The 115,343-nt window shown below is 65.0% G+C and carries 93 protein-coding genes, 1 tRNA gene and 1 pseudogene (1 of these 95 running past the window's edge); 73 read left to right on the top strand and 22 right to left on the bottom strand.

The window, feature by feature from the left end; genetic code table 11:
• From B2W22_RS00525 to B2W22_RS00510, 4 genes are all read right to left on the bottom strand, one after another.
• On the bottom strand, positions 1 to 266 hold the start of the coding sequence (locus B2W22_RS00525; RefSeq protein ID WP_175125074.1) for an efflux RND transporter periplasmic adaptor subunit. 928 nt of this gene lie to the left of the window's left edge; only the first 266 of its 1,194 coding nucleotides appear in the window; the start codon lies at positions 264 to 266; its stop codon lies off the left edge, out of view.
• Positions 267 to 287: 21 nt separating this feature from the next.
• Positions 288 to 1,703 carry an efflux transporter outer membrane subunit gene (locus B2W22_RS00520; RefSeq protein ID WP_175125073.1) on the bottom strand — a complete coding sequence of 472 codons (1,416 nt, stop codon included), beginning with the start codon at positions 1,701 to 1,703 and terminating at the stop codon, positions 288 to 290.
• A gap of 94 nt (positions 1,704 to 1,797) precedes the next feature.
• The gene (locus B2W22_RS00515; RefSeq protein WP_175125093.1) at positions 1,798 to 2,322 is read right to left on the bottom strand and encodes a MarR family winged helix-turn-helix transcriptional regulator; all 525 of its coding nucleotides are present in this window, start codon (positions 2,320 to 2,322) and stop codon (positions 1,798 to 1,800) included.
• A 31-nt stretch (positions 2,323 to 2,353) separates the two neighbouring features.
• A complete protein-coding gene (locus B2W22_RS00510; RefSeq protein WP_175125072.1) occupies positions 2,354 to 3,241 on the bottom strand; it encodes a DMT family transporter in 888 nt (295 codons plus the stop codon).
• A gap of 69 nt (positions 3,242 to 3,310) precedes the next feature.
• Between B2W22_RS00510 and B2W22_RS00505 the strand changes: the two genes are divergently transcribed.
• On the top strand, positions 3,311 to 4,288 hold the full coding sequence (locus tag B2W22_RS00505; RefSeq protein ID WP_175125071.1) for a DMT family transporter: 978 nt from the start codon (positions 3,311 to 3,313) through the stop codon (positions 4,286 to 4,288).
• 50 nt (positions 4,289 to 4,338) lie between these two features.
• Positions 4,339 to 5,328, top strand: a complete 990-nt coding sequence (locus B2W22_RS00500; RefSeq protein WP_175125070.1) for a quinone oxidoreductase family protein — start codon at positions 4,339 to 4,341, stop codon at positions 5,326 to 5,328.
• A gap of 114 nt (positions 5,329 to 5,442) precedes the next feature.
• On the opposite strand, the gene B2W22_RS00495 is transcribed toward B2W22_RS00500, so the two are convergent.
• Positions 5,443 to 6,117 carry an epoxyqueuosine reductase QueH gene (locus tag B2W22_RS00495; RefSeq protein ID WP_105238120.1) on the bottom strand — a complete coding sequence of 225 codons (675 nt, stop codon included), beginning with the start codon at positions 6,115 to 6,117 and terminating at the stop codon, positions 5,443 to 5,445.
• 48 nt (positions 6,118 to 6,165) lie between these two features.
• Positions 6,166 to 8,961: a bifunctional [glutamate--ammonia ligase]-adenylyl-L-tyrosine phosphorylase/[glutamate--ammonia-ligase] adenylyltransferase gene (gene glnE / locus B2W22_RS00490; protein WP_286935901.1), complete on the bottom strand. Its 2,796-nt coding sequence runs from the start codon at positions 8,959 to 8,961 to the stop codon at positions 6,166 to 6,168.
• Between the two features lie 103 nt (positions 8,962 to 9,064).
• Between glnE and B2W22_RS00485 the strand changes: the two genes are divergently transcribed.
• Entirely contained in the window at positions 9,065 to 12,697 is a 3,633-nt protein-coding gene (locus B2W22_RS00485; RefSeq protein WP_286935900.1) for a YhdP family protein, read from the top strand.
• Positions 12,698 to 12,760: 63 nt separating this feature from the next.
• On the opposite strand, the gene rho is transcribed toward B2W22_RS00485, so the two are convergent.
• Positions 12,761 to 14,020, bottom strand: a complete 1,260-nt coding sequence (gene rho, locus B2W22_RS00480) for a transcription termination factor Rho (protein WP_043541410.1) — start codon at positions 14,018 to 14,020, stop codon at positions 12,761 to 12,763.
• A 116-nt stretch (positions 14,021 to 14,136) separates the two neighbouring features.
• On the bottom strand, positions 14,137 to 14,463 hold the full coding sequence (gene trxA, locus B2W22_RS00475; RefSeq protein WP_006218534.1) for a thioredoxin TrxA: 327 nt from the start codon (positions 14,461 to 14,463) through the stop codon (positions 14,137 to 14,139).
• 324 nt (positions 14,464 to 14,787) lie between these two features.
• Here trxA and parE point away from each other — a divergent pair, with 324 nt between their 5' ends.
• The 4 genes from parE (at position 14,788) to B2W22_RS00455 (ending at position 21,012) form a co-directional block, all read left to right on the top strand.
• Complete coding sequence (parE, locus tag B2W22_RS00470; protein ID WP_175125067.1) at positions 14,788 to 16,749, top strand: DNA topoisomerase IV subunit B; 1,962 nt, start codon at positions 14,788 to 14,790, stop codon at positions 16,747 to 16,749.
• Positions 16,749 to 17,348 (top strand): YcxB family protein, encoded by a 600-nt coding sequence (locus B2W22_RS00465; RefSeq protein ID WP_175125066.1) that lies wholly within the window; start codon positions 16,749 to 16,751, stop codon positions 17,346 to 17,348. Before parE ends, B2W22_RS00465 begins: the two co-directional genes overlap by 1 nt.
• Before the next feature lie 45 nt (positions 17,349 to 17,393).
• Positions 17,394 to 19,730, top strand: coding sequence for a DNA topoisomerase IV subunit A (gene parC, locus B2W22_RS00460; protein WP_286935899.1), 2,337 nt, complete (start codon positions 17,394 to 17,396; stop codon positions 19,728 to 19,730).
• A gap of 79 nt (positions 19,731 to 19,809) precedes the next feature.
• A complete protein-coding gene (locus B2W22_RS00455; protein ID WP_286935898.1) occupies positions 19,810 to 21,012 on the top strand; it encodes a DUF418 domain-containing protein in 1,203 nt (400 codons plus the stop codon).
• Positions 21,013 to 21,064: 52 nt separating this feature from the next.
• On the opposite strand, the gene B2W22_RS00450 is transcribed toward B2W22_RS00455, so the two are convergent.
• Both B2W22_RS00450 and B2W22_RS00445 read right to left on the bottom strand, forming a co-directional pair.
• Positions 21,065 to 22,405, bottom strand: coding sequence for an aspartate aminotransferase family protein (locus B2W22_RS00450; protein WP_286935897.1), 1,341 nt, complete (start codon positions 22,403 to 22,405; stop codon positions 21,065 to 21,067).
• Positions 22,406 to 22,452: 47 nt separating this feature from the next.
• Positions 22,453 to 23,385, bottom strand: coding sequence for a MurR/RpiR family transcriptional regulator (locus B2W22_RS00445; protein WP_175139260.1), 933 nt, complete (start codon positions 23,383 to 23,385; stop codon positions 22,453 to 22,455).
• Positions 23,386 to 23,657: 272 nt separating this feature from the next.
• Here B2W22_RS00445 and B2W22_RS00440 point away from each other — a divergent pair, with 272 nt between their 5' ends.
• The 6 genes from B2W22_RS00440 to B2W22_RS00415 all read left to right on the top strand — a co-directional run bounded on the left by B2W22_RS00440 (position 23,658) and on the right by B2W22_RS00415 (position 28,527).
• Positions 23,658 to 24,206, top strand: a complete 549-nt coding sequence (locus B2W22_RS00440; RefSeq protein ID WP_246282994.1) for a MarR family winged helix-turn-helix transcriptional regulator — start codon at positions 23,658 to 23,660, stop codon at positions 24,204 to 24,206.
• Positions 24,203 to 24,763 (top strand): diaminobutyrate acetyltransferase, encoded by a 561-nt coding sequence (gene ectA / locus B2W22_RS00435; RefSeq protein WP_175125060.1) that lies wholly within the window; start codon positions 24,203 to 24,205, stop codon positions 24,761 to 24,763. Before B2W22_RS00440 ends, ectA begins: the two co-directional genes overlap by 4 nt.
• Before the next feature lie 124 nt (positions 24,764 to 24,887).
• Positions 24,888 to 26,195 (top strand): diaminobutyrate--2-oxoglutarate transaminase, encoded by a 1,308-nt coding sequence (gene ectB, locus B2W22_RS00430; RefSeq protein WP_175125059.1) that lies wholly within the window; start codon positions 24,888 to 24,890, stop codon positions 26,193 to 26,195.
• On the top strand, positions 26,192 to 26,590 hold the full coding sequence (locus B2W22_RS00425) for an ectoine synthase (protein WP_056571502.1): 399 nt from the start codon (positions 26,192 to 26,194) through the stop codon (positions 26,588 to 26,590). The genes ectB and B2W22_RS00425 overlap by 4 nt, the downstream gene beginning before the upstream one ends.
• A gap of 15 nt (positions 26,591 to 26,605) precedes the next feature.
• Positions 26,606 to 27,532 carry an ectoine hydroxylase gene (thpD, locus tag B2W22_RS00420; protein ID WP_286935896.1) on the top strand — a complete coding sequence of 309 codons (927 nt, stop codon included), beginning with the start codon at positions 26,606 to 26,608 and terminating at the stop codon, positions 27,530 to 27,532.
• Positions 27,533 to 27,654: 122 nt separating this feature from the next.
• Positions 27,655 to 28,527, top strand: coding sequence for an MOSC domain-containing protein (locus B2W22_RS00415; protein ID WP_286935895.1), 873 nt, complete (start codon positions 27,655 to 27,657; stop codon positions 28,525 to 28,527).
• 67 nt (positions 28,528 to 28,594) lie between these two features.
• Here B2W22_RS00415 and sugE read toward each other — a convergent pair whose 3' ends face one another.
• The gene (gene sugE, locus B2W22_RS00410) at positions 28,595 to 28,912 is read right to left on the bottom strand and encodes a quaternary ammonium compound efflux SMR transporter SugE (RefSeq protein WP_175125056.1); all 318 of its coding nucleotides are present in this window, start codon (positions 28,910 to 28,912) and stop codon (positions 28,595 to 28,597) included.
• A 207-nt stretch (positions 28,913 to 29,119) separates the two neighbouring features.
• Between sugE and panD the strand changes: the two genes are divergently transcribed.
• From panD to B2W22_RS00340, 14 genes are all read left to right on the top strand, one after another.
• Positions 29,120 to 29,488 carry an aspartate 1-decarboxylase gene (panD, locus tag B2W22_RS00405; RefSeq protein ID WP_039883066.1) on the top strand — a complete coding sequence of 123 codons (369 nt, stop codon included), beginning with the start codon at positions 29,120 to 29,122 and terminating at the stop codon, positions 29,486 to 29,488.
• Between the two features lie 69 nt (positions 29,489 to 29,557).
• A complete protein-coding gene (locus B2W22_RS00400; protein WP_175139257.1) occupies positions 29,558 to 30,604 on the top strand; it encodes a CDP-6-deoxy-delta-3,4-glucoseen reductase in 1,047 nt (348 codons plus the stop codon).
• Positions 30,605 to 30,731: 127 nt separating this feature from the next.
• A complete protein-coding gene (locus B2W22_RS00395) occupies positions 30,732 to 31,988 on the top strand; it encodes a D-amino acid dehydrogenase (protein ID WP_286935894.1) in 1,257 nt (418 codons plus the stop codon).
• 4 nt (positions 31,989 to 31,992) lie between these two features.
• Entirely contained in the window at positions 31,993 to 33,333 is a 1,341-nt protein-coding gene (locus B2W22_RS00390; protein ID WP_286935893.1) for an extracellular solute-binding protein, read from the top strand.
• A gap of 211 nt (positions 33,334 to 33,544) precedes the next feature.
• Positions 33,545 to 34,456, top strand: coding sequence for a TcpQ domain-containing protein (locus tag B2W22_RS00385; RefSeq protein ID WP_286935892.1), 912 nt, complete (start codon positions 33,545 to 33,547; stop codon positions 34,454 to 34,456).
• Positions 34,453 to 36,078, top strand: coding sequence for a hypothetical protein (locus B2W22_RS00380; RefSeq protein WP_286935891.1), 1,626 nt, complete (start codon positions 34,453 to 34,455; stop codon positions 36,076 to 36,078). Before B2W22_RS00385 ends, B2W22_RS00380 begins: the two co-directional genes overlap by 4 nt.
• A gap of 2 nt (positions 36,079 to 36,080) precedes the next feature.
• Positions 36,081 to 37,442, top strand: a complete 1,362-nt coding sequence (locus tag B2W22_RS00375) for a hypothetical protein (RefSeq protein ID WP_286935890.1) — start codon at positions 36,081 to 36,083, stop codon at positions 37,440 to 37,442.
• A gap of 265 nt (positions 37,443 to 37,707) precedes the next feature.
• The gene (locus B2W22_RS00370) at positions 37,708 to 37,923 is read left to right on the top strand and encodes a hypothetical protein (RefSeq protein WP_254594231.1); all 216 of its coding nucleotides are present in this window, start codon (positions 37,708 to 37,710) and stop codon (positions 37,921 to 37,923) included.
• The gene (locus tag B2W22_RS00365) at positions 37,920 to 39,695 is read left to right on the top strand and encodes an ATPase, T2SS/T4P/T4SS family (RefSeq protein ID WP_286935889.1); all 1,776 of its coding nucleotides are present in this window, start codon (positions 37,920 to 37,922) and stop codon (positions 39,693 to 39,695) included. The genes B2W22_RS00370 and B2W22_RS00365 overlap by 4 nt, the downstream gene beginning before the upstream one ends.
• Positions 39,688 to 40,824, top strand: a complete 1,137-nt coding sequence (locus B2W22_RS00360; protein WP_175125050.1) for a general secretion pathway protein — start codon at positions 39,688 to 39,690, stop codon at positions 40,822 to 40,824. Before B2W22_RS00365 ends, B2W22_RS00360 begins: the two co-directional genes overlap by 8 nt.
• Before the next feature lie 61 nt (positions 40,825 to 40,885).
• A complete protein-coding gene (locus tag B2W22_RS00355) occupies positions 40,886 to 41,503 on the top strand; it encodes a type 4 pilus major pilin (RefSeq protein WP_175125049.1) in 618 nt (205 codons plus the stop codon).
• Entirely contained in the window at positions 41,500 to 42,573 is a 1,074-nt protein-coding gene (locus B2W22_RS00350) for a prepilin (protein ID WP_175125048.1), read from the top strand. The genes B2W22_RS00355 and B2W22_RS00350 overlap by 4 nt, the downstream gene beginning before the upstream one ends.
• An 80-nt stretch (positions 42,574 to 42,653) precedes the next feature.
• Positions 42,654 to 45,278, top strand: a complete 2,625-nt coding sequence (gene alaS / locus B2W22_RS00345) for an alanine--tRNA ligase (protein WP_175125047.1) — start codon at positions 42,654 to 42,656, stop codon at positions 45,276 to 45,278.
• The gene (locus B2W22_RS00340) at positions 45,278 to 45,547 is read left to right on the top strand and encodes a sulfurtransferase TusA family protein (protein WP_175125046.1); all 270 of its coding nucleotides are present in this window, start codon (positions 45,278 to 45,280) and stop codon (positions 45,545 to 45,547) included. Before alaS ends, B2W22_RS00340 begins: the two co-directional genes overlap by 1 nt.
• Before the next feature lie 121 nt (positions 45,548 to 45,668).
• On the opposite strand, the gene B2W22_RS00335 is transcribed toward B2W22_RS00340, so the two are convergent.
• On the bottom strand, positions 45,669 to 46,250 hold the full coding sequence (locus tag B2W22_RS00335) for a hypothetical protein (protein ID WP_239214619.1): 582 nt from the start codon (positions 46,248 to 46,250) through the stop codon (positions 45,669 to 45,671).
• Positions 46,251 to 46,731: 481 nt separating this feature from the next.
• On the opposite strand from B2W22_RS00335, the gene rpsP reads away from it, so the two are divergent.
• The 8 genes from rpsP (at position 46,732) to B2W22_RS00295 (ending at position 53,097) form a co-directional block, all read left to right on the top strand.
• Entirely contained in the window at positions 46,732 to 46,992 is a 261-nt protein-coding gene (gene rpsP, locus B2W22_RS00330; RefSeq protein WP_008165084.1) for a 30S ribosomal protein S16, read from the top strand.
• A 126-nt stretch (positions 46,993 to 47,118) separates the two neighbouring features.
• Positions 47,119 to 47,736, top strand: a complete 618-nt coding sequence (rimM, locus tag B2W22_RS00325) for a ribosome maturation factor RimM (protein ID WP_175184955.1) — start codon at positions 47,119 to 47,121, stop codon at positions 47,734 to 47,736.
• On the top strand, positions 47,736 to 48,638 hold the full coding sequence (trmD, locus tag B2W22_RS00320; protein ID WP_254594233.1) for a tRNA (guanosine(37)-N1)-methyltransferase TrmD: 903 nt from the start codon (positions 47,736 to 47,738) through the stop codon (positions 48,636 to 48,638). Before rimM ends, trmD begins: the two co-directional genes overlap by 1 nt.
• A 105-nt stretch (positions 48,639 to 48,743) precedes the next feature.
• Complete coding sequence (locus B2W22_RS00315; RefSeq protein WP_286935888.1) at positions 48,744 to 49,415, top strand: helix-turn-helix domain-containing protein; 672 nt, start codon at positions 48,744 to 48,746, stop codon at positions 49,413 to 49,415.
• Positions 49,416 to 49,511: 96 nt separating this feature from the next.
• Positions 49,512 to 50,267 (top strand): ABC transporter substrate-binding protein, encoded by a 756-nt coding sequence (locus tag B2W22_RS00310; RefSeq protein ID WP_056571455.1) that lies wholly within the window; start codon positions 49,512 to 49,514, stop codon positions 50,265 to 50,267.
• A 145-nt stretch (positions 50,268 to 50,412) separates the two neighbouring features.
• Entirely contained in the window at positions 50,413 to 51,066 is a 654-nt protein-coding gene (locus tag B2W22_RS00305; protein ID WP_175125042.1) for an amino acid ABC transporter permease, read from the top strand.
• Positions 51,063 to 51,794: an amino acid ABC transporter ATP-binding protein gene (locus tag B2W22_RS00300; RefSeq protein ID WP_175125041.1), complete on the top strand. Its 732-nt coding sequence runs from the start codon at positions 51,063 to 51,065 to the stop codon at positions 51,792 to 51,794. Before B2W22_RS00305 ends, B2W22_RS00300 begins: the two co-directional genes overlap by 4 nt.
• Before the next feature lie 13 nt (positions 51,795 to 51,807).
• Positions 51,808 to 53,097 (top strand): NAD(P)/FAD-dependent oxidoreductase, encoded by a 1,290-nt coding sequence (locus B2W22_RS00295; RefSeq protein WP_286935887.1) that lies wholly within the window; start codon positions 51,808 to 51,810, stop codon positions 53,095 to 53,097.
• Positions 53,098 to 53,196: 99 nt separating this feature from the next.
• Here B2W22_RS00295 and B2W22_RS00290 read toward each other — a convergent pair whose 3' ends face one another.
• Entirely contained in the window at positions 53,197 to 56,091 is a 2,895-nt protein-coding gene (locus tag B2W22_RS00290) for a valine--tRNA ligase (RefSeq protein ID WP_175139243.1), read from the bottom strand.
• A gap of 321 nt (positions 56,092 to 56,412) precedes the next feature.
• Between B2W22_RS00290 and ndk the strand changes: the two genes are divergently transcribed.
• The 31 genes and pseudogenes from ndk to B2W22_RS28490 form a co-directional block, all read left to right on the top strand.
• On the top strand, positions 56,413 to 56,838 hold the full coding sequence (gene ndk, locus B2W22_RS00285; RefSeq protein WP_175125038.1) for a nucleoside-diphosphate kinase: 426 nt from the start codon (positions 56,413 to 56,415) through the stop codon (positions 56,836 to 56,838).
• A 44-nt stretch (positions 56,839 to 56,882) separates the two neighbouring features.
• Positions 56,883 to 58,037, top strand: coding sequence for a 23S rRNA (adenine(2503)-C(2))-methyltransferase RlmN (gene rlmN, locus B2W22_RS00280; RefSeq protein WP_286935886.1), 1,155 nt, complete (start codon positions 56,883 to 56,885; stop codon positions 58,035 to 58,037).
• Positions 58,034 to 58,528: a helix-turn-helix domain-containing protein gene (locus B2W22_RS00275; protein WP_175184960.1), complete on the top strand. Its 495-nt coding sequence runs from the start codon at positions 58,034 to 58,036 to the stop codon at positions 58,526 to 58,528. Before rlmN ends, B2W22_RS00275 begins: the two co-directional genes overlap by 4 nt.
• A gap of 14 nt (positions 58,529 to 58,542) precedes the next feature.
• Entirely contained in the window at positions 58,543 to 59,829 is a 1,287-nt protein-coding gene (gene ispG / locus B2W22_RS00270) for a flavodoxin-dependent (E)-4-hydroxy-3-methylbut-2-enyl-diphosphate synthase (RefSeq protein ID WP_175125035.1), read from the top strand.
• A gap of 54 nt (positions 59,830 to 59,883) precedes the next feature.
• Positions 59,884 to 61,170, top strand: coding sequence for a histidine--tRNA ligase (gene hisS / locus B2W22_RS00265; RefSeq protein ID WP_175125034.1), 1,287 nt, complete (start codon positions 59,884 to 59,886; stop codon positions 61,168 to 61,170).
• Positions 61,171 to 61,173: 3 nt separating this feature from the next.
• Positions 61,174 to 61,812, top strand: a complete 639-nt coding sequence (locus tag B2W22_RS00260; RefSeq protein ID WP_175125033.1) for a YfgM family protein — start codon at positions 61,174 to 61,176, stop codon at positions 61,810 to 61,812.
• A gap of 5 nt (positions 61,813 to 61,817) precedes the next feature.
• A complete protein-coding gene (gene bamB, locus B2W22_RS00255; RefSeq protein WP_286935885.1) occupies positions 61,818 to 62,975 on the top strand; it encodes an outer membrane protein assembly factor BamB in 1,158 nt (385 codons plus the stop codon).
• Positions 62,976 to 63,000: 25 nt separating this feature from the next.
• Complete coding sequence (der, locus tag B2W22_RS00250) at positions 63,001 to 64,353, top strand: ribosome biogenesis GTPase Der (protein ID WP_105238156.1); 1,353 nt, start codon at positions 63,001 to 63,003, stop codon at positions 64,351 to 64,353.
• Between the two features lie 3 nt (positions 64,354 to 64,356).
• A complete protein-coding gene (gene hisC / locus B2W22_RS00245; RefSeq protein WP_286935884.1) occupies positions 64,357 to 65,430 on the top strand; it encodes a histidinol-phosphate transaminase in 1,074 nt (357 codons plus the stop codon).
• 156 nt (positions 65,431 to 65,586) lie between these two features.
• Positions 65,587 to 65,823, top strand: a complete 237-nt coding sequence (gene hfq, locus B2W22_RS00240; RefSeq protein WP_006218585.1) for an RNA chaperone Hfq — start codon at positions 65,587 to 65,589, stop codon at positions 65,821 to 65,823.
• A gap of 84 nt (positions 65,824 to 65,907) precedes the next feature.
• Entirely contained in the window at positions 65,908 to 67,014 is a 1,107-nt protein-coding gene (gene hflX / locus B2W22_RS00235) for a GTPase HflX (protein WP_175125030.1), read from the top strand.
• Positions 66,980 to 68,278: an FtsH protease activity modulator HflK gene (gene hflK / locus B2W22_RS00230; protein ID WP_175125029.1), complete on the top strand. Its 1,299-nt coding sequence runs from the start codon at positions 66,980 to 66,982 to the stop codon at positions 68,276 to 68,278. The genes hflX and hflK overlap by 35 nt, the downstream gene beginning before the upstream one ends.
• 18 nt (positions 68,279 to 68,296) lie before the next feature.
• On the top strand, positions 68,297 to 69,199 hold the full coding sequence (gene hflC / locus B2W22_RS00225; RefSeq protein WP_175125028.1) for a protease modulator HflC: 903 nt from the start codon (positions 68,297 to 68,299) through the stop codon (positions 69,197 to 69,199).
• A 267-nt stretch (positions 69,200 to 69,466) separates the two neighbouring features.
• Entirely contained in the window at positions 69,467 to 70,624 is a 1,158-nt protein-coding gene (locus B2W22_RS00220) for an ATP phosphoribosyltransferase regulatory subunit (RefSeq protein ID WP_175125089.1), read from the top strand.
• A gap of 76 nt (positions 70,625 to 70,700) precedes the next feature.
• Positions 70,701 to 71,996, top strand: coding sequence for an adenylosuccinate synthase (locus B2W22_RS00215; protein ID WP_175125027.1), 1,296 nt, complete (start codon positions 70,701 to 70,703; stop codon positions 71,994 to 71,996).
• A gap of 81 nt (positions 71,997 to 72,077) precedes the next feature.
• Complete coding sequence (locus B2W22_RS00210; protein WP_056315724.1) at positions 72,078 to 72,620, top strand: phosphoribosyltransferase; 543 nt, start codon at positions 72,078 to 72,080, stop codon at positions 72,618 to 72,620.
• Between the two features lie 257 nt (positions 72,621 to 72,877).
• On the top strand, positions 72,878 to 73,090 hold the full coding sequence (gene rpsU / locus B2W22_RS00205) for a 30S ribosomal protein S21 (RefSeq protein ID WP_006218592.1): 213 nt from the start codon (positions 72,878 to 72,880) through the stop codon (positions 73,088 to 73,090).
• A gap of 19 nt (positions 73,091 to 73,109) precedes the next feature.
• Complete coding sequence (gene dnaG / locus B2W22_RS00200; protein ID WP_286935883.1) at positions 73,110 to 75,191, top strand: DNA primase; 2,082 nt, start codon at positions 73,110 to 73,112, stop codon at positions 75,189 to 75,191.
• A 695-nt stretch (positions 75,192 to 75,886) separates the two neighbouring features.
• Positions 75,887 to 78,154: an RNA polymerase sigma factor RpoD gene (gene rpoD, locus B2W22_RS00195; protein ID WP_175125025.1), complete on the top strand. Its 2,268-nt coding sequence runs from the start codon at positions 75,887 to 75,889 to the stop codon at positions 78,152 to 78,154.
• Between the two features lie 7 nt (positions 78,155 to 78,161).
• Positions 78,162 to 78,240, top strand: a tRNA-Ile gene (locus tag B2W22_RS00190).
• 1,201 nt (positions 78,241 to 79,441) lie between these two features.
• The gene (locus B2W22_RS00185) at positions 79,442 to 82,024 is read left to right on the top strand and encodes an autotransporter outer membrane beta-barrel domain-containing protein (protein ID WP_286935882.1); all 2,583 of its coding nucleotides are present in this window, start codon (positions 79,442 to 79,444) and stop codon (positions 82,022 to 82,024) included.
• Positions 82,025 to 82,385: 361 nt separating this feature from the next.
• On the top strand, positions 82,386 to 82,652 hold the full coding sequence (locus tag B2W22_RS00180; protein ID WP_056315734.1) for a hypothetical protein: 267 nt from the start codon (positions 82,386 to 82,388) through the stop codon (positions 82,650 to 82,652).
• A gap of 14 nt (positions 82,653 to 82,666) precedes the next feature.
• On the top strand, positions 82,667 to 84,070 hold the full coding sequence (locus B2W22_RS00175; RefSeq protein ID WP_286935881.1) for a pilus assembly protein TadG-related protein: 1,404 nt from the start codon (positions 82,667 to 82,669) through the stop codon (positions 84,068 to 84,070).
• A 50-nt stretch (positions 84,071 to 84,120) separates the two neighbouring features.
• Positions 84,121 to 84,684 carry a pilus assembly protein gene (locus B2W22_RS00170; protein ID WP_254595036.1) on the top strand — a complete coding sequence of 188 codons (564 nt, stop codon included), beginning with the start codon at positions 84,121 to 84,123 and terminating at the stop codon, positions 84,682 to 84,684.
• Positions 84,685 to 84,770: 86 nt separating this feature from the next.
• Positions 84,771 to 85,382: a hypothetical protein gene (locus B2W22_RS00165; RefSeq protein WP_286935880.1), complete on the top strand. Its 612-nt coding sequence runs from the start codon at positions 84,771 to 84,773 to the stop codon at positions 85,380 to 85,382.
• Positions 85,379 to 86,182: a Flp pilus assembly protein CpaB gene (gene cpaB / locus B2W22_RS00160; RefSeq protein ID WP_286935879.1), complete on the top strand. Its 804-nt coding sequence runs from the start codon at positions 85,379 to 85,381 to the stop codon at positions 86,180 to 86,182. Before B2W22_RS00165 ends, cpaB begins: the two co-directional genes overlap by 4 nt.
• Positions 86,179 to 87,558: a type II and III secretion system protein family protein gene (locus B2W22_RS00155; RefSeq protein ID WP_286935878.1), complete on the top strand. Its 1,380-nt coding sequence runs from the start codon at positions 86,179 to 86,181 to the stop codon at positions 87,556 to 87,558. Before cpaB ends, B2W22_RS00155 begins: the two co-directional genes overlap by 4 nt.
• Complete coding sequence (locus B2W22_RS00150) at positions 87,545 to 89,236, top strand: ATPase, T2SS/T4P/T4SS family (protein ID WP_286935906.1); 1,692 nt, start codon at positions 87,545 to 87,547, stop codon at positions 89,234 to 89,236. The genes B2W22_RS00155 and B2W22_RS00150 overlap by 14 nt, the downstream gene beginning before the upstream one ends.
• A complete protein-coding gene (locus B2W22_RS00145; protein WP_286935877.1) occupies positions 89,233 to 90,078 on the top strand; it encodes a type II secretion system F family protein in 846 nt (281 codons plus the stop codon). The genes B2W22_RS00150 and B2W22_RS00145 overlap by 4 nt, the downstream gene beginning before the upstream one ends.
• 11 nt (positions 90,079 to 90,089) lie before the next feature.
• Positions 90,090 to 90,962: a type II secretion system F family protein gene (locus B2W22_RS00140; RefSeq protein WP_175125015.1), complete on the top strand. Its 873-nt coding sequence runs from the start codon at positions 90,090 to 90,092 to the stop codon at positions 90,960 to 90,962.
• A pseudogene (locus B2W22_RS28490) lies at positions 90,959 to 91,192 on the top strand (DUF192 domain-containing protein); the annotation flags it as partial. The gene B2W22_RS00140 and the pseudogene B2W22_RS28490, both read left to right, overlap by 4 nt.
• A gap of 6 nt (positions 91,193 to 91,198) precedes the next feature.
• On the opposite strand, the gene B2W22_RS00135 reads toward B2W22_RS28490, so the two are convergent.
• The gene (locus B2W22_RS00135) at positions 91,199 to 92,002 is read right to left on the bottom strand and encodes a BPSS1780 family membrane protein (RefSeq protein WP_224776787.1); all 804 of its coding nucleotides are present in this window, start codon (positions 92,000 to 92,002) and stop codon (positions 91,199 to 91,201) included.
• Between the two features lie 63 nt (positions 92,003 to 92,065).
• Positions 92,066 to 93,034, bottom strand: a complete 969-nt coding sequence (locus B2W22_RS00130) for a homoserine kinase (protein WP_286935875.1) — start codon at positions 93,032 to 93,034, stop codon at positions 92,066 to 92,068.
• Positions 93,035 to 93,251: 217 nt separating this feature from the next.
• Here B2W22_RS00130 and dusA point away from each other — a divergent pair, with 217 nt between their 5' ends.
• On the top strand, positions 93,252 to 94,232 hold the full coding sequence (gene dusA / locus B2W22_RS00125; RefSeq protein WP_239214670.1) for a tRNA dihydrouridine(20/20a) synthase DusA: 981 nt from the start codon (positions 93,252 to 93,254) through the stop codon (positions 94,230 to 94,232).
• 34 nt (positions 94,233 to 94,266) lie between these two features.
• Here the strand turns inward: dusA and B2W22_RS00120 are convergent, their stop codons facing one another.
• Positions 94,267 to 94,725, bottom strand: a complete 459-nt coding sequence (locus B2W22_RS00120; RefSeq protein ID WP_056315762.1) for a CBS domain-containing protein — start codon at positions 94,723 to 94,725, stop codon at positions 94,267 to 94,269.
• 36 nt (positions 94,726 to 94,761) lie between these two features.
• Positions 94,762 to 96,075 carry a YihY family inner membrane protein gene (locus tag B2W22_RS00115; RefSeq protein ID WP_286935874.1) on the bottom strand — a complete coding sequence of 438 codons (1,314 nt, stop codon included), beginning with the start codon at positions 96,073 to 96,075 and terminating at the stop codon, positions 94,762 to 94,764.
• Positions 96,076 to 96,092: 17 nt separating this feature from the next.
• Here B2W22_RS00115 and B2W22_RS00110 point away from each other — a divergent pair, with 17 nt between their 5' ends.
• The 3 genes from B2W22_RS00110 to B2W22_RS00100 all read left to right on the top strand — a co-directional run bounded on the left by B2W22_RS00110 (position 96,093) and on the right by B2W22_RS00100 (position 98,883).
• Positions 96,093 to 96,464: a DUF2069 domain-containing protein gene (locus tag B2W22_RS00110; protein ID WP_056571311.1), complete on the top strand. Its 372-nt coding sequence runs from the start codon at positions 96,093 to 96,095 to the stop codon at positions 96,462 to 96,464.
• The gene (locus tag B2W22_RS00105; RefSeq protein ID WP_286935873.1) at positions 96,461 to 97,948 is read left to right on the top strand and encodes a protein adenylyltransferase SelO; all 1,488 of its coding nucleotides are present in this window, start codon (positions 96,461 to 96,463) and stop codon (positions 97,946 to 97,948) included. The genes B2W22_RS00110 and B2W22_RS00105 overlap by 4 nt, the downstream gene beginning before the upstream one ends.
• A gap of 215 nt (positions 97,949 to 98,163) precedes the next feature.
• The gene (locus B2W22_RS00100) at positions 98,164 to 98,883 is read left to right on the top strand and encodes a response regulator transcription factor (protein ID WP_043518814.1); all 720 of its coding nucleotides are present in this window, start codon (positions 98,164 to 98,166) and stop codon (positions 98,881 to 98,883) included.
• Positions 98,884 to 98,924: 41 nt separating this feature from the next.
• Here B2W22_RS00100 and B2W22_RS00095 read toward each other — a convergent pair whose 3' ends face one another.
• A complete protein-coding gene (locus B2W22_RS00095) occupies positions 98,925 to 100,457 on the bottom strand; it encodes a sensor histidine kinase (RefSeq protein ID WP_286935872.1) in 1,533 nt (510 codons plus the stop codon).
• A gap of 8 nt (positions 100,458 to 100,465) precedes the next feature.
• Complete coding sequence (locus B2W22_RS00090; RefSeq protein WP_286935871.1) at positions 100,466 to 102,436, bottom strand: EAL domain-containing protein; 1,971 nt, start codon at positions 102,434 to 102,436, stop codon at positions 100,466 to 100,468.
• 465 nt (positions 102,437 to 102,901) lie between these two features.
• On the opposite strand from B2W22_RS00090, the gene B2W22_RS00085 reads away from it, so the two are divergent.
• The 3 genes from B2W22_RS00085 to B2W22_RS00075 are packed head-to-tail and all read left to right on the top strand — an operon-like array spanning position 102,902 to position 106,268.
• Entirely contained in the window at positions 102,902 to 104,284 is a 1,383-nt protein-coding gene (locus tag B2W22_RS00085) for a putative bifunctional diguanylate cyclase/phosphodiesterase (protein ID WP_175125007.1), read from the top strand.
• Between the two features lie 36 nt (positions 104,285 to 104,320).
• Complete coding sequence (aroC, locus tag B2W22_RS00080; protein WP_286935870.1) at positions 104,321 to 105,391, top strand: chorismate synthase; 1,071 nt, start codon at positions 104,321 to 104,323, stop codon at positions 105,389 to 105,391.
• Between the two features lie 37 nt (positions 105,392 to 105,428).
• On the top strand, positions 105,429 to 106,268 hold the full coding sequence (locus B2W22_RS00075; RefSeq protein WP_175125005.1) for a M48 family metallopeptidase: 840 nt from the start codon (positions 105,429 to 105,431) through the stop codon (positions 106,266 to 106,268).
• Positions 106,269 to 106,399: 131 nt separating this feature from the next.
• On the opposite strand, the gene B2W22_RS00070 is transcribed toward B2W22_RS00075, so the two are convergent.
• From B2W22_RS00070 to B2W22_RS00060, 3 genes are all read right to left on the bottom strand, one after another.
• Positions 106,400 to 108,361 (bottom strand): bifunctional diguanylate cyclase/phosphodiesterase, encoded by a 1,962-nt coding sequence (locus tag B2W22_RS00070; protein ID WP_286935869.1) that lies wholly within the window; start codon positions 108,359 to 108,361, stop codon positions 106,400 to 106,402.
• Positions 108,362 to 108,378: 17 nt separating this feature from the next.
• Complete coding sequence (locus tag B2W22_RS00065; protein ID WP_286935868.1) at positions 108,379 to 109,062, bottom strand: transglutaminase-like cysteine peptidase; 684 nt, start codon at positions 109,060 to 109,062, stop codon at positions 108,379 to 108,381.
• A gap of 103 nt (positions 109,063 to 109,165) precedes the next feature.
• On the bottom strand, positions 109,166 to 115,343 hold a 6,178-nt coding region (locus B2W22_RS00060), incomplete at its 5' end, for a type I secretion C-terminal target domain-containing protein (protein ID WP_286935867.1).

The raw sequence follows: 115,343 nt of genomic DNA, 5'->3' as shown, positions 1-115,343 counted from the left end.
GTGTCGGCGGGGTCGAGGCGGACCAGCGGCTGGCCGGCGGTGACGGTTTCGGTGTCGTCGGCTTCGATGGCCACCACGGTGCCGGGCACCTGCGGCGTGATCTGCACCAGGTTGCCGTGCACGTAGGCATCGTCGGTGCTTTCAAAATGGGCGCCGAACAGCGCCCACCAGATGCCGTAGGCAATGCCGGCAACGATGAAAACGCCGGTCGCCGTCAGCAGGAGGCGTTTACGGGCGGGATGGGTGGTGGGAGTGGCAGCGTTCATGACGTCTGAATCCGGGATCGTTCAATGAATGGAGTTCGGGGCAGGCTCGGCCTGCGCCGCATAGCCGCCGCCCAGGGCGGTGGCAAGGTTGGCGTCGAGCTGATAGGCGCGGATGCGCAGGTCCGTTTCAAGACGGGCCTGCGTCAGCACGCCGGTCTGCGCGATCAACACGGTGATGTAGTTGCCCATGCCGGCCTTGTAGCGGTCGACGGCCAGGGCGTAGGCGGCCTCGATGGCCTCGCGCGCCTGGCGTTGCTGGGCCTTTTCCTGGTCCAGCAGGCGCAGGCCGTCCAGGGCGTCGGCGACCTGATGTGCGGCGTCCAGCACGGTCTGGTTGTAGTCCGACACCGCCAGGTCCGCATCGGCGCGGCGGCCCGCGAGATTGGCGTTGAGTTCTCCGCCGTGGAAGATGGGCAGCGTGATGGCCGGACCGATGCCGGCCATGCGGGCGTCGGCGCCCAGCAGGTTGCCGGTGCCGATCGCCTGAAAGCCGACGAACGCGGCGAGGTTCACGTTGGGATAGAACTCGGCCTTGGCCGTGTCGATGGCGTGGCGCGCCGCCTCGGCGCGCCAGCGGGCGGCCGTGACGTCGGGCCGGTGACCGAGCAGGTCGAGCGGAACACTGGCCGGGACCGCGCCGGCCGGTGCGGTCAGTGACACCTGAACCAGATCCTGTCCCCGCTGCGGGCCGGCGCCGGCCAAGGCGGCGACCTGGTTACGCAGTTGGGCGAGCGTGGTGTCGGTCTGGGTCAGTTCGACCTTGCCGGAGGCCAGCGACGACTCGGCCTGCTTGACTTCAACCTGCGTGTCCAGCCCGGCCGAGTAGCGGCCCTGGGTCAGCGACAGAACTTCAGCGCGCTGTGCGATCACGCGGTTCAGCACGTCGCGCTGGGCAAACGCGTTCTGCAGGTTCAGGTAGGCGCGCACGGTCGCGCTGGCGAGCAGGTTGCGCGCGGCTTGCGCGTCGGCGCTGGCGGCTTCCTGTTGCGACACGGCGGACTGCAGGCGCGAACGGTTCTTACCCCAGAAATCAAGCTCGTAGCTGAAGTCCAGCGCCAGCCGGTTGTCGCTGACGACGGAGCCGCCCAGCGGCGCCGGGTAGATGTAGTCCTTGGACAGGTGCTCGCGATTGAGGGTGTAGCCCGCGTCCACGCGCGGCAGCAGCGGGGCGCGCGCGATGCCGACGGCGGCGTTGGCCTTGGCCAGGCGCGCCTGCGCGGCGCTCATCGAGGGACTGTTTGCCAGCGCTTCGGTCATCAGCGCGTTGAGCTGCGGGTCGCCGTAGCGTTCCCACCATTGGGCGGCGGGCCATTCGGTGGCTTGACCGGTCAGCCCGAGCTTGGCGGCATCAAGCGCGGCGACGGGCTTGGGCGCCGGCTCCATCAGCGCGCAACCGGCGAGGGCGAGCACCAATGCGGTAGATAAAAGGCGTTTCATCCTGACTGTTAGCTGAAAGTAATTGATTAATCTGTATTTGCCTAGGCAACGATTATGCCAAATAAAAACCCCGGCTCCAGCACGGGGCGTGGGGTCAGCGGTCGGCCGGGGAGCCGGACGCGGACCCGTTTGCGATCATTCGTCGCATGAAGTGCATGAGTTGCTTGACCTCGTCGGTCGAAAAGCCGCGCAGGTGATGATTGAGCGCGCGGGCAATGTTGGCGGGGATTTCGCGGGCCTTGGCCTCGCCCAGTTCGGTGAGCTCGATCTTGACGACGCGGCGGTCTTCCTGGCTGCGGTTCCGGCGCAGGAGACCCTTGGCTTCCAGGCGATCCAGCGCACGCGTCATGGCGCCGGTGTCCATGTCGTTGAGCCGCGCCAGTTCGGCGGGCGTATCGGCACGGCCCAGAAACACCATGGCCAGCGGGCGCCATTGCATGGCGGTGAGGTCAAGCGGCGCCATCTCCTGGTCCAGCATGCGGTTCAGGGAGTGATAAGCCAGCTTGATGAGGTAGCCCGCGTTGTCTTCGGCCATGCAACGGGTGTCGTTGCGGTAATGGACCGGGGTGTCGGGCGACTCGGAGGATTCGGGCGTGGGCAGGGAAGGCGCGGCAGTCATGCGGCGCATTTTACTGCTTAGTCAGTTATTGTCAAGGCTGTATCTTTGCCGCGGGTTCAGCCACCGGCGCCTGCTTGCGCAGACCGGACCAGACGATGGCGGCCACGATCAGCGCAGCGCCGGCCAGCATGCGCGGCGTCGGCTCCTGGCTGAACAGCACCCAGGCGAAGGCAATGGCATAGACCGGTTCCAGCGCAATCACCAGCCCCGCACTGCGGGCGTTCAGCCGGGTCAGGCTGGAGACGAACAGGTAATGGGACAGCCCGGTGCAGAAGACGCCCAGTAACGCGAGCCAGAACCAGTCCAGCGCGGGCAGGGCAGGCAGTTGGCCGATCGCGAAGGGCACCATCACCAGCGCCACCACCACGTTCTGCCAGCAGGCCACCTGCATCGGATCCATGCCGGACGCCGAGCGGCGGTTGCTCAAGGCCAGCAGGGCAAAGCTCAGGCCGGACAGCAGGCCCCACGCGAGTCCGATGGTGCCCTGGTCGGCCAGGTTGAACGAAGGCGTGACGAGCACCAGGCCGGCGGTCACCAGGCCCAACAGCAGCCATTCGGCAAGACGGACGCGCTCGCGGAAGATGAGGCCTTCGAACAGGGTGATGAAGGCGGGAAAACTGGCAAAGCCGAGCGTCGCGATGGCAATGCCGCCCACCTTCACGGAAATGAAGAAGGTGACCCAGTGCGCCGCGAGCAGCGCGCCCGCGAGGACCAGCACGAACAACTGCGCCGGGGTCAGCACGCCCAGCAGCGGCTTGCGGCGCATGCGCGCGAAGATGCCCAGCGCCACGACCGCGAACAGCGCCCGTCCCAGCGTGATGACGGCGGCGCTGGCCTGGATCAGTTCGCCGAACACGCCGGTCAGGCCGAATAGCACGGCGGCAATATGGATATAAGTAAGGGCGCGGTGTCGGGTCATGCTGCGAAGGAGGCGGTCTGCATCAGAGAAGGCGTGCAATTATTTTTGCGGTGAACTTAAAATCATCGCATGAATCGTATTGCCAAGCTTACGGCGCTCCCGCTGGCCTCCAGCCGCGCCGCCGGGATCGCCATGGCGGTGCTTGGCGCCATCCTCTTTTCCGCCAAGGCCATCGTCGTCAAGTTCACCTACCGCTACGGAATCGACGCGGTCACGCTGATCGCGTTTCGGATGCTGTTCGCGATGCCGTTCTTCGCGGTGGTGGCGTGGCGCCAGTCGCGCCGCGCGGCGCGGGGCGAGATCGTGGTGATGACCACCAAGGAACGCCTGCAGGTGTGCGTGCTTGGTCTTCTGGGCTATTACCTGTCCAGCTTCCTGGACTTCCTGGGGTTGCGCTACATCACCGCCAGCCTCGAACGCCTGATCCTGTTTCTGTCTCCCTCGCTCGTCGTGCTGCTGTCGGCCCTGTGGTTCAAGCGGCCGATCGAGCGCCGGCAATGGCTGGCCATGGTGCTGTCGTACGCCGGCGTGGTGCTGGTGTTTGCGCACGACCTGTCCTTCGGCGGAGGCGGCGAGGTGCTGTTAGGGTCTTTGTTCGTTTTCGGCTCGGCCGCAAGCTATTCTGTGTACCTGATTTGCTCCGGGGAACTGATCAAGCGGATCGGCCCGACGCGGCTGGTGGCGTATGCCATGCTGGTGTCGTGCGTGGCCTGCATCATCCAGTTCTTTGTCGTGCACCCGCCGTCGATGCTGATCCAGCCCGCGGCGGTCTATGGCTATTCCATCATTCACGCCACGCTGAACACGGTGGTGCCGGTATTCATGCTGATGTGGGCAGTGTCGCTGATCGGCGCACCCACTGCTTCGCTGCTGGGCATGGTGGGACCGGTGTCGGTGCTGTTCCTGGCCTCGTGGTTCCTGGACGAGCCCATCACCGTGTGGCAGATGGGCGGGACCGTCCTGGTGCTGGCGGGGGTGTTTGCGTTGATGGGGGGCGGCGCCATGCGCACGCCGCCCGCGCAGGACGACAGGCAGTCCACGCGGTGAAGTCTGCATTTTTGGTCAATTCGCATTATTTCCAATGAAAGGAGGCCAGCATGGCCAGCAATCTCGTCAAGGCAATTCGTATCGAGCAGCACGGTGGTCCTGAAGTTTTGAAGCTGGTTGAGGTGGAAGTACCGCCGCCGGCCGCCAACGAAGTCACGATCGAGCAGCACGCTGCCGGTCTGAACTTCATCGATATCTATTTCCGCACGGGCTTGTATCCGCATCCGCTGCCGCACGGCCTGGGTTTCGAGGGCGCCGGCGTGGTGACCGCCGTGGGCGCCGACGTCAAGCACCTGAAGAAGGGCGACCGCGTGGCCTACGGCCAGAGCCCCATCGGCGCCTATGCCAAGGCTCGCAACGTGCCGGCCCTGCAGGTCGTCAAGGTGCCCAAGGGCATTGAATTCGATGAAGCGGCCGCGCTGATGCTCAAGGGCCTGACGGTGCAGTACCTGTTCCGCCAGACGTACCGCCTGCAGGGCGGCGAGACCATCCTGTTCCATGCCGCGGCTGGCGGTGTCGGGCTGATCGCTTGCCAATGGGCCAAGGCGCTCGGCGTCAAGCTGATCGGCACGGTCTCCAGCCCGGAAAAGGCGGAACTGGCGCGCGAGAACGGCGCCTGGGAAACCATTGATTATTCGCGTGAAAACGTGGTCGAGCGCGTGCTGGAACTGACGGGCGGCAAGAAGGTGCCCGTGGTGTACGACGGCGTGGGCAAGGACACGTGGGAAACCTCGCTGGACTGCATCGAGCCGCGCGGTTTGATGGTCAGCTTCGGCAACGCCTCGGGTCCCGTGGCAGGCGTGAACCTGGCCGTCCTGAACCAGAAGGGCAGCCTGTACGTGACGCGGCCCTCGCTGGGCATCCACGTGAACACGCTGGAAAAGCTGCAGTCGGCCTCCGAAGAACTGTTCGACCTGGTGCTCAAGAAGAAGATCAAGGTCCGCATCGACCAGCGCTACACGCTGGAGCAGGCGGGCGAGGCGCAGACGGCGCTGGCTTCGCGCAAGACGACGGGCGCGACGGTGCTGACGCTGGACTGATCGCAACACAAAGCATTGCGGCGCCCCGTGGGGCGCCGCAGCGGGCCTGGAGGACGCGCGATGCGCGGACTGCCAGGCTTTTTTATGGGCGGTGCAGAGCGCACCGCCCGCTGATCAGAGATTTTCTTCGTTGATCAGGTCTTCCTTGCCGTAGAACTTGACGCCGATGTGAATGCGTTCGCGGCCCTGCGAGCGGCGATGGCGGTTGGTATCGCGCAGCGAGTAGACGCAGCCGCAGTATTCCTGCTGGTAGAAGTTCTCGCGCTTGCTGATTTCGATCATGCGCGCCGAACCGCCGCCCTTGCGCCAGTTGTAGGTCCAGTAGATCAGGTCGTCGTAGCGCGCGGCGGCGCGTTCGCCGCAGCCGTTGATCTGGTTCATGTCCTTCCAGCGCGAGATCCCGAGCGAGCTGGTGATGGTGTCAAAGCCATGCTCGTGCGCGTAAAGCGCGGTGCGCTCGAAGCGCATGTCGAAGCAGGCCGTGCAGCGCTCGCCGCGCTCGGGCGCGTCTTCCATGCCCTTGACGCGGTCAAACCAGTTGTCCATGTCGTAGTCGGCGTCGATGAATTCGATGCCGTGCTGCTCGGCGAAGCGGATGTTCTCCTGCTTGCGGATTTCGTACTCTTTGACCGGATGGATGTTCGGGTTGTAGAAGTAGATCGCGTAATCGATCCCGGAGGCCGTCATGGCCTCCATGACCTCGCCGGAACAGGGCGCGCAACACGAATGCATCAGCACCTTGCTGCGGCCGGCGGGCAGGTCGAGTTTGGGGCGGACGAGTTCAGACATGGCGGTCAGGCAAAAGCGGAAAAACCCTTATTTTACGACGAGTTGCCATCAGCCTAGCACCGTCGTCCAGAGCTCGCGGACCGCGGCCCGTTCTGACTGCAACTGGTCGGGCGCCACGCGGGCCTTTTCCACGCCCTGAAGACGCAATTGGTGCTGGACGCGCCGAAGCGTGCGGTAGGCGTCGCCCGACCGCGCCGCCAGGTCCGGCGGGATCAGCCCGGCTTCGCCGGCCAGGCGCAATAGCGCGATGTTGCCCAGGTTGCGCACCAGCACCGGATGCGTGCCCGCGTGGCACAGCACCAGGTACTGCGTCACGAATTCCACGTCGACCATGCCGCCGCGATCGTGCTTCAGATCGAAGCGGTCGGTGGTGTTGGGATGGCCGGCATTGATCTTTTCGCGCATCGCCAGCACCTCGTTGCGCAACGCGGCCGTGTCGCGCGGCGCCACCAGGATGTCCTCGCGGATCTTCTCAAAGCGCTGGCCCAGGTTGGCGTCGCCCGCCGCGAAACGCGCCCGGGTCAGCGCCTGGTGTTCCCACGCCCAGGCGTGCTTGTGCTGGTATTGCTCGAAGGCCTCCAGCGAGACCGCCAGCAGCCCCGCGTCGCCGTCGGGCCGCAGGCGCAGGTCGGTTTCGTACAACCGGCCCGAGGACGTCATGGTCGACAGCCAGGACGACATGCGCCGGCCCAGCTTGGCGTAGACCTCCGCCGCGTCGTCGCGCGGGTCGTCGAACAGGAACACCAGGTCAAGATCGGACGCATAGCCCAGTTCCTTGCCGCCCAGCTTGCCGTACGCGATGACGGCAAAGTGCGGCTCGGCGCCCGGGACCTTGTTCACGAGCGGCCAGGCGCGACGGATGGTTTCGGTAAGCAGCAGGTCGGCCAGCGCCGACAACTGGTCGGCCAGCTTTTCGACGGTGAGCTCGCCTTCCAGGTCCTGCGCCAGCAATTGGAAGCTGGCCTGGCGCTGCGCGTCGCGCATCAGGTTCATCTGGCGTTCGACGTCCGGTTCGCCGTCCGGCAGGCGGCAGGCGTCCATATCTGCGGTGAGCTGCCGGGCAATCTGGCCGAAGTCGAGCGGCTCGAAGAGCGTGCGCCAGTCGATCAGGCTGTCGAGCAGCAGCGGATGCTGCGTCAGGTACTGCGCGGCCCACGGACTGGCGGCCACCATGCGCGCCACGCGCGCCAGCGTGTCCGGGTATTCGGCGAGCAAGGCAAGGTACGCGCTGCGTTGCGCAATCTTTTCGATCAGGTCGAACAGGCGTACCGCCGCTTCATGTGGCGCCGGCGTCTGCAGCGCCGCGCGCAGGGCGGCCGGCAGCAGGACCTCCATACGGCGGCGGCTGCTTTCCGGCAAGCTGCGCACGCGATGGCTGCCCGATAGCGTCTCGGCGCGGCGCAGCAGATCGTCTGCATCGTTGCCGAACGCCTGGCGGATCTGCTCGCTCAGTTCGCATTCGCTGTCAGGCTCGGGCTGGCTGGACGGCGTGGCGTCTGCGGTGGCGTCCGGGGCGGTGGCGGGTGCAGCTTCTTCCTCGCCCATGCCGACCATGCGGAAGACGTTGCGGAAGGTCTGCGACACGAACTCGCGGTGTGCCGCCAAGGTGTTTTCAAAGTCTTCGGCGGTCATCCCCAGCGCCGCGGCCAGGGCGGCGCGCAGGTCGGGGTCGCCGGGCAAGAGGTGGGTCTGCTCGTCTTCGCGGTACTGCAGCGCATGCTCGGTGCGGCGCAGGAAACGATAGGCCTCTTCCAGCCGGCGGGCATCGTCCTCGGGGATCAGACCCGCCACGCACTCGGCATGCAGCGCCTCGAGCAGCCCCCGCTTTTGCAGCGCCGGCATGCGGCCGCCGCGAATCAATTGCGCAAGCTGCACCACGAACTCGATCTCGCGGATGCCGCCGTCGCCCAGCTTGATGTTGTTGGCGCTGTCGATGCCATTGCGCGCCGACGCGCGGCGCTGCCAGTCCTGGCGGATGCGCTCGCGCAGCGCGCGCAGCGCGGCCAGCGCGTCAAAATCGAAATACTTGCGGTAGACGAAGGGCACGCGCAGGCTTTCCAGTTGCCGGGCCTGCGCGGCGCTGTCGCTGTCTTCGAACGCCTGCGCGGGCATCAGCCGCGCTTTCAGCCAGGCATAGCGCTCCCATTCGCGGCCCTGGCCGATCAGGTAGTGCTCCAGGGCATCCAGGCTCCAGGCCAGCGGACCGGCGTCGCCGTCCGGGCGCAGGCGCAGGTCGGTGCGGAACACCTGGCCGTTGGCGTCCACCTCGGACAGTACCGGCATCATGCGGCGGGTCAGGCGCCCGTAGAACTCGTGATGGCTGATGCGGCGCGGGCCGTCGGTTTCGCCTTCTTCGCCGTACAGCATGATGAGGTCGATGTCGGACGAGACGTTCAGCTCGCAGCCGCCGAGCTTGCCCATGCCGACGATCAGCATCTCCTGCGGTTTGCCGGTGGCCGGGTCGCGCGGCATGCCGTGCACGGCCGACAGTTCCGCCGCCACGCTGCGGTAGGCGGCAGCCACTGCCATGTCCGCCAGCGTGGTCATGGCGCCCACCACCTCTTCAAGCGGCGCTTGCCCGGTCAGGTCGCGCACGATCAGCACGCTGAAGACGCGTTCGCGCAGCTTTCGCAGCACCATGCGGCAGACGTCCACCGGCAAGGCGGCGGAGGCGGCCGAGGCGGGGCCGGCCAGTTCGTTCTGCCATTGCGCCATCAGGTCGGGTGTCACTGGGTGTTTCACGGCCTCGTCCAACCAGGCGGCCAGGTCCGGGTGGGCGTCCAGGCGGCGGCGCAGATGGCCGGACCAGGCGAGGGCGGGAGCGATCAAGGATGGTTTCGACATGGTGCAAAGGGCGGCAGACGGATGGACGTGTTTCAGGTATAAGTGGGGACGATACTGCAAGACATCTCCTCCTGCCCACTGATCCGTGTCTGTTCCAAAAAAAGTGCTCCGCAGCCTGTTCTGGGCCGCGCTGACCGTCTATGGCGTCGTCGCCATCGGGTTTCTGGGCGTGCGCTACTGGGTCCTCCCGCGGGTGGATCAGTGGCGCCCTCAGATCGAAGCCTACGCCAGCCAGGCGTTGGGCGCCCGCGTTACGATCGGCGCGATCAAGGCGAACTGGCAAGGGCTCAATCCCAGGCTCGATCTCGCTGCCGTCCAGGTCTACGACGACGAGGCCGATCCGGTATTGAGCCTGCCGTCCGTGTCCGCGGTCGTGGCATGGCGCAGCCTGCTGTCGCTGTCGCCCACGCTGGTGCGGCTGCGGCTGGAAAAGCCGGAACTCACGCTGCGGCGGGACGCGTCCAATCATCTGTGGGTCGCCGGTCAGGACATCGACCTGAATGCGAGCGACCATGCCTCCGATCTCAATCATCCGGGCCTGCGATGGCTGGCGGCGCAGCGCGAGCTGCTGGTCAGCGACGCCACGCTGCGCTGGCAGGACGAATTGCGCCAGGCGCCGGAACTGACACTGGAAGGCGTCGACTTCCTGGTGCGCAATGGCAGCCTGTCGCACCGGTTCGTGCTGCAGGCCTCCGCAGGGCCCGCGCTGGCGCATAAGCTGGAACTGCGCGGGGAATTCAACCGTGGACTGTTTGGCGTCGACGCCAAAAAGCCCGCCAACTGGAGCGGCCAGATTTTTGCGCAGGCCGACGACGTGGAGCCGCAGGCCTGGGCGCCGTGGATCGACGTGCCCGCGGTCGCCGGCCGGCTGGCGGCTCGGGCGTGGTGGCAATTGGATCACGGCAAGTTCACCGAACTGACCAGCGATGTCGCCGTGCGCGGCGTGTCCTGGATTGCGGCGCCGGACGGCCCAGCTGTCCAGAGCGGCTCGGGGCAGTTGCGCTTTTCCCTGTGGCCTGGCGATTACGTGAAGATCGAAGGCGTGCCGCTGGGGCGCAGCAAGGGCGCGCCTGACGTGGCCGTCAAGGGCGCGGTGCATCAACTGCGCGTGACGCTGCCCGGCGTCTTCGAGACGCCGACGCTACGGGCCGACGACCTGGAGCTCGATGCCCAGGTCAAGGGGCCGGATCCGGCGCATTGGTTCGTCGACGTGGCGCAGTTGCGCCTTGCCAATGAAGACCTGGAAGCACGCCTGCAAGGCCAATGGCGGCCCGAAGGCAAGACCGCGGCGGGCAGCGTCGACGTGCGCGGCACGATGGTCCGCGGGTCGATGTCGGCCATTCACCGGTATCTGCCGCTCGAGGTGAATGCGGACGCCCGTGAATGGCTGGCGACCGGCCTGCCCGCCGGGCAGATGCATTCGGCGGCCATCACGCTCAAGGGCGATCTGGACGACTTTCCGTATGGCGCACCGGGCTCGACCGGCGAGTTCGTCATCGCCGGCAACTATTCCGGCGCCAAGGTCGATTACGCGCCGGCGCGCAAGCACCACAAGGGCTGGCCGATGCTTGAAAACCTGTCGGGCAGTTTTCGCATCGACAAGGTGAGCCTGGCGCTGGACAGCGCGGGCGGCGCTGTGGCCCATACCGGGCAGGGACATACCGTCACGCTGGGCAAGGTGAAAGCCGCCATTCCGAACATGGAGCACGACTCGCAGCTTCGCGTCACCGGCGACACCTCCGGGCCGGTGGCGGCGTACCTGGCGCTGGCGGCGAATTCTCCGCTTGGCGAGCTGCTGGACGGGGCGCTGGACGAGGCGCACGGCACCGGCGACTGGCGCATGCCGCTCGATCTGACCGTGCCGCTGCTCAACACCGATGACACGCAAGTGGTGGGGCGCATCAAGTTCTCGGACAATTCGTTCAGCTTCATGCCCGAGATCCCGGTGCTCAGCCAGATCCACGGTGATCTGGAATTCTCGGAGAAAGGCGTGCAGACCAAGGGCATCCGCGCGCAGTTCCTGGGCGGCCCCGTCAACATCTACGGCACGCTGGCGCAAGGCACGGACGCGCTGCGTTTTGACGGCACGCTATCGGGGCCCGGCCTGTCGCAGTTGAGCCGCGCGCCGTCGATGTCGCGCTTTACCGGCCGTGCGGCGTACAAGGGCCGGCTGATCTACCTGAAGGGCGGTGCGATCGACATCTCGGCCGAGTCCGACCTGGTCGGCATGGCGATCGACATGCCCGCGCCGGCCGGCAAGCCCGCCAAGTCCGCGCAGCTGTTGAAGCTGCAATGGTCGCCGGCACAGGACCGCGGCGCGCGCGACCGGCGCTGGCTCACGGCCAGCCTGGGCGACAACGTGAATGCGCTGTTCGAGCGGGACCCGGGCGATGGCTCGTCGTCGTATTTTTCGCGCGGGGCGCTGGGCGTCGGGCGGCCAGCCAGCCTGCCGGAACGCGGGCTGAGCCTGAACGCCAGCCTCCCCGAGCTGGACATGGACGGCTGGGAAAAGGTTTCGGACGGATTCGACGAGCCGCCCGTCAAGGGCAGGCCGCCCACCAAGCCCATCCTGCCGCAACCCGAGCGCATCAGCCTGGCGGCCAGCGTGCTGCACGCCAGCGGTTTCACCTTCAATGACCTGACGCTGTACGCCACGCGTCCCGCGCCGGCGCGCTGGCGCGTCGAACTGGAATCGCGGCAGGCGGCGGGCACGCTGGAGTGGCGTGAGGCGCAGGGCGCCATCGCCGGCCAGATCACCGCTCGCCTGAAACATCTGTCGATCGCGGGCGAGGGCGACGCCAATCAGGCCGACAAGGCGCTGGCGTCCGGCAACGACCTGTCCGACATTCCCGCCATCGACCTGCAAGCCAACCAGTTCATGCTGTACGGCAAGAACCTGGGGGCGCTACAGGTCACGGGCACCAATCTGGAACGCGGACGGCAGTGGCGGCTGGACAAGCTGTCCATCACCAACGATTCGGCGGCCCTGAACGCCACGGGGAGTTGGGGGCTGGAAGGTCCGAACCGCGGCCTGACCGTCGACGCGTTGCTGAAGCTGGAAAACGTCGGTGACTTCATGAGCCGGATCGGCTTCGAGAACGTGGTGTCCAACGGCAAGGGAACGATCCAGGGCAAGGCGACCTGGCGCAATCTGCCGTGGACACACAACATTGCCGACGTGGTGGGGGACGTGGTCGTCAGCCTGGACAACGGCCGCTTCATGCACGTGAATTCCCGCACCGCGCGCCTCTTGGAGTTGCTGTCGCTGCAATCGCTGCAGCGGTTGGCACGGCTGGACGTCAATCCCACCAACCTGCTGCGCGACGGCTTTCCGTTCGACACCATTCGCGGGAACGTGAAGGTGGCCGACGGCATGCTGACCACCGAAGGCTACAAGATCAACGGGCCGGTCGCGGCCATCGTCCTGGCCGGAGGCGTGAACCTCGTCAAGGAACGCTGGGACATGAAAGCGGTGGTGATTCCGAATCTGGACGCCAGCGGCGCGGCGATGGTCACCGCTCTGGCCGTCAATCCGCTGATCGGCCTGGGCGCTTTTGTCACGCAATGGCTGCTCAAGCAGCCGCTCGCCCGCGCGATGACCATGGAATACGCCGTCACAGGCAGCTGGGACGATCCCAGCATCGAGCCGATCGAAGCCGGCAAGGAACCGGCCAAGCAGACGCCGCGCCCCGCGAATGCCACGCCGCGCCGGATGCCGGAATTCATCGAACATTGAGCCGCCGCCCATGAAAAAAGCCGCCCTTGGCAAGGGCGGCTTTCTTTGGCGCGGACGTTCCGCTTACTTCTTCTTCATCATGTCGAAGAATTCGGCGTTGGTCTTGGTGGCGCGCATCTTGTCCAGGATGAACTCCATGGACTGGACTTCGTCCATGTCGTGGATGAACTTGCGCAGCACCCACACCTTCTGCAGCAGGTCCGGGGCGATCAGCAGCTCTTCGCGGCGGGTGCCCGACTTGTTCAGGTTGATGGACGGGTAGACGCGCTTTTCTGCGAGGCGGCGCTCGAGGTGGACTTCGGAGTTGCCGGTGCCCTTGAATTCTTCATAGATGACTTCATCCATGCGGCTGCCGGTTTCGATCAGCGCGGTGCCCAGGATGGTCAGCGAGCCGCCTTCTTCCAGGTTGCGCGCCGCGCCGAAGAAACGCTTGGGGCGTTGCAGGGCGTTGGCGTCCACGCCGCCGGTCAGCACCTTGCCGGAAGCCGGCACGACGGTGTTGTAGGCGCGGGCCAGACGGGTGATCGAGTCCAGCAGGATCACGACGTCCTTCTTCATTTCGACCAGGCGCTTGGCCTTTTCGATGACCATTTCGGCCACTTGCACGTGACGCGTGGCGGGCTCGTCGAAGGTCGACGCCACCACTTCACCGCGCACGGTGCGCTGCATTTCGGTCACTTCTTCCGGGCGTTCGTCGACCAGCAGGACGATCATGACCGCGTCGGGATAGTTGGTGGTGATGGCATGCGCGATGTGCTGCATCATCACCGTCTTGCCGGACTTGGGGCTGGCGACGATCAGGCCGCGCTGGCCCATGCCGATGGGGGCGAAGACGTCGAGGATCCGGCCGGTGAGGTTTTCCTCGCTCTTGATGTCGCGTTCCAGGCGGATGACGCGGTTCGGATGCAGCGGCGTCAGGTTCTCGAACATGATGCGATGCTTGATCGCCTCAGGGGCCACGCCGTTGACCTTGTCCACCTTCACCAGGGCAAAGTAGCGCTCGCCATCCTTGGGGGTGCGCACTTCGCCTTCGATGGAATCGCCGGTGTGCAGATTGAAACGGCGGATCTGCGACGGAGAAATGTAGATGTCGTCGGTGCTGGCCAGATACGAGGTTTCCGGCGAACGCAGGAAACCAAAGCCGTCGGGCAGGACTTCAAGAACGCCGTCGCCGAAGATCTGCTCGCCCTGCTTGGCGCGCCGCTTCATGATGGCGAACATCAGTTCCTGCTTGCGCAGGCGGTTGGCGTTCTCGATTTCCAGGCCAGCGGCCATTTCGAGCAGCTGCGAGACGTGCAGCGCCTTCAGTTCGTTGAGGTGCATCGCGGTGAGTGTTGGGGGAAAAGTAAAGGAGGGTCTGGCGGCGCGCCACGGACGGGCTCGCGCGGTACTGAATGAGCGCCGCCTATGCGGCGGCGCCCTCGTTTACAGCACGCGATTTACAACGCGCCGTCCAGGAATGCGGTGAGTTGCGACTTCGACAGCGCGCCAACTTTGGTGGCGGCAGCCTGGCCGTCTTTAAAGAGCATAAGGGTCGGAATGCCGCGGATGCCGTACTTGGTGGCGGTGCCCTGGTTCTCGTCCACGTTCAGCTTGGCGATCGTCAGACGGCCAGCGTATTCGGTGGCGACTTCTTCCAGGATCGGGGCGATCATCTTGCAGGGGCCACACCAGGCAGCCCAGTAGTCCACCAGCACCGGCTGGCCGGATTTCAACACATCGGCATCGAAGCTGGCGTCACTGACGTTCTTGATTTGGTCGCTCATGATGGTGATTCTCGGTTCGGCAGCAAAAGGCGCGTGAAAACGCGCCTTGCCGTTGTTCTTGTTTGTGGAATGGACTCAAGCATACCACTGTCAATAACAACAGGCATACCACTGTTAATAACAACAGGGTTTGCAGGTTTTTGTGTAGGATGTTGCGGCGCAGCTGTCGCGGTCCGGGAAGTCAAAGCCCGGATCGGCGGTTGTGACTGTCATCATCCTACCGAAATCGGACCTGGTCAGGTCGTGCGCATCCCACCCGGAGCCGCGCAGAATCTAGGCTTATCCGTAAAATGTCGGTTTTTTTCCACAGATGTTGGGGATAACTTGGCCACTCCACGTTACAACGAGGCGTCCATCCGCGTCCTGAAGGGGCTGGAACCCGTGCGGCAGCGCCCGGGCATGTACACCCGCACCGAAAACCCCCTGCACGTCGTGCAGGAGGTCATTGATAACGCCGCAGACGAGGCCCTGGCCGGCTACGGCAAACAGATCCAGGTCACGTTGCATGCAGACGGCAGCGTGTCCGTCGAGGACGATGGCCGCGGCATTCCCGTCGGCCTGCACCCCGAAGAAAACGCGCCCGTCGTCGAACTCGTGTTCACGCGCCTGCATGCGGGCGGCAAGTTCGACAAGGCGGGCGGCGGCGCCTACGCCTTCTCGGGCGGCTTGCACGGCGTCGGCGTGTCCGTCACCAACGCGCTCGCCACCCGCCTGGAAGTCATCGTCTGGCGCGACAACGCCGTCAGCCGCCTGGTGTTCAAGGGCGGCGACGTCGCCGAACCCCTGGCGCCTTACGATCAGGGCGGCCGCAAGAAGTCCGGCACCCGCGTGCGCGTCTGGCCGGACGCCAAATACTTCGACAGCCCCAATATCCCGCTGGGCGAGCTGACGCATCTGCTGCGCAGCAAGGCCGTGCTGCTGCCGGGCGTGAAGGTCACGCTCGTCAACGAGAAAACCAACGACACCAAGACCTGGCAGTATCAGGACGGCCTGCGCGGCTACCTGGCCGAGGCCCTGGCGGGCGCCGAACTGATGGTGCCGTTCTTCGAAGGCGAACAGTACGCGGGCGCCGACCACGAAAACTTCGCCGAAGGCGAGGGCGCCCAATGGGTGGTGGCCTGGACTGACGACGGCAACGCGGTGCGCGAGTCCTACGTCAACCTCATTCCCACGCCGGCCGGCGGCACGCATGAATCCGGCCTGCGCGAAGGCCTGTTCGGCGCGGTCAAGGGCTTTGCCGAACTGCACAGCCTGCTGCCCAAGGGCGTGAAGCTGCTTCCCGAAGACGTGTTCGCCCGCGCCAGCTTCGTGCTGTCGGCCAAGGTGCTGGACCCGCAATTCCAGGGTCAGATCAAGGAACGCCTGAACAGCCGCGACGCCGTGCGGCTGGTCGGCGGTTTTTCCAAGAGCGCGCTCGACCTCTGGCTGCACAGCAACGTCGAATACGGCAAGAAGCTCGCGGAACTGGCCATCCGGCAGGCGCAGGCGCGCCAGCGTTCGGCCCAGAAGGTCGAAAAGCGCAAGAGCTCCGGCGTGGCGGTGCTGCCCGGCAAACTGACTGACTGCGAGTCCAGCGACGCCACACGCACCGAAGTGTTCCTGGTCGAGGGCGACTCGGCCGGCGGCTCGGCCAAGATGGGCCGCGACAAGGAATTCCAGGCCATCCTGCCGCTGCGCGGCAAGGTGCTCAATTCCTGGGAAGTCGACCGCGACCGTCTTTTTGCCAACAACGAGATCCACGACATTTCCGTGGCCATCGGCGTCGACCCTCACGGTCCCAACGATACGCCCGACCTGTCCGGCCTGCGCTACGGCCGCATCTGCATCCTGTCGGACGCGGACGTCGACGGCTCGCACATTCAGGTGCTGTTGCTGACGCTGTTCTACCGGCACTTCCCCAAGCTCGTCGAGGCTGGCAACGTGTACGTCGCCAAGCCGCCGCTGTTCCGCCTGGATGTGCCCGCGCAAGGCAAGCGTCCCGCGCGCAAGATCTACTGTCTTGATGAAGGCGAACTCGAGGCCGCGCAGGACAAGCTGCGCAAGGAAGGCGTGCGCGAAGGCGCGTGGGCCGTCAGCCGGTTCAAGGGCCTGGGCGAAATGAACCCCGAGCAACTGTGGGAAACCACCATGAACCCGGACACGCGCCGCCTGCTGCCCGTGGGCTACGGCGACCAGACGCCCGACGACACCACCCGCATGTTCGACATGCTGATGGGCAAGGGCGAGTCCTCGCAACGCCGCGCGTGGATCGAAGAAAAGGGCAACCTGGCGGAGCTCGACATCTGATGACGCCGTCCGCGCCCGGGCAAGCCCGCATGGTCGTCGACCTGACCGCCGACGACTACGCGGATTTTGCCGCCTATGTGTACAAACGGCCGGAACTTCGCCGCCGCCGCTACCGGTCTCATTTGCGCTTCGGCATCCTGATGATCGTCGCGCTGCTTGCGTACCTGATCTGGCAGACCTGGGACGGCAAGGGACCCAATTGGGGCGCGATCCTGCCGGTGTATTTCCAGGGGCTGGCGGTCGGGCTGGGCATCCTCGCGCTGCTGGCCCTGGCCTACGAATACGTGCTGCCCGGACTCGTGCGGATGAACACGCGCCGCATGCTGGCCAAGCAGCCGGACACCCTGTATCTGGGGCGGCACGAACTTGATTTCGGCCCCGACGGCGTCACCGACAGCACCGCCTCTGCTTCCGGGCAGATGGCGTGGACCGACGTGCGGCGGGTCGAAGAAACCCCCGAACATCTCTACGTCATCCTCGGCACCCTGCAGGGCGTGATCATCCCCAAGCGCGGGCAGGACGCCGCCACGCTGCAAGCCGTGCGCGCCCAGATCCGCGCGCACGTTGCCGACACCCAGCTCATGGCCCCGTCCGCCTGAGGCGCATTGACGCCGTTTCGATGAATTTGTTTACCTGAAACCATCATGACCGACAGCAATCAACCCGGCCTGTTTGACTCCAACCCGCCCGGCGGCGACGGCGACGGTGACGGCAACGCCGCCATCACGCTGGCGCGCTACGCGGAACAGGCCTATCTGGACTACGCGGTTTCCGTGGTGCGCGGCCGCGCGCTGCCCGACGTGGGCGACGGGCAGAAGCCCGTTCAGCGCCGTATCCTGTTTGCGATGCAGGCGATGGGGCTGGGCTCCGGCGCCAAGCCCGTCAAATCCGCGCGCGTCGTGGGCGACGTGCTGGGTAAATACCATCCGCATGGCGATCAGGCGGCGTACGACGCCATGGTCCGCATGGCGCAGGATTTCTCGCTGCGCTATCCCTTGATCGACGGCCAGGGCAACTTTGGTTCGCGCGACGGCGATAACGCCGCCGCCATGCGTTACACGGAAGCGCGGCTCACGCCCATTGCCAAGCTGTTGCTCGACGAGCTGGACGAGGGCACCGTCGATTTCGTGCCCAACTACGACGGCAGCCAGCAAGAGCCGCAGATGCTGCCGGCGCGGCTGCCCGTGATGCTGCTGAACGGCGCGTCGGGCATCGCGGTCGGCATGGCCACCGAGATTCCGCCGCACAACCTGCGCGAAGTCGCCCAGGCCTGCGTGGCGCTCATCAAGCAGCCGCAGTTGCCGGACGAGGAGCTGTACACCATGATCCCCGGCCCGGACTTCGCGGGCGGCGGACAGATCATCACCCCGGCTGCCGATATCGCGCAGATCTACGGAGGGGGCCGCGGCTCGCTCAAGGTGCGCGCGCGCTGGCAGTTTGAAGAACTGGCGCGCGGCCAGTGGCAACTGGTCGTCAACGAGCTGCCCCCGGGCACGTCCGGCCAGAAGGTGCTGGAAGAAATCGAGGAAATCACCAATCCCAAGGTGAAGACGGGCAAGAAGAGCCTGACGCCCGAGCAGACGCAGGCCAAGGCCGTGATGCTGAATCTGCTGGATGCCGTGCGCGACGAATCCGGCAAGGACGCCGCGGTGCGTCTGGTCTTCGAACCCAAGACCTCGCGGGTGGACCGCGACGAGTTCGTCAACACGCTGCTGGCGCAGACCAGCATGGAAGGCAGCGCCAGCGTCAACCTGGTGTGCATCGGCACCGACGGCCGGCCGCGCCAGAAGGGCCTGCGCGACATCCTGGTCGAGTGGCTGGCGTTCCGCACCAACACCGTCGTGCGCCGTACGCGCTTCCGTCTGGACAAGGTCATCGACCGCATCCATGTGCTGGAAGGGCGCATGGTCGTCTACCTGAACGTGGACGAGGTCATCCAGACCATCCGCGAATCCGACGAGCCCCGCGCCGCGCTGATGGAACGCTTCAAGCTGTCCGAGCGCCAGGCCGAAGACATCCTGGAAATGCGCCTGCGCCAATTGGCGCGCCTGGAAGGCTTCAAGATCGAGCAGGAACTGGCCGACAAGCGCAAGGAGCAGATTTCGCTGCAGGAACTGCTGGACAATCCCACGACGCTCAAGCGCCTGCTGATCAAGGAAATCGAAGCCGACGCCAAGCAATATGGCGACGAGCGCCGCACCCTGATCGAAACCGCCGAGCGCGCCGTGCTGGAAACCAAGGTGCTGGACGAGCCGGTCACCGTGGTCGTGTCGCAGAAGGGCTGGCTGCGCGCGCGTCAGGGCCACGGCCACGACGCTTCGCAATTTGGCTTCAAGCAGGGCGACGACCTGTACGGCGCCTTCGAATGCCGTACCACCGACACGCTGATCGCGGTCGGCGACAACGGCCGGGTCTACTCGGTGCCGGTGTCCGGGCTGCCGTCGGCGCGTGGCGACGGCCAACCGGTCACCACGATGATCGACCTGGAATCCGGCACGCGCATCGTCCATACGATCGCTGCCTCGGCCGACAGCCGCTGGCTGCTGGCCACCCGCGGCGGTTATGGCTTCGCGGCCAAGCTGTCCGACATGGTCAGCCGCCAGCGCGCGGGCAAGCAGTTCATCACGCTGGAAACGGGCGACGAACTGCTGCGTCCGGTGCCGCTGTTTGCGGGCGCCCAGCAACTGGCGCTGCTGTCGCAAAAGGGTAAGTTCCTGGTCTTCGGCCTGGACGAGGTCAAGTCGCTGTCGGGCGGCGGACGCGGCACCATCCTGATGGGACTGGACGGCGCGGACAAGCTCGACCAGACCGTGCCGATCGGCCCGAAGGGCTTGCGCGCCACCGGCATCTACCGCAACAAGATGACTGAGGACATCCTGGCGGGTGCGGACCTGGCCGTCTACGTCGGCAAGCGGGCCCTCAAGGGCCGCGCGCTGGACGTGCGGCCCAAGCAGCCGTTGCTGTCGCCGGTGCTGGGTTGACGCCTGCGCGCCGCCTGATGCCGAAAACGCACGGCGGCGCGCGCCACTTGCGCCGCCGGGTTGTCTTCCAGGGGCCCGCATGAGCATCGACCTCGCCGAGCGGCCGCGCCTTGCGCACGTCGATGCCCTGCGCGGCTTCGCGCTCTTCGGCATCCTGGTCGTCAATATCAACGTCTTCGCCTTCCCGTTCTATGGCGGGGGCGTGCCGGATCCGGTGTATTCCAGCCCCTTGGACGTGACGGTCCGCTGGCTGGTCGCCTGGTTGTTCGAAACCAAGTTCTACCTGCTGTTTTCCTTCCTGTTCGGCTACAGCTTCACGCTGCAGATGTCGGCGGCCGAGCGCGCCGACGCGGCCTTCGCGCCGCGCTTTCTGCGCCGGCTATTGGGACTGGCGGCCTTGGGCATGGCGCACGCCATCCTGTTCTACCAGGGCGACATCCTGGTCACCTACGCCTTGTTGGGCCTTGCGCTGCTGTTATGCCGGCGCATGGACCCGGGCCGGGCGCTGCGTGTTGCCCTGTGGCTGATCGCGCTGGCGTCGGCGGTGTGGGGGATTCTGGGCGCGTTGAGCTTTCTGGACCCCGTTCCGGCCGGCTACGCGCTGCAATACAAGGCCGACGCGCTGGCCTCCATCGAGGCGTACCGCGGCACCGTGGGCACCACGATCGCGCAGCACATCAAGGAACTCACCGAAGCCATCTGGTTTACGGTGCTGTTCGTGCAAGGGCCGTTCGTCTTCGCCATGTTCCTGGCCGGGTACGCGTTGGGGCGGCGCAATGCGCTTGCGGATCCCTGGCGCTCGCGCCGCGCCCTCGGATTGTTGTGCGCGTTGGGCGTCCTGCCCGGACTGGCAGGCGCCGCGGCGTATGCCACCAGCGCATTGCCGCAGGCGCGCGTGATGTGGGAATTGCCGGGCCTGGCCGTGGGCCTGTTCACCGCGCCGCTCCTGAGCCTGTCGTACGGGGCGGCGTTCCTGCTGGCGCTCCGCACGGGGCCGGGCGAGCGCCTTGGGGTCTGGCTGGCGCCGGCGGGGCGGATGGCGCTGAGCAATTACCTGATGCAGTCGGTCGTGTGCGCATTTCTCTTCACGGCGTGGGGCCTGCGGCTGTTCGCCGCCGTGACGCCTCTGGCCGCGTTTCTGATTGCGGTGGCCATCTTTGCCGCCCAGTTGCCGTTGTCTGCCTGGTGGCTGCGGCATCACGCCTATGGACCCGTAGAATGGTTCCTGCGCGCGCTCACCATCGGCGCGCGCCCGCCCTGGCGGCGGGCCGGCGCAGGCTGATCAGGCGGCGCGGGGCGGAGGATCGCCGCCCGGCGGCCGTTGCGGTGGACGCCTAACCCCGCGTCTGCGCGATCGCGGCGTCGATGGCGCCGGTCAGCCGTTCCGTCAGTTGATCCAGTTCGTCGTCGGAAATGATGAAGGGCGGCGCGAGCAGGACGTGATCGCCCTGTCGTCCATCGAGGGTGCCGCCCATCGGATACACCATCAAACCCCGCGCCATCGCCTCGCGCTTGATCCGCGCATGCAGTGTCAATTCGGGATCGAAGGGCTGCTTGCTGGCGCGGTCCTGAACCAGCTCCACGCCCATGAAGAGACCCCGGCCGCGGATGTCGCCCACATGAGGGTGTTCGCCCAGCGCCGCGTGCAGACGCTGCGCCAGGCCTGCGCCCTGAACCCGCACGCGCTCAAGCAGCCCGTCGCGCCGGATCACGTCCTGCACTGCCAGCGAGGCCGCGCACGCCAGCGCGTGGCCAAGATACGTGTGGCCATGCTGGAAAAAGCCGCTGCCTTGCTGCATGGCCTGCACGATGTGCTGTTGCGCCATGACTGCCCCGATGGGTTGATAGCCGCCGCCCAGCCCCTTGGCGATGGTGATGAGATCCGGCGTCACGCCTTCCTGTTCGACGGCGTATAGCGTGCCGGTCCGGCCCATGCCGCACATCACTTCGTCGGCGATGAACAGGACGCCGTGGCGGTCGCAGACCTCGCGGATGCGGCGGAAGTACCCCGGCACGGCAGTCACCGCGCCAGACGTCGCGCCCACCACCGGCTCGGCCACGAATGCCATGACGGAGTCGGGGCCGAGGCGCAGGATGGCCGCGTCCAGTTCCTCTGCAAGCCGCTCGCCGTATTGTTCGGCGGTTTCGTCGCTGCGTTGGTCGCGGTAGGCATAGCACGGCGAGACGTGCTCGACCTCGATCAACAGCGGCGCGAACTGTGCGCGCCGCCAGGCATTGCCGCCGACCGCCAGCGCGCCGAGCGTATTGCCGTGATAGCTCTGCCGCCGCGCGATGATGTGGCGGCGCTGTGGCTGACCGATTTCGACGAAATACTGGCGCGCCATCTTGAGCGCCGCTTCCACCGCTTCCGACCCGCCCGACACGAAGTACGCATGGGAGGTGCCGGCGGGCGCGTCCGCCACCAGGCGGGCCGCCAGCTTTTCAGCGACCTCGGTGGTGAAGAAGCTGGTGTGGGCATAGGCCAGCGCGTCGATCTGCGCGTGCAGGGCCGCCTGGACCTCCGGATGATTGTGGCCCAGGCAGGACACGGCCGCGCCGCCTGAGCCGTCCAGATACGCGCGGCCCGCGCTGTCATGGATCCAGACGCCCTGGCCGCGCACGGCGACGGGGGGCGTATGGCGAAGGGAGCGATGCAGGATGTGGGTTTGGCTCATGCTGCGGGTTCCTGGGTCAGGTTGAGGGTGGCATTGGCTTGGGCGCCTCAGCCGTGGCGGCGCGCGGGGGCGCCGGTCCAATAGACGTTGTCAGTGCGCAGGCGCTGCTCGACTTCGGCCAGCCGGTCCAGCACCGCTTCGCCGCCGAGGGCCGTCAGCCGTGCGATCAGGTGTTCGGCCAGCCCAAGCAGACCGGCGGTCGTGTGGAAGAACGAGCCCGGCCCCTGGCGCGCCGGCCGGGCTTGCACGCCATCGCGGTCGGACGGGGCGAAGCGCAGCGTGTGGCGGGCGTCCCCGGCAAGCGGCGACAGCGGGTCGTCGGTCAGCGCCACCACGGCCACGCCGCGCCGCGCGGCCTGGCGCGCCAGATCCACGGTGGCGGCGGGGTAGGGGGCCTGCGAGATGACGATCAGCGCATCGCCCGCGCCCAGGTTGTCGATCTGCTCGGCCGGCGCGCCGCCCAGCCCGTCGATCAGGACACTGTTGCGCCGCACGAGCTGATAGGCGTAGCGCATTTGGAATGCAATGCCGAAGGCTGAGCGCGTGCCCAGGAAACCAACCTGATGTGCGTCCAAAAGGGTTTGCACGGTGGCGTCGAACGTTGCGGGCGGGTTCAGCGCGCAGACCGAGGAAATGGCCTGGACCTGATACCCGGTCAATGTATCGTGGCCGGGTTGGGCGGACGCGCCCGCCGCAGCCTGCAGGGCAGCGGCGCGGTCGCGCAGGCCCGGCTCGCCCTGTGCGGCCAGCGCCTGCTGGAACGGCTGACGGAAATCCTCGTAGCTGCCATAGCCCAACGCGCGAGCCAGGCGCAACATTGTGGCGGGCGCCACACCGAGCGTCTGCGCCTGCCGGCGCATCGACCAGAGTCCCACCTGCGCGGGATTCGCCACGACCCAGCGCGCCGCCCGCTGCAATTCGGGCGGCAGTTGTTCCAGCTTTGCCTGGAGGGTGGCGAGCAGGGAAGCGGGCAAGGACATGTTGGCAGGGGCGGATAAACGGTAAAAACATATGATAAATAAAACATCATGAACAAAACATATGTTTTTTGTTTAGGCCAGCCAGCAGGCGGATGCCGCTCACAGCCCCCGGCACAGCGGAAACAGCGTGCTGACAAGTCCATTCATACTCCGGTCATCCTCGCCAAATCCGCGTTCATTTATTTACATCGTGCCCGGGTTTTTGTTTGACTCGAATAAATCGGGCGCATATGATTCGTGTAGAAATGATTTTGCCCGAACCATCTGTATCCATGACTGACGCCGCGAAAACCGAAACCACTCAGCAGTACGACCTGCGCATTTTGCGAGCCCTGCGCCGCATCACGCGTTCGATCGCGCTGCATTCGCGCCAGTTGTCCGCAGTCAGTCACATCACTGCGCCGCAGTTGATGTGCCTGCGCACCGTGATCGCCAACGGTCCGATGACCGCCACCGCGATCAGCCGCGAGATGCACGTCAGTCCCAGTACGGTGGTCGGCATCCTGGATCGCCTGGAAGACAAGGCGCTCATCCGCCGCGAGCGGGGCCGTGAAGACCGCCGCATCGTGTTCGTCACCGCCACCGAGGCGGGACAGGAATTGGCGCAAGGCGCGCCGTCGCCGCTGCAAAAGCATCTGGCTGACGCGCTCAATGCCTTGCCGGAATTGGAACAGGCCACCATCACCCTGTCCCTGGAGCGCATCGTGACGCTCATGGAACAGGACGGTCAGGCCGCAGTCGACACGCATGGAGACGTGTCGTCGCCCATCCTTGAAGTGCCCACGGGCGGGGCACCCCCAGAATCGGGAATCGTTGCATGAAGAAAAACGAACTGGACTCCCCCATACTCTCAAGTGCCGTGGCGCCGGCGGTCAGCGCGCAGACCCATACCATGCGTCTGCCCGACCGCAAAGACGGCGCCGCGATCCACCGCCTCATTTCCGAGTGCCCGCCGCTCGACCTGAATTCCCTCTACGCGTACCTGCTCCTGTGCGAGCACTTCCGCGACACCTGCGTCCTGGCTGAAAGCGCCGGGGGACGCATCAATGGTTTCATCTCCGCATATGTGGACCCGTCCCGCCCCGACGTCCTGTTCGTCTGGCAGGTTGCGGTGCACGCCCGCGCTCGCGGCCAACGCCTTGGCCGCGCCATGCTCCGGGAACTCTTGCAGCGCAAGGGCCTGGCGCATGTCCGCTATCTTGAAACCACGGTGGGGCCTGACAACCAGGCTTCGCGCCGCACCTTCGCCGGCCTGGCCGCCGAAGTAGGCGCCCACGTTTCCGAACAGCCGTTCTTCGACCGGCAACTCTTCGGCGGCGCGGACCATGACGACGAGATGCTGTTAAGGATAGGTCCGTTCGCCTTGCCGTCCCCATAGGGACGCCAAAGGCCTGACGGTCTTATCGATTTACCGGGATGGTTCGAACTGTCCAGGTGCGCCCGCCGCACCTGGCGGGATCAGGCCGTCCGTCAATTAATGAGTTGAAAAGGGAGGATTAATCATGGACTTGAAGATCTTTGACCGCATGGAGTCTGAAGTGCGGGGCTACATCAGGTCGTTTCCCGTGATATTCAATCAGGCCCGTGGCTCGACGCTCATCGATGAAGATGGCACCGAATACATCGACTTCTTCAGCGGCGCAGGCACGCTGAACTACGGCCACAACAATCCTGTTCTCAAGGAAAAGCTGCTGGAGTATGTGCAGGCGGACGGCGTCGTCCACGGCCTGGACATGGCCACCAGCGCGAAGAAGCGTTTCCTGGAGACGGTGGATCGCGTGCTGCTCAAGCCGCGCAACTGGCAGTACACGCTGCAATTCACCGGCCCGACCGGCACCAATGCCGTCGAAGCCGCGCTGAAGATCGCGCGCCAGGTGAAGGGCCGTCCCAACGTGATCTCGTTCACGCACGGCTTTCACGGCGTGAGCGGCGGCTCGCTGGCCGCGACGGCCAACATGAAGTTCCGTGACGCCGCCGGCTACGCGCTCGGCAACACGACCTTCATGCCCTACGACGGCTACTTCGGTCCGGACGTGGACACCATGGCGTACATGGAACGCATGCTGGAAGACCCGAGCAGCGGCATGGACAAGCCGGCCGCCGTCATCGTGGAAACGGTGCAAGGCGAAGGCGGCGTCAATGTGGCCACGCTGCGCTGGCTCAAAGAGCTGGAAAAACTGTGCAAGCGCCACGACATGCTGCTGATCGTGGACGACATCCAGGTCGGCTGCGGCCGCACGGGCACGTTCTTCAGCTTCGAAACCGCCGGCATCCGCCCCGACATCATCACGCTGTCCAAGTCGCTATCCGGCTTTGGCCTGCCGATGTCGCTGGTGCTGATGAAGCCCGAACTGGACATCTGGAAGCCCGGCGCGCACAGCGGCACCTTCCGCGGCAACAACCTGGCGTTCGTCACCGCCACGCAGGCGCTGGAAACCTACTGGACCAACGCCGCATTCACGGCCGACATCCAGCGCAAGGAACGCCTGGTCGGCGACTGGCTTGAAAACCTGGTGCACAGCTATCCCAACGCCGGCCTGTCGGCGCGTGGCCGCGGCCTGATCCAGGGCCTCGTGTCCAACGGCAATCCGGCGCTGTCCAACCGTATCGCCCAATGCGCTTTCAAGAAGGGCGTCGTGATCGAAACGTCGGGCGCGCACGATGAAGTGCTGAAGTTGCTGCCCGCGCTGACGATCGAGGAAGACCTGCTGGCCAAGGGCCTGGATCTGATCGAGGCCAGCGTGGCCGAAGCGCTGGCCGATGAGGGGCAGTCTGCCCGCATCCTGAAATTTGGAGGAAAACGTCAATGATCGTACGTAATGTCAAAGATGTGATCGGCACTGCCGACGAAGTCCGCACCGACACCTGGGTCAGCCGCCGCGTGCTGCTGAAGAAGGATGGCATGGGCTTTTCATTCCACGAGACCACCATCTTCCCGGGCGGCCGCACGCACATCCACTACAAGAACCATCTTGAGGCGGTGTGGTGCATCGAGGGCGACGGTTCGATCGAGACCATTGCCGACGGCAAGAAATACGACCTGGGCCCCGGCGTGGTCTACGCGCTGAACGAAAACGACGAGCACTGGCTGTGCGGCGGCAAGGAGCCGCTGCGCGTCATCTGCGTCTTCAATCCGCCGCTGACCGGCCAGGAAGTGCACGACAAGGAAGGTGTCTACGCGCTGCCCGATGCGGTCGCGGCCTGATAAAAGGAGGTTCGCATGATCTCACCCGCGCAGGATCCGTACGCCTCCCGTACGGATCGCAGTTCCGCCATCATTTCCCGCCAGGATCCGGTCGTCTATGAAGACGGCAAGTATGCCAACGCCCTGAGCGACGAGCAGGTCGGCCAATACGACCGTAACGGCTTCCTGCTGCTGGAGAACCTGTTCACGGAGGCCGAGGTGCGTGCGCTGTCGGCCGAGGTCGAGCGCATGACGCGCGACCCGTCCATCGTCCGCCGCGAAGAGGCCATCACCGAGCCGGGCAGCAACGCCGTGCGTTCCATCTTCATGGTGCACGTGCTCAATCCGATGCTGGCACGGCTGGTGCGCGATCCGCGCCTGGTCAACGTGGCACGTCAGATTCTCGGCTCCGAGGTCTACATCCACCAGTCGCGTGCCAATATGAAGCCGGGCTTCAAGGGCAAGGAGTTCTACTGGCACTCCGACTTTGAAACCTGGCACGTCGAAGACGGCATGCCGTCGATGCGTGCGCTCAGCTGCTCGGTGCTGCTGACCGACAACAACGAATGCAACGGCCCGCTGATGCTGGTGCCCGGCTCGCATCGGCAGTTCATTTCGTGCGTCGGCGAGACGCCGAACGAGCACTACAAGCAGTCGCTGAAGAAACAGGAATACGGCGTGCCGGATCCTGTCAGCCTGCAATTGCTGGTGGAGCAGGGCGGCATCAGCACGATGACGGCCAAGGCCGGCTCGGTGGTGTTCTTCGACTGCAACACGATGCACGGCTCGAACAGCAACATCTCGCCGTGGCCCCGCGCCAATGTCTTCATGGTCTACAACAGCATGGAGAACACCCTGAACCCGCCCAAGTACGGGCTGACCCCGCGTCCCGAGCACATCGCGACGCGCAAGGGATTCAAGGCGGTCACGCCGCTGGACACCTTGAAGCTGGTCGGCGGCTGAGCAACCGCCACCTCATCTGGCCCGGGCTAGTCCCGGGCTTTTTTTGTCTCTTTCGGGCGGTCCGGCGCGCCGCATTTCTTGTATTCTCTGCGGCATTCGCCACTCGTTGAGCCATCGCCGCCATGTCCGCCCGCATCCTCAGCCTGCATATCTACCCCGTCAAATCCTGCGCGGGCATCGATCTGACCGAATCTCCCATCGATCGCGCGGGCCTTGCGCATGACCGGCGGTGGATGGTGGTGGACGCCGCGGGCCAGTTCATGACGCAACGGCAATGGCCGGCCATGGCGCTCGTCCGCACGGCGCTCACTGCTGACGCGCTGCGGCTGTCGGCGCCTGGCATGGCTGACCTGGATATCGCGTTGGACGGATCGGGTCTGCACGGCGACGCCCTCACGGTCGGCGTCTGGGCCGACACCACCACGGCCCGGCGCGAAAGCGAAGCGGCCGCCCAATGGCTGACCCAGTTCCTGCAAACGCCGTGCGGCCTGCTCAAGGTGGACGCCGCGGCGCGCCGCGACGCCAAGCCCGACTGGGTGTCGCGCTGGGTCGATGCGCACCCGGACCTGGCCGACGCCTTCGTGGGCGAGCACTGCTTCGGATTTGCCGACGGGTTCCCGCTGCTGATCGCCAACCAGGCGTCGCTGGACGACCTGAATGCCCGGCTGCAGGCCAAGGGCGTCGACGCCGTGCCCATGGACCGGTTCCGTCCCAATATCGTGGTCGAGGGCGAATGGGAAGCCTTCGAGGAAGACCACACCGCCATGATTTCGGCGGGCGGGGTGCGGATGGCGTTCGTCAAGCCGTGCACGCGTTGCTCGATTCCGGACATCGATCAGCGCACGGCCAAGCAGTACGAGGAACCGGGCCGTACGCTGGCGGGTTACCGCAATCTGGACATCGGCGTGGTGTTCGGCCAGAACGCCATCCTGGATGCGCCGGCGGGGGCGCGGCTCAAGGTGGGCGACGCCGTCGAGATTGAACTGGATTTCTGACGCGCCGCCCTAACGGGGCTGGGGTCTCATTTGGCCCCTAAGCCTTAAGCCCAGCCCGGCCGGAGGCTTACGGCGTGGAAAGCTTCAGGCCCACGAGGCCCAGCACGATCAACGCGACGCTGGCTATTCGCAGCCAGCTCGCCGACTCCCCGAACAGCACGATGCCGGCCACAAAGGCGCCAATCGTGCCGATACCCACCCACACGGCGTAGGCCGTGCCCAGCGGCAGGGTTTTCATGGCCAGGGCCAGCAGCCAGAAACTGACCAGCATGCCGCCCACCGTAACGATGGAGGGGCCAAGCCGGGTGAATCCGTGCGTGTATTTCAGGCCGACGGCCCAGACGATTTCAAATAGGCCAGCCAATACCAGGATGATCCAGGTCATTCACGACTCCCATGTTGCGTTGCCGGCAAGGCGCCGGCATAAATGGGGTCGTCCCCGGAAAACGCGCCAGCCGTTTGACTGTGCGCAGCAACGGGCCGTCCCGCTGCGGCAAAAATTATAGAATACCGGCTTTCGACGGCAAATCCGGATGCCGGGCATCAACCTTGCAACACTTCGCGGACCGGGCCGCGAAACCAGGAATTTTTTATGCAACGCATCATGCTGCGGGCAAAGCTGCACCGCGTCACGGTCACCGAAGCCGACCTTCACTACGAAGGATCTTGCGGCATCGACGAAGACCTCCTCGACGCTGCCGGCATGCGCGAGTTCGAACGCATCGAACTCTACAACGTGACTAACGGTGAACGCTTCGACACCTACATCATCAAGGCGGCTCGCGGCAGCGGCGCCATCTCGCTGAACGGCGCGGCTGCGCGCCGGGCCCAGGTGGGCGACCTGCTCATCATCTGCACGTACGGTCCGATGTCCGAAGAAGATTCGGCCAAGCACAAGCCCCAGGTGGTGCTCGTGGACGACGCCAACCGCGTCAAGGAAATCCGCAAGTTCCCGGCATGACGCCGGGCCGGGCGGAGCGCCTTCCCGGCACAGCCGGATAGCGCTTCGTCGCCTCTGAACCGTTTCATCATGAGCTTCCAGGTCATCATCCAACCCAGCAAGCATCAATTCCCGGTCGAGCCCGGCCAGACCGTGCTCGACGCCGCGTTGGCGGCGGGCATCGTCCTGCCTTACAGCTGTCGCAACGGCGCGTGCTCCACCTGCAAGGGCAAAGTGGTGTCCGGGGAGTTCGACGCCGGCCAGTACCCCGCGCAGATCCTGTCGCCGGAAGAACTGGCCGACGGCTACACGCTGTTCTGCCAGGCCCGGCCGGAATCCGACCTCGTGGTCGAATCCACCGAGGTCCGGCTGGCCAGCGACATCCAGATTCGCAAGCTGCCGTCGCGCGTCCAGACCATGGAACGCGTCGCGCCGGACGTCACGGTCCTCAAGCTGCAATTGCCGGCTTCCGAACAGTTCCGCTATTACGCGGGCCAGTACGTCGAAATCATCCTGAAGGACGGCCGCCGCCGCAGCTATTCGATGGCTGGCGCGCCGCACACCGGCAGCCCGCTGGAACTGCACATCCGGCACATGCCGGGGGGACTCTTCACCGATCACGTGTTCGGCGCCGGCGACACGCAGATGAAGGAACGCGAGATCCTGCGCCTGGAAGGGCCCTTCGGATCGTTCTTCCTGCGCGAAGACAGCGACAAGCCGATCGTTCTGCTGGCCAGCGGCACGGGCTTCGCGCCCGTGAAGGCGATCGTCGAACACATGATCCACAAGAACATCAACCGCCCGGTCGCGCTGTACTGGGGCGGCCGCCGTCCGCAAGACCTTTACATGGACGCGCTGGCGCAGTCGTGGTCCGCGCAACTGCCGAACTTCCGCTACGTGCCGGTGGTGTCCAATTCGCTGCAGGAAGACAACTGGACCGGCCGCACCGGCTTCGTCCACGAAGCCGTGATGCACGACATCGCGGATCTTTCCGGGCACCAGGTCTATGCCTGCGGCACGCCGCTGATGGTCGATGCGGCCCGCCGCGAGTTCAGCGCCCAGAACGGTCTGCCGCCGGAAGAGTTCTACGCGGACGCCTTCACGTCCGAGGCCGATCTGGCGAAGGCCGGGTCTTAAGTAATATGTTTTTTTATTACTTAGGCGGCTGCAAAGCGGCAAGGTAAACTGCTTTGGCAGCGGCCTGCCGGGGGTACGCGGACATCGGGTCCGCGCACGCAACCGGCATGCAAGGAGCGATGCGGGCATGAAAGTAGCGGTATTGGGTAGCGGCATTATCGGCATCTCCAGCGCCTGGTGGCTCAGCCAGGCGGGTCATGACGTCGTGGTCATAGACCGCTGCACCGGTCCCGCCCAGGAAACCAGCCTTGCCAATGGCGCGCAGATTTCCGTCTCCTACGCCGAGCCCTGGGCCAATCCCCAGGCGCCGATGAAGCTGCTCAAGTGGATGTTCCGCGACGACGCGCCGCTGCTGTTCCGTCCGCAACTGGACTGGCGGCAGTGGATGTGGGGCCTGGCATTCCTGCGCGAATGCCTGCCTGGCCGGCTGGCCCCCAACATCCGCGCCATGGTGCGCATGGCCGAGTACAGCCGCGCCACCCTGCGCGGCATGCGCTCAGAACTCGGCATCCAGTACGACCACCTGGAACGCGGCATCCTGAATTTCTACCGCGATCCCCACGAATTCGAAAACTCCCAGCGTGCCGCCGGCCTGATGCGCGACTTCGGCGTCGAGCGCCGCGTCGTGAACACCGACGAAGTCATCGCCATCGAGCCCGCGCTGGCGCCGCATCGCGCCACGATCGTGGGCGGCGACTACACGCCCGAGGACGAAAGCGGGGACGTGCACCTCTTTACCGTCGCGCTGGCCGATCACTGCGCCCGCGCGGGCGTCGAATTCCAGTACAACACGCGCGCCACCCGGCTCCTGACGCAGGGCGGCGCGGTCACGGGCATCGAACTCATCCAGCCCGACGGCCGCTATGCCACGCTGTCGGCCGACGCCTATGTGGTCGCCATGGGCAGCTTCAGCCCCGCGATGCTGCGTCCCCTCGGCATTCCGTGCAACGTGTATCCGGCAAAGGGCTATTCGGCCACGTTCCCGGTGCGCAATCCGGGTGCGACCCCCACCGTCAGCCTGACGGACAGCAGCCACAAGATTGTCTTTTCGCGGCTGGGCGACCGGCTGCGCATGGCAGGTACGGCGGAACTTTCCGGCTATTCGCGCAGCCTGAATACCGGCCGTTGCGAGGCCCTGACCCGCCTTGCCAAAGAACTCTTTCCCGACGCGCTCGATTTCGAGCGCGTCAGCTATTGGTCGGGCCTGCGCCCGTCCACTCCCTCGAACGTGCCCATCATCGGCCGCAGCCGTATTCCGAATTTGTATATCAATACCGGACACGGTACGCTTGGCTGGACGATGGGTGTTGGCTCGGGCCGGGCATTGGCCGATCTGCTCAGTGGACGGCGGCCAGAACCGGAATTCCCTTTTCTTGGTCTGTGAACCTATGAAGAAACTGCAATTGGCGGGCCTTGCCCGCGCGATGTTCGCCAGCCGGCGTGCATGGGTGTTTGGCGCCGCGATGGCGATGGCCGGCGTGGCAAACGCCGCACCCGTCGAAATCCAGGTCTGGCACACCCTGACAGATGCAAACAAGGCCGAGTTCGAAAAGCTCGCCAAGCAATACAACAAGGAGCAGGACGACGTCAAAGTGACGCTGCGCGGCTTCGCGTCGCCGACTGCCCTGGAACAAGAGGCGGTGTCCGCGGTCAAGGCCAAGAAGGGCCCGAACCTGCTGCAACTGTCCGATAACCACTCGCCCGAAGTCGTGGCCCAGCACAAAGCCGTGCTGCCGCTCTACGAACTGCTGGCCAAGTATCCGATCAAGGACTTGAACTGGTTCGTGCCGGCCACCAGCAGCTTCACCCGCGACAGCAAGGGCCGCCTGCTGGCTTTCCCCTGGATGGCCGAAGTGCCGGTGATGTTCTACAACACCGCCGCCTACAAGAAGGCTGGTCTTGATCCCAACAAGCCGGCGCGCACCTGGACCGCGCTGCAGGCCGAACTCCTGAAGCTGCGCGACGTGGCCGATATCGACTGCCCCTACGCGTCCAGCGATCAGGTCGCGGTCCACCTCGAGAACCTGGCGCCGGTCAACAACCAGCTGTTCACCAGCAACAACAACGGCCTGGACGCGGTCACCAAGAAGTCTGCTGCGCCCGCCATGCAGTTCGACACGCTGTACATGCGTCACATCTCGCTGATGGTCAGCTGGAAGCGCTCGCTGCTGTTTACGGCGTATTCCGGCGACAACGCCTCCGACAAGCTGTTCGCCAAGGGCGAATGCGCCGTGCTCACGGCCAATTCGGGCGCGCTCGGCCAGTTCCTCGCCACCAAGTCGCTGTCCTTCGGCGTCTCGCCGCTGCCGTACTACGAGCAAGCCACGAAAGAGGGCGGCAAGCCCTTCGTCAGCGGTTCGGCGCTGTGGGCGCTGGAAGGCCATCCGCAGGCCCAGGAAAAGGCCACCGCGCAGTTCCTGGCGTGGCTGTCCAAGCCGGTGGTCGCCGCCGAATGGCATCAGCGCACGGGTTACCTGCCGCTGACAGAAGCCGCCTTCCGTGCCTCGGACGTGTCGTTCTACAGCAAGATCCCGGGCGCGCAGGTGTTCGTGGCTTCGATGAGCGCCAAGCCCGTCCAGAACGCACGCGGTTTCCGCATGGCCAACTACGAGCGCATCGAACCCGTGCTGAACAAGGAACTGACCGATGCCTTCGATGGCAAGGTGCCTCCCGTTTCTGCGCTGAACAACGCCGCCGCGCAGGCGCGCACCATTGCCACGCAGCGCTGATCGCGCCGCATAGCGGCGCGCTCTCGCAGCGCCGCGCAGCTGAAGAAAGCCTGGTCTACGGACCAGGCTTTTTTGTTGTCCGGATTCGTCGCGCGCGGGGGGTGGATGAATCCATCCGTCCGTACATGCCAGTCTGGCGGCGCCACCGGCGCTCGGCCACCATGCCGTTCAAGCGTGTCGCTTCCGATGCGCGCTTTGTTCGCGGTGAGGCATGGTACGAATCTTCTTTCTGGCGGCCGGGCTGTCCTGCCTTGGCGCATGCACGTGGTCGGGCCCCGGCTCAGGCCGAGAAACAACCTCCTGGCAGGCGGCCAACCCGCCCTCGCATGGGTTCCGCTTCGACTGGCAACTATCCGGCGATCCCGCCGTCGCGCCGCTGCAGGTCTTCGACGACGGGCGCGAGACCTGGCTGCAATTCCAGCCGGGCCAGCCGTTGCCGGCCATCTTCGGTGCAGGCGATGGCGGCGAACTCCCGTTGCCTTATGTGCGCCGCGACCCCTACGTCGTGGTCGCCGGTGCATGGAAAGCACTGCGCTTTCGCGGCGGCAGGCTGACTGCTCGGGCGCAGCGGGCGCATGGTGCGGCGGACATTCCGTCGCCCTTGACCCAATCCGCCTCGCGTATGGTGCAGACCCCGGCAACTGCCCTAGACGCATCGCAGCGTCCGAGGGCGGATTTCACCTCGCACACCAAGCTCGTCGACGATTCGGCTCCGCGCTCGGATGGGGCCGCGCTGGCCGGCACAGAAGCGTCGAACCGTCATGCCGCGCAGTCCGCCACGCTTGCGGGCGCAACGTCCACCGACACGCACGTTGATGCGCAGGCTGCCCCGTTTCGAGCCGCGCCACCCGACGCCACGCTGCGCGCGGTGCTGGCGCGCTGGGCCGGCGCGTCGGGCTGGACGTTCGAACCACAGCATTGGGCCGTAGACGTCGATATCCCGCTGGCGGCCACGGCCGAATTCTCCGGCGACTTCAAAACGGCAGTGCGTGGGCTGCTCGGCGCCACCGAACTGGCCGACCGGCCGCTGCAACCCTGCTTCTATGGCAACCGCGTCCTGCGCGTCGTGCCGCTCGCGCAATCGTGCTCACGGGCGGCCACGCCCAAAGGAGCCGCGGCATGAGGTTCCTTTCGTTTGCTTGCGCCACGCGCGTTCCGGCAACCAGAACGTTTGCCTGCACGGTGCTCTCGTGCGTGCTCGCTGGCTGTTCGGTGTCCGAGCAGGTCACGATCATGCAACGCGCGGCCAGCGGCCGGCATGCGGACGCCGCTACCCGCCATCAGGCCTTTTCGGACGGTTTGTCTGATCGGCAGGCTCGCATCGCCGCGCAGGAAGTCTCCACTCCCTGGCTGGCGGGCAAGCCGCAACCGCTCGCGCGCGAGGTCGCGCTGCCGCCCGCATTACGCGAAAACGTCAAAACCACGCTCATGCTGGCCGACGACGCAGACCTTTCCACGCTGGCGCAGCGCCTGACCGCCGCCACGGGCATTGCGGTTCGAGTGCGTCCCGACGCTTTGCTTCCCCCCGACCAATTCCTGCCGCGTCTTGCCGTCAGCGGCGCGGTGGCTCTCGCCGCACCGGCGCGCATTGAAGTGCGGGCGGATCCTCAGCCGCTCGCCGATCTGCTCGACGCGCTGGCCGCGCGCTTTTCGGTGCACTGGCGCTACGAACACAACGCGCTCGAGTTCTACCGCACCGAAACGCGCGTCTTCGATCTGCGCGCCCTGACGCTCGCCAGCAAGGTCGACGTGCGGCTCGGCCGCTCAGGCAGCGCAGAAGGCGAGGGCTTCGAAAGCACCTCCAACACGACGCTGGCCGCGGGCGAACACAACGCGCTGGCCATCCTGCGCGCAAACGTTCTGCCTTTCCTCACTCGATCCGGCGTTATTGCAGAGTCGGTGGAAGGCGCCGTCACGTTGGTCGTCACCGATACGCCGGACGCACTGGACCGGGTCGCACGCTATCTGGAACGCGAGAACAAGGCGTTGACCCGCCGTGTCCGCCTGCTTTTCGAAGAAATCACCTTTATCGCCAACACGGAAGCCACGGGGGGGCTCGACTGGAATGCCCTTTATGCAGCCGCAGGCGCCACGGCGCGGCTGGCCGTGCCTGGCGTGCCGGCCACCGGCGCAGGGTTGCTTCAAGCCGCATCGAGCGCGGGACCATTCCAGGGCTCGCAGGCCATCGTGTCCGCCCTCAGTGCGATGGGCGCGGTCGTGCGGCACAGCAAGATTCCGGTTCTCACCTTGAACCGCCGGCCGGTCTCGCATGCCGTCAGGACTACGTTCTCCTACATTGATCGCGTGCAGAGCACTGCCATGCCCGGCATGACCGCCACTGGCGCGAACGGATCGCTGCCTGCCGTTTCTATCAGCCAAAAAGAAGAAACCGTCGGCTCGTTCCTGACCCTGGTGCCGGACATCCAGGAAGACGGGCAGATCCTGCTTTCCATCGCGTATGACAACGCGGTCGCACAGCCCCTGAAAACAATCACTTTCGGCGAAAGCGCCAATCAGGTGCAAGTGCAGCAGATCACGGTCGATGGCAGCGGCACGGTACAGCAGATCGAACTGCGGCCGGGGCAGCCCATGATTGTGGCCGGCTTTGACCGCATGAAGGACCAGCACGATCGCCAACGACTGGCGCCCGGACTGCCGCTGCTTGCGGGCGGCGTGGACCGCGCCGCCACTGAACGCCACACGACGCTGATCCTCGTGACGGCTCAGGTCGAGGAAGGGTACTGATCGTGAACAGGGCCCCTCAACTCCTGCTGATCGACTGCCCGGGCGCCGAACGAACGCTGGCGTTCGGCTTGCGCTGGTTCGCGCTCATCGGTTCCAACGTCCCCAAGCTCGCGCGGTCGCGCGGACGGCGCCTGCGGGCCACGCATTACGTGGTGGGCGGATCGCCCGCCATGGTCGCGGGCTATGGACGCACCCGCGCCGGACTCCGGGGTGCGCGATTCAAGCGCCGCGCCGGCGCACCGGCCGCGATGCCGCCGCAGTCAGCCGCGCAGTTGTTTGCCTTGCTGTACCCCGAGGGCGGTCATAGCCTGGTTCGGCTGCCGGACGGGCGCCATTGGCTTGTCGCCGCGCACGGCGGCGCAGTCCTCTCGCAGACCGACCGGGTGTTCGGTTCGCTTGACGAAGCCCAGCAGGAACAGCGGGCGCTGCTCGCGCAGCGTCCGTCCCTCGTGGAGCGCGCGCCGGACCAGGTGTGGTCCGCGTTGATTCAGGCCGTGGATGCCGGCGCCGCGCTTACCGCGCTGCCCTCGCGCTGGGCCGAGCTGCCCGTCGCATTGCGTCTCTTCCTGGCGTGCGTCGGGCTTGCCGCGGCAGCGCCGCCGCTGTGGAACGCCGGCGCCAGCACGTTCTCGCAAAGACAGGCAGCGCCGCCGCAGCCCGTTGCCGTTCGGGACCCGGTGGCCGATGCCTACGAGGCGATGTTGCGCGCCACCACAGTCCAGCCGCCGACGGAGCTGACGCGCTTGCTCGCAAGCGTGGCGGCGCTGCCGGTGCAGGTGCAGGGCTGGGCGTTGCGGCGCGCGCACTGCGATGCTGGCGCGCAGCATTGGAATTGCGCGGCCGTGTACGCCCGCGTTCACCCATTGGCCACGAATCATGGCCTGCACGCGTTGTTGCCAGCGGGCTGGCAGGTGTCGTTCAAGCCGCTCGAGGAAGCCACGCTGGCGTGGCGCCTGGCGTCCGAGCCGATCCGGATTGCCGACATGACGTTGCCTTCGTCGCTGCACGTCGACACGCGGGTGGCGGGCGGACTGCAAGGACTACGCCCAGCATTCGCTTCCGTCGCGCTGTCGCATTCCGTGCCGCTCATGCCGCATGGGCCGCGCCAGCCAGCGGCCCAGCAGCCGGCGGCCAGGCAGGCGAGCGCAGTGCAATCCAATCCAGCGCGGACGGGCATGCCCGTCGTGCGGCGGCGCAGTCTGGCCTTGCATGGGCCATTGCGGTCCATGGCGTTGATGCCGGGACCGGTATCCGCGGCACGCTGGTCGCGCCTTGTGGTGACCGTGCAGCCGCAACCGCGGCCCAGCCTCGTGGCCAGTGCGCTAGTCGCCGAATTGCAGGGAGAACTTTATGAACAGGAATGAGCTTTGCATCCCGCGCCGGTGCGTAGCCCGGCGAACGCTTGCCGGTATCGCACTGAGCGCCGCGGTGGTATCGGCAGGCCATGCGCAAGGCGTGGATCCGGCGTCCGCGCCGCAACCTTGGCCCGAGGTCGAAACCGTACGCACGTTGCTGCGCGCGGACGCGGCGGCCGCGATGTCCGACTGCCAAATCCCGGGTCTTTGCACGATGAACGACGGGAAAGGCCCGATGGCGCCGCCCGCGGGACGCGCGGCGGACGACATACGCGTGACCGCAATCTTCGGCACGGCCAGCCGCTTGAACGTTGACATCGTCGTCAATGGCACGCTGCAGCGCTATCGGGCTGGCCGCGCCGATCCCGTGGCAGGAGGCAGTCTGGCCGCGCCGTATCGTCTGCTGGCCATCGACGGCGCCTGCGTCCGCGTGCAGCGCGACGGCCGCGACCAGACCGCGTGCCTAGACGCCGGGGGCGGACACCCATGATGACGCAGACCCAGCCCATCGCGGACACGCTCGTTCGCCCGCCCGAGCTGCATACGCCCGAAGACGTCGCTGGCATGGATCCCGCCTTTGTGCGCGCTCTGAGCCGTCAGTTTGATCTGGCGGCGCTGGCCGGACGCTTGTGCCCGGTCCTGCTCGAGGGCGGCCTGGCCGCGATCTTTGCCGTCAAGGAATACACCGTCGGCGATCAGATCGACGAGGTCGAGCGCATGGTGAAGGCGGCTGGCTATCGCATGGCAAGTCCCGCGCGATACGTCGTCCCGGCGCCGCTCCTGCTGATGATCGCGCGCGGCCAGTACACGGCGCCCAGTCCCGGGCGCTCAGCGCGGGCCAACCCGGCCGAACGCGCCTCGGCGCTCGCCGCCCTGTTTCTCGACATCGTCCGCTGGGGCGTGGTTCAAGGCGCCAGCGACGTCCACATCAACGTGGACCAGCGGCGTGATGCCAGCGAAATTCGCTACACCATCCACGGCGAGTACGTCGGCTCCGACCGTTTCGCCGGCCTTTCCAGCGCCACGCTGCTCGAAGTCCTTGCCGTGGCGTGGATGGACGTACGCGGCGGCAATGGCGCCGTGTTCGATCCGGCGCTCGAGCAGCAGGGGCGCATTTCGCTGACCGTGGACGCGGCGCCCATCGTGCTGCGCTGGGCGTCGCTGGCGGCGGACGCGGGGCCTTCCGTGTGCCTGCGGATCCTGCGGTTGGATGCAACCGTCAACGGCGACCTCCTGGCCTTGGGATACCTGCCCGGCCAGGCGGAAACCCTGTTGCGGGTGCGTGAGCGCGAGGGTGGGGCCATCGTGCTGGCGGGCGTGGTCGGCTCGGGCAAGTCCACCACCATCGCCGCGCTGATGCGCGGCATCGCGCCCACGCGCAAGGTCATCACGCTTGAAGACCCGGTGGAATACCACATTGGCAACGCGTTGCAGAACACGCTGACGGGCGCGCTGGCGGACGCGGCGTGGCCGACGCTGGATGCCAAGCTCAAGACCATCAAGCGCTCGGCGATGAACGACCTGCTGATCGGCGAGATCCGCGACACGCAGACCGGCCGCGCGTTCATGGATCTCGCCAGTTCCGGCGTCAGCCTGTACGCCACGACACACGCCGGATCGGCCGCGATGATTCCCGAGCGCCTGGCATCCGACGCCATCGGCGTGTCACGCGAGTTTCTCGCGTCGCCCGGCATTCTCAAGCTCTTGATCTATCAGACGCTGCTGCCACGCCTGTGCCCCGGCTGCGCGTTGCCCGTGGACAGCCTGTGGTCGGGCGTCCACGCTCGGCATGTGCAAGCATGGGACTGGCGCGGCTGGGTGCTGGGCATGCAAGACGCGTTCGATCTGCACGCCGAGTCGCTCCGGGTCAGAAACGAAGCAGGCTGCCCCGCGTGCCGGCGCGATCACATGCCGGAATTGAACGGAACGGCGGGGCGCAGCGTTGCCGCCGAAATGATCGAACCCGATCGCGTGCCGGGCTTTCTAGACCAAGTGCGGCAGCGCGACAACCACGCACTGAAGCAACAGTTCCAGCCTGCCACGCGCAGTGCGTGGCGAGACGCCGGCACGCGCGGCGCGCGGGCGCTGGATTGCGCGCTGTATCGGACGAGCCTGGGAGAGATCGATCCGCGCACGCTGTTGCGCCGGTTCGAATTGCCCATCGTGCCCAGCCTGCGCACGGGATCGGCCGCTCCGCTACAGCCCGCGGCGCTTGCGCAGGAGGCCGGCACGGCCCGCTCTGAAGGAGCGCACCATGGCTGATCTCGCGTTGCCGGCATCGCGCGGGTCCCTGCGGTCAGCAGGTACACGCCAGCTACGGCTGGACGCGCTGCGCTTTCGGCCGCAGCGCGCGGATTATTACGAATATCTGGCAGATGTCGTCGAAGGCACGCAAGGCCGAAAGAGCCTGCGCGACATCTTCGAGGACGACGCCAGCCGGTACGGGCCCGAGACGGTGCGCGGCCGCCTCTGTCAGCACTGGGCTGCCGCGTATCTGGGCGCCGGCGGGGACCTGGGCGTCGCCTGGTCCGACACGCTGCCGCACGACGAATGCCTGCTGCTCAGTTGCGTGCAGGAAGAAGGCGGCGATCTGCCCGCGGCGCTGCGCGACCTGGCGCGCGCCGTCCGCCTGGCGTCCGAGGCTTGGTCGGCATTGCTGTCGGCAGCCGCCACGGGCGTCGTTGCCGCCTTGGTGGCCTTCGCGTTGCTGTGCGCCATTCCGTTCTTCAGCGTGCCACGGCTGCAGCAGGTCTTTCAGGCCGTGCCCGCCGAAGACTATGCGTCGCTCACGCGCTGGCTGTTCGCTTTGGCGGGCGGTTTGAAGCAGTGGCTTGCGCTGTGGGTCGTCCTGATATTTGGCGTGGTCATGCTCGCCCTCTGGTCGCTGGCGAACTTCACCGGCGATCTTCGCGCCATGCTCGACCGTTGGCTGCTCTGGCGGCTGTATCGCGATTTCCAGGCCATCCGCTTTCTGTCGCTGCTGGCCGTGCTCATCCGGCAGCACGGCGCGGCCGACACGCGATTGCGCCGCGCGCTGGCCGTGCAGGCGCGCGACGCCTCGCCGTGGCTGCTCTCGCATCTGCACGCCATGCTTGGCCGCATCGACGCAGGCGCCAGCGGCGCAGAAATCTTCGGCACCGGACTGCTGGACTCCCAAACGTGGTGGTACATGGCGGACCTGATGGACGCGCTCGGCGTCGAGCCGGGCCTGGCCCGCGTGCGCCAGCGCGTCGAGGTCCGCCTGTTGGCCCGGGTGCGGCGCCAGGCGCTCGTGCTGCGCTGGTGCTTGCTGATCCTTTCCCTGGCCACGGTGCTGGGCATCACGCTGTGGCATTACGCGGTGATAGACGAGCTGCGCCAGGCACTGACCAATTTCTATGCCAGCCAGTAGTGCTCCGCGGGTTGGCGGCAACGGCGCGGCTCGCCGCGCACTTTAATCAATGAGGATATTCATGAACGCAGTCAGTCTGTCCCGATCCCTTGGTGCGAACCAGCGCGGATTTTCCTTGATGGAAGTGTCCATCGTCACGGCCATCGTTCTGCTCATCGCCATCGTCGGCATCCCTGCCATTGGCGGGTATGTCATTGAAAACAAAGTGCCGAAGGTCGGCGAGGAATTGCAGCGGTTCATCGCCAGCATGAAGATCAACGCGCAAGGCGGTGGCGTGACACCGTACACGGGGCTGGACACCGGCGCCCTGGCCAACGCGCTGCGCGACTCCACGGTGCTCTCGGTGCAGGGCGCGGGCGCCGCGGCGAGCGTGGCGCATGGCCTGGGCGGCTCCGGCATCGGCGGCAGCGGCGTGGTGCAAGTCGAGCCCGCGTCCGTCGACGGCGCGGGGATGGGCTCGGCGTTCACGCTCACGCTCACCAATGTCAGCCACGCAGCCTGCCCAGCGCTCGCGTCCGTGCTTCAACGGGTGTCGGAAATCATCTCCATCAGCGGCAGCAGCGGCGCCAAGGTCGTCAAGGATTCCATCACCAATCCCGCGACGCCATACCGCGCCGCGCAGGCCCAGGCGCAGTGCAGCCAGGGCGACGTAAACACTTTTGTCTTCACTGCACGATGAGCGCGCACCGGGAGGTCCGGCTTTTCCCGGCGGGGCGTCAGCGTCCGTTGGTGTGCCAGCAGGCAGGCTTTTCTCTCATCGGCCTGGCGCTGGCGCTGGCTATCACCACGGCCATCGCCATCTGGGCATCCAACGCGGTCGTCCACGGCATCGAGGCATCTGCCGCCCGTTCAACGGGCGTCTGGCTGACGCAGATCCGGCTGGCGGTGACGGATGTGCTGTCCCGGCACTCCGAGGCGCTGACCAAGGGGGAGCCTCCTCAGGACAGCCAGGGCCAGCCGCTGTTCGGCGATGCGCTGCGGCCCACGCTTTCCGAGCTTCGGGTGCAAGGCCACCTGCCTGCGGACTTTCCCGACCGGTCGGCGCTGGGTTTCGGCGCGGACATCCGGCTCCTGCGCAGCCAGGCCTGTCCCGACGAGCCTTGCCGGATCGACGGCGTCGTCGCTGCCGACAAACCTTTGCTGAAAAAGGGGACGCAATTGCCGGACGAGGTCGCCATGGCTTCGGTCATCGCGTCCGCGGGCGGCTATGGCGGGGCCGTATGGCCGCAAGCGCCGTTCCAGTTGCGAGGCGCCGCCTATGCGTTTCCCAACCCGCCGGCGGCCGACGCGCTCGCGTATCCGCCTGGCACGCTTGCCCTGTGGGCGGGCGCTGGCGCCGGGCAGCCTGACATGAGCGGCTATGTGAAGATGCGCGACACCCGCGATCCGGATCTGCAAGGCAATCTCTCTGTCGCAGGCAACGTGGACGCCGGTGGTTACGTCACCGTCGGAGCCCGGGAGATCCCAGGCCATGCCTGCGGCGTTTCAGGCGGAACGCTGGCCACCTCGGCCGCCGGTCAGCTGCTTTCCTGCGAATCCGGCATCTGGACGCAGGCAAGCGGAGGCTTTGGGGGCGCCTACAGCACCAACTATCCGCTCGGCTGCTTCCATTACACGGGCTTGTCTACGGCCAATCCTCGCACGGGCCAGTGTTCCTGCCCGCCCGGCTACGCCGAGGTCATCGTGTCCGCCGGCGGGAAATGGACGGAAACCGAGGGTTGGACCACGGGTTTCGTCTGCGTCCGATGATGGCCATTCCGCCCATATCCCGCGTATCCCCGCCAACCCTCTATAATTGGCGATTCGCCCTAAATTCTGCTTCATCCACGATGAAATCCTCCGAGATTCGCCAGCAGTTCCTGCAATTCTTCAAGTCCAAGGGACACACCATTGTTCCCTCGTCGTCGCTCGTCCCGGGCAACGACCCGACCCTGCTCTTCACCAATTCGGGCATGGTTCAGTTCAAGGACGTCTTCACGGGCAAGGAATCGCGGTCGTACACGCGTGCCACCTCGTCGCAGCGCAGTGTGCGCGCCGGGGGCAAGCACAACGACCTGGAGAACGTGGGCTACACCGCCCGCCACCACACGTTCTTCGAAATGCTGGGCAATTTCAGCTTTGGCGACTACTTCAAGCGCGACGCCATCCAGTACGCCTGGGAGCTGCTGACGCAGGTCTACAAGCTGCCGGCGGAAAAGCTCTGGGTGACGGTCTACCAGGAAGACGACGAGGCCTATGACATCTGGGCCAAGGAAGTGGGCGTGCCGACCGAGCGCATCATCCGCATCGGCGACAACAAGGGCGCACGCTACGCGTCCGACAACTTCTGGCAGATGGCGGACACCGGCCCCTGCGGTCCGTGCTCCGAAATCTTCTTTGACCACGGCCCCGAGATCTGGGGCGGCCCCCCGGGATCCCCCGAAGAAGACGGCGACCGCTACATCGAAATCTGGAACCTGGTGTTCATGCAATTCGAACGCGATGCCGCCGGCAACATGCCGCGCCTGCCGCGTCCCTGTGTCGACACGGGCATGGGTCTGGAACGCATCGCCGCCGTCCTGCAGCATGTGCATTCCAACTACGAAATCGATCTCTTCCAGCACCTGATCGCCGCCGCCGCGCGCGAAACCGGCATCAAGGACCTCAAAGACAACTCGCTCAAGGTCATCGCCGACCACATCCGCGCCTGCTCGTTCCTCATCGTCGACGGCGTGATCCCCAGCAACGAAGGCCGCGGCTACGTGCTGCGCCGCATCGTGCGCCGCGCGCTGCGCCACGGCTACAAGCTGGGCCAGACCAAACCCTTCTTCCATCGCCTGGTGCCGGATCTCGTCGCCGAAATGGGCGAGGCCTACCCGGAACTGGCCGCCGCCGCGGATCGCGTGGCCCAGGTCCTCAAGCAGGAAGAAGAACGCTTCGGCGAAACCCTCGAACACGGCATGCGCATCCTGGACACCGCCTTGGCCAACGTGCCCAAGGGCGGCGTGCTGGACGGCACCACGCTGTTCACGCTGTACGACACCTACGGCTTCCCGGTCGACCTCACGGCCGACATCTGCCGTGAACGCGAAGTCGAAGTCGACATGGCCGGCTTTGAAGTCGCCATGGAACGCCAGCGTGACCAGGCCCGCGCGGCCGGCAAGTTCAAGATGGCCGAAGGCCTCAGCTACGAAGGCGCCGAAACGCGTTTCGAAGGCTACGAAAAGCTTGAGCTGGACAACGTCAAGGTCACGGCCCTGTACGTGGACGGCACGCAGGTGCAGGAAGTCAAGGCCGGCCAAAGCGCCGTCGTCGTGCTGGACGCCACCCCGTTCTATGCGGAGTCGGGCGGCCAGGTCGGCGATACCGGTCTGCTGGAAGCCGATGGCGTGCGCTTTGCCGTCGCCGACACCCTCAAGATCCAGTCCGGCGTGTTCGGCCATCACGGCACGTTAGAGTCCGGCTCGCTGGCCGTCGGCGACACGCTGCTGGCCCGCGTGGACGCCGTCCGCCGCGCCCGCACGGTGCGCAACCACTCGGCCACGCACCTGATGCACAAGGCGTTGCGCCAAGTGCTGGGCGCGCACGTGCAGCAGCGCGGCTCGCTCGTCGATCCCGACAAGACCCGTTTCGACTTCGCGCAGGATGCCCCGCTGACGGCTGAGCAGATCGCCCGCGTCGAAGCCATCGTCAACGCCGAAGTCCTGGCCAACCATCCCACCGTTGCCCAGGTCATGGGCTACGACGATGCGGTCAAGGGCGGCGCCATGGCGCTGTTCGGTGAAAAATACGGCGACACCGTGCGAGTGCTCGACATCGGCTTCTCGCGCGAACTCTGCGGCGGCACGCACGTCACCCGCACGGGCGATATCGGCCTGTTCAAGATCGTGTCCGAAGGCGGCGTGGCCGCGGGCGTCCGCCGCATCGAAGCCATCACCGGTGACAACGCGCTGGCCTGGGTGCAGAACCAGAACGCCTTGCTGACCCAGGTGGCCGGCATGCTGCGCAGCACCCCGGCCGATCTGCCGGCGCGCATTGCGCAGGTGCAAGACCAGGTCAAGACGCTCGAAAAGGAACTGGAGCAGTCGCGCAACAAGCTCGCGGCCAGCGCCGGCAATGACCTGGCCTCCAGCGCCGCGGTCGACGTCAAGGGCATCAAGGTTCTGGCGGCTAGCATCGGCGACGTCGATCCCAAGGCGCTGCGCGGCATGGTCGACAACCTGAAAGATCGCCTGAAGCCTGCTGTCGTGCTGCTGGCCACCGGCTCGGCCGATGGCAAGATCAGCGTGGTCGGTGGCGTCACCGCCGACCTGACCGACCGCATCAAGGCGGGCGATCTGGTGGGCTTTGTCGCCAGCCAGGTGGGCGGCAAGGGCGGTGGCCGCCCCGACATGGCCATGGGCGGCGGCACGGATATTGCTGCGCTGCCCGCAGCCATCGCTGGCGTGCAGAAGTGGGTGGACGAGCGCCTCTGATGAGCGACGTCGATTCCCGTCTCGATGCCGGCGCCGAGGCGCCGGTGTTCGACCAAGACGTCGATGCCAGCGGGCTCACGTGCCCCTTGCCCATCCTGCGCGCCAAGAAGGCGCTTGCAACGATGGAAAGCGGGCAGGTCGTGCGCGTCATCACGACGGACCGCAATGCGATCCGCGATTTCCAGGCATTTGCGCGTCAGACCGGCAATGCGCTGGTCGCGCAGCAAGAGGCCGACGGTCGCTGCGTGCATTTCCTGCGCCGGCGCTAGCCGGGCGGGCAGTCGCTTCATGAACAGGGCCCGCTTGAAAGCGGGCCTTGTTCTTTGCGGGCGTCACTTTGGCGAATTTTCTCCCTTTTTGGGGCGGCCCTTTATACCGGCGTGTCCTTGCCTACCTGTGAATGGCTGCAGCGACCGCCTGCGTGATCGTGAAGTCCACCAGATCGCCTTCCTTCAACTGCTGAAGTTTTTCGCGCAGCGCCGGATCCCTGACCTGGATGGTGCGCCTGCCGCCTTGGGGTCCCTTCAGGATCACCAGGTTTGCGCTCCGGTTGATGTGCCAGATCTCGGCCGTGATCGTGGTCTGCCGGCCCACTGCGCCGCCGGGCATCGCGCCCTTGGCCGACCGTGTCGCGGCGGTCTCGGTCACGACTTCAGGCGCACCGGAACCGGCGGGACGCACGTCCACGGCCACCGACTCGTAGTAGTCCAGCGTCAGCGTGTCGCCCGCCTTGATCTGCTTGAAGTTGCGGATGTCCGGTCCGGCCACGATGTCCACGGTATTGCCGTCGGCGCCGCGCAGGGTGATGGTCCGGCTGGCCTGGTCCACCGCCGTCACCTGGCCGGAGGCCGTCGTCAGTGCCGCCCCGATCACGCGCGCGGGCGCCTCGGTGGGTAACGCCAGCGCTCCCGCCAGCAATCCCGCCATCGCCAGGCGCGCAACGGGTGAGAAGACTGATTTTTGGTTCTTCATGGTTTGCACACTCCAGTTAAACGACTTTTTGTGGGGAAAAGCGGAGTCAGGCAGGGGCGCGGCAACGCAGCCTGGATCTTCCGGGCGCTTGCAGCAAAGTCGGGGTGGCAGGAGGAGGCTGCCGCTTCATGGCGGCCAGCAAGGGCAGGGCGTAGCGTATTGCGCGGGTCGACATGAAATCCGATCTCTCCAATCAGATTGCTCTTCAGACGCACCAACTGCTCAAACGCATGACAACCGGGGTAGGCCGCAGATGAAGGTACCGGCGAAACTGCGCACACGAAGGCGAGTGCAACCACGACCGGGCCACCTGCAGATCGAGCCGCAGCAGGGCTGGGCTCGTGCTTGTAGAATACCCGGATGTGGTGTTTTAGGATACAAATCGCACTGCATCACAGATTCTTCGGCACTCGCATTTGCCAGCAGGCTCCTTTCAGTGCTAGAATTTCCCGTTTTTCACAACTAATTCAAGGGATTACCTATGGTGGTGATTCGCCTGGCCCGCGGTGGGTCCAAGAAGCGTCCGTTCTACAACCTGGTGGCCACCGATTCGCGTAACCGTCGCGACGGCCGTTTTATCGAGCGCGTGGGTTTTTACAACCCCGTGGCTAGCGAAGGCACGGAAAACCTGCGCATTGCGCTGGATCGCGTGCAGTACTGGACCGGCACCGGCGCGCAACTGTCGCCCGCCGTCGAGCGTCTGGTCAAGGAATACTCAGCCAAGGTTTCCGCCGCGGCCTAATTGCCCGCGACGCACATCCTTAGCTGATTCTGGAGCAGCAGGTTTTCCACGCTTAGAGCCTCGCGCTTGAAAGCGGATATTCCTGGCTGCTTCATTGCTATCCAAGCCTGATAAAGAGCACGATAAATGCCTGATGCCGCAACCTCAAACGCGGCGCCTACGGATTTGGTCGAGCTGGGCCGCATCACTGCAGCCTACGGTGTGAAAGGCTGGGTTAAAGTGCAGCCGCATTCGGCCAACGCCGAAGTGCTGCTCTCAGCGTCTCAATGGTGGTTGACTCGCCCTGTGCCTGAATTGGCGCGGGGCGCTGTCGCGTCTGCGCCTGTCGCATTCAAGATCTTGCAAGTCCGTTCGCAGGGAGCCACCGTGGTGGCGCAACTGCAGGGCATCACGGATCGCGACCAGGCCGAAGCGTTGCGCGGACATACCGTGCAAGCGCCGCGCGGATCATTTCCCGCGCCCGAGGAAGACGAATACTACTGGGTCGATCTCATTGGTTGCGCGCTGTACTCCAGCGCCAACGGCGAACCCGCCCGAATTGGCGTGGTCAGCGAGGTCCTCGACAACGGCGCTCACGCCGTGTTGAAGGTCCTGCTGCAGAAGGGTGAAGGCGACAGCCTCGAACCCGTCCTGGACGCCAAGGGCCGACCCGCCGAAATGCTTGTACCGTTCGTACGCGCGCATATCCACGCCGTTGATCTGGCTGCCCGCCGCATCGACAGCGACTGGCCCGCGGATTTTTGATGCGTATCGACGTCGTTACGCTATTTCCCGAAATGTTCGGGGTGGTGCGCGACCTCGGCGTCACCGGCCGGGCCCACGCCCAGGGCCGGTGGCAGCTCCATGCCTGGAATCCCCGCGATTTCACGCATGACGTACACCGCACCGTGGACGACCGCCCCTATGGCGGCGGCCCCGGCATGGTGATGATGCCGGGCCCGTTGGAAGCCGCCGTCAATGCCGCCCAGCAGGCGCGCGCCGGACAGGGCCTGACTCCCGCCCCGGTGGCGCTGCTTGCGCCGGTCGGCCGGCGCTATGACCAGGCGGGCGCCGAAGCCTTGGCCGCCAGCGATGGCCTCATTCTCATCTGCGGCCGCTACGAAGGTGTGGACCAGCGCTTCATTGATCGCTGCGTCACGCAGGAAATTTCGCTCGGCGACTTCGTCCTCTCCGGTGGTGAAATCGCGGCGCTTGCCGTGATCGATGCCGCCGTGCGTCTTTTGCCAGGCGTGCTCAACGACGGCGATTCCGCCCTGCAGGATTCCTTCAACGACACCTTGTCCGGCCTGCTGGACAGCCCGCACTACACGCGCCCGGAGGTCTACGAGGGCGAAGCGGTGCCGGCGCCGCTGTTGAGCGGGCACCACGCCAATATCGCGCGCTGGCGGCGCGAGCGGTCGCTGGCGTTGACTGCCGCACGCCGGCCCGAACTCATCGAATCGGCGCGCGCGAAAGGCTGGCTGAGCAAGCTGGACGAGCGCTATCTGGCCGAGTTGGCCGGCACGCCGTTGCCTGCGGAGCCGGGCACAAGACGCCGTCGCCCGCGCAAGCCCGCCGCGGATGCCGCGCCCACGGGGCAGAACCAGCCCGACACCACCCCGGATTCCAGCGCCGATCCCAAGCGCAATCCGTCCGACGCCTCCTGACTGTCGCGCCGGCCCGCCACGCCCACAACGCTAGGGAAGTCCCTGGATTGTGGGCGTTTTTGCGGCTCCTTAGTATTGAAAATTACATGCACATGAAATTTTCATATGAGCCGCTCTGCCGCCGTTCGCCGTGCCAGCGCAGCACCCTCGTCGCCCGCCCACGCGCAGCGGCCGGAGTCGGCCGTCGATCTGTGGCTGGGTCAGCAGTTGCGTCAGTTGCGCAAGCAACAGGGACGGTCGCTGGCTGACGTCGCCCGGGCCTGCGGCATGTCGCTCGGCCTGCTGAGCCAGATCGAAAGAGGGTTGAGCTCGGCCTCCGTCAAAGTCCTTCATCTCCTGGCGCGCGAGTTTCGCGTGTCGGTCAATGCGTTGTTGCGCAACGCCGAGCATACCGGCGGCGAAGAGGATGGCCGCGTCGCCCGCGCGGGCACGCACCGCCATATCGACCTGAAGGAAAAGGGCATCAGCAAAGAGATGTTCACGCCCTCGGCCTGCCGCAGCATGGACCTGTGCCGCGCATCCATCGCGCCCGGCGGCTCCACCGGCACCGAGCTCTTCGTGACGGGGCAGGGCGAGCAGATCGGCCTGGTGCTCAAGGGCGTGCTCGAACTATGGGTGGGCGACCGCGTCATCCGTCTGCAAGCGGGCGACAGCTTTTGCTACGCCAGCAGCACGCCGCGCCGCTGGTGCAATCCGGGGACGCAGACGACCGAGGTCATCTGGGCCATCTCCAACATCACTCAAGCCGCGGAGGACAACACGCCACAAGCGCCCTGAGCGCGCAGCACTCAAGCGGCGGAACGCGCGGGGAGCGTGCCGCCACCGGACGCGCCACACGCGGCCCGGCCTTCTTTGCCACGATGAGGATATGTCATGAAATTCAAGACTCTTGTTGTCTCTGTATTCGCAGCATTGTCCATGGCGGCGGGCGCCCAAGCCCAGACGGTATTGAAGGTGGGGTCCACGCCCACCGGCAGCCCATTCACCTTTCTCGATACCAAGACGAACAGCATCGAGGGCGTGATGGTCGACATCGTGAAAGCGGTGGGCAAGGAGGCCGGGTTCTCGGTGCAGATAGAGCCCATGGCGTTTTCCGCACTGATCGGATCGCTGACATCCAAGCGCATCGACATCGTGTCGGCGGCGATGTTCATCACGCCGCAGCGCCAACAGGTGGTGAGCTTTTCCGAGCCCGTCTATCGCTACGGCGAGGGCCTCATGGTGCTCAAGACCGACAACAAGGAATACAAGTCCTTCGCCGACATGAAGGGCATGACCGTCGGTGTGCAGGTCGGCACGGCCTTTGTCGAGCCCATTCAAAAGAGCGGCGTCTTCAAGGAAGTGAAGCTTTACGACAACCCGCCAGACATGATGCGCGACGCCAACGCCGGCCGCATCCAGGGCGGCTTCATGGACTATCCCATCGCTGCGTACGTCCTGTCGCAGGGCAACTATCCCAACCTGAAGATGGCGCAGTCGTACCAGCCGACGATCATGGGAAGCCTTGGGCTTGCCACGCGCAAGGACGACACCGAGCTGCTTGATCGGATCAACAAGGCGCTGGCCAAGCTGAAAGCCGACGGCGCCATCGACGCGATCCTGAAGAAGTGGGGTCTGGGCGGCGCGTGATGCCGGTCGGGCCGACTCAGTTCAGGCATTTGCAGCATCCCGCCGGCGCGTTCGGTCGCGTCGGCGGACGCAGCGCATCCGCGGCACTTCTCTGGCCGTTTCCCAAGCGGTCATCGCGGGCTGTCTTCTTGGAGTGGGTGGACTCATGACGGAATTCTTGAAAGACGCGGCAGAGTTCATGCCGATCCTGCTGGAGGGCGCCAAGCTCACCATTCTGGTCACGCTGGGTTCCCTTGCGCTGTCCACGGTACTGGGCCTGGTATGGGCGTTGATGCGGGTGTCCGGCAACAAATATCTGTCGGGCTTCAGCGCGGGCCTTGTCAATCTGCTGCGCGGCATTCCGATCATCGTGCTGCTCTTCTACATCTACTTCGTGATGCCGGACATGGGCGTGTCGCTGAGCGCTGTGCATGCGGCCATCATCGGCCTGGGCATCGCCTATTCGGCCTATCAGGCGGAGAACTTCCGTGCGGGCATCCAGGCGATCGACCGAGGTCAGATCGAGGCGGCGATGGCCATGGGCATGGGTTGGGGCCTCACGATGCGGCGCGTCGTGCTGCCGCAGGCCGTAAAGATCGTCCTGCCGCCGTACGGCAACATCATGATCATGATGCTGAAGGACTCGTCGCAGGCGTCCACCATCACCGTCGCCGAGCTGGCGCTGCAAGGCAAGCTCATCGCCGTATCCACCTTCAAGAACGCCACGGTGTTCACACTGGTGGCGCTGATGTACCTGGTGATGTGCGTGCCGCTCATCCTGCTGGTGCGGCATCTGGAAAAGCGGAGCGCCATCAAATGATCAGCCTGCAAGGCGTAAGGAAGAGCTTTGGTCCGCTCGAGGTCCTGAAAGGCATCGACGCCGAAGTCGGGCAGGGCGAGGTCGTGTGTGTGGTGGGTCCGTCCGGCTCGGGCAAGTCGACCATCCTGCGGTGCATCAACGGACTGGAACGCTACAACGCCGGTCGCATCACCGTGGACGGCGAGCTCGTCGATTGCGACGCGCCTTCCATCGTGTCGATCCGCACGCAGGTGGCGATGGTGTTCCAGCGCTTTAACCTGTTTCCGCATCGCACGGCGCTGGAAAACGTCATCGAAGGCCCGATCTTCGTGAAGAAGGAACCTCGCGCCCTGGCGGTGGAGCGCGGCCGCGAATTGCTGGCCAGCGTGGGGCTGGCGGACAAGGAGCACGCGCATCCGAACCAGCTATCCGGCGGACAGCAGCAGCGCGTGGCGATCGCGCGGGCGCTCGCGATGCAACCCAAGGCGATCCTGTTCGACGAGCCCACCTCGGCGCTCGATCCCGAACTGGTCGGCGATGTGCTGGGTGTCATGCGCAAGCTGGCCGAGGCCGGCATGACGATGGTCGTCGTCACCCACGAAATGAGCTTTGCGCGCGAGGTCGCCGACCGTGTCATGTTCTTTGACGGCGGCGTCATGGTGGAGCAGGGCGCCGCCCGCGAAGTGCTGAATCATCCGCAGCATCCGCGCACGCAGGACTTCCTGCGGCGCGTGCTGCATCCCATGTAAGGAAGGAAGCCCCATGCAGCCAGCGCCGTTTCCGCTTTCCCCGTCACTGTGGGCGGCCACCGCGGCGCCGCCGCCGCCCACCGGGCCGCTGGACGCGTCGGCGCAGGCCGATGTCGCCGTGATCGGCGGCGGTTATGCCGGCTTGTCCACCGCGTTGCACCTGGCCGAGCGCGGTGTGAAGGTCGTACTGCTGGAGGCGCGCGAGATTGGCTTCGGCGGATCGGGCCGCAACGGCGGCCAGGTCATTCCCGGATTGAAGTACGACCCGGATGATCTGATTTCGATGTTCGGCCCCGAGCGCGGGGAGCGGCTGACACGGTTTGCCGGCGCGACGGCGGACGTGGTTTTTGACCTGATCGAACGGCATGCGATGGACGTGCCGCGCGTGCGCGCCGGATGGATCCAGGGCGCGCACACGCCGCAGGCGCTGCGGATCGCGCAAGGCCGCGCGGCGCAATGGGCGCGCCTTGGCGCGGACGCCCAGCCGCTGGACCGCGCGCAGGTCGCGCGCCTGATCGGCACGGATAAATACCTGGGCGGATGGGTCGACCGGCGTGCAGGGGCGGTGCAGCCGCTGAGTTACGCGCGGGGCCTGGCGCGCGCCGCGCTGAATGCGGGCGCGACGCTGCACACCGACACGCCCGTCACCGGTCTGAGGCGTGACGGCGGCAAGTGGACGGTGTCCACGGCTCGCGGTTCCTCGGTCAGCGCCGATCGCGTGGTGATGTGCACCAATGCCTACGGCGGCGATCTGTGGCCCGGTCTCAAGCCGTCGATCATCGACGCCAACACGTTCCAGGTGGCAACCGCGCCGCTGCCGGACCGCATCCGCGCGGGCATATTCCCCGAGGGCCACGTCACCTCCGACACGCGCAACCTGTTGCTGTACTTTCGTCTGGATCACCAGGGCCGCTTGCTGATGGGTGGCCGCGGCCCCTTCCGCGAGCCCAAGGGCGAGTCGGACTGGGCGCATCTTGAGCGCGTGATGGTGAAGATGTTTCCGCAGGTGGCGGGCACGCCCTTTGAATACCGCTGGTGCGGCCGGGTTGCCGTCACGCGCGACTATCTGCCGCATCTGCATGCGCCGCAGCCCGGGTTGCTGGTGGACATCGGCTGTCAGGGCCGCGGCGTCGGCTTGCAGACCTGCATGGGCGCGGCCATGGCCGAATATGTCGCCACCGGCGATGCCAATGCGTTGCCCGTGCCGCTGTCGCCGATCGTGCCGTTTCCGCTGTATCCGCTCCGCCGCCTGTACGTCAATGCAGTGGTGAGCTGGTACCGCATGACGGACGGCGGGGTTTGAAGAACGGCCGCGTCCGCGACCCGATCCCCGCCAAACCCCAAAAACAAAAAACCCCGGAACGATGTCCGGGGTTTCTGGGCTTCACATCAGGCGCTGGGATCAGTCGCCCAGCTTGGCGCGCTGCTCCTGCACCTTCTGCAGGGTTTCGCTGAACTGCGCCATGCGGGCCTTTTCCTGTTCGACGACGGCGGCGGGGGCGCGCTCGACGAAGCTGGCGTTGGACAGCTTGCCCTTGGCCTTGGCGATTTCACCGGCCAGACGGGCGATTTCCTTGTCCAGGCGCACGCGCTCGGCGGCCACGTCGACTTCAACGTGCAGCATCAGGCGGCTGCTGCCCACGACCTGCACGGGCGCGCCGGCGTCGGGCAGCACGTCCAGCACGTCGACCTGGCTCAGCTTGGCCAGCGCGGCCAGGTACGGCGCGTTGCGCGTCAGCATCGGCGCGTCGCCCTGGGCGCACAGCGGCACCTTCTGGGCGGGCGACAGGCTCATCTCGCCGCGCAGCGCGCGCACGGCTTCGACCTGAGCCTTCAGTTCGGCCACGTCGGCTTCGGCGGCGGTGTCCACCGCATCCGGGTTGGCCTTCGGGTAGGGCTGCACGCTGACACTGGCGGCAACGCCTTCCTTGCGCTTGCCGGCCACGACAGACACCTTCTGCCACAGCTCTTCCGTGATGAACGGGATGATCGGGTGGGCCAGGCGCAGCACGCATTCCAGGACGCGGATCAGCGTGCGGCGGGTGCCCAGTTGCTGGGCCGGCGTGCCGGTCTGGATCTGCACCTTGGCCAGTTCCAGGTACCAGTCGCAGTATTCGTCCCACACGTAGCGATAGAGCGCGTTGGCGATGTTGTCGAAACGGTAGTCGGCAAAACCGCGCGCCACGTCGGCTTCCAGCGTCTGCATCTGGCTGATGATCCAGCGGTCCACGAAGGACAGCTCGCCGGCATCCGGCACCGTCAGGTCATGGCCTTCGGTGTTCATCAGCACGAAGCGCGTGGCGTTCCATAGCTTGTTGCAGAAATTGCGGTAGCCCTCGCAACGCTTCAGGTCGAAGTTGATGTTGCGGCCCAGCGTGGCGTAGGCCGCCATGGTGAAGCGCAGCGCGTCGGTGCCGTAGGCGGGGATGCCGTCCGGGTACTGGCGGCGCGTGGCCTTTTCGATCGCGCCGGCCTGCTTCGGGTTCATCAGGCCGTAGGTGCGCTTGGCGACCAGGCCGTCCAGGTCGATGCCGTCGATCAGGTCCACCGGGTCCAGCGTGTTGCCCTTGGACTTGCTCATCTTCTGGCCGTCGGCGTCGCGGATGAGGCCGTGCACGTAGACGTGCTTGAACGGGATCTGGCCGGTCAGGTGCGTGGTCAGCATGACCATGCGCGCCACCCAGAAGAAGATGATGTCAAAGCCCGTGACCAGGACGCTGGAGGGCAGGTAACGCTGCAGGTCCGGCGTGTTTTCAGGCCAGCCCAGCGTCGTGAAAGGCACCAGGCCCGACGAGAACCACGTGTCCAGCACGTCGGGATCGCGCGTGAGCGGACCCGTGACGCCAGCGGCGCGCGCCTGTTCGATCGCGCCGGCTTCGTCGTGGGCGACGAACACCTGGCCGTCTTCCGAGTACCAGGCCGGAATCTGGTGGCCCCACCAGAGCTGGCGCGAAATGCACCAGTCCTGGATGTTGTTGAGCCACTGGTTGTAGATGGTGGTCCAGTTGTCCGGGTAGAACTGGATGCGGCCGTCGGCCACGACTTCCAGCGCAACCTCGGTGATGCTCTTGCCCGGGTTCAGCGTGCCTTCCGGCGCGGGCTTGCTCATGGCAACGAACCACTGGTCGGTCAGCATGGGCTCGAGCACGACGCCGGTGCGGTCGCCCTTGGGCTGCATCATCTTGTGCGGCTCGACCTTGACCAGATAGCCCTCGGTCTCCAGTTGCGCAACAACGGCCTTGCGGGCCTCGTAGCGTTCCATGCCCTGGAACTGCTGGGGACCGTTTTCGTTGATGTGCGCGTCCAGCGTGAAGATCACGATCAGCGGCAGATCGTGACGCATCGCGCAGGCGTAGTCGTTGAAGTCGTGAGCGCCCGTGATCTTCACGCAGCCCGTGCCGAATTCGGGGTCGACGAAGTCGTCGGCAATGATGGGAATGTTGCGGTCGCAAAGCGGCAGTTCGACCTGCTTGCCCACCAGGTGCTTGTAGCGGGGATCGTCGGGATGCACGCACAGCGCGCCGTCGGCCAGCATGGTTTCCGGACGGGTCGTGGCGATGGTCATGCCGCGCAGGGTGACGGTCTGGCCATCCTTGTCGACGATGGTCTGCGGGCCGTCAACGAACGGGTACAGGATGTGCCACATGTGGCCATCGGTCTCTTCGGACTGCACTTCCAGGTCGGACACGGCCGTGAGCAGCTTGGGATCCCAGTTGACCAGGCGCTTGCCGCGATAGATCAGTCCCTGTTTATGCAGACGGACAAAGGTTTCCACCACGCCGCGCGACATGCGGTCGTCCATGGTGAAGTATTCGCGCGGCCAGTCGGCCGAGGCGCCCAGGCGGCGCACCTGTCCGGTGATGGCGCTGCCCGACTTTTCCTTCCATTCCCACACTTTCTCGACGAACTTCTCGCGGCCCAGGTCGTGGCGCGAAACCTTTTGGGCGTCGAGCTGTCTTTCAACGACGATCTGCGTGGCGATGCCGGCGTGGTCGGTGCCGGGGATGAACACGGTGTCGTCGCCCGACATGCGGTGGTAGCGCACCAGCCCGTCCATGATGGTCTGGTTGAACGCGTGGCCCATGTGCAGCGTGCCCGTGACGTTGGGCGGCGGGAACTGGACGACGTACGGCTGGCTTTCCGTCCCCGTTTCCACATGCTGGCCCGCGGCGAAGTACCCGCGCTTGTCCCACTCGGCATACCAGCGGGATTCCAGTTCGGAGGGTTCGAAGCTCTTCGAGAGTTCCGGGGTTTCGCCGGCGATGGGCGCGGCGTTCGGGGGAGCAGCTTGAGTCATTACTAAGTTCCGGCAGACAGGGGCGCCCGGGTAGGGAGCGGGCAGCAAACCACTCATTTTAAGATGTATTGCGGTCTTCTCGGCGTGTTAGAATGCCGGGTTGCTGTAAACCTTTTAGAAGTCCCTGAATTCATTGAGGATTCCTTCGGAAATGCGTGCAGAATCATAGGATTCGCGTGCAACCGGAATCCCGCTTGCATTCCAGGATGCGTCCGACAGGTCGGCAGTGTCGAATCCTGTTTTGGCGGTGGTTCAGAACGGCCCGAGCCCCGCCAAGCAATTAACTAGAAACCCGTCAGAAATCAGTTTTCGGAGTCTTTTATGTCCATCCAACGCACCCTCTCGATCATCAAGCCCGACGCCGTCGCCAAGAACGTGATCGGCCAGATCGTCGGCCGTTTCGAGCAAGCCGGCCTGAAGGTCATCGCCGCCCGCCTGACCCAACTGTCGCGCGCCGACGCCGAGCGTTTCTACGCCGTGCACGCCGCCCGTCCCTTCTTCAAGGACCTGGTCGACTTCATGATCTCGGGCCCCGTGTTCGTGCAAGTGCTGGAAGGCGAAGACGCCATCCAGAAGAACCGCGACCTGATGGGCGCCACGGACCCCAAGAAGGCTGAAGCCGGCACCATCCGCGCCGATTTCGCCGACAGCATCGACGCCAACGCCGTCCACGGCTCCGACGCTCCGGAAACGGCCGCTGTCGAAGTGGCTTTCTTCTTCCCCGAAATCAACATCCACAGCCGTTAATTTTTGGCTTAAGTTGTTGAAAGCGCTTTAAGTTTTACCTGGTTATGGAATCTGTCGAACGAATCAATCTGCTGGGGCTGGACGGCTCCGCCCTGTCCGAATTGGTCGGGCAGTGGGGCGGCAAGCCGTTTCGTGCCCGCCAGTTGCAGCGCTGGATGCACCAGCGCGGCGCCGATTCGTTCGACGCCATGACCGACCTGGCCCGCGATTTTCGCAGCCAGCTTGCGTCGAATTGCCGCATCGAGGCATTGCCCGTCAACATCGAGCAGCGCTCGACCGACGGCACCCGCAAGTGGCTGTTCGACGTGGGGCAGGGCAATGCCATCGAAACCGTCTTCATCCCCGAAGACGACCGCGGCACACTGTGCATTTCCAGCCAGGCCGGCTGCGTGGTGAACTGCCGCTTCTGCTCGACCGGGCACCAGGGCTTCAACCGCAACCTGAAGACCAGCGAAATCATCGGCCAGTTGTGGTGGGCCAAGCGCGTGCTCGAAGCCGACATCGGCACGGCCCGCCTTGAAAGCGCCCGCACCACCGAAGACACGCGCGTCATCAGCAACGTCGTCATGATGGGCATGGGCGAACCCCTGCTCAACTACGACCAGGTCCTGCCCGCGCTGCGCCTGATGCTCGACGACAACGCGTACGGCCTGTCGCGCCGCCGCGTCACCGTGTCTACCTCCGGCGTCGTCCCCATGATGGACCGCCTGTCGCAAGACTGTCCCGTGGCACTGGCCGTTTCGCTGCACGCGCCCAACGACGCGCTGCGCGACGAGCTCGTGCCGCTGAACAAGAAATACCCGCTGAAAGAGTTGCTGGCTGCCTGCGAACGCTATCTCGCGTTTGCGCCCCGCGACTTCATCACGTTTGAATACTGCATGCTGGACGGCATCAACGACACCGACCAGCACGCCAAGGAACTGATCCACATTGCACGCCAGGTGCGCTGCAAGCTGAACCTCATCCCGTTCAACCCATTCCCCGCCTCCGGCCTGAAGCGATCGGCCTCGGCGCGGGTGAAGGTGTTTGCCCAACGTCTCATGGACGCCGGCATCATCACCACGGTCCGCAAGACCCGGGGCGACGACATCGATGCGGCTTGCGGCCAGCTGGCCGGAGAGGTGCGGGACCGCACTCGGATCACCGAGCGCAATGCCGCACAGCGCCAGACCATACCAATTAAACAGGTGCACGCATGACGCAGGATTTCGCTTCTGCAGTTTCCGACTCGTCCGCCGCCGCGGTGGGCAGCGTGGGCGCCGCCTTGCGCGGCCTGCGCCTATCCAAGGGCTGGTCGCTCGACGAGGTCTCCAGCCGCATCAAGTTTTCCACCAAGCAGATCGAAGCCCTTGAAAACGAACAGTGGGATCACCTGCCCACCGGCGTTTCCTTGCGCGGCCTCGTCCGCAACTATGCGCGCCTGCTGGGCGCCGACGCCGAGGCCATCGTCGATTCGCTCGACCCCAAGGCCCGCGTCACGGGCCCGGCCAAGCTCAGCCCCAGTTCGCTGCATTCGGCGCATTCCATTCCCCAATCCAGCGCCGACGACGACCGCTCGTCCACGACGTCCTGGGGCTGGCTGATCGCCATCGTGCTGGTGCTGGCCGCCGGCGTGGCATATGCCTTCTGGCAAGGTTGGCTGCCGCAGCAGTGGCTGCCGGCCGACTGGCTGCCGAAGTCGACCAAGTAACACGGTTCCACCCGATGCAAGATTCTTCTCTGCCTTGCCAGGACGCGCCGCCTCCCCCGGTGGGAGCCGCAGCGCGCCGCGCCACGCGTTCCGTGGCGATCAAGTGGGGCGATCGCGTCGTGACGGTGGGCGGAGACGCCCCGGTCGTGGTCCAGTCCATGACCAACACCGACACCGCGGACGCCATTGCCACCGCGATCCAGGTCAAGGAGTTGGCGCTGGCCGGCTCCGAGCTCGTGCGCATCACCGTGAACACGCCGGAAGCCGCGCGCGAGGTCGTCGCCATCCGCGAACAGCTCGACCGCATGGGCGTGAACGTGCCGCTGGTGGGCGACTTCCACTACAACGGCCACAAGCTGCTGACGCAGTTTCCGGAATGCGCCCAGGCGCTGTCCAAATACCGCATCAACCCCGGCAACATGGGGGGCGGCAAGCGCCGCGACGACAACTTCGCGCAAATGATCGAAGTCGCCTGCCGCTACGACAAGCCGGTGCGCATCGGCGTCAACTGGGGCAGCCTCGACCACGAACTCATGGCGCGCAAGATGGACGAAAACAGCCGGCGCGCCCAGCCCTGGGAAGCGCAGGCCGTCATGCGCGATGCGCTCGTTGTTTCGGCCATCAGCAATGCCCAGCGCGCCGAAGAACTCGGCCTGCGGCGCGACGCGATCATCCTGTCGTGCAAGGTCAGCCATGTCCAGGATCTCATCGCGGTCTACCGTGATCTGTCCGCCCGTTGCGACTATCCCCTGCATCTTGGGCTGACCGAGGCGGGCATGGGCAGCAAGGGCATCGTGGCTTCGACCGCCGCGCTTGCCGTGCTGATGCAGCAAGGTATCGGCGACACCATCCGCATTTCGCTCACGCCTGAACCCGGCGGCGAGCGCAGCCGCGAAGCCATCGTCGCGCAGGAAATCCTGCAGACCATGGGACTGCGCGCCTTCACGCCAATGGTCGTCGCCTGCCCGGGCTGCGGCCGCACCAGCAGCACGTTCTTCCAGGAACTTGCCGACAGCATCCAGTCGTTCCTGCGCCGGCAGATGCCGGTGTGGCGCGCGCAATACCCCGGCGTCGAATCCATGAACGTCGCGGTGATGGGTTGTGTGGTCAATGGGCCGGGCGAAAGCCGTCATGCCGACATCGGCATCAGCCTGCCGGGTACCGGCGAAGTGCCGGCCGCGCCGGTGTTCGTCGACGGCGAGCGTACGGTGACGCTCAAGGGCGACCATATCGCCGAAGAGTTCCAGGCCATCGTTGAAGAATACGTTGCGCGCCGTTATGGCGCGCTCGCCTCTCACTAAAGTAAGGGTGTAGCCACTGGTGCGCGTCTCGGGCGCGCCAGCGGCATGATCAAGATGACTCAAGCTTTCCAGAAAGTCGCCGCCATACGCGGCATGAATGATCTGCTGCCGGGGGCTAGCGCCCGCTGGGAGCAATTCGAGGAAATCGTGCGCGGCTGGCTGCGCGGCTATGGCTATCGCAATGTGCGCACGCCGGTGCTTGAGCATACGCGCCTGTTTGCGCGCGGTATCGGCGAAGTCACCGACATCGTCGAAAAAGAGATGTACACGTTCACCGACGCGCTCAACGGCGAATCGCTGACCATGCGCCCCGAGATGACCGCCGGCATCGTGCGCGCCTCCATCGAGCACAACCTGCTCTACGACCGTCCGCAACGCGTCTACTCCATCGGTCCCGTCTTCCGCCACGAGCGCCCGCAGCGCGGCCGCTACCGCCAGTTCCACCAGATCGACGTCGAGGCCCTTGGCTTTGCCGGTCCCGATGTGGACGCGGAACTCATCGTCATGCTGGCCCGCCTCTGGAAGCTGCTGGGCCTGAAGGACGTGCGCCTTGAACTCAATTCGCTGGGCCAACCTGCTGAGCGCGCCGCGCATCGCGCTGCCCTGATCCAGCATCTGGAAAAGCACCGCGACATCCTCGACGAGGACGGCCAGCGCCGCATGTACAGCAATCCGCTGCGCGTCCTGGACACCAAGAATCCCGCCATGCAGGAAATGGCCGACAGCGCGCCGCGTCTGTTCGACTTCCTGGGCGAAGAGTCCCGCGCGCACTTCGATGGCGTGTGCCAGCGCCTCACCGACGCCGGCATCGAATACCGCTTGAACCCGCGTCTGGTCCGCGGCCTGGACTACTACAACCTCACCGTCTTCGAATGGGTCACCGACCGTCTCGGTTCCCAAGGCACGGTTTGCGGCGGCGGCCGCTACGACGGCCTGGTCGAACTCTTGGGCGGCAAGACCGCGCCGGCCGTGGGCTTTGCCATCGGCATGGAACGTCTGCTTGACCTCTGGGAACAAAGCGTTGAAATCGCCGCGCCGGCCGAGTGCGATGTCTACATCGTGCATCAGGGCGAAGACGCGCAGCGCCTGGCCGCCCGGGTCGGCGAAGACCTGCGCGACGCGGGCCTCTCGGTCATCGTGCATGCCGGATCGGCTGGCTTCAAGTCGCAATTCAAGCGCGCGGACGCCAGCGGCGCCCGCGTTGCGGTTATCCTTGGCGCCGACGAAGTGGCGTCGCAGACGGCCAGCGTCAAGTTCCTGCGCGCAGAAGAGCAGGGCGAGGCGGCGCAGCAACAGGTTCCGCTGGCAAAGCTGGCCGACGCATTGAACAACAAGGGTTAAGGCATGGCATACGATCTTGAAGAACAGGAAAAACTCGACGCGATCAAGGCGTGGTGGGCCCGCTACGGGACGCTGCTGCTGGCCCTGACGACGGTGGTGCTCCTGGCTTGGGGCGGCTGGTGGGGCTGGAAGGCGTACGAATCGCATCAGGCCAACCAGGCCATGGGTTACTTCGAAGCGCTGGAAGACGCCGCTCGCCTGGGCGGCGCCGATTCCTCGGTGCGCATCAAGACCGCCGCCTCGACGCTGCGCGAAAAATATCCCAACACCGGCTATGCCGCGCGCGGCGCCCTTGTGGCAGCGCAGGCCCTGCAGGCGCAAAAGGACGACGCCGGCGCCCGCGAACAGCTCGAATGGCTGGCTGGCCAAGGCAAGAACCCCGCCATGCAAGCCGTGGCGCGCCTGCGTCTGGCAGGCATGATGCTGGACCAGAAGCAATACGACGCCGCGCTGGCGCAGTTGAACAATCCGCCGGCCGCCTTTGCCGCCTTGTTCGCTGACCGCCGCGGCGACGTGCTGGCTGCGCAAGGCAAGCGCGAGGAAGCGCGCGCGGCCTGGCAGAGCGCCATTGATGGCCTGGGCCTGGCCAATCCCCTGACCCAGGTTGTGCAACTGAAACTGGATGCCTTGAGCGGAGCGTGACTGTAATGCGTAAATTTGCACCTGGCCGTACGTGGCGCGGCGCCGTTCTGCTGGCAAGCCTGCTTGCCCTGGGTGGTTGCGGCATGTTTTCCCATGACGACGGCCGTTACGATCCCGCGCCCTTGACCGAATACAAGGCCGGCATGTCCGTGCGCCAGGTCTGGTCCACGTCCGTCGGCAGCGGCTCCGGCCTGGGCTTCGCGCCCACCGTGCTCGGCGACGCCATCTATGCTGCGACGCCTGACGGCTCCGTCGGCAAGTTCGATCTGCAGAGCGGCCGTGTCATCTGGAAGGCCAAGGCCGACACCAAGTTGTCTGCCGGCGCCGGCAGCGATGGCACCACCACCGCCGTGGCGTCCCCCAACGGCGACGTCATCGCCTTCGACGACACCGGCAAGGTGAAATGGAAGGTCCGCGCCACCAGCGACGTCGCCATCCCGCCGGTTGTCGGCTACGGCATCGTCGTTGTTCGCAGCGGCGACTATCGCATCCAGGCCTTCGACGCCAACAGCGGCGAGCGCGTCTGGAGCGTGCAGCGTCCAGGCCCCTCGCTCGCCTTGCGCAGCGTTGCGCAGATGGTCCTGGCCGAAGGTCTGGTCATCACGGGGTTGCCTGGCGGCAAGCTCCTTGCCATCGCATCAAACAGCGGCAACGTGCAATGGGAAGGCACCGTCGCCACGCCGCGCGGCGCTGGCGACCTAGAGCGCCTGACCGACGTGGTCGGCGCGCCTCGCATCGCCGGCAACCTGCTGTGCGCCGTCGCTTATCAGGGACGTATCGTTTGCTTCGACGTCACCGCTGGCGGCCGTCCGCTCTGGACGAAAGACTTCTCCAGCGTCAGCGGCCTCACCCTGGACGACCGCTTCGCCTTTTCCGCCGACCAGAACAGCGTGGTCAACGCGTTTGCGCTGGATAATGGCGGTAATCTCTGGAAGCAGGCCGCCCTGAAGAACCGCCAGGTCACCGCTCCGGCTATGCTGGGGGGTGCGCTGGCTGTCGGCGATCTGGACGGATATGTGCATTTCCTGTCGCGCAGCGATGGCAGCCTGATGGCGCGTCTGTCGGTGGGTGGCGGCGCGGTCGTGTCGCCGCCGCAGACGACGCCCCAAGGCGTGCTGGTCCAGACGGGCAATGGCAATCTCGTCCTGATCGGCACCAACTGAACCTTATAAAACAAAGCCTTTTACCGTGTCTTTCAAGCCTGTCGTTGCCCTGGTCGGCCGCCCCAATGTGGGGAAATCGACCCTTTTCAACCGCCTGACGCGATCGCGCGCCGCGCTGGTGGCCGATTATTCCGGCCTGACCCGCGATCGCCATTACGGCGAGGGCAGGGTGGGCGATATTCCGTTCATCGCCATCGATACCGGCGGCTTCGAGCCCGTGGCCAAGGACGGCATCCTGCTCGAAATGGCCCGCCAGACCCGGCAGGCCATTGCCGAGGCGGACGTCGTCGTGTTCCTGGTGGATGCGCGCGCGGGCATCAACGCGCACGACCACGAAATTGCGCAACTGCTGCGCAAATCCGGCCAGCAGCGCGTGCTGCTGGCGGTGAACAAGGCCGAAGGCATGGGCCTGGGGCCCGCCATCGCCGAGTTCCATGAACTCGGCCTGGGCCAGCCCTATCCGATTTCGGCGGCGCATGGCGACGGCATCGTCGATCTGATCGAGCTCGCGCTCAAGGATCTGGCCGAACCGCCTGCCGAAGAAGAACCTGCCGAAGAAGGCGAACACGATCACCGCATCAAGCTGGCGATCGTGGGCCGTCCCAACGTGGGCAAGTCCACGCTCATCAACACGTTCATGGGCGAAGAACGCGTCATCGCGTTCGACATGCCAGGCACCACGCGCGACGCGATCGAAATCGATTTCGATCGCGACGGCCGCCGCTACACGCTCATCGACACCGCCGGTCTGCGCAAGCGCGGCAAGGTGTTCGAGGCCGTCGAAAAGTTTTCCGTCATCAAGACCTTGCAGGCCATCGAGGCCAGCAACGTGGTGCTGCTGATGCTCGACGCGCAAACCGAAATCTCCGAGCAGGACGCGCACATCGCCGGGTTCGTGCTGGAAACCGGGCGTGCCGTGGTTGTGGCCGTCAACAAGTGGGATGGCCTGGACGGCGAAGAAAAGGAACGCATCGAGCGCGAGTTCAACCGCAAGCTGCGCTTCCTGTCATTCGCGCGCGTCCACACGATCTCGGCGCTGCGCGGGCAGGGCATCAAGCCCTTGCTCAAGTCCATCAATGCCGCACACGCCGCCGCGTTTGCCAAGCTGTCCACGCCCAAGCTCACGCGCGAGCTGCAAGCCGCGGTCGAACAGCAGCAGCCGCCGCGCAAGGGCATCTTCCGTCCCAAGTTGCGCTACGCGCACCAGGGCGGACAGAACCCGCCGCTGGTCGTTATTCACGGCAATGCGCTGGACGCGATTCCCGACTCGTACCGCCGGTACCTCGAAACGCGTTTCCGCAATGCGTTCGACCTGGCCGGTACGCCGCTGCGCATTGAATTCAAGTCTTCGCACAACCCCTACACGCAGGAAAGCTGATCCATGAGCCGTTTCTGGAGTCCCGTTGTCGGGACGCTCAGTCCGTATGTGCCGGGCGAGCAGCCCAAGCTTCAGAATCTGGTCAAGCTGAACACCAACGAGCACCCTTACGGGCCGTCGCCCAAGGTGCTCGATGCGATCCGCGCGGCCTGCGACGACACGCTCAAGCTCTATCCGGATCCGTCCTCGGACCGCCTGCGCGAGGCCATCGCTACGGCCGTCGGCGCGCAGCCGCAGCAGGTGTTCGTGGGCAACGGATCCGACGAGGTGCTGGCGCACGCATTTCTTGCGCTGCTCAAGCATGATCGCCCGCTGCGGTTCCCGGACATTACCTACAGCTTTTACCCGGTGTATTGCGGCCTGTACGGCATCGAGTTCGAAACGATGCCGCTCACCGCGGACTTCCGCATCGACGTCGAAGACTACCTGCCGGCGCGCCACGGTCAGGCCGGCGCCATCATCTTCCCGAACCCCAATGCCCCCACCGGTCGCGCACTCAGCGCCGCCGAAGTCGAACGCATCGTCGCCGGCAACCCTGACACGGTCGTCGTCGTGGACGAGGCGTACGTGGATTTCGGCGCCGAATCGGTGATCCCGCTGGTCTCGCGCTACGACAACCTGCTGGTGGTGCAGACGCTTTCCAAGTCGCGCTCGCTGGCTGGTTTGCGCGTGGGCTTTGCCGTGGGCAGCGCCGCGCTCATCGACGGCCTGGAGCGGGTAAAGAACAGTTTCAACTCCTACCCCATCGATCGGCTGGCATCCGCCGGCGCAGTGGCGGCGCTGGAGGATACGGAGTATTTTGAGCAGACCCGCAACGCCGTGATCGAAACCCGGTCGCGCATGACCGCAGGGCTGGAGTCGTTGGGCTTCGAGGTGCTCCCGTCGGCGGCGAACTTCGTGTTTGCACGCCACCCGGAAAAAGACGCCGCGACGCTCGCCGCCGCCCTGCGTGAACGCAGCATCATCGTGCGTCATTTCCGTCATGCGCGGATCGACCAATTCCTGCGCATCACGGTAGGTACGGAAGGCCAATGCGACATGCTTCTGCAAGCGCTCGACAAGATCCTGCAGGCGTGATTTCAAGGGCTTTTCAGCTGGAAAACTCTGGTCTCATTTTTGCTTCCCGGCCAAGTAGCACGGGCCGGGAAAACCCTGTAGAGTACGTGTTTCGGCGTGCTCCACCAGTACAAAAAGCGCGTCATCACTCAATAACAATCAAATGGAGCCTGGCCAATGAGCAATAAAGGGCAAACTCTGCAAGATCCGTTCCTCAACACGCTGCGCAAGGATCATGTGCCCGTGTCGATCTACCTCGTGAACGGCATCAAGCTTCAAGGGCAAATCGAATCCTTCGACCAATACGTGGTGCTGCTGCGCAATACGGTCACCCAAATGGTCTACAAGCACGCCATCTCGACCGTCGTTCCCGCGCGTGCCGTCAATTTTCAAGTGGAAGTCCCTGCTGAGTAATCTCGCTCCAGCTTTACCTTTTATTGCCCGCCAGACGGTTCCCGTCGGCGGGCATTTTCGCTTTGGCTCGAATATGGTGCATGTATGCGCGCTCTGATCATCAGTGTGGATCTCGGTGATCCGGACTTCACGGCGCACGCCGAGGAATTCGCCATGCTGGCCAAGGGCGCGGGCGCCGAAATCGTCGGCACCCTGACGGCCCGCCGCGATCGTCCGGACGCCAAGTTCTTCATCGGCTCCGGCAAGGCCGACGAGGGCGTCGCGATGGCGCAGGCGCTGCTCGCCGATATCGTCCTTTTCGATCAGCCTTTGTCGCCCGCCCAGCAACGCAACCTTGAACGCGCCTTCAACTTGCGCGTGGTGGATCGCGTCGCCCTCATCCTGGATATCTTCGCGCTGCGCGCAAAGAGCCACGAAGGCAAGCTGCAGGTCGAACTGGCCCAGCTCCAGCATCTGGCCACGCGCCTCACGCGCATGTGGAGCCACCTGGAGCGGCAGCGTGGCGGCATCGGGATGCGAGGCCCCGGCGAATCCCAGCTCGAAATGGACCGCCGCATGATCGGCGCCAAGGTCAAGACGCTGCGCGAACGGCTCGACAAAGTCGAGCGCCAGCGCATCACCCAAAGGCGCGCCCGCGCGCGGGGTGGGGCGCTGTCGGTGTCCCTGGTCGGCTATACCAACGCCGGCAAGTCGACGCTGTTCAACGCGCTGACCCGGGCCGACGCCTACGCCGCCGACCAGCTCTTTGCCACGCTGGACACGACGACGCGCCGCATCTGGATCGAAGGCGCCGGATCGGTGGTGGTGTCAGACACCGTGGGCTTCATCCGCGACCTGCCTCACAACCTTATTGCTGCCTTCCGGGCCACCCTCGAAGAAACCGTGCACGCCGACCTGCTGCTGCATGTGGTGGACTCGGCCAGCCCGCAGCGGGATGAGCAGATTTTCGAAGTGAACAAGGTCCTCGCCGAAATAGGCGCTGCCGCGATTCCAACCATTCTGGTATACAACAAGATCGACCGGGCGGGATTGGAACCGCGGGTGGAGCGCGATGCACATGGTACGATTGCGCGAGTATTTGTAAGCGCCACCGAGCGCGCCGGTTTGGATGCGTTGCGCGGGGCAATTGCGGAGACCGGACAGATTGTGGGAAACAATGCCGCGAATTATCAAACTCTTCAATCTGAATGACCCCGGTTGGGGTCGTGGAAACAACAATGGCTCCGAGCCGCCGCCCAAGCGGCCCCAAGGCAACGGAGACGGCCCTCCTGACCTGGACGAGGTCTGGCGCGATTTCAACAATCGCATCGGGAACCTGTTCGGGCGCAAGGGCGGTGGCGGCAATAACCGCCCCGGCAACCGCGGCGGCATGACGCCGCCATCCCCGCGCGGCACACGCATCGGCCTGGGCGTCATTGCTCTGGTCGCGGCGGGCATCTGGCTGGCCAGCGGCTTTTACATCGTGCAAGAAGGCCAGGTCGCGGTCGTGACCCAATTCGGCAAGTACAAGAGCACGTCGCAAGCCGGTTTCCAGTGGCGTCTGCCGTACCCCATTCAAAGCCATGAAATCGTCAACGTGTCGCAACTGCGCACGTTCGAAGTCGGATTCCGTGGCGGCGCGCGCAACAAGGTTCTGCCCGAAGCGCTGATGCTCACGACGGACGAGAACATCGTCGATATGCAGTTCGTCGTCCAGTACCGCCTGAAGGCAGACGGCGCGCCCGACTATCTCTTCAAGACGCGCGACCCGGACGAGTCCGTGCGCCAGGCATCCGAAACCGCCATGCGCGAAGTCGTGGGCAAGCAGTCGATGGACTTCGTGCTGTACGAAGGCCGTACGACGGTGGCTTCCCAAGTCCAGGCGCTGATGCAGCAGATCCTCGATCGCTACCAGACGGGCGTGCAGATCAGCACCGTCGCCATCCAGAACGTGCAGCCGCCCGAGCAGGTGCAGGCCGCGTTCGACGACGCCGTCAAGGCCGGTCAGGATCGCGAGCGCCAGATCAACGAAGGCCAGGCCTACGCCAATCAGGTCGTGCCGCTGGCCAGCGGTCAGGCATCGCGCATGACGGAACAGGCTGAAGGTTACAAGGCCAAGGTCGTCGGCGATGCGCAAGGTAATACGTCGCGCTTCACCAGCATCCTGGGCGAATACGAAAAGTCGCCTCAAGTCATGCGCCAGCGCATGTACCTGGAAAGCATGCAGGACATCTTCACCCGCGCCAGCAAGGTCATGGTCGATACCAAGAGCAACAACAACATGTTGTATTTGCCCCTGGACAAGATCATGCATCTGGCCGCTCAGGACGCAGGCAAGTCGAACATCGGCAGCTCTGGCTCGCCCGTGTCCAATGCGCCTGTCCAGCAGCCTCCGCGCGGTACGGCCGCGCCGGTGCCGCAGCCTTCCGGCAGCAGCAATAGCAACACGCTGCCCCGCGACCGTATGTCGCGCTAATCCGGAGGAGTCCTGAACATGAATCGTCTTATGCCCATCCTGGTCGGCCTGCTCATCGTGCTGGCCCTCCTTTCCTCCAGCGTTTTCGTGGTGCGCGAGCGCGACTATGCCTTGGTGTTCTCGCTGGGCGAGGTCCGCCGCGTCATCAGCGAACCTGGCCTTTACTTCAAGGTTCCGCCGCCTTTCCAGAATGTCGTCACGCTCGACAAGCGCATTCTGACCATCGAAACCAACGAAGCCGAGCGCATCCAGACTTCCGAAAAGAAGAACCTGCTGATCGACTCCTACGTCAAGTGGCGCATTGCGGATCCCCGCGTGTTCTATGTGACGTTCGGCGGCAACGAGCGCGCGGCCCAAGAGCGTCTGCAGGCTCAGATCCGCGACGCCCTGAACGCGTCGGTCAACGTGCGTACCGTGCGGGACGTGGTCTCGACCGAACGCGACAAGATCATGACGGAGATCCTGGAAAACGTCGCCAAGCGTGCCGAGCCCCTGGGCGTGCAGATCGTCGACGTGCGCCTGCGCCGCATCGAGTTCGCACCGGAAATCTCCGAGTCGGTCTACCGCCGCATGGAAGCCGAGCGTACCCGCGTCGCCAACGAGCTGCGTTCCATCGGCGCCGCCGAAGGCGAGAAGATCCGCGCCGAAGCCGATCGCCAGCGCGAGGTCATCGTGGCCCAGGCGTACGCCAAGGCCCAGGGCATCATGGGTGAGGGGGACGCCGCAGCGGCAGCCATCTACGCCCAGGCCTATGGCAAGAACCCGGACTTCTACACGTACTACAAGAGCCTGGAAGCCTATCGGGCATCGTTCTCCAAGCCGGGCGATGTGCTGGTCGTGGACCCCAGCTCCAGCTTCTTCCAGTTCATGAAGGATCCGGCGGGCGCTGCCTTGGCGCCGGTCACCGTGCCGGCCAAGTGATCTTGCCCAGCTAGCACGAACGAAAAGCCCCTCGGGTCCCCGAGGGGCTTTTCTGCTTCAGGCGGGACGACTTCCGCCCGGTATCGAGGGCGCAGCCGGGCAGTCCGGCCACGCCCGACCCACGGCTGGCGCTCGCGGCTGAACCATGTACAATACCGCGTAAGCTAGAAAACATTCCGCAGCGGCTGAGCGGGCTTACGCCCCTCAGCCGCTTTTCGTTTGGGCGACGCCCACGCATCACTTGGCGTTATTCAGGTAAACACATTCATGGGTAACTGGCTGCTGCCCGAAAGCCTTGCCGACGTACTTCCGGCAGAGGCTCGGCGCATCGAGGAACTGCGCCGCGAACTTCTCGATCTTTACCGTACTTACGGGTTCGAGCTGGTCGCGCCGCCCCTGGTCGAGTACATCGATTCATTGCTGTCGGGCACCGGTAGCGATCTGGATCTGCGCACCTGCAAGCTGGTCGACCAGCTTTCGGGCCGCACGCTGGGCGTGCGCGCGGACATGACTCCCCAGGTTACGCGCATCGACGCGCACTTGCTGAACCGCGCGGGCGTCACCCGCCTGTGTTACTGCGGCAACGTGCTACATGCGCGCCCCTCGGACTTGCTGTCAAGCCGCGAATTGCTGCAGATCGGCGCTGAAATCTACGGCCATGCCGGATTTGAAGCCGACCTCGAAATCATCCAGCTCGTGCTGGAAACGGTTGCCATCGCTGGCGTTCGCAATCCGCGCCTGGATCTGTGTCATTCCGGCGTGCTTCGCGCCATCCTGAAATCGGACCCGGCAGCGGCCGAACTGGCGCAGGACGCCATCCGGCTGATGCGCGACAAGGATGTGCCCGGATTGGGTGAGCTCGTGGCGCGCGCGCCCGGCATCCGTCCGGAAACGTTGAAGGCGCTGCAGTTGCTGCCCACGTTGTACGGTGGTCCCGAAGTGCTCAAGGTTGCCCGTCGCGACCTGCCGGCATTGCCGGGTGTCGCCGAGGCGCTCGACGCGCTTCAGGCGGTGGTGGATGCGACGCCGAACGTGTCGTTCAGTGTGGATCTGGCCGACGTGGGCGGTTACGCTTACCACACGGGCGTCAAGTTCGCCCTGTACGCCGAAGGCTGGCACGACGCGTTGGTCAGTGGTGGCCGCTACGACGACGTCAGCCGCGCGTTCGGCCGCGCGCGTCCGGCCACGGGCTTCAGTCTTGATTTACGCAAGCTGGCGGCGGGTCTGCCGCCGGCGGAAAGGGCGCGAGCGGTTCGTGCGCCCTGGGGGCAAGCCCCCGCTCTGACCGAGGCGGTTCGCCGCTTGCGCCGGTCAGGGGAAATCGTCGTTCAGGTATTGCCCGGTCACGAGCAGGATCAGGACGAATTCGTTTGCGATCGCGAGCTGGCGCTGCAGGATGGCGTCTGGACGGTCAAAACGCTGTGACTAACTCCCTCTCGGAAACGAGGGGGCCGCGGGGAGATTTCCGGATTTCCCGAGAAACTCGAAATTGATTCGTATCATGAGCAAGAACGTAGTCGTAATCGGCACCCAATGGGGTGACGAGGGCAAGGGCAAGATCGTCGACTGGCTGGCGGAATCCGTCCAGGGCGTGGTCCGCTTCCAGGGCGGTCACAATGCCGGCCATACGCTGTGGATCAATGGCAAGAAGACGATTCTTCGCCTGATCCCGTCGGGCATCATGCACCCCGGCGTCACCTGCTTCATCGGCAATGGCGTCGTGCTGTCCCCGGAAGCCCTGCTCAAGGAAATCGAAGAGCTGGAGGCCGCCGGCCTGGATGTGCGTTCGCGCCTGCAGATCTCCGAGATCTGCCCGCTGATCCTGCCGTACCACGTCGCCATCGACAAGGCGCGTGAAGCACGCAAGGGCGAAGGCAAGATCGGCACCACCGGTCGCGGCATCGGCCCGGCCTACGAAGACAAGGTCGCCCGCCGTGCCCTGCGCGTGCAAGATCTCTTCAATCCTTCGCTGTTCGACGAAAAGCTCGCCGAAGTGCTGGATTACCACAACTTCGTGCTGACCAAGTACCTGGGCGCGGAAGCCGTCTCGGCCAACGAAGTCCGCGATCAAGCCATGGCGCTCGCGCCGGCCATCGCCCCGATGGTCAAGGATGTCTCGAGCAACCTGTACGCCATGCAGCAGGAAGGTAAGCGCCTCCTGTTCGAAGGCGCACAAGGCGCGTTGCTGGACGTCGATCACGGCACGTACCCCTTCGTCACCAGCAGCAACTGCGTGGCAGGTGCGGCCTCGGCCGGCGCCGGCGTGGGTCCCCAGCAACTGGATTACGTCCTAGGCATCACCAAGGCGTACACCACGCGCGTCGGCTCCGGCCCGTTCCCCACGGAACTGGTCGACGAGATCGGCACCCGCCTGGCCACCATCGGCAAGGAATTCGGTTCGGTCACGGGCCGTCCGCGCCGCTGCGGCTGGTTCGACGGCGCGGCGCTGAAGCGTTCGGTCCGTCTGAACGGTATTTCCGGTCTGTGCATCACCAAGCTGGACGTGCTGGACGGCCTGGAAACCATCCAGTTGGGCGTCGGTTATCGCGTCAATGGTGAATTCCGCGACGTGCTGCCCTATGGCGCGCACGCCGTGGCGCAGGCGCAACCGGTGCTCGAAGAGCTGCCCGGCTGGAGCGAGTCCACCGTCGGCATCACCGAATACGCCAAGCTGCCCGCCGCGGCGCGCCGCTACCTCGAGCGCGTGGCGGAAGTCTGCGGTGTGCCGATCGACCTCGTGTCCACCGGTCCGGACCGCAACGAGACCATTGTTTTGCGTCATCCCCTGAAGGGCTGACATCGGGTTATTATTCCCAAGGCCGCCGCCGGTCATACCGGCGGCGGCCTTTTCGTATTTTTGTGCAGGAGATGCTTGCCTATGAGCACGCCGACCAGTGACGATAGCCATCTGTGGGTAACGTGGGACGATTACAACCGCTTGATCGAGCGCCTTACTTTGCAGGTGCATCAGTCGGGCTGGAAGTTTGACAAGATTCTTTGCCTGGCGCGCGGCGGTATGCGTGTAGGCGACGTCATGTCGCGTATTTTTGACGTGCCGCTGGGCATTCTTGCCACCAGCAGCTATCGCGAAGCAGCCGGCACCAAGCAAGGCGACATGGACATCGCCCAGTTCATCACCATCACCCGCGGCACGCTTTCCGGCCGGGTGTTGCTGGTGGACGACATGGTGGATACCGGCAAGACGTTCAATAAGGTGTTCGATCACCTGAAGAGCCAGTTCGCCGACATCACCGAATTGCGCAGCGCCGTGCTGTGGTGGAAGGGGCATTCCCTGGCAACGCCCGACTATTACGTCGAGAAGCTGCCCACGAATCCCTGGATTCACCAGCCGTTTGAAGATTACGACAGCTTGCGTCCCCATCAGCTGGAAGCCTGGATCCGCAAGGGTTCCCAGAGCTGATCGCAAGCGGGGCAGGGACGGGGTGCTGGCCGCAGTCGAGCGCTGGCAGTAGGCAAACCGTCCTTACCCATGCTAGAATCGCTGGTTATCGCTAAACCGAACTTGGCTTGTTACTCTCTGGGTAGTCTTTGGGTAACGGAAACAGCCAGCTCAAACCCGGGCGAAAGCGTGCCCGGGTTGCGCTTTCAAGGCGTTGCTGGAAAAGCAAGCCAGGTTTGTCATCAACTTTGTTACCCTACAAGCAGGCCAATTACTTTATGCCTATCGTTCGACTGAAGGAAAACGAACCGTTTGAAGCCGCTCTGCGCCGCTTCAAGCGCACCATCGAAAAGACCGGTTTGCTCACCGAACTGCGCTCGCGCGAGTTCTATGAGAAGCCCACCGCCGAGCGCAAGCGCAAGCATGCCGCCGCCGTGAAGCGCCACTACAAGCGCATCCGTAGCCAACAACTGCCCCCGCGCCTGTATTGATTTCTGATTCCCGAATCTATTGATTCCAGAATCATTCATCCAGGATTTGCTCGCCCGAGTCGACGTCGTCGACGTTGTCGGGCGATATGTGCAGTTGCGAAAGGGTGGGGCCAACTTGCTTGGCCTGTGCCCCTTTCATAACGAAAAAAGCCCCTCGTTCACTGTCAGCCCCACCAAGCAGTTCTATCACTGCTTCGGATGTGGTGCACACGGCAGCGCCATCACCTTCTTGATGGAACATACGGGCGCCAGTTTCCCCGACGCCGTGCGCACGCTCGCGGCGTCGGCGGGAATGACGGTCCCCGAAGAAAACCGCAGTCCCCGCCAGCAGCAGGAATCGGCACGCCGCAAGGCCGAAGAGTCCCGCCATACGCAGGTGCTCGATGCGGCCCAAGCCCATTACCTGAAACAGTTGCGTGCTTCTCCCGCAGCCGTCCGCTATTTGAAGCAGCGCGGTCTGACCGGCGAAATTGCAGCGCATTTCGGATTGGGTTGGTCCGGTACGGACCGCCACGGCTTGTCCCAGGTGTTTCCCAATTACGAAGACCCCACGCTGGTGGAGTCCGGACTTGTCATCGAGTCTGAAGACGGGCGCCGCTACGACCGCTTCCGCGAGCGGGTTATGTTTCCGATCCGCAACGCGCGCGGCAGTCTCATCGGATTTGGCGGCCGGATCATCGGCAAAGGCGAGCCCAAATACCTGAACTCGCCCGAGACGCCTCTGTTTTCAAAAGGGCAGGAGCTCTACGGCCTGTGGGAGGCGCGCCAAGCCATCCGCCAGGAAGGTCAGGTCATCGTCGTCGAAGGCTACATGGACGTGGTCGGGCTGGCGCAGCAGGGCATCGCCAATGCCGTCGCCACGCTGGGCACCGCGACCACCCCGGATCACGTCAAGAAGCTGCTGCGGTCCAGCGACAAGGTCATCTTCAGCTTCGACGGCGACAAGGCCGGACGGCGTGCTGCCTGGCGCGCGCTGCAGGCCTGTCTGCCGGTGCTCAGGGACGATATCGCGATCCGCTTTCTGTTCCTGCCGGCCGAGCACGATCCCGATTCGTACGTGCGCGAATTGGGGGCCGAAGCGTTCCGTGCCTGTCTGGGCGATGCCGTGGCGCTGTCCCGGTTCCTCCTGGACGAGCTTGCATCGCGTCACAACATGAACGAAGCCGAAGGCCGCGCCAGTTGCCTTCACGAGGCCAAGCCGCTGTTGTCAGCGATTCCTGAATGTGCGCTGCGCGTGCAGATCGAACGGGAAATGGCCAAGCTGGTTCAGCTGACGCCCGAGGAAATGGCGCAGGTCTTGGCGCAGCAACCCGCCAAACCGTTCGCACCCGGCCCGCGGCCAGCGCCCGGCGCGGGTGAAGCCGGAATGCCTTCGGGTAGCGAGCCCGGTCATGACGGCGGTCCGCCTGACATGGGCTACGACTTCGGCAACCACGATTTCAGCGACATTCCGGCAGACGAGTCGGACTTCACCGATTACGGCCAGTACGCCTCGCACGGCGACGAGCCGAGCGGCGGCGCGGGCGGATGGCAACAAGGCGGCAAGCAGGAATGGAAGGGTAAAAGCGACTGGAAAGGTAAGGGCGACTGGAAGGGCAAGGGCGATTGGAAAGGTGGCAAGGGCAACTGGAAAGGCCGGCGCGACAACGACGTTGGCGGCTTCGAGGGGCGCCGCACCATGCCGTCCCTGGCCAAGCGGCTGTTGAGTCTGCTGCTCGCCCATCCCGAACTGGTTGACTCCATGGGCGACCAGCAGCTTGAAGTCATCGACCATGGCCCCCATCTAGGATTGGTACGGGACCTGATCATGCTGGCGCAAACCAGCGGTGCGCGCCATGTCGGTGCGTTGCTGGAGGCCGCTGAGCCCGATTCGGACCTTGCCACGGTCTTGAAGGGCCTGCGGGCGGACATGCTCGCGCAGGAAGACCTGCCTGATCCCCAGACCGAATGGGACGACGCCTTGCGGCGAATCGAATTCGATTCGGCGAAAACGGAAATGGCCAAGCTGGCGGCTGCAGGGCTTGCTTCGGAAGAGGCGCGCAAACGCTATCTCGAGCTGTCTAGCCGTATGACGGTCTTGAAAGGTGCTGGGTTGCGCTAAATACGCTAAAATCAAAGGTTTTCCGCTCATGCGGGGCGCCCAAGTGCGCTGGTCAAGGCTTACCGCCATTGCCAGTTGCGGCCCGACTGTTGCATGATCGACAAAATTGACGGTCGGTATGGAAGTTGATTGTTCCCCATACCGGTACAGCAGTAGCAGGAACGTGAAATGTAGTTTGGCACCGGAATCTATTCCGGATGCCGGAATCTAATACTTATTGTGCCAATTGGACGAGAGCGGCAAGCCGCTCGGGCACCCGGTAGTTGAACGCTTCAGAAAATCCGGATGCGTGTGTCTGAATTGTTACATGGTTAATTAATATAGCTGAGCGGTGGATCAATAGCAGTTCAGCGGCGGTCATTCCGCGTGGCGTTAGTGGTTCGGGTGCTGTGTATACCTAGCTGCTTGGGGCAATGGCCCGATAAGCGAGCAAAGCCTATTTATAGGCAGGCAGCCCCCCCAACGTCCGGAACCCGCCGATGAATGAGGTCATGCACGTCTTGCGCCAGAACGGTAAAGCACCCGGTACGGCGCCAGAAGGGCTCGAAAGAGCCGGTGCTGCGAACAACGCAGCCGCGTGAACTCCGCCGATCCACCAGATTTACCCGTATTCCAAGCCACCCCGGGTCCGTACCCGGCGCGGCGTTATGCGGTGCAACATGCCCAAACGGGTTGCGACGACCACGGAAGCGACTATGACCAAATCCACCGGCAAATCCTCCTCTGCAATTGATGCGGCCGAAAACCAGGCTGTGGCGCCCAAGCGCGCCGTCAGCATGGCCGCGGAAAAAGCGCCCGCCAAGACGGCGGTGAAGGTCGCCAAGCCCGCTGTCAAGACAGCTGCCAAAAAGGCAGCCAAGACGGCCGTTGCCGCGGACAAGCCTGAAAAGGTGACGAAGGCCCGCGCCAAGAAGGCCGAAGACAAGCTTGCCGACCTGGTCGGCAGCGCGCGCCCCGCACCGAGCGGCCGCCGTCCGGGCCGCCCCGCCAAGAACGCCAACAACGACTCCGATGGTTTCGACGATCCGATGGACGGCGAAGGCGAAGTCCTGCCCGACCTGAAGCCGCCGAAGCGCGGCGGCAAGCGTGGCAAGGCCGATCCCAAGGACCTGATCGCCCGCGGTCCCGTCACGCCGGAAGAATACGAAGCGCGCCGCAATCGCCTGAAGCAGCTGATCAAGCTGGGCAAGGACCGCGGCTACCTGACGTACGGCGAAATCAACGACCATCTGCCCGACGATCTGGTCGACGCGGAAGCCATCGACGGCATCATCAGCACCTTCAGCGACATGGGTATCGCGGTCTATGACCAGGCGCCCGATGCCGAAACCCTGTTGATGAGCGAAAACGCGCCGGTGGCGTCCAACGACGACGACGTCGAAGACGAAGCCGAAGCCGCGCTCACGACCGTGGACTCCGATTTCGGCCGCACCACCGACCCGGTCCGCATGTACATGCGCGAAATGGGCTCGGTCGAGCTGCTGACCCGCGAAGGCGAAATCGAAATCGCCAAGCGCATCGAAGACGGCCTGAAGCACATGGTCATGGCCATCTCGGCCTGCCCGACCACCATCAACGAAATCCTGGCCCACATCACCCGCGTGCGTGAAGGCCAGGCGCAGATCGACGAAGTCGTCGACGGCCTAGTCGATCCGGAAGACGGCGAAGAATACGCCGGCGCTGGCGTCACCGCGGATGAAGACGAAAGCGACGACGGCCCCGCCGGCGGCATGTCCAGCAAGCAGCTGGAAGACCTGCGCGTCAAGGCTCTGGCCAAGTTCGACGAGGTCAACAAGCAGTTCGACAAGATGCGCCTGTCGTACGAGAAGGACGGCTACAAGTCGGACATCTACGTGCGCGCCCAGGAATCCATCCAGAACGAACTGATGGGCATCCGCTTCACCGCCAAGATGGTGGAAAAGCTGGCCGACACGCTGCGCAACCAGGTTGAAGAAGTCCGTCAGCTCGAGCGCGCTGTCCTGCATACGTGTGTGGACCGGGCCGGCATGCCGCGCCTGCACTTCATCAAGGTGTTCCCCGGCAACGAAACGAACCTGCAGTGGGTCGTCGACGAAGTGGCCGCTGGCCATCCGTACGCCGAAACGCTGGAGCGCCAGATTCCCGCCGTGCAGGAACTGCAGCAGAAGCTGATCGACCTGCAAACGCGCGTCGTGCTGCCGCTGAAGGACCTGAAGGACGTCAACAAGCGCATGGCCACCGGCGAAGCCAAGGCTCGCAAGGCCAAGCGCGAAATGACCGAAGCCAACCTGCGTCTGGTGATCTCGATCGCCAAGAAGTACACGAACCGTGGCCTGCAGTTCCTGGATCTGATCCAGGAAGGCAACATTGGCCTGATGAAGGCCGTGGACAAGTTCGAATACCGTCGCGGCTACAAGTTCTCGACCTACGCAACGTGGTGGATCCGTCAGGCCATCACGCGCTCCATCGCCGACCAGGCACGCACCATCCGTATTCCGGTTCACATGATCGAAACGATCAACAAGATGAACCGCATCAGCCGTCAGATTCTGCAGGAAACCGGCGCTGAGCCGGATCCCGCGACGCTGGCGCAGAAGATGGACATGCCCGAGGACAAGATCCGCAAGATCCTGAAGATCGCCAAGGAACCGATCTCCATGGAAACGCCCATCGGTGACGACGACGATTCGCACCTGGGTGATTTCATCGAAGACACGTCCACGCTGGCGCCTTCGGATGCAGCGCTGCATGGTTCGATGCGCGACGTGGTCAAGGAAGTGCTAGACTCTCTGACCCCGCGTGAAGCCAAGGTCCTGCGCATGCGTTTCGGTATCGAAATGAGCACCGACCAGACCCTGGAAGAAGTGGGCAAGCAGTTCGACGTCACGCGCGAGCGCATCCGCCAAATAGAGGCTAAAGCGCTGCGCAAGCTGCGTCACCCCAGCCGGGCCGACAAGCTGAAGAGCTTCCTGGAAGGGCAGTAAATTTCCTGGGCCTCTAGCTCATGCCTGGTTAGAGCAGCGGACTCATAATCCGTTGGTGCCGAGTTCGACTCTCGGGGGGCCTACCAAGAATTGACGCGGGTTTGCATGAAGTTCATGCAGCCCGCGTTTTCTTTTGTGTGTGGGAATTTTTGCCGCTCTGGCTGAGCGCTGTTTCGATGGCATTCGTGTTGTGGAACTGAGCCCGCTGGACCGGGTCCAGCGCCACTTTGGGAAATATGGAGGCCGATGTGTCTTGGGAGGGCGATCACAGGCCGATCCTGCACGACCAAGCCCAGGGGCGGACCTGATGGCGCCGGCCCCGACTGGATCGGCCTATTTGGAGGTGTCTCGGCCAAGTTCAAAGCCCTCGGACGACGACTTGGCGAGGTCGGAAAGGATGCTACAGGATGGGCTGATCAGATGAACGGGCTTCAGGCTTACGCGAGGCCATCGGGGCTACCATGTAGCATTCGCTCATGCGATGATGACCACGACAGCGCCGGGTAGGCGCTACTGCGTGTGAGGTTCCCCGATGAGCGATACCCCGAAGGATGGCAATACCAAGCGGCCAACCCCGCCTCAAGATCCCGAGCGGCCGGTAACTCCTCAGCCCAAGGACGCGCCAGACGCGCCGCGTCGCATGCGGTGGCCGGCCGACTTCCCAGCCAAGCATTGACCTCTACTTTTCCACGGTGCCCTTAGATCTAGCCGGGCGCGTCTGGTTACGCTTCACGAACAGAAATATCGAAATCCTTTCCCATAGTTCGCAAGGCCGCTGAGATCGTGTCGATCTTCGTGGAGTGCCCAAGATTGACGATGCGGGTGACGTCTTGAGGACGGGTGGTCAAGCGGCGTGCCCGCTCGGCGGGTGTGATGCGCTGAGCCAGCATCTCATTTAGCAGAAGTACCTTCGCCCACACGCTCGGGGGAGGGGAATGAGAACTCCAGCGTCTCCAGGGGTGGACGGAAGAGGAACGGGTCCGCGGTCGCCACTGTGACGACCAGCTTTTCGGAAGGCTACGAAAGAAACCTGAGCAATCAGGTATCGCAGCCGCCAGCAATGGCGGCTGTTTTGTTTTTGGCGTCCGGGCGTACGAGAAGGCTCAATGACCGCGCATCGTTGACCGTTCTGTATTGGTAACCCCGCGTAACACTTCCTCGTCCAAAAGGACTATTCCTCAATAATCCTCGAAACCGCTCACGGCTGTGGGCGATGACGGGAGGACCCATCCGCCCCGTCCGATGTTTGGCATGTGCTGATACCGAAGCTCGATCGGAGGAAGTTTCATGAAAAACAACGCTCTGCACGCCGGCGTGCTTTCTCGCTCGTCGCTGCTCCCTCTCCTGGCATTTCCTTGGCTATCGGCCGCTCAGATCACCATCGAGAGCGGGCAGACGGTATCCGTCCCGGGCACGCAGGCTTCCCCCTGGAACATAAATACTTCTCTCCTTGTCGGTAACGCGGGAACCGGCACGCTGAATGTGTTGAGTGGCGGCCTGTTGAGCAGCCCCGACGCTTACCTGGGGGGTATTTCCGGCGGCGCCGGGTTGGTCTCGGTGACCGGACCGAACGCGCGATGGGAGGTGTCCTTCAACGGTTTGAGCATGCTGAATGTAGGGTGGAGTGCGGCAGGGACACTGACGGTTGCCGGGGGCGGCGTGGTCCAGAGTCAGCGCGCCACCCTCGGGGAATTCGACGATGGCGTAGGCGTTGTGACCGTCACTGGCGCGGGCTCGCAATGGATAAACAATCAGCTGCTCTTCATCGGGATGTCGGGTGTTGGGAGTTTGAACATCGCGGATGGCGGCTATGTTTCGACGGGTTCAGGCTCCATTGGCGTCTTTGGCGGCAAAGGAGCGGTAATTGTTAGCGGGGCCAATTCTCAGTGGCTTTCCGCCTCGCCCATTCAGATTGGCTCGTTCGGAAGTGGCAGCCTGACGATCTCCGAAGGCGGGAAGGTGATCGCTCCCGGCGCGCTGATAGGCTCGACAGCTTCCGGGATCGGCAAGCTTGTCATCGGCAGCGATGTGGGCACTGCGCCGGTCGCGCCTGGCACGCTGGAAACCACGCGCGTTTCATTTGGCCCGGGCGACAGCCGGGTGATTTTCAATCACACGTCTTCCAGTTATGTGTTCGATGCGACGATCAACAATGGCGCCAACAATGCTGCGGGGTCCAATACTGGATTGGTCGGCGGGGGGCGGCTCGAAGCGATGGCGGGGCGCACCATCCTGAATGCGGACCACAGGGACTTTACGGGTGTCGCGCGAATAGGCGGCGCGGGCATTCTTCAGGTCAATCGCGATCTGTCGGGCGCGTCGATGCAGATTCTTACGGGCGGTACGTTGGAAGGGCGCGGACGGGTGGGCAGTGTCGTCAACGCAGGCACCGTATCGCCCGGGGCATCGTTGGGCACGCTGACCATCAGCGGAAACTATACGGGTAGCAGCGGTTCGTTGTTGCATCTGGAGACCGTGCTAGGCAATGACGCGTCGCCCGCTGACAAACTGGTTGTGACGGGCGATGTTGTGGGCGATACCGCTGTCAAAGTCACCAACCTGAGTGGCAGCGGGGCGCAGACGGTAAACGGCATTCGAGTTATAGAGGTCGGCGGCGCGTCGCCCGCAAATGCCTTCACCCTTCAGGGCGATTACCGGGCCGAAAACGGTCAGCAAGCCGTGATCGCCGGCGCGTATGCGTACACGCTTGAACACGGCGGCAGCGAGACGCCCGCGGACGGTCACTGGTACCTCGTATCCAAGTTCAGGGAGCCCGGGACGGCTCCCGAACCGGAACCAGGGCCCGGACCCGGACCCGGACCCATTCCGGAACCCGAACCCGGGCCTGGCGCACCGGCGGAGGAAATTCCCGGCATGCCCGAAGAGGGGCCGCGCTATCAGCCTGGCATACCGCTTTTCGAGCAGTATCCCCAGGTGCTCGCTTCCCTCAATACGGTGCCGACGTTGCAGCAACGCATCGAAAACCGGTTCTGGCGAACTGACGGTCAACTGCCCGCAGCCGGAGAAAAATACGGAGGGTGGGCTCGCATCCAAGGCTCCACCAGTTCAATGAACCCGGCACAGTCGGCGACGAAGTCGAGCCGGGATATCGATCTGTGGAAGCTGCAAACCGGCATTGACGTCGTGGCGAACCGCCGGCCGGATGGATCGATGCTGGTGGCCGGCGTGAATCTTTCCCATGGCAACGCGTCCGCCGATATTGCGTCTCCGTATGGCCGGGGCAAGATCGACACGACAGGCACGGGCGTGGGCGCCAGCCTGACGTGGTACGGCGCCAGCGGGTTCTACGTGGATGGACAATTGCAGGCCATGTGGTTCGACAGCGATATCTCGTCGCGCACGATCGGGCGTGATGAGGTGAAGGGCAACAACGGAAACGGCGTCGCCATCTCGGTGGAGACGGGCTATCGCTATGACATCGGCAAGGGGTTCTCGCTGACTCCGCAGGCGCAGTTGATTCGGTCTCGCGTGGACTTCGACAGTTTCACGGACCCGTTCGGCGCGAAGGTGCGGCTTGACGATGGCGACAGTCTGACCGGACGTTTAGGCGTGTCGCTCGATTATGAACCTGAATATTCTGGTGCGAAGGGCGCGGCGGGGCGAACGCATGTGTACGCCAGCGCGAATCTCTATAACGAGTTCATGAATGGCACAAACGTCAACGTGGCCGGCGTGTCTTTTCGAAGCCGGGATGAGCGTCTGTGGGCCGAGCTTGGCGTCGGTGGAACCTACCTGTGGAACAAGGGGCGCTACGGTGTGTATGGCAACCTGAGCGTAGCCGGCGCCACCAACAACATGAGCGACAACCATTCCGTGGGTGGCATGATCGGGTTTCGCGTGCAATGGTAGGGATCGTCCAAGGCTCGTACGCGAAAGGGCAATAGCTCCCGCGAATAGCAAAGCCCCGCCAGCAGGCCCCCCAAATGGAAGAGCGCCCCAGCTCAAGATGAGTCTGAGGCGCTCCTGCCCGGCTTCGCACGCGATGGGTGTCAGACAGCCCGGCAACTCAAATCTACTGCTGGCAATCCGGCCCGGCAATAGGGGAAACCCTTGCGATAAACGGGGTTGAATCATCTTCTTTTCCAGGTTTCTTGACGGGCGCGCGCGTCAAGGTGCGGGGGCGAATTTGTCCGTCTCGGCATCCACGAATTGTCCGCCGGCCGCCGGCTGGCGACACTGGCCTCCACGTTCATTGCACGGGAGAGCAGACATGTGGGGGCATCGAAAACGCCAGTTGGGCCAAGGTATGACTGAATACATTGTCGTGGTGGCGCTGGTCGCCGTCGCGGCAATCGCGGTCTATCAGTATTTCGGACAAGTGGTGCGTTCGCAGACGGCAGCGATGGCTCGCGAGCTGGCTGGCGAAGATGGCAGCACGCAGTCCAAAGCCGCGCAGCAGGCGGCCCAGAAGGCTGCCGCGCAGACCAAGGCGCGGTCGCTCAAGTCATTTACCGGCAATGCCGAGATCGCGAATTGAGGGCGCATCCCATCATGTTCGCCGATCAACAGCGCGGCCAAGCCCTGGTCTTGGGTATCGTCATTGCGGCCGTCGGTGCGGCGTCGCTGGTGGTCCTGTACAACTTTGGCCAGACCATCGAGGCGCGAAGCCGCCTCACCCATGCGGCCGACGCGGCCGCCTATAGCGGCGCGCTGGTTCAGGCGCGGGCACTCAATGCCATTGCCTACGTGAATCGCAGCCAGATCGCGCATCAGGTTGCCATGGCGCATATGGTGACGTTGGGAGCGTCCGCGCACTATCTCGATGCGATGCAATCGCAGCGCCAGCGAGGCAACCCGCCGGCCAGCCTGATCGCCATGCTTTTCGGACCCGACGCCGGGGCGGCCTATCAGGGCGCGCGGGGGCCTTCGAATGCCGACGGCCGGCTCGCCTCTGCTTTCGCGCAACACGATCGCGTCGTGCATCAGGTGCTGGAAATGGCGGCGCGAGAGATTGTGGGTGACCTTACGGCATCACGGGAGCGTGCAATGCGTGAGGTGCTGGCTGCCAACTATCCGGCGTTCGGTGAGATCAACGCTGGCGGGGCGTCCGCTGCTGCATCGCCAATTGATCTGAGACTGCTGACCGACGGGTGGCCTGGCTACACGGAGCGCCACGCCGCGACGCGCAAGGCCGGCTTGCGCCCTGCAACGGAAGACGCGGTGGCTCGCTATGGGTTCCTGGATCGCCGCAACGACACACGTCGCAATCCTTGGGCCGTCAGCTCACGTTGTCCCTTGCATCGGCACGAGCTCAGGCGGCGCGGTTCGACCTGGCTGGGGCCGGACGGCCATTGGGGCGCGTTGGACACGCAGTCCTACCACGCGCTGCGCTCGAACCGCTGGATCGGCTGCTACTTTCGTGAGTACGCGATGGGATGGGGAACCGTGCAGGGCGAAAAAAGCCGTGCCCCAGACGACGTGGAATTTGTCGAAGATCCACCCGCGGACTTTTCGCAGGAGGACTTCTGGCGGTGGGTCGAGCACGCCACCTCGTGGAACATCTTTGACGGGGCCACCAATCCGATGGCGAACTCCTACGCCATGGCGTCGGCCCGGCGCTGGCCTGGGCGCGGATTGCCGGCGTATCGGGAAGTCGCGTCGAAGCGTCTTGCTGAGCCCTTACGGTTTGCCATTGCGGTCAGCCTGGATTCCTCCGTCGTTAAAACCACGGACGCCGACAGCGCCGTCACCGCGCCAAGTGGTCAGTTTCGCTACACCGCATTGGGGCGGACCGGCGCCGTCACGGTCAGCACGGCGGCCGAGACGCACTTTGCGCGGCCGGAACGGCGCGCCGACGGCAGGTCGGAACTGGCCACGCTCTTTCGGCCCTATTGGCAGGCTCGCCTGTCCGCGCTTACGCAGCAGGAAGCCGTGCAGGCCGGGAGGCTTCGATGAAGAGGCGCGGGTCAACCGAACGCGGGCAGGCGGTGGTCGAGGCGTTGCTGATGTTGCCGCTGATGGCAGTGCTGCTCTGGGCGGTCTCCGATATCGGCGCCATGCAGTTTTCAGCGCAGCGCAACACGCAAGCCAGCCGGCAGGCTGTCATGGCGGTGGCGTTGGGCCAGCCGGCGGCAACGCTGCGTGCGCCGTCAGGAATGGTCCTGACCGACGCGGCCCAGAGTCGGCCCGGGACCGCCGTGGCCGGCGCCGCGGCGTTGCAGAACGAGTGGTTCGGCGGGGCAATGCAGTTGTTGTCCGTGCAGACCCGTTCGCTGCCGCTTCCGGGGAACGCCATGTTTGGATTGCCGATCTCGCGTCACATCAGTGTCGCAAGCGGAGCGGGCTATGCGCATGGCGACGCCGACGCGCAACGACGCATAGGCGCGTCGTCGGCAGGGTGGTTGCAGGCCGGCCGCACGTCGCTGGCCGAGGCCGAGCGCATGCAGCCTCAGGTCAGCAAGGTCGAGGTCCCATGGAGGCGGCCTGCGTTGTCGCTGGATTGGCTTTCGGCGTGGCATGACGTGGTGCCGAATGATCGGCTTGGCAAGCGTGTGGAGGACGGAAGATGAATCGGGCCCGAACGTTTCCCAAGCGGTGGGGCAGGTGGCGCCGCCTTGGTTTCCTCGCAGTCGGCGTTGGCCTATGTGGTGGGTTGTTGCTGCCTCAGCGCGCCAGTGCGTCAGCGGGCGTCCTCAGCCTTGAGGGCCTGCAATTGCCCGCGGGGGCTGTGCGCGAGCGCCTGGCAGACCGGATGTGGCTGCACGGGATGCCCGCGCAGGTATGGGTGTTCGATGTGCCCCAAAGCCCGTCGGCCGTAGCCAAAACGCTGGCTGCCCAGCAGCCTGCATTGGCAGATCTGCACGTGCTGCCAGGACAACTCATCTTGTCCGGCCGCATCGGCAGTGACCGCTGGGTGGCGCAATTGGAAAGTGCTGGAATGGACCGTACTGTCGGCAGCCTTTCGGCGATCAGTGTTCGTGCGGCTCCCACCGCGCAGTTGCCCGGGTGGCTGCCGAAGGGCGCGCGCGTCAAATCGGATGTCGCTGTGATGGAGTCCGGCGTCAAGGTTTCCGACCGCATCTGGCAGTACGCGGTGCCACCGCAAAAACTGGCCGAACTCCTCGATGCCGGAATGCGGCGGGCGGGATGGGTTCAGCAGGGCGATGGCGCCGATCAATGGTGGGCGCGTGAACGCGAGCGGATGAAGCTGTGGTTGGTGCCTTTGGACGGCGGCAGCGGGCTGCGTGCACTGGGGTGGGCGCCATGAATCCCTGGATCATTCGCGGCGCCGCGCGGCTGCGCCGTACCGGCGTATACGGATTGGCCGTGATGGCAGGGCTGGTCGCCGCCTGGGCCGTGCGGGAACACGTCCAGCAGCGCGTCCAGGCGCTGGAGGCCGAGGCGCACACGCCGTCGGTCAGTCGCCTGGTGGCTGCTTATGACCTGCCGGCCGGCACGCTACTCGAAGAGGTGCACCTTGCTGTGCGCCAGATTCCGCAGCCTTGGGCGCCGGGGGCCAGTGTGGATCCCCTTGAGGTCGGCAGCGTGATCGGCGCCACGCTTCTTGCTGATGTCGCGCATGGCGAACCCCTGCTCAGAAGTTTCATGACCTTCGAAGCGCCGCAGCCCTCGCTGGCCGCGCGGCTCCAGGCGGGGCAGCGCGCCCTCACGGTTGCCGCCACAGATCTGGGCGGGCTGGCGGACATGCTGAAGGGCGGCGACGCGATCGACATCTATGTGACCTTCAATCACCGCCAACGCGAGCTCACCGTGCCGGTGCTGCAGAGCATGCGCGTCCTGACCGGCGGGGGCGAGGACGGCGCGGGCAACATCACCTTGGCGGCGACGCCCGATGAAGCCATGCGGTTCATCGCCGCGCGGCAGGCTGGGGTGTTGACTGCAATGCTGCGTCATCGCGATGACGCAATATCCGTCAACCCCGCCGCGCAAAGCGATCTGGCTTCGCTCATCGGACTGGACGCTGAACCCAAGCCTGCGCCGGGCGTTGCCATTCTTTATGGCGATCGCCTGGACGCGTGGGCAAGCGTCGACTCGGAGGGGCCATGACGCCAATAAGAGCTTTCTTGGTCTTCGTGCTGTGCCTGGTTTGCCACCCCGCATGGTCTGACACCCAGACACTGGAACTGCAGGTCGGCGAGACCCGCGTGTTGCCGCACCCTGGCGTGAGGCGGGTGGCCATCGGCAATAGCCAGGTGGTCAGCGCCCTGGCTGCCGAAGGGCGCGAGATCGTGGTGTTCGCACGGGCGGAAGGCGTGTCGTCCGTGCATGTCTGGGCAGGCCGCGATCGCATCGCGGCCTATGAGCTGCGCGTGGTGGCCGCCGGTACGCCGCGCTTGCGCGAAGAGGTTCATAGCCTGCTCTCCCGCATTCCAGGTGCGCGAAGCTCGAGCGTGGGCGGACGCATTTTGATCGAAGGCGACGATCTGTCCGACGATGACCGCTCGCGCATCGCGGCGCTGGCGGACCGGTATCCGGAGGTCGTGGATTTCACGGGACAGGTCGGGTGGGACCGCATGGTGCTGCTGGACGTGCAGGTGGTCGAAATTCCCACGTCGCGGCTGCAGGAGTTCGGCGTGCGCTGGGATGGCCTGACGCAGGGGGGCGTCAATGCAGGATTGGCGTGGGATGGCGGATCTCGTGGCCGCATGACCCGGCCTGGCGAGCAGATCATCGAGACGGCGGCACCGGTCTCGTCGGCCGCGGGTTACTTCGGCGTCAACGCCTTGCTGTCGGCACGTATTGCCGCGCTGGCGCAAACCGGAGAAGCGGTCATGCTCGCGCAACCGCAGCTTCTTGCCCGAAGCGGCGCGAGCGCGACCTTTCTTGCAGGCGGGGAAGTGCCCTATGCCTCAACCGATGCGCGAGGCAATCCCACCACGCTATTCAAACCCTATGGCGTGTCGCTGAACATCACGCCTCGGATCGACCGCAACGGCGTCATCCGGTCGCTCATCGAAGTGGAGGCCAGTTCAGTCGACACCTCGCTAAGCCTTCCCGGCGGCCCGGCGCTGCGGACACGCCGCGCGTCCACCGAATTCAATGTGCGTTCCGGCAACACGCTTGTCATCGGCGGCTTTCTCTCGCGCGAGCAGGGCTCCGACGTCAGCGGCTTGCCGGGTCTGCGGAACATCCCGATCCTGGGCGCGTTGTTTTCCTCTACCCGCTATCAGCGCCGCGAGACCGAACTGGCTATCTTCGTGACGCCGAAGATCGTTTCGCAGGGCGAGCCCGCCATGGCGGATCGCGTTCGGCGCGGACGCGAGATGCTTGAGTCGACGTTTCCGGATCCTCCCCAACTGGGAACGGCGGTGCCTTCCGATGCGGCTGGGTGGGATCCCTACGCGGGCGCCGGCTCGCAATGGGTCACGCGTTCGGCGGGTGCAGGTTCGACATTGGCGGAAGGCCGTGATGCTCAATATTGAACTGACCTTTGAGGACGCCGCGCAGCAGCAGCTCAAGCTGCCCGCGCCGGTGCTGATTGGAAGAGGCGCTGATTGCGCGTTGCGGATTCCGACCTGGAGGATCGGCCGGCAACATGCCCGGCTGGTTTGCGAAGCAGACGTCATCGTCCTGGAAGACCTGGGTACGCTGGCGGGTACGATGGTCAACGGCGTCAGGGTGGTGCGGCACGCGCCGGTGCTGCCTCACGACGAGATCCTTATCGGGCCTTGCAGGCTACGCGTGTCGAGGCTTGCGCCTGAGGCAGCCGACCGCGTCGACACTCCGGATGCCGCGCCTCGGGGCGCCACGCAATCCGGACAACCTCCAACGTACGATGCTGGTTGCGTCCCGGCGGCGGCGGCTTCGCCGGCCCCTGCTCATCGGTTGCACGACCGCCGCCGCCTCCATGCGGCCCTGCTGAGCGCGTTGGACCTGCGCCGGCGCGATGTGGCCGGGATGAGCGATGGCATTCTCCGCGCCGAGGCCGAGCGTCTTTTGATGCAAATCGTGGCCACGGACGCCGAACTTCCGTCGCAAGCCGACAAGGCGGCGCTCTGCCGCGAGGTGCTGGATGAAGCGGTAGGGCTCGGGCCGCTGGAACCGTTGCTCGCTGCGTCGGATATCACGGAAATCATGGTCAACCGCTACGACGAAATTTACGTCGAGCGTGCGGGCCGCCTGTGGCGCGAACCGGCTGCGTTCACCAGCGAGCAATCGGTGCGCTGGGTGATCGAACGCATCGTGACCCCATTGGGACGCCGCATCGATGAAAGTTCTCCGATGGTGGATGCGCGGCTGCCCGATGGGTCACGCGTACACGCCATCATTCCCCCCGTGGCGATGAAGGGCGCCAGCCTGACCATCCGGAAGTTTCCGCAGCGGCGGCCGCAGATGCCAGACCTGATTGCGCTGGGCGCGCTAAGCGACCCGATGGCACGGTTTCTGGCGCTATGCGTCAGGATGCGCAAGAACCTGGTCGTTTCAGGCGGTACGGGTTCCGGCAAGACGACGCTGCTGAATATCCTGTCGAACGAGATTCCTGACGGCGAGCGCGTGGTCACGATTGAAGACGCGGCGGAGTTGCGGCTGAACCACGCGCATCTGGTCGCGCTGGAGGCGCGGCCGGCGAACCAGGAAGGCAGAGGCCGAGTCGACATCCGGGAACTCGTGCGCAATGCGTTGCGTATGCGGCCGGATCGCATCGTGGTGGGCGAGTGCCGGGGCGCTGAGGCGTTCGACATGCTGACGGCCATGAATACGGGCCATGAAGGCTCACTGACCACACTGCACGCCAATTCTCCACGGGACGCCTTGGCCCGGCTGGAATCCATGATTTTGATGGCGGGGCTGGACCTGCCGCTGTCGGCGGTCCGCGAACACATTGCCGCCAGTGTGGATGTGGTCGTGCAGCAGGCGCGGTTGTCGGATGGACGCCGCGTCATCACGGCGATCGTTGAAGTGGCAGGCATGGAAAGCGGCCGCATTCAGTTGCAGGACCTGTTCGGCTTTAATCGAGCCCATGGGTTTCGCGGATGCGGCGCGCTACCTGGATTCGCGCAGGAATGGGCGGACAAGGGCGTGAGCCTGGATACCGCATGGTTTTCGGACTCGGCGGGCCGGGTGCCTGACTTCGGCGCTTTTGCGCAGGGCTTGCCATGATCTGGCTTGCGGCAGCGGCCGCCATGGTGTGCGCCGGGTTGCTGGCGTGGCGTGCGCAGAACTGGTTTGCGCCGGCGCTTCGACGCTACCGCGAGGTCTACACCCAGGATGCGAGCGTGCGCTTGAGCGAAGTGTTTTTGTTCATCGACCCGCGCCAATTGTGGGTGGGCGCAGTAGGCTGCGGTGTAGCGGCCGCGGTCGCCGCGTTCACGGCCACCGGCAGCGCGCTGGTGGCGGTTTTGTTCGCCCTCCCGTCGGCGCGGCTGCCACGAATGGTTGTAGAAGGTTTGCGGCGACGGCGTGCGCGACGCTTTGAAGCGCAATTGCCCATGGCGCTGTTGATGCTGGCATCCGCGTTGCGGGCCGGCGTGGCCATGACGACCGGTTTGCGCCATGTCGTGGAACAGAGCAGCGCACCGCTCGCCCAGGAGTTCGGTCTGATGCTGCGGGAACAGCGTCTGGGCGTGCCGTGGGACGTTGCGCTGGACAACCTGCAGGTCAGGATGCCGGCTGACTCGACCTCGCTGGTGGTGGCGGCAATGCGCATCGCGGCAAAGACCGGCGGCAATCTGGCGGAAGCCCTGGAAAGCATCGCGCAGACATTGCGTGTCCGCCTTCAATTGCAGGCAAAGCTGCTGGCGTTGACGTCCCAGGGGCGGCTGCAGGCATGGATCGTGGGCGCATTGCCTTTGCTGCTGCTGGCGGTGCTCGACCGGCTGGAGCCGGAGACCATGGGGCTGTTGTGGCACACGCCGTTGGGGTGGGGCGTGCTGGCCATCGTGGCGGTGCTGGAGACGGCCGGCGTGCTGCTGATCCGGCGAATCATGCGGATTGATATCTGAGTGGGGGCGGGATGTGGCTATACCTGAGCATGTCCGCGACGGCGGCCGGGACGGCCTGGCTTGCGTGGGTGCTGTTGAGACCGTTGTTGAAGGCGGAACAGAATGCGGCGCGCGCCATGCCGTGGTGGTGGCGCGTCGCATGGCCCTGGATCGCTGCGGTGGCGCCGTTGGCGGGTCCGCTCTGCTCGTGGCGGTGGCGGCTACGGCTGGATCAGGCAATAGAACGGGCGGCGTTGCCGCGGGAAGTCGGGTATGCGCACATCGCGGCGTTGTGCGCTAGCGCGGCTATGGCTGCCGGCGGCATGGCCGCCGCCGGAGCGCTTGCGCTGGCACCGCCGGGCGACGCGGCGCTGCTGCCCTGGGCGCTGGCGTGTGCGCTGGCCGCCGGCATGGCGCCGGCGTTGTGGTTGAAGGGGCTGGCTGCGCAGCGATGCCGCGCCATCGAACGGGATCTGCCCTTCGTGTTCGACATGATGACGCTGTGCGTCGAAGCGGGCTTGAGCGTGCAGGGCGCGCTGCAATTGGCGGCACAAAGCGGTCCGCCGGGTGTGCTGCGCGACGCGCTCACGGATGCCCTGGCAGAAATGCGGGCGGGCGTGTCCAGAACCGTGGCGATCAAGACATTGGCCGAACGCAGCAACAGCGCGCTGGCGCGAAACTGGGCGGCGGCTCTGGCGCAGGCGGAGGCGCTTGGGGCCAGCCTGGGGCCGGTCTTGCGTGCGCAAGCGGCGCAATGCCGCAGCGATCGCCACACGCGGGCCGAGCAACTGGCGATGCAGGCGCCGGTGAAGATGCTGCTGCCGTTGATCGGCTGCATCTTTCCGTGCACGTTCATCGTGCTGGCTTTTCCGATTGCGGTTCAGTTGTTGCAGAGCGTGCAATGAGACGCCCCATGCCACTACGCGAAGGGCGCTTGCGGTTGCTGACCGTAAAGCGGTGGTGTGGGCGTATGCGTGGGTTGCTGGGGCGGGCCCCGCCGGGGCCGCGGGCAGGCGTGCTGCTGACTCCCTGCGCCGCGGTGCATACCTTTGGTATGCGTTACGCCATCGACGTGGCGTTTATCGGCCGGGACGGCCGGGTGGTGGGATTGCGCCGGGCGCTTGCGCCGTGGCGGGTGACGTTATGCCTGCGCGCCGTTGCCGTTGTCGAGATGCGTGCCGGGGTTATTGATGCCGAACACGGAGGTATAGGCCGGATAGAAGCTGCAGTACAGGACGCCGCCCGCCGCGATGTTGAACGGAATCTGCAGCGTGCCGGCAAATTGGGGCGACAAGCCGACGGCAACCAGCAATCCGGCGCACAGGTCGATGAACAGGAACACCATGATCCAGCAAACGCCATACACCATGAACGGCAGCTTGTTGCGCCAGCACGCGATGCCGGAGAAGAACAGGGCTTGCGTCAGGCGCAGACCGTGCCAGGCCACCAGCACGGGCGCGTGCCAGAACAGCGCCGCGATCACCACGTAGCAAATTGCGAACAGCATCAGCGGCATGGCCATGGCCGACAGAATCGGCTCCATGCTCTTTTCGACCGAGGCGATGCGCATGCCTTCCATCATCGAATCGGAAAAGGGCAGGAAGATGGCCAAGCCTGTCACCAGGCAAAGGCCGGCATACAGCAGACCCATCAGGAACAGCTTGCGGAACACGCCGGGCTGCTTGAGCGGCTTGCCCCACATGGACGGCAGCATGACGCGGTCGGCCTCGACGTGCTTGCACGCGGACAGCGTCATCAGGGTGATGATGGGCATCAGGGCCACGACCAGCATCGGGCCGACCGGCGGCGTTGCCGATGCAAAGACGACGAGCAGGCTGATCGCCATGGCCCAGGTGAACATGGCCAGGGGTTGTTTGCGGAACAGACGGAATCCGTCGCGGACCCAAAGCCAGCCGGACGTCGCGGGTAGAAATGCTGCTTGCATGGCTCTCTAGAGGGGAGTTCTCTCAAATACGGGATGCTGTTCCCATTATGGGGGGCGTAGCGGTTACGGCAAGACGGGCAGTTCCGAGCGGTGGCGCGCTTGCAACACTCTTTCGAAGTGGCGTGGGTCGTGCGGCTTGAGCGTCTGCGCCGGGCGGGGCAGGAAGAAGTCATACAACCGGGACAGCCAGAAACGCAGGGCTGCCGCTCGCAGCATCTGGGGCCAGACTTCGCGCTCGGCGTCCGTGAAGGGGCGCACCGCCGCGTAGGCAGCCAGCCAGGATTGCACCAGCTCGGGGATGAATTCGCCGGTGTCGCGCTCGATGCACCAGTCGTTGACGCTGACGGCCACGTCGAAAAGCCAGGTGTCGCAGCCCGCGAAATAGAAGTCGATGATGCCGCCCATGAGCGGATCTTCGAAGGTGCCGGCAAAAAGGACGTTGTCCCGGAACAGGTCGCAGTGGGCGGGGCCGGACTGCAAGGCCTGCCATGCGGGAGTCTGGATGGCGGCCTGCTGGGCGGCCAGTTCGGACGTCAGCAGTTCGGCCTGGGCGGGGTTGAGAAAGGGCAGGACCTTGGGCGCGGTTTCGAGCCACCACGACAGCCCGCGCAGGTTGGGCTGGTGGATCGGAAAGTCCTGCGCCGCGACGTGGGCGCGGGCGAGGGTGGCGCCGGCGAGCGCGCAGTGGGCGGGGCCGGGGGCCGGCTCGTACCCGCCGGGCAGGCGCGACACGATGGCGCACGGCTTGCCGTGCAGCGTGGTCAAGCGGGTGCCGTCGCGCAGCGTCTGCGGCTGCGGCACCGGGATGCCGCGTTCGGCCAGGTGATACATCAGCTCAATGTAGAAGGGCAGCTGCGCCTGCGTCAGCACCTCGAACAGCGTCAGGACATATTCGCCCCGCGTCGTATACAGAAAATAGTTGGTGTTCTCGATACCCGCCGTAATGCCTCGAAGCGAGACAAACTCGCCCAGATCGAAATGCGCCAGCAGGGCGCGCGCGTCGTCATCGGATACGGGGGTGAATACGGCCATGGATCTTCGGTATGAGGGTTGAACGGACGCGCGCACGGGCGTGCAGGGTCGCGGCGCCGCAATTTTAGACCACATGGCGGGCGGCCTCGGGCAGCGGTTCCACGTGGGGCGCCGATCCCGGCGGGCACAATGTTGCCAAGCACCGTAAAATACCGCATCCCCTTGTTTTGTAGAGTGATTCTTGGACTCCCCCGACTGGCGGCTTTGCGTCGCCCCGATGATCGACGTCACTGACCGCCACTGCCGGTACTTTCACCGTCTGCTGGCGCCGCGCGCCCGCTTGTACACCGAAATGATCACCACCGGTGCGCTGTTGCACGGCAACGTGGCCCGCCACCTGGACTTTGACGAGGCCGAGCATCCCGTCGCCTTGCAATTGGGCGGCAGCGAGCCCGACGCATTGGCGCACGCCGCCAAGCTTGGCAAGCAATGGGGCTATGACGAAATCAACCTGAATTGCGGCTGCCCGTCCGAACGGGTCCAGAAGGGCGCATTTGGCGCCTGCCTGATGGCCGAGCCGGCCCTGGTGGCCGACTGCATGAAGGCCATGCAGGACGCCGTGGACATTCCTGTCACGGTCAAGCACCGCCTGGGACTGGACTACGACGAATCCTATGAGTTCGTGCGCGATTTCGTGGGCAAGGTCTATGACACCGGTTGCCGCGTGTTCATCGCGCACGCGCGCAATGCCGTGCTCAAGGGCCTCTCGCCCAAGGACAACCGCGAGATCCCCCCGCTGCGCTACGACGTGGTTGCGCAATTGAAGCGCGATTTTCCGGATTGCACGTTCGTGCTCAATGGCGGTCTGGCCGATGCCGGGCAGTCCGTGCAGGCGGCCGGAGCCTTTGATGGGGTGATGCTGGGTCGCGCCGCGTGGCATACGCCGCGCGTGCTGTCTGAAGTGTCAATGCAGTTGTGGCCGTCGGTGCGGCTGCCCAGCGATGCGCAGGTCGTGGACGCGATGACGGAGTACGCCGCGCGTCAGGTTGCCAAGGGCGTGCCGTTGCGGGTGATGACGCGTCCGATGCTGGGGCTGGTGAACGGCCAGTCAGGGGCGCGCCGGTGGCGCCGGATGTTGTCGGATCCGGCCCTTTTGGCGGCGAACAATCCGGAACTGATCTACGACGCGTGGCGCAGCCAGCGGCATGCGCCGGGTGCGCGCGACGCGACGCGCGAGGCCGCGTCCGCCGGGATGTGAATCCGCAGCCGGCGCCGCAAGGGCGCCGGCGGGCTCAGGACTGGGCGGGCTCCGCGCTTTCGGCAGGCCAATCGCGAATGTAGGCCTTCAGCATGTTGTTTTCGAACTGCTGCGCCGCGACGATGGCCTGCGCCATGTCGTAGAACGAAATGACGCCCATCAGGGTGGGGCCGTCCATGACGGGGATGTAGCGGGCGTGCTTTTCGAGCATCAGGCGCTGGACTTCGTCGGCGCTGGTGTTGGGCGAAACGCTGACCGGCGCGTCGTCCATGATGGAACGGATGGTCGTATCGCCTGCGCCGCCGTGCGCGTGCATGTGGCGGATGATTTCGCGGAACGTGAGCATGCCGGTCAGGGTGCCGAATTCCATGATGACCAGCGAGCCTATGTCTTGTTCGCTCATGGTTTGCACGGCCTGCGCCACGGGCATGTCGGGCGACGCCGTATAGAGCGTATCGCCCTTGACGCGCAAAATCTCACTGACCTTCAACATCGGTATCTCCTGGGGCGGACTGCGCCCTATGCTTTGCTATTTCTTGTTCGCTTCCAGTTGCAGCACTGGGGCGACTCCATTTCCGGTATTTTGCGCTTCTCCGCAGAGTTCTTCCAGCGTTGGCGTGGTTTGCGGCGAATTTACGGACGATGCGATGCGCAGGATGTCGGGGTCATTGCGGACGCGGGCTTGGCTTCGGTCCAGCAGGAAGCGATCCACGACGGGCGCCAGCGAGGTCTCGCGCGCGTCGCACGTCAGCATCCAGTTGTCTTCGGGACTGCGGGTGGCCAATCCCATCTTGCTCAGCGTTTCCAGGACTTCATTGAGTTCATCCTGATGCAGCCGCAGCTCCGAGGCCAACGTGTTGGCGGCCACGCCGCCGGGCGTCGAGAGCTGCGCGCGGCGCAGTGCGCGCAGCGCATCCAGCGCGTCGACGAACGAGGCGCCCGGGTAGCGGTTGATGTGCCAGCGTCCCAGCCGGATCAGCGGCGCGCTGGAAGCAAGCGTTGCGCCCAGCAGCACGGCCAGCCAGGACAGGTAGATCCACAGCAGGAAGATTGGCAGCGTGGCGAAGGCGCCGTAGATGACCGTGTAGGTGGGAAACCGGGTCAGGTAGAAGGCGAACGCGGACTTCATGATTTCCAGCACGATGGCCGTGACACAGCCCCCGATCAGCGCGTCGCGCCACAGCACGTCGCGGTTGGGCACGACGACAAAAAGCGCGGCAAAGCCCAGGCCGGTCAGCACCAGCGGGATGAACGAGACGACGACACTGATGACTTCAGGGACGTCCTTGATGAGACCCAGCGATTCGCGGGCCACGAACGAGGTCGCCCACAAGCTGGCGCCAGCCAGGACGGGTCCGAGCGTGATGATGGCCCAATACACCAGTGCCCGCTGCGGCAGGGGACGCTGGCGCGAGACGCGCCAGATGTCGTTGAAGGCCTGGTCGATCGTCATGATCAGCAGCAGCGATGTGACCAGCAGGAACGCGCCGCCAATGGCGGTCAGGCGCGACGCCTGGTGCGCGAACTGGTTCAGGTAGTCCATGATGTTGTCCGACACGGACGGCGGCATCAGGCTGGTGGTGAGGAAGTCCTCGAGGGCGACCCGGAATTCCTGGAACACGGGAAAGGCCGTGAACAGCGACAGCACCACCGCGAGCATGGGGACGATTGCCAGAACGGTGGTGAAGGTGAGGCTGGAGGCAACCTGCAGCAGCTTTTCTTCGTTGGCGCGTTGGAGGACGAAACGAAATACGCGTCCGGTCCTCGCGACCCGGGAAATGCGCGAGGTTGGTCGTTCTTTGACCGCCGGCGTAGCGGCGGCGGGCTCGGCGGGGCGATTCATCAGGCGATAATAGCAGCATGAATCCCGAACTCAACCCCCGCTTGCGCCTCGTCGCCTCGGTTTCATTGTTTGCCCTGATCGTGCTGTGCGTCGCCTGGGAAACCGTGGTGGCGCCGGTGCGGCCGGGCGGTTCCTGGATGCTGCTGAAAGCCTTGCCGCTGGCGTTTCCGCTGCGGGGCATCGTGCGAGGCAATCTCTACACCTACCAGTGGGCGGCCATGCTGTCGCTGCTGTATCTGATGGAAGGCGTGGTGCGCGCCATGTCGGATCCGGCGCCGCTGTCCGTCTTGATGGCGTGGGGCGAGATCATCTTGTCCACCACTTTTTTCCTCAGCGCCATCTTTTATGTGCGGCCCGCCAAGCGCGCTGCCCGGAGTCAACGCGCATGAATGCCCAGTCCCTGTCCGAACTGCAAGCCGTCAACTCCTTTGCGGCCCTGCCCGAGGCTTTCTACACCCGGCTGGCGCCGCGCGGGCTGAACAATCCTCGTCTGCTGCACGCCAACGAACAGGCGGCCGCCCTGATCGGCCTGGATCCGTCGGTCCTGACCACCCCCGAATTCCTGCAGGTGTTTTCCGGCGGGCAGCCTTTGCCGGGCGGCGATACGCTGGCAGCCGTCTATAGCGGCCACCAGTTTGGCGTGTGGGCAGGGCAGCTTGGCGACGGACGGGCGCATCTGCTGGGCGAAGTTCAAGGGCCCGAGGGCGCCTGGGAACTGCAGCTCAAGGGCTCGGGCATGACGCCGTACTCGCGGATGGGCGACGGGCGGGCCGTGCTGCGGTCTTCCGTGCGGGAGTACCTGGCCAGCGAGGCGATGTTCGGGTTGGGCGTGCCCACCACGCGCGCCCTGGCGCTGGTCGTTTCCGATGATCCGGTCATGCGCGAGACCGTCGAAACCGCCGCGATCGTGACGCGGATGTCGCCCAGTTTCGTCAGGTTCGGCTCGTTTGAACATTGGTCGTCACGGCGTCAGCCCGACATGCTGAAAACGCTGGCCGATTATGTGATCGACCGCTATTACCCCGAGTGCCGCGACGTGCCGACTGGCGATTCGGCGTCCGAGACGGCCCCGTATGTGAATCTGCTGCGTGAAGTCACGCGGCGCACGGCGTTGCTGATGGCGGACTGGCAGGCTGTCGGGTTTTGCCACGGCGTGATGAATACCGACAATATGTCGATCCTGGGGCTGACGCTGGATTACGGCCCTTATGGTTTCATGGACGGATTCTGGCTGGGTCATATCTGTAACCATTCGGATGCCGAAGGTCGATACTCCTGGAATCGGCAGCCGTCGGTGGGGCTTTGGAATCTGTATCGGCTAGGTGGCAGTCTGCACCTGCTGGTGCAGGACGCCGACGCATTGCGCGCCGTGCTGGATGAATACGAAGCCATTTTCACGCGCGCGTTCCATGACAAGATGGCCGCCAAGATGGGTTTGGCGGCGTGGCGTCCTGACGATGAGGCGTTGCTGGACGATCTGCTTAAACTGATGGACGCCAATCAGGCGGACTTCACGTTGTCCTGGCGCCGGCTGGCCGACGCCACGCAGGGACAGCGCAGCGCCTTTGAGGATTTGTTTATCGACCGTCCCGCAGCTAGCGCCTGGCTCGACAAGCTGCTGGCCCGGCATGCGCAGGCCGGGCGGCCTGCGGCGGATACGGCGGCCGCCATGAACGGCGTGAATCCCTTGTACGTGCTGCGCAATCACCTGGCAGAACAGGCGATTCGCGCGGCCAAGGCCGGCGACGCCAGCGAAATTGAAACGCTCATGAAACTGCTGCGAAGCCCCTTCGTCGCCCAGGAGGGTTTTGAACGCTATGCCGGCCTGCCCCCGGATTGGGCTGGTGGAATCGAAGTGAGTTGCTCGTCATGAAGATAATTTTGCGATAACGTCGATGGCATTAATCCTGCGACATTCCCGGGATTAACAAAAAAATCCCGGTAAAAATGTGAAATATCGCCATTTTTTTCGCTGCAATCATTCGTTTCCATTGTAAAAGTCGTAAGATTGCCGGCTCCGGGGCATTTTTGATCGCGTGGGCGCTCCAGGGGTATTTGTCGACAATTTCAATGTAAAGCACTCTGAATATGCCTGGTGCAGATGGTTTGCTATGTATAGGACTGCTCGAGGACGACGCCGATTTCCGCGAGGAACTGGCGTTGGGCTTGGGCGGCTACGGTTTTCGCGTGGCGTTCGCTTGTGACAATGCAGTGGCGTTCTACCGCCGCCTGCAAGAGCAGCCGTGCGACATCGTCATTCTCGACGCCCATCTTCCAGGCGAAGACGGCTTTTCCGTTGCGACGCGCCTGCGTGCCTTGAGCCCGGTGGGCATCGTCATGCTGACGGGCCGCAGCGCCCTGGAAGACCGCGTCCGCGGCCTGGAGGGCGGCGCCGACGTCTACATGACCAAGCCGGTGGATTTGCTGGAACTCAGCTCCGTCATTCGCAGCCTGGCGCGCCGCATGCGGTTGGCCAAGGCGCCACGCCCGGCTGACGCCGAGACGCGCGCGTCGGCGGATACGAACTGGTCGCTGCAGGACGGCGGCTGGATCCTGGTGGCGCCCGACGGCGCCTCGCTGCACCTGAGCGCGCAGGAACGGACGTTCCTGGTAGCCCTGATGGACGCCGCGGGCAGTGCCGTCAGCCGGCAGGCGCTGGCTGAACTCTTCCTGCCCGACAGCCCGGGCGGGTTTGAGTTGCGGCGTATCGACGTGCTGGTGAGCCGTCTGCGCGCCAAGGCGCAGAGCGCCGGACTCAAACTGCCGGTGTTGTCGGTGCGCGGTCAGGGCTACGTGTTCGCGGCCTGACCCGGCCGCGGCTGCGGCTGACGCCAAGGCCCGTGCAGCGCTTAAGCCGACTGCCCGTTGGCGGGCAGGGTGATGACAAAACGCGTGCCCACGCCCACCTTGCTTTGCATCGTCAGCGAACCGCCCTGGCTCTGGCAGATGCGCCGGGCCAGATACAGCCCGATCCCCATGCCCTGGGTTTCGCGATGCGCGGACCGCCGAAAGCGCGGCTCGAAGATCCGGGCTTGTTCCTCTTCTCCAATCCCCGGGCCGCGGTCCACGACGGCTGCCCAGGTCATGGCCGTGTCGCCGACCCGTGTATGACCCGTCTCGATTCGCACCGGTTCGTTGGCCGGCGAATACTTGATGGCGTTGTGGATCAGGTTGCGCACGACGACGCTGGTGAGCGGGCGATCACAGAATACCGGCTGCGGCGCTTGCGCTTCGAGCACCAGGGCATGCGCAGTATCCGGGCGCATGGCATTCACCACGTCGCGCACCAGGTCGGCCATGTCTGTCTGTTCGCCGCGCGGGCTCCAGGCATGTTCCTCGAGGCGATCCTGATTCAGCAACTGATCCATCAGCTCGGTCATCCGCGCAACCGACCGATGAATACGCGCGAGCCGCGTGTCCACGGTTTCGCCACTGTCCGACAGAATCATGTCCAGCGATTGCGCCGCGGCGCTGATGGTGGCCAAGGGCGCGCGCAGCTCGTGCGAGATCAGCGCGTTCATCTGCCGTTGCGTGTCTAGCGCACCGGCCAGTTCGGCCAGCCGCAGTTCGCCTTGCGCCAGGTGTTCGGCGTCCGAGCCGGCGCCATTATTGCGCGCGGGCGCGGCACTGTTGGAGGCATCCAGCGCCAGCCAGACCAGCGTGCCCGACACCAGCATCAGCCGCAGCATTTCGAAGCTTGCATCCGTGGCGTCTGCCCCGCTTGCGTGCCACGCGTCGTGTCCGAGGATCCAGGCTGATGCGCCAAACGCGAGCATCAGCGCAAGGCTGGCCGGGCGGCCAGACCGCTGCCGCACCGCGCTGGCCAGGAACCACAGCGCCAACGGCACGCTCAGCGCAGCGCACACGCCGGCAATGGCCGCAGGAAGCACTCCCGATTCCGTTTCATACACGAAGATCAGCGCCAGCGCCGCCACGCCGGACAGCGCAATGCTGATCCACCGGCACGCAACGCCCAGTCCGGTTGCAATGCGCGATCCCTGCAGCAGGGGCGCGGTCAGGGCGAGCAGGGCGGCATAAGAGGCAGCTTGCAGCGCGCCCGGCGGCATCAGATCGGGCAGCGAACGGAACAACCCTTCGACCAGCGCGAAGGCCATGCCTGCTGCATACAGCGCGTTGCGCGTGTGCGCCCAGGCCACGCCGCACACTATCGCGCAGGCGATGGCGACGCCGGCGGTCAAGCCTGAGTGCAGGTTCTCGTAGCCGGCATGTCCCCCGTCCGCATTCAACCCATAAGCGAGCGCGTAGGCCGGCCAGAAGCAGGCGCACAGCAGCAGACCAACTCCCGACCAGATGGTTGTCCGGAAGAAGCCGGGCTGGCTTGCGCGAAGGTGGCGAAAACGCCAGCGGGTGCGAAGAAACAATCCTTCCGTCAACTAGGAACCCATTGGTGATCATGCGCGAGGTCTTGCGCGTGGGCGGAGTTTACGACAGCTCCGCTTATCGCGCGGACGCCGATTCCTTCCAGCACGAGCTGCGTCGCCGTGTCCGGCACGTCAGCCGCATAGACCGACATGCCGAGCGTCATCGCGGTCGCGACCACGGTGGCGGCCAGGTGCTGGCTGCCGGGACTTTGCAGGAGACCGCTGATGAAACTGCCGCTCAGCGTCACGTACGAGACGGGAAATTCATGCAGGTGCTCCATGGCGCCGAATCGCTGTGACAGCCGCGCTACCCCGACCCGTCCGCCTGCGCCCATGACGATGTCGCAGAGCTGGCGCACATCGGCGCCTTGTTCGACGAGTCCCGCGGCGTCGACTTCCAGGATCAGCCGCGCCGACAGCGTGGGCCGGTCGTCGAGCATGCGTTCAAGACGCGCGAAGAAGGATCCTTGGGCAAGGGTGGCAAGCGATACCGGCACCGTAAGTGCGCCGTCATGAGTGAACAGCCAATCGAGACCCAGACGGATCGCCTGGATATCGCACTCGGCGGACAGGCCCAGGCGCACGGCTGGCGGCATGAAGATCGAAGCCGGCACGGGATCGGTGCCGGAGGCATCGTGCAGCGTCAGGCAGGCCTCGTGGTGCAGCAGGGCGCCCGACAGGTCATGCAACGGCTGTGCCGTCAGTGAGAACCGGTGCTGCTCCAGCGCGGTAACCAGCGCGTCGTGCCAACTGTATTCACCGATGCGGGTGCTGTCGGCGGCCTGGCTTGCCGGCGTGATCTGGTCGTCGTCGGCGCTTTCGGCGCACATCAGCGCATGATCCAGACGCGCGAGGATGTCGCTCATGTTGTCGCCCGGCGCGAAGGCTGCCATGGCCAGCGCCCACCGGCACCATCCGTATTTGTCCATCGGCACGCGCAGCGACCGCAGCTCGCGCCGCACGCGTTCGGCCAGCACGCTGGCCTGCGGCGCCGAGGTGCGCGGCAGCAGCAGGGCAAAATCCGATCCGCTGATCCGGGCGATCAGCGTGCCCGGACCGCCGAATTCCTGCACCAGCTTGCGCAGGCGGTCCGACGATGAGCGCAGCCACTGGTCAGTGAAGGCGCGCGACAGGTGCCGGTTGATCTGTGCGAGGTCGCGTTGGCGGAACATCAGCAGATGGCCGCCGGCCTCGTCGGATTTATCTGCCAGCGCAAGCCGGAACTGGTCGACAAAATGCTTGCGGTTCGACAGGCGCGAGATGGGGTCCCGGTAGATTTCGCTTTGCAGCGATTCGATGCGCGCATTCTGCTCCTCGACCGTGGCGGCGACACGGCGCTGCGCATCGACCAGCGCCTGGTCCACACCGGGCACTTCGCACGAACCGCTCAGTGGCGCATCGGCGCCGGGCGCCAGCGCACGCACGCGTTCGCAGATGTCGCGCGACGTGCGGGCTTCGATCCAGCGCACGAGATTGGTGGCGAACAGTGCCCAGAATGCGGCCGCGGCAAGCACCAGACCCAGAACGCGGATGCCGCCTTGCCACAGCGTGTCGCGAGCCAGACGGGCATCGGCCTGCACGGTGAGGGTGCCTTTGCCTTGTCCGCCAGGGATGACGAACGGCCGGGAAATGGCCGGTGCTTCCATGTTCAGCCATCCGGCGCGCCAATCGCGCTCCCGGCCTGCGGCGCCTGGTCCCGACCGGCGCTCCACACGCAGCGCGTTCCCTTCGATCGTGATATTGACCAGCGAATACAGCCCCTGTCCGAACAGTTCATCGGCAAGCGCGACCTGCTCGCTGTGGCTGCCGGAACTGTGCGACAAGGCCCAGGCGAGCGCGTTGGCGCCCGATTCGCTTTGCTGGGCGAGTTGCGTATTCAGATAGCGGTGCGCCGCCAGCATCCCGAGGGCCTGAGCGCCCAATAGGATAAAGCCGACCAGAAGGGCGGAGCATAAGAGCAGCCGGCGTAGTGTGGGCATGTAGTGGCGAATCCCTTCCTGGGCGTACGCGGATGAAAACCTGGATATCAAACGTGACACACGTTACGAAACGACAGCTAGCAACGGCGTCACGATACTGGGACCTGTCACAGAACGCACAGAATATTACGAAATGCTCGGTCGTATCCGACAAGGTGTGCAATTATTTCGCTCGTGAGAATTGGCCGTTTGAGAACTATTGAGACACTGCGTATTAATTTTTGGGGTTGCGGTGTCGTAGATGGGTCGAGGCGTGGCGAAAGGACCGGCCAGAGATCGCCAATCCGGGACCCCGCCATGACCGCTGCGAGCAACATAGGATCCGAAGAAAGTCAGGAGAAGGAGGCGCGTTGCCTCCGAAATGTGGCGTTTTTTTGCGAAAATAATGCATAATTTAAAATATGTTACAGCCCCCGGGCCCGTGATCGGGCCGCAACGCCGGGGGCGTTTGGATAGGGGGGCTCCGTGCGTGAGAGTTACCTGCTCGCACTGTGCCTGACGCTCGCGGGCGCACTTGCAGCGATCAGTCTGCTGTTCTTCCGCCGGGACCGCGCGCTGCGCCGCCGCCTGACGCGGGATGAACTGACCGGCCTCCTCAGCCAACAGGAGTTGCATCGTCGCGTGCGTACCTGGCTGGGCCAACCCCAGGGTACGACGCGCCGCGGCGCCTTTTTTCTCGTCAGTTTCGAACACTACGCGCAGATCAGCGCCATGCTGCGCGCCGGCGAAGATCAGGCATTGCTGGTGCAGGTGGCCGATCGCATCAGCCTGGTCGCACGCGCGCTCGGGGGGATGGCCGCGCGCTCCGGGGCCGATTCGTTCACCGTCTGTGTCCCCGGCGTGGACGAGGAGGGGGCTGCCCAGGTGTCCGCCAAGCTGCTGGCCGACCTGAGCGCGCCCTATGAACTGGGCGCCCGTCCCCTGATTGCCGTCTTCCGGATTGGCGCGGCGCTGTATCCCGCCCACGGCCGCAGTGTCGAGGAGTTGCAACGCTGCGTGCAGGTGGCGATGGTGCCCCTCAAGGATCGGGGCGGCGAGGGCTGGAATCTCTTCGACTTCCGGCTGCTGGCGCGGCAACGGGATCAGCAAGGCCTGGAAAATGACCTGAGGCTGGCGCTGACGACACCGGCCATGGAGCAGTTTGAACTCTATTACCAGCCGGTCTGCGACAGCGCGACCGGCGTGGTGCAGGGGTGCGAGGCGCTGCTGCGCTGGCATCACCCCGTGCTGGGCAGCGTGTCGCCCGCCGTGACAATCGAATTGGCCGAGCGCAGCGGACTGATCGTGCCGCTGGGCGCCTGGATCCTGGAGCGCGCCTGCACGCAGGCGGCGCTCTGGCCGTCGGCGTGGCGCGTCCACGTGAACCTGTCGGTCAAGCAGATGAACGAAGACGGGTTGGTCCAGCTAGTATCGGACGTGCTGGCGGCCGCCCGGCTGTCGCCGCGCAAGCTGGTGCTGGAGATCACCGAGTCCATCTTCATCCTGCACTACGAGCGGCACGTGAAGATCCTGAATACGCTGCGCGACATGGGCATCGGGGTGGCGCTGGATGACTTTGGTTGCGGCTATTCCAGCCTGAACCATCTGCGCCATCTGCCCATCGACTGGGTCAAGATCGACCGCAGCTTCATTTCCGCCCTGGAATCGGACGCCGGCAGCCGCGAGGTGGTCTCCGCCCTGTTCGGCTTGTGCCAGGCCATGCACCTGCCGGTCGTGGCCGAAGGCGTCGAAACCGAAGGGCAGCGCGAAATCCTGAAGTCGTTGGGATGCCGCGTGATGCAGGGCTTTCTGCTGGGGCGGCCGGCTCCCGCCGCCGAAATCCAGGCTTTGGCCGCGGCGGTGTCATAATCGGGGTTGCTTGCAAACCCGACCTGTTGACTCCTTATGCCCGGCAATACCCTAGGTACTCTTTTTACCGTCACGAATTTCGGCGAATCCCACGGGCCGGCCATCGGTTGCGTCGTGGACGGCTGTCCTCCGGGACTGGCCCTGGACGCATCCGATATCCAGTACGAACTGGATCGCCGCCGCCCGGGCACCTCGCGCCACGTGACGCAGCGCCAGGAAGCCGACCAGGTCGAGATCCTGTCCGGCGTCTATAACGGGGTCACTACCGGCACGCCCATCGGGCTGCTGATCCGCAATACCGACGCGCGCAGCAAGGACTACTCCAACATCGAGGACACCTTCCGTCCGGGCCACGCCGACTTCGTCTACTGGCGCAAATTTGGAGTGCGCGACCCGCGCGGCGGCGGACGTTCCTCGGCCCGGCTGACGGCGCCCACCGTGGCGGCCGGCGCCATCGCCAAGAAGTGGCTGGCCGAGCAATACGGCGTCAAGGTGCGCGGCTACATGAGCCAGCTGGGGCCTGTCGCCATCCCGTTCGTTTCGTGGGACGAAGTGCCCAACAATCCCTTCTATGCCCCCAACGCCGACGTCGTCCCCGAACTGGAAGCCTATATGGACCAGTTGCGCCGGGACGGCGATTCCATCGGCGCGCGCATCGAAGTCGTGGCAGAGAACCTGCCGGCAGGCTGGGGCGAACCGATCTACGACCGCCTGGACGCCGACATTGCCCACGTCATGATGGGCCTGAACGCGGTCAAGGGCGTTTCCATTGGCGCCGGCTTCGACTGCATCACGCAGCGCGGGTCGGAACATGGCGACGAGATCACGCCCGAGGGCTTCCTGAGCAACCACGCAGGCGGCGTGCTGGGCGGCATTTCGACCGGCCAGCCCATCACCGTGTCGCTCGCGATCAAACCCACGTCGAGCATCCGCGTCGAGCGCCGCTCGGTCAACCGCGCCAACGAGCCGGTGATGGTGCAGACGCTGGGCCGCCACGACCCGTGCGTGGGCATCCGCGCCACGCCCATCGCCGAAGCCATGCTGGCGCTTGTGCTGATCGACCACGCGCTGCGCCATCGCGGTCAGTGCGGCTCGGCGCCCGTCTGATACGTTTTCCCGTAGTTGAATTGGCTTGGAGGCCGACATGAAACAGAAGCGTCATTTTCTGCGCAATGCCGGGGCCGTGCTGTCGCTGGCCGTGCTGGCCGGCTGCACCAGCATGAACACCACGCAGTCAGGCGCCGTGGGCGTTGACCGCAAGCAATACATGTCCACGATGGTGCCGGCGCAGGCGCTGGAACAGGAAGCAAACCAGCAGTACGCCGACATCCTGCAGGAGGCCAAGTCCAAGGGCCTGCTGGATCGCGACGCCAAGCAAGTGGCGCGCGTGCGCGAGATCTCGCAGCGCCTGATCGCGCAGGCCGGCGTGTTCCGTCCCGATGCGGCCAACTGGAAATGGGAAGTCCACGTGCTGTCCAGCGACGAGGTCAACGCCTGGTGCATGCCCGGCGGCAAGATCGCCGTCTACACCGGCCTGATTTCGCAGATCAAGCCGACCGACGATGAGCTGGCCGCGGTGTTGGGCCACGAAATCGCCCACGCCCTGCGAGAACATGCGCGCGAGCGCGTGTCCCAGCAGATGGCGACCAATCTGGGCTTGCAGGTGCTGTCCATTGCCACGGGATCCAAGGCGGCGTCCGACCTGGGCGGAGAGTTGACCAGCGTGATGTTCACCTTGCCCAACAGCCGTACGCACGAGACCGAAGCGGATCGGATGGGTGTGGAACTGGCGGCCCGGGCGGGCTATGACCCGCGTGCCGCCGTGACGCTGTGGCAGAAGATGGGTGCGGCCAGCCAGGGCAGTGCACCGCCCGAGATCCTGTCGACCCACCCGTCGGCCGCCTCGCGCATCAGCGATCTGCAATCGGCTTCGCAGAAAGTGATGCCGCTTTACGAACAGTCCAAGGGCCAGGCCGCGCGTTAAGATTGTAAGGCGTTACGCTGACGACGCGGCCCGCGCGGCAATGCCTGCGCGGGCCGTTTTCCATGGTCCTTTCCCTGCGGCGGGGCGTGCCTGGACGTCCCAATCGCAGGCCGCCGCGGTATCCGTTCGACTTACACGCCGCTCGCCGTCTTCACGCCCTGGCCGCGCATGATCTCGATGCCCAGGCCGTGCAGAATGCGCTGCGTCTCGGCGTCCGGCACGTCTTCCGCATAGACCGCAATACCTAGCGAACGGGCCGTTTCCAGCACCGACGCCGTCAACTGCTGGCTACCCGGGCTTTGCGACATTCCGCCCACGAACCCCCCGCCCAATTTCACGTAGGACAACGGCAGCGTGTGCAGTTGCGCCACCGCGCCAAATTGCTGCGCCAGGCGTCGCACGCCGATGTGTGCGCCAAATTCCGCTGCGACGCGCGCAAAGGCGGTGATCTGCTCGTGGCATTCCACCAGCCCGTGCGCGTCGATTTCCACGTACAGACGGCGCGCCAGCGGACGGTTTTCGGTCAGCAGCAGTGCAAGCTGGCGCAGGAACTTCTGGCCGCGCAAAGAGGGCAGCGCCACGCGCACGGCAAGTTCGCCCGAATGGCTGGCCAGCCATTCCAGGCCAAGCCGCACGGATTCCAGATCGCATTCCGCCACCAGGTCCAACCGCACGGCCGGCGGGATGAAGAGCGTAGCGGGGATCGGTTCCTGGTCGGGCGCGGTGCGCAGCATCAGCATGGCTTCGGTGCGTACGGTGCGCCCATCCAGCGCCAGCAAGGGTTCGGTGGACAGTTCGAACTGCCGGTTCTCCAACGCCGTCTGGATGGCGTCCTTCCAGGCGCGTTCGCCTGCTTCCGACGGCGACTGCATGTCGGTGGCGCCCGCGATCACGACCTGGTCGTTGCCGGCGCTTTCGGCGCGCATCAGGCCAAAGTCAAGGCGGGCCAGCACGGCGCCGGCCTGGCTGCCGTGGCCGTAATCGGTCATGGCCTGCGCCCACCGGCAAAGATGGCCCTCACCAACCGGAATGCGCGAGGCATGCAGATCCGCGCGTACCTGCTCGGCCACCATCATGGCCTGCGGCGCCGCGCAGCCGGGCAGCAGCAGTGCAAAGTCCGACCCATTCAGCCGCGCCAGCATGGGGGCGGCGACGTGCATGCGCTTGAGCGTGCCCTGGATGCGTTCGCACGCGGTGCGCAGCCACTGGTCGATGAATTCGCGCGGCATGTGGCGGTTCAGGTCGGCCAGATCGCGCTGGCGGAACACCAGCACGTGCCCGCCGTCGATCCGCGACGTTCCCGCCGCGGGCCGGGTTTCCAGCGCACGGCGGAACTCGTTGACGAAGTATTTGCGGTTGGGCAGGCCGGTGACCGGGTCCTGGTTCAGCTCCAGTTCCAGCGACTCGATCTTCGCGTTCTGTTCTTCGACGCTGGCATGGATGCGTTCGCGCGTCTGGTTCAGCGCCTGCACTACGCCGGACAACTCCGGCACGCGCGCCTCGACCTGTTCGCCCGGCGCGTCGCGGCCGATGCCGCGGACGTGGTCGCTGATCTCGCGCAGAAGGCGGTTCTTGATCCATCCGACCAGCACGAAGGCAAACATGGCCCACAGGATGCCCGCGCCCACGACCAGCGCAATCATCTTCAGGCTGCTGCGCCACAAGGCTTCCCAGGCGTAGGCGTCGTTGGCGATCAGGGTGACTTCGCCGATCTGCCGCCAGCCGTCGCTGACCGCGTGGCTGGCCGCCTGGCTGTCCAGCGGCGCCAGCGCCTGGAACCACGCCGGCACGGACGCGGCGGTGGCGGTCGACTTGCGTTCGATCAGGACCTTGCCGTCGGGATCCGTCAGGCGCACCAGCGAGAAGTGCCCGCCGTCGTAAAGCGCCGAGACCAGCAGTTCCTGCACGACCGGATCGTTGTTCGCCGGTTGCGACAGGGACAGGGCCAGGGAGACGGCCGCGTCGGTGCTTTGCACCTGAAGCTGGCCCGACAGATACTCACGCGCCGAATTGACGCTGAGCGCCAGCGTCCCCAGCAAAATCACGCTGATGGCGAGGGTCACACTGAGCAGTAGCTGACGAAGTATGGACATAGTCTTGTTTCCGGACATCAGGGGCGGATGCCTTCCCGTTCCATGCGTTGAAGTAGGTCGCGCCAGCGGCTAAGGCGGTCGACGGGCGCGGCCGCCTTGCCGTCCACGTAGACGCCGTCGGCGTTGAAACTGAAAACCGGCGTCAGGTCGCGCCGCTGCGTGGCCGGCAGGATGGTTGAGATCAGGCTGTCCAGCACCAGCGGGACGGCATTCGGGGTTTCGTAATAGCCCAGCACCATGTGGGCCACCTGGCTGCTGCTGGCCGCGCCGCCGATGCGGGCGCGTACGTAGATGAAGCGCAGCTTGTTGGCCGGTACGCCCATCGAGAGCAGGGTGAAATACTTGCCGATGACATAGTCTTCGCAATCGCCGGCGCCTTTGCCCAGCGACTCCAGCGGCGTGGCCCAGTAATCGGCTTGCTTCCAGATGATGGAATCCTCGCCGGAGAGCAGGGCGCGGTTCCAGAAGTCGTTGGCGACGGTGAGACGGTCGCGGTCGGTTGCGGGGGCCGGGCTGCGAAGCAGTTGCAGCCAGTTCGATACGGACTTTGCGCCCTTGGAGCCATAGCGGCTAGCCGACAGGCTTTGCAGCCTGTCGGTGTTGATCTCCAGCGCCGAGCTGCCGCTCCACCCGCAAGCCAGGCATAGCAGCGCCACACGGCACAGAGTCAGGGCGCTACGGTAACGGCGGGTTAAGGGCATGAAACGGATTTTCACATTTTTTCGGGCATCTTAGACGTGCTCTTGAAAGAATGCGTCGGTCGGGAAGGGAAGGCCGGAGCCGGCCTTCCCGTCAGGTCGATGATCAATGATGATCGACGTTCAGCTTCCCCTTCTGCAGCAGGTCGTTGATGATGGCCTGGTTACTCAGCGGATGACCGTCGCCGTCATGGGTGAGATTGACGCCCTCCAGCACGATCTTCTGATCGGCACCCTGGCCGATCTGGCCCTTGGTGTTGATCTCGAGAATCGTATTGTTGGAGTTGGCAGGATCCTGCTTGAAGTTGAGGTACTTGGTCAGGTTGCCATCCGTCTCGCCCACGAGCAGGTCCTTCAGGTCCAGCACATCGCCACCGGCAGAAGCCTTGTCCATGGAAAAGTCCTTGATCCGGTCCACGGCCGGGCTGGCGGTCGTCCCCTGGTCGTTGAACTCCCAGCGGAACGTATCGGAACCTTCGCCACCGATCAGCGTGTCGTTGCCCTTGCCTCCGACCAGCACGTCGTCGCCCTTGCCGCCGTGGAGCGTATCGTTGCCATCGCCCGCAAGCAGGATCTCGCTCTTATCGGTGCCCAGCAGCATGTTGCCCGCTTGATAGGCCACTGACACATTGGCGCTATCGCTATGGCCATCCGCCGTCTGGATCGTGTACGAGGAATTCGCCACGGTGTCGGCAACAGGTGATGCGCCGGCATAATCGACGGTCATGGTGAGCATGTAGTCTTCAGCTCTATCCCTGCTCTCCAACCACCATCCATTGTTGTCGCTGAGGTTGACGAGATGGATTTCGTATTGGGTATCGACCGAGGCCGGGATCGATTGTCCGCTCTGCAGCACTTTGTACTGATCCGAACTTCCCGCAAGTCGATATTCCAGTCGGATCGAATCTGCATACAAGTTGTGATTCAGCGTCAGAACCTCACCGGCCAAAAGGGCGATGGTGATCGAGTCCTGGTCATTCCCGTTCCGAGAGCCGACGGCACCGAGGTAGCCGTCCACCTTGACCTGCGCGCGGTTTTGGCCGATCTGGGCCAGATCAGCGCGATTGACCGTGAGGAACTTGCTGCTTGAGCCGTCAAAAGCAATTTCCTTGACCGAGCGGGCAGCAAAGTCGGCTCCCTTTTCCTTCCAGCCCGTATTCACCGTCAGCGGTCCTACCGTCAACGCGCCCGTGCCGCGCACGTCATTGGCAAGCAACGATCCGGCCTGAACCGTCAGTTGCGAACTCAGGATGTTGGTGATCACCGTGTCGTTCACGGCATCCGGGTTTTGATGGACGGGCGCCGTGACCGTCAGCGTGAGGCTGGCGCTTGCCGTATCGCCGTCGCCATCCCTGACCGTGTACTGGACGGTGTCGGTGCCGGCGGTTTGCGGCTGGTAGCGGTAATCGCCCAGGTTTTCACCTGCCAGATCGATCGTGAACTTGCCGTGCGACGTCGTCACCGTCAGTTCGGACTTGGCCGAATCGAAGGTGAAGGTCGCGCCGGCGCTGGCCGTAACCTTGTTGGTCGCAACGTCGTAGTTGTACGTCTTGCCGTCGATCACCAGTTGCGTAATGCGCGCACCGGCCAGGTCGGCGCCCAGCGTGCCGCCCGCCGCGATGTCGCCGACGATCGGCGGCGCGATGGTGTCCGAAATCGCCGTATCCAGACCGTTCAGGTCCTTCACGATGATCGTGTTGCTGTCCTGCGGCTTGCTGGGGTTGTAGGACACCGGATCGATGTACGTGCCGGTGGCGGCGGTGCCCAGACCAATACCGTAGGAATTGATCTGGTTGTCCGTGAGGAACTTCTCCCACGTCGCCTGTTGAGCGGCGTAGACGGGACCGTTTTCGGGGTTTCCGTCGGTAAAGAAGTAGGAAATGTTCTGGACAGAGGCGCCTTCCAGCTTGCCCGTGCCAGAGTTGTTCCACGCGGTCATGGCGGCGTTCAGCGCAGCTTCGTAGTTGGTGCCGCCGCCGTAGCTCAAGCCATCGACAAGCGTCTTGGCCTGCGCCAGCGACATCCAGCCGCCTCCTTTCTGGCTTGCCGACGAGTTGAACTCCAGAATCATGACGCGCACGTCGCCGGACTCGCCGTACTGGTCGAGCAGCTTGCCGACCGAGGACTTCAGCACCTCCAGACGCGAGAGCTCGCGTTTGCCGCTGTAGACGCCGCTGCCGAAGTTCATGCTGCCGGACGTATCCAGCGTCAGCATGATGTTGGTGCCGCGTGACGACAGCGCGGCGCCGTCGGCGATCGGAACCAGCGTCGGCGCCGTGTCGGTGACCAACACGCCCAGGTCGCCCGTGGCCTTGCCGCCGAACTTGTCTTCGACCGTGACGGTGAAGTGGTCCTGGACGTTGGTGTCGTCGCCGGTGTGTTGCTGCGCGCCGCTGGTCTGGTACGTGTAGGTCACCTTGCCGGTGGCCGCGTCGTAGCCGGTGAGCGTCAGCGTGCCCTTGCTGGTGGTCAGCGTGAGCGGGTTGCTCGACAGGCCCGCCAGGCGGTCCAACGTCAGCGTGGCATCGGCGTTGCCCGTGCCGTCGATCGAGATCGACTTCAGTCCGGCTGCCGCCGTGATCACGAAGGACCCGCTACCGGTGGCCTGCGCTTCGGACACGCTCAGGACGCCAGGGGCGCCGGCGTTGGTGTCTTCGATCGTCAGGGTCGGTCCCGTCGGCTCGACACCACCGACCTGGAATTGGCCGTTGGCATAGTCGCCGTCCGCGTCCGTCACCTGGTACGTGAAGTCGATCAGCTTGTTGGCCGTGCCGTTCATGGGCTGGTACTGATAGAACTCCCACTTGCCGGTGGCCGGTGTCAGACGGATCTCGAACACCAGATTGCCCGATGCATCCAGACCCTGGATCAGGTTGCCGTTCGAAGCCACATTGGTCTTGATTGCCCCGCCATCACGCGTCGTCAGGCCGCTTTCCACGCCCGTCAGCTTCAGCGTGCCGGGGCCGTCAGCGCCGTACGCAAACTGCAGGTTGCCGTCGGCGTAGGCAATGGCATGGACGTCCTGGCTGCCCAGGAACGTCACGCCCGTGACCGTGAAGTCGCTGTTGTCGCTGGACGAATTCTTGTGGTTGTCCGTGGCGGACACCACAATCGTGTCGAAACCGCCTTCCTCGACCCGGAAGTTCGCCGCGTAGTCGCCGCCGCTCTTGTCGGAGGTGAAGGTGCGTTCGGCGATCAACACGCCATCGCGATAGAAACGTGCAACGCCGCTTTCCACTTCGCCACCGTACATGGCGGCAAAGTCGATGGTTGCGCCGTAGGCGATCTTTCCGCCGGTGAGGCGGATCGTCAGTTCTTCCGACGCGCCTTTGCCGTTCAGTTCGCGGTAGTCCACCTCGTTCGCAATGTTGTGATACGGGGAACCCGTGCTCGCCACACCCAGCCCAGCGGTGCTCTGGTTGACCTTGGCGTCGATGAGCGTCAGGTCGTTGCTCGAGGTGAATCCCTTGGCCGAGACTTCCACCGCGCCGTTGCCGAACGTGAACTTCCATTGGCTGTCGCTGCTGGAGCTGCCCGCAAACGACACCTTGCCGGTGTAGACGTCCGGAATGCCGGCGGATTCGACGTTGACGGGCGCGTTCTGCTGCACGACAGGCGAATCGTCTTCGATCGTCACGTTCAGGTTGGTGGTGACCGGCGCATTGACGCCGTCAGCAACCTTGACGGTCACGGACAGGCTGACCGTGTCTTCCCGCGTCGTGTCAGGATGGTCCACCGGTGCCAACATCTGCACCGTGTAGGCGCCAGCGTTGTCGATCTTGATGATGATCGCGTCGGCGGAGCCGGCGCGGCCGGTCAGAGTATGACCATTGTCGGACAGCGTCCACACGATGGGCACGCCGTCGGAGACGAGGCTGCCATTGGCCGGCGCCACCAGCGTGATTGTGTAGGCAGCTCCGCTGTTGTCGTCGGAGATGCTCAACTGGCCATTGGCCTTCGCCGAGTCGGTCGTGTCGGACGTGCCATTGCCGTCCTTGATGCCACCGGTCAAGCCTTCCTCGGACACCGCGACGGATGCGTTGCCAACGACAGGCGGCTTGTTGATATCCACGATGGCAGCGTTGCCGCTGTCCGAGATGCCGGCCGGCAAGGCCGTGCCGCTTGCGGTCTGACCGGAGAGCGTGGCGTTCAGAACCATGCTCTCGGTGCCTTCGTAGACGCCGTCGGCGGTCGTGGGCACTTGGACCACAATGCCACCGGTGGTGCCGGACGGAACCTTGACGCTGTACGAGCCGTCCGCGTTGGCCGTTACCGCCACCGACACGCCGCCGATCATCACGACGGGCTTGCCGTAGTCGGCTGCGGTGACCTGGCCTCCCAACGTGAAGGTGAGGGTGGTTTCGGCATCGACCGGCTTGCTCAGGGCGACGTTGAAGCTCGCCGTGTTGCCTTCCGTCACGTTGCCCGCGTCGGAGACATTGAGCGACGGCACATCGGCGCCCGGACCGCGGTCGTCAACGATGACGGCGCTGCCGGAATCCGTGATGTTGCCAGGCAGGGCGGCGCCGCTGGCGGTGTTGCCCGACAGCGTGGCGTCCAGCGTCAGTTGCTCGCGGCCTTCAAAGATGGTGTCGTTGATGGTCGGAACCGTGACGACGATGCCGCTGGTGGTGCCGGCAGGCACATTGATGCTGAAGGAGCCATCGGCGTTGGCCGTGACCGTTACGGCCTTGCCACCGATGGTGACCGTGGGCGTGCCGATGTCGCCGGTTTCGATCTCGCCACCGAGCTTGAAGGTGAGCTTGGTGGCGGCATCGACGGCCTTGGTCAGGGCCACGTTGAAGACGGCGCTGCTTCCTTCGTTGACGTCGCCTGCGTCGGACACGTTCAGGGCCGGCACATCGGCGCCCGGGCCGCGGTCGTCAACGATGACGGCGCTGCCCGAGTCGGTGATGTTGCCGGGCAGGGCGACGCCGCTGGCGGTGTTGCCCGAGAGCGTGGCGTCCAGCGTCAGCTGTTCGCGGCCTTCGAAGACCGCGTCGTCGGTGGTCGGGACGGTGACGACGATGCCGCCGGTCGTGCCAGCCGGCACGGTGACGCTGTAGGAACCATCGGAGTTCGCCGTGACGGTCACGGCCTTGCCGCCGATCATGACGGTGGGCGTGCCGATGTCGCCGGTTTCGATCTCGCCACCAAGCTTGAAGGTGAGCTTGGTGTCGGCATCGACGGCCTTGGTCAGGGCCACGTTGAAGACGGCGTTGCTGCCTTCGTTGACGTTGCCGGGATCCGAGACGGTCAGGGCCGGCACATCGGCGCCCGGGTTCGGGTTGGACGGATCGGTGCTGTTGGTATCGACAATCGTGGCGCTGCCCGAGTCGGTGATGTTGCCCGGCAGGGCGACACCGCTGGCGGTATTGCCCGAGAGCGTGGCGTCCAGCGTTAGCTGTTCGCGGCCTTCGAAGACTGAGTCGTCGGTGGTCGGAACCGTGACGACGATGCCGCCCGTGGTGCCAGCCGGCACGGTGATGCTGTAGGAGCCATCAGCGTTGGTCGTGACCGCGACGGTCTTGCCACTTATGGTGACCGTGGGCGTGCCGATGTCGCCGGTTTCGATCTCGCCACCGAGCTTGAAGGTGAGCTTGGTGTCGGCATCGACGGCCTTGGTCAGGGCCACGTTGAAGACGGCGTTGCTGCCTTCGTTGACGTTGCCGGGATCCGAGACGGTCAGGGCCGGGATATCGGCACCCGGACCGCGGTCGTCAACGATGACGGCGCTGCCGGAGTCGGTGATGTTGCCCGGCAGGGCGACACCGCTGGCGGTGTTGCCCGAGAGCGTAGCGTCCAGCGTCAGCTGTTCACGGCCTTCGAACACCGAGTCGTCGGTGGTCGGAACCGTGACGACGATGCCGCCCGTGGTGCCAGCCGGCACGGTGATGCTGAAGGTGCCATCGGCGTTGGCCGTGACGGTGGCAGTCTTGCCGCCGATCGTGACGGTGGGCGTGCCGATGTCACCGGTTTCGATCTCGCCACCCAGCTTGAAGGTCAGCTTGGTGTCGGCGTCAACCGCCTTGGACAGCGCGACATTGAAGACGGCGTTGCCGCCCTCATTCACATCGCCCGCATCCGAGACGGTCAGGGCCGGCACATCGGCGCCCGGGTTCGGGTTGGACGGATCGGTGCTTTTGGTATCGACAATCGTGGCGCTGCCCGAATCGGTGATATTGCCCGGCAGCGCGACGCCGCTGGCGGAGTTGCCCGAGAGCGTGGCGTCCAGCGTCAGTTGTTCACGGCCTTCGAAGACGGCGTCGTCGGTGGTCGGAACG

This window comes from Achromobacter sp. UBA4530, from assembly GCF_002388205.1.
In the GTDB taxonomy this organism is placed as follows: Bacteria; Pseudomonadota; Gammaproteobacteria; order Burkholderiales; family Burkholderiaceae_B; genus Achromobacter; species Achromobacter animicus.
This window is presented reverse-complemented; position numbering and strand designations above follow the sequence as displayed.

What these genes read in the sequence shown, in the direction of transcription:
- B2W22_RS00520 (WP_175125073.1), bottom strand. Translation starts at nt 1,703, where the DNA reads ATGAAACGCCTTTTATCTACCGCATTGGTGCTCGCCCTCGCCGGTTGC.
- B2W22_RS00515 (WP_175125093.1), bottom strand. Translation starts at nt 2,322, where the DNA reads ATGACTGCCGCGCCTTCCCTGCCCACGCCCGAATCCTCCGAGTCGCCC.
- B2W22_RS00510 (WP_175125072.1), bottom strand. Translation starts at nt 3,241, where the DNA reads ATGACCCGACACCGCGCCCTTACTTATATCCATATTGCCGCCGTGCTA.
- B2W22_RS00505 (WP_175125071.1), top strand. Translation starts at nt 3,311, where the DNA reads ATGAATCGTATTGCCAAGCTTACGGCGCTCCCGCTGGCCTCCAGCCGC.
- B2W22_RS00500 (WP_175125070.1), top strand. Translation starts at nt 4,339, where the DNA reads ATGGCCAGCAATCTCGTCAAGGCAATTCGTATCGAGCAGCACGGTGGT.
- B2W22_RS00495 (WP_105238120.1), bottom strand. Translation starts at nt 6,117, where the DNA reads ATGTCTGAACTCGTCCGCCCCAAACTCGACCTGCCCGCCGGCCGCAGC.
- glnE (WP_286935901.1), bottom strand. Translation starts at nt 8,961, where the DNA reads ATGTCGAAACCATCCTTGATCGCTCCCGCCCTCGCCTGGTCCGGCCAT.
- rho (WP_043541410.1), bottom strand. Translation starts at nt 14,020, where the DNA reads ATGCACCTCAACGAACTGAAGGCGCTGCACGTCTCGCAGCTGCTCGAA.
- trxA (WP_006218534.1), bottom strand. Translation starts at nt 14,463, where the DNA reads ATGAGCGACCAAATCAAGAACGTCAGTGACGCCAGCTTCGATGCCGAT.
- B2W22_RS00465 (WP_175125066.1), top strand. Translation starts at nt 16,749, where the DNA reads ATGACGCCGTCCGCGCCCGGGCAAGCCCGCATGGTCGTCGACCTGACC.
- parC (WP_286935899.1), top strand. Translation starts at nt 17,394, where the DNA reads ATGACCGACAGCAATCAACCCGGCCTGTTTGACTCCAACCCGCCCGGC.
- B2W22_RS00455 (WP_286935898.1), top strand. Translation starts at nt 19,810, where the DNA reads ATGAGCATCGACCTCGCCGAGCGGCCGCGCCTTGCGCACGTCGATGCC.
- B2W22_RS00450 (WP_286935897.1), bottom strand. Translation starts at nt 22,405, where the DNA reads ATGAGCCAAACCCACATCCTGCATCGCTCCCTTCGCCATACGCCCCCC.
- B2W22_RS00445 (WP_175139260.1), bottom strand. Translation starts at nt 23,385, where the DNA reads ATGTCCTTGCCCGCTTCCCTGCTCGCCACCCTCCAGGCAAAGCTGGAA.
- B2W22_RS00440 (WP_246282994.1), top strand. Translation starts at nt 23,658, where the DNA reads ATGACTGACGCCGCGAAAACCGAAACCACTCAGCAGTACGACCTGCGC.
- ectA (WP_175125060.1), top strand. Translation starts at nt 24,203, where the DNA reads ATGAAGAAAAACGAACTGGACTCCCCCATACTCTCAAGTGCCGTGGCG.
- ectB (WP_175125059.1), top strand. Translation starts at nt 24,888, where the DNA reads ATGGACTTGAAGATCTTTGACCGCATGGAGTCTGAAGTGCGGGGCTAC.
- B2W22_RS00425 (WP_056571502.1), top strand. Translation starts at nt 26,192, where the DNA reads ATGATCGTACGTAATGTCAAAGATGTGATCGGCACTGCCGACGAAGTC.
- thpD (WP_286935896.1), top strand. Translation starts at nt 26,606, where the DNA reads ATGATCTCACCCGCGCAGGATCCGTACGCCTCCCGTACGGATCGCAGT.
- B2W22_RS00415 (WP_286935895.1), top strand. Translation starts at nt 27,655, where the DNA reads ATGTCCGCCCGCATCCTCAGCCTGCATATCTACCCCGTCAAATCCTGC.
- sugE (WP_175125056.1), bottom strand. Translation starts at nt 28,912, where the DNA reads ATGACCTGGATCATCCTGGTATTGGCTGGCCTATTTGAAATCGTCTGG.
- panD (WP_039883066.1), top strand. Translation starts at nt 29,120, where the DNA reads ATGCAACGCATCATGCTGCGGGCAAAGCTGCACCGCGTCACGGTCACC.
- B2W22_RS00400 (WP_175139257.1), top strand. Translation starts at nt 29,558, where the DNA reads ATGAGCTTCCAGGTCATCATCCAACCCAGCAAGCATCAATTCCCGGTC.
- B2W22_RS00395 (WP_286935894.1), top strand. Translation starts at nt 30,732, where the DNA reads ATGAAAGTAGCGGTATTGGGTAGCGGCATTATCGGCATCTCCAGCGCC.
- B2W22_RS00390 (WP_286935893.1), top strand. Translation starts at nt 31,993, where the DNA reads ATGAAGAAACTGCAATTGGCGGGCCTTGCCCGCGCGATGTTCGCCAGC.
- B2W22_RS00385 (WP_286935892.1), top strand. Translation starts at nt 33,545, where the DNA reads ATGGTACGAATCTTCTTTCTGGCGGCCGGGCTGTCCTGCCTTGGCGCA.
- B2W22_RS00380 (WP_286935891.1), top strand. Translation starts at nt 34,453, where the DNA reads ATGAGGTTCCTTTCGTTTGCTTGCGCCACGCGCGTTCCGGCAACCAGA.
- B2W22_RS00365 (WP_286935889.1), top strand. Translation starts at nt 37,920, where the DNA reads ATGATGACGCAGACCCAGCCCATCGCGGACACGCTCGTTCGCCCGCCC.
- B2W22_RS00360 (WP_175125050.1), top strand. Translation starts at nt 39,688, where the DNA reads ATGGCTGATCTCGCGTTGCCGGCATCGCGCGGGTCCCTGCGGTCAGCA.
- B2W22_RS00355 (WP_175125049.1), top strand. Translation starts at nt 40,886, where the DNA reads ATGAACGCAGTCAGTCTGTCCCGATCCCTTGGTGCGAACCAGCGCGGA.
- B2W22_RS00350 (WP_175125048.1), top strand. Translation starts at nt 41,500, where the DNA reads ATGAGCGCGCACCGGGAGGTCCGGCTTTTCCCGGCGGGGCGTCAGCGT.
- alaS (WP_175125047.1), top strand. Translation starts at nt 42,654, where the DNA reads ATGAAATCCTCCGAGATTCGCCAGCAGTTCCTGCAATTCTTCAAGTCC.
- B2W22_RS00340 (WP_175125046.1), top strand. Translation starts at nt 45,278, where the DNA reads ATGAGCGACGTCGATTCCCGTCTCGATGCCGGCGCCGAGGCGCCGGTG.
- B2W22_RS00335 (WP_239214619.1), bottom strand. Translation starts at nt 46,250, where the DNA reads ATGAAGAACCAAAAATCAGTCTTCTCACCCGTTGCGCGCCTGGCGATG.
- rpsP (WP_008165084.1), top strand. Translation starts at nt 46,732, where the DNA reads ATGGTGGTGATTCGCCTGGCCCGCGGTGGGTCCAAGAAGCGTCCGTTC.
- rimM (WP_175184955.1), top strand. Translation starts at nt 47,119, where the DNA reads ATGCCTGATGCCGCAACCTCAAACGCGGCGCCTACGGATTTGGTCGAG.
- trmD (WP_254594233.1), top strand. Translation starts at nt 47,736, where the DNA reads ATGCGTATCGACGTCGTTACGCTATTTCCCGAAATGTTCGGGGTGGTG.
- B2W22_RS00315 (WP_286935888.1), top strand. Translation starts at nt 48,744, where the DNA reads ATGAGCCGCTCTGCCGCCGTTCGCCGTGCCAGCGCAGCACCCTCGTCG.
- B2W22_RS00310 (WP_056571455.1), top strand. Translation starts at nt 49,512, where the DNA reads ATGAAATTCAAGACTCTTGTTGTCTCTGTATTCGCAGCATTGTCCATG.
- B2W22_RS00305 (WP_175125042.1), top strand. Translation starts at nt 50,413, where the DNA reads ATGACGGAATTCTTGAAAGACGCGGCAGAGTTCATGCCGATCCTGCTG.
- B2W22_RS00300 (WP_175125041.1), top strand. Translation starts at nt 51,063, where the DNA reads ATGATCAGCCTGCAAGGCGTAAGGAAGAGCTTTGGTCCGCTCGAGGTC.
- B2W22_RS00295 (WP_286935887.1), top strand. Translation starts at nt 51,808, where the DNA reads ATGCAGCCAGCGCCGTTTCCGCTTTCCCCGTCACTGTGGGCGGCCACC.
- B2W22_RS00290 (WP_175139243.1), bottom strand. Translation starts at nt 56,091, where the DNA reads ATGACTCAAGCTGCTCCCCCGAACGCCGCGCCCATCGCCGGCGAAACC.
- ndk (WP_175125038.1), top strand. Translation starts at nt 56,413, where the DNA reads ATGTCCATCCAACGCACCCTCTCGATCATCAAGCCCGACGCCGTCGCC.
- rlmN (WP_286935886.1), top strand. Translation starts at nt 56,883, where the DNA reads ATGGAATCTGTCGAACGAATCAATCTGCTGGGGCTGGACGGCTCCGCC.
- B2W22_RS00275 (WP_175184960.1), top strand. Translation starts at nt 58,034, where the DNA reads ATGACGCAGGATTTCGCTTCTGCAGTTTCCGACTCGTCCGCCGCCGCG.
- ispG (WP_175125035.1), top strand. Translation starts at nt 58,543, where the DNA reads ATGCAAGATTCTTCTCTGCCTTGCCAGGACGCGCCGCCTCCCCCGGTG.
- hisS (WP_175125034.1), top strand. Translation starts at nt 59,884, where the DNA reads ATGACTCAAGCTTTCCAGAAAGTCGCCGCCATACGCGGCATGAATGAT.
- B2W22_RS00260 (WP_175125033.1), top strand. Translation starts at nt 61,174, where the DNA reads ATGGCATACGATCTTGAAGAACAGGAAAAACTCGACGCGATCAAGGCG.
- bamB (WP_286935885.1), top strand. Translation starts at nt 61,818, where the DNA reads ATGCGTAAATTTGCACCTGGCCGTACGTGGCGCGGCGCCGTTCTGCTG.
- hisC (WP_286935884.1), top strand. Translation starts at nt 64,357, where the DNA reads ATGAGCCGTTTCTGGAGTCCCGTTGTCGGGACGCTCAGTCCGTATGTG.
- hfq (WP_006218585.1), top strand. Translation starts at nt 65,587, where the DNA reads ATGAGCAATAAAGGGCAAACTCTGCAAGATCCGTTCCTCAACACGCTG.
- hflX (WP_175125030.1), top strand. Translation starts at nt 65,908, where the DNA reads ATGCGCGCTCTGATCATCAGTGTGGATCTCGGTGATCCGGACTTCACG.
- hflK (WP_175125029.1), top strand. Translation starts at nt 66,980, where the DNA reads ATGCCGCGAATTATCAAACTCTTCAATCTGAATGACCCCGGTTGGGGT.
- hflC (WP_175125028.1), top strand. Translation starts at nt 68,297, where the DNA reads ATGAATCGTCTTATGCCCATCCTGGTCGGCCTGCTCATCGTGCTGGCC.
- B2W22_RS00220 (WP_175125089.1), top strand. Translation starts at nt 69,467, where the DNA reads ATGGGTAACTGGCTGCTGCCCGAAAGCCTTGCCGACGTACTTCCGGCA.
- B2W22_RS00215 (WP_175125027.1), top strand. Translation starts at nt 70,701, where the DNA reads ATGAGCAAGAACGTAGTCGTAATCGGCACCCAATGGGGTGACGAGGGC.
- B2W22_RS00210 (WP_056315724.1), top strand. Translation starts at nt 72,078, where the DNA reads ATGAGCACGCCGACCAGTGACGATAGCCATCTGTGGGTAACGTGGGAC.
- rpsU (WP_006218592.1), top strand. Translation starts at nt 72,878, where the DNA reads ATGCCTATCGTTCGACTGAAGGAAAACGAACCGTTTGAAGCCGCTCTG.
- rpoD (WP_175125025.1), top strand. Translation starts at nt 75,887, where the DNA reads ATGACCAAATCCACCGGCAAATCCTCCTCTGCAATTGATGCGGCCGAA.
- B2W22_RS00185 (WP_286935882.1), top strand. Translation starts at nt 79,442, where the DNA reads ATGAAAAACAACGCTCTGCACGCCGGCGTGCTTTCTCGCTCGTCGCTG.
- B2W22_RS00180 (WP_056315734.1), top strand. Translation starts at nt 82,386, where the DNA reads ATGTGGGGGCATCGAAAACGCCAGTTGGGCCAAGGTATGACTGAATAC.
- B2W22_RS00175 (WP_286935881.1), top strand. Translation starts at nt 82,667, where the DNA reads ATGTTCGCCGATCAACAGCGCGGCCAAGCCCTGGTCTTGGGTATCGTC.
- B2W22_RS00170 (WP_254595036.1), top strand. Translation starts at nt 84,121, where the DNA reads ATGTTGCCGCTGATGGCAGTGCTGCTCTGGGCGGTCTCCGATATCGGC.
- cpaB (WP_286935879.1), top strand. Translation starts at nt 85,379, where the DNA reads ATGAATCCCTGGATCATTCGCGGCGCCGCGCGGCTGCGCCGTACCGGC.
- B2W22_RS00155 (WP_286935878.1), top strand. Translation starts at nt 86,179, where the DNA reads ATGACGCCAATAAGAGCTTTCTTGGTCTTCGTGCTGTGCCTGGTTTGC.
- B2W22_RS00150 (WP_286935906.1), top strand. Translation starts at nt 87,545, where the DNA reads ATGCTCAATATTGAACTGACCTTTGAGGACGCCGCGCAGCAGCAGCTC.
- B2W22_RS00145 (WP_286935877.1), top strand. Translation starts at nt 89,233, where the DNA reads ATGATCTGGCTTGCGGCAGCGGCCGCCATGGTGTGCGCCGGGTTGCTG.
- B2W22_RS00140 (WP_175125015.1), top strand. Translation starts at nt 90,090, where the DNA reads ATGTGGCTATACCTGAGCATGTCCGCGACGGCGGCCGGGACGGCCTGG.
- B2W22_RS00135 (WP_224776787.1), bottom strand. Translation starts at nt 92,002, where the DNA reads ATGCAAGCAGCATTTCTACCCGCGACGTCCGGCTGGCTTTGGGTCCGC.
- B2W22_RS00130 (WP_286935875.1), bottom strand. Translation starts at nt 93,034, where the DNA reads ATGGCCGTATTCACCCCCGTATCCGATGACGACGCGCGCGCCCTGCTG.
- dusA (WP_239214670.1), top strand. Translation starts at nt 93,252, where the DNA reads ATGATCGACGTCACTGACCGCCACTGCCGGTACTTTCACCGTCTGCTG.
- B2W22_RS00120 (WP_056315762.1), bottom strand. Translation starts at nt 94,725, where the DNA reads ATGTTGAAGGTCAGTGAGATTTTGCGCGTCAAGGGCGATACGCTCTAT.
- B2W22_RS00115 (WP_286935874.1), bottom strand. Translation starts at nt 96,075, where the DNA reads ATGAATCGCCCCGCCGAGCCCGCCGCCGCTACGCCGGCGGTCAAAGAA.
- B2W22_RS00110 (WP_056571311.1), top strand. Translation starts at nt 96,093, where the DNA reads ATGAATCCCGAACTCAACCCCCGCTTGCGCCTCGTCGCCTCGGTTTCA.
- B2W22_RS00105 (WP_286935873.1), top strand. Translation starts at nt 96,461, where the DNA reads ATGAATGCCCAGTCCCTGTCCGAACTGCAAGCCGTCAACTCCTTTGCG.
- B2W22_RS00100 (WP_043518814.1), top strand. Translation starts at nt 98,164, where the DNA reads ATGCCTGGTGCAGATGGTTTGCTATGTATAGGACTGCTCGAGGACGAC.
- B2W22_RS00090 (WP_286935871.1), bottom strand. Translation starts at nt 102,436, where the DNA reads ATGCCCACACTACGCCGGCTGCTCTTATGCTCCGCCCTTCTGGTCGGC.
- aroC (WP_286935870.1), top strand. Translation starts at nt 104,321, where the DNA reads ATGCCCGGCAATACCCTAGGTACTCTTTTTACCGTCACGAATTTCGGC.
- B2W22_RS00075 (WP_175125005.1), top strand. Translation starts at nt 105,429, where the DNA reads ATGAAACAGAAGCGTCATTTTCTGCGCAATGCCGGGGCCGTGCTGTCG.
- B2W22_RS00070 (WP_286935869.1), bottom strand. Translation starts at nt 108,361, where the DNA reads ATGTCCATACTTCGTCAGCTACTGCTCAGTGTGACCCTCGCCATCAGC.
- B2W22_RS00065 (WP_286935868.1), bottom strand. Translation starts at nt 109,062, where the DNA reads ATGCCCTTAACCCGCCGTTACCGTAGCGCCCTGACTCTGTGCCGTGTG.